We start from the raw sequence: 115,343 nt of genomic DNA on the forward strand, positions 1-115,343 counted from the left end.
GGCGAGTAGAGGAAGAGGCATGGTAGGGCGTGCTGAATGATGATAGGCATAGTCAATTTAAGTATGCGGGTGTAGTTTAGTGGTAAAACCTCAGCCACGAGCGGTGCATCGTCGAATAAGCGGCGAGTTGCCTCGACGCATCGATCATCATTGAATAGGCGAGTAGAGGAAGAGGCATGGTAGGGCGTGCTGAATGATGATAGGCATAGTCAATTTAAGTATGCGGGTGTAGTTTAGTGGTAAAACCTCAGCCTTCCAAGCTGATGTCGTGGGTTCGATTCCCATCACCCGCTCCATACATACGGGGACAACGCAGTGTTTCGTTTCTTAGATGAACGGGGCATTGCGTTTTTTATTTTACTTGCCCCGTATTTTCGTATATGTTATATGATAAGTTTTGTATGTGCTGTACCACCGTGAATTTGGATAAACATCTCTTTCATCGCTTGCAACATTTGTTCACATTGTGTTTCTGTAAACGAAGGTAAGAAGTATACGATTTGAACGGCGTGAGTTGTTTGCTCTGTGACCATTGTTCGCTTCGAATCAACGATTGGGCTGCCGAACGGACCTTGAGCGTCTTTTGTGACGAGTTTTCGTTCAAAGTTTGTTATCCGATCATTGATGCCTATATATTCATCTGCTTGCGTACCGATCGTGACAACGATATCTCCCGTTAGATGATCCCGATCATAAATGCCGATCGGTAGTTTATAATATAAGGAAAAAAAGTTATTCACATCAGCAGCTGAGTGAATGGATGGAATAAAGCTTTGCTTGTGCACACGACGAAGCAAACTTTCGGACGAAGGGCGATAACGGCTCGGATCGGTGCCAATTTGTTTAAAGACAGATCGCCATTCTTTCACTTCTGGCCATTCACCTAGCGGAGTTTGTTCCATATCGAAATATAGCAACTCTTGAAATTGGCGAAGCTTTCCTTTCAACATGTTAGGGGACGGACCGACAACGATTTGATCGTATGTAAGGACGCCGATTTTAAAATGAGATACGCACTGTTTTACCGTGTCACAAATGGTTAACATATCGTTCACTCCTTTTTCTTTACATTGTAACATAAACAACGAGGAAAGGAGGGATGAGGGATGGACGTTGTTGCATTGAAAGAAGAAATCATTCAGTATAGTAGAACAATTGGAATTGATAAAATTGGTTTTGCAAGCGCAGATCCATTTTTTGAGTTAAAAGAACGACTGCGTCAGCAGCAACACCTTGGATATCAATCAGGATTTGAAGAACCTGATATTGACAAGCGAACGACCCCGTCTTTATTGTTGTCAGAAGCACGTTCCATTATTGCGATTGCCCTCGCATATCCGTCGAAGCTAAAAAATGCACCACGGAGCACGAAAACAGAACGACGGGGCGTTTTTTGTCGAGCATCTTGGGGACAAGATTATCACGTGATTTTACGCGATCGTTTGCAAAAATTAGAACAATTTATTTTAGCTCGCATACCGAATGCGCGTGTGAAGTCGATGGTCGACACGGGGGAATTAGCTGATCGGGCAGTAGCCGAACGAGCAGGGATCGGATGGAGCGGAAAAAACTGTTCCATTATTACACCGGAATTTGGCTCATATGTATATTTAGGCGAAATGATTACGAATATCCCATTTCCTCCTGATACGCCAATCGAAGACCAATGTGGGACATGCACTCGCTGTATTGATGCTTGTCCGACAGGAGCACTTGTGCAAGGGGGACAGTTGAATGCGAAGCGATGCATTGCTTTTTTAACGCAAACGAAAACGTTCATTCCTGATGAGTTTCGCGATAAAATAGGAAACCGATTGTATGGATGCGATACGTGTCAACTTGTTTGTCCAAAAAATAAAGGGAAAGATTTTCATTTCCATCCAGAGATGGAGCCGGATCCAGAAGTAGTGAAACCTTTATTAAAACCGCTTCTTCATATGACGAATCGTCAATTTAAAGAAATGTTCGGGCATTTATCGGGAGCATGGCGCGGGAAAAAACCGATTCAACGAAATGCAATTATTGCATTAGCCCATTATAAAGATGAAAGTGCCATCGATGATTTATTAATGTTACTTCGGGAAGATTCACGTCCAGTCATTCGCGGAACGGCAGCGTGGGCGCTTGGTAAAATTGGAAATCGTAAAGTGATGCCGATGTTACAACAAGCAAAAGAGAATGAACAAGATGAAGATGTCATTCGGGAAATTGACAAAGCGTTAGTGATGCTTGAGAACGTGTAGTTGTTTTTCTACTGTTTGTGACATAACGTAGTAAAAAACGAAAAAAGTGGTGAGCGGGATGAGAAAACGACTACACGATCTTCTCGATGAACGTATCCGGCGTTTTTTTATAAGCGATGTGACGGATGAAGAAGTTGAACGAAAAAAGCAGTTGTTAGTTAAGCGAAATGCCCAACTTGTGAAATGTGAAGGAAAGGGAACAATCATTGAACGAAAACATATCGTTTCAAAAACGTTCGTGCGCTATATCGTTCATTTTCGTTTTTTTATTTGGCAACATGGCTGGATGTATGTTGAAGAGAAACAAGAGATGCGTGAAGCAATATTTGAGCAACGCGAACTTGTTAGCGATCGCTTGCTTTTGCCTACCATCGAAACGGAACAAGTTGAAAAAAAGCAAGAGCGAGATGATGATGAACGTGTTCGTTATACGTATGATCGATTAGCCGCGGTACGATATGCTGAAATATGGTGGAACGATTATAATCCAGCGTTTCACAAATTCCCTGTCGATTGTACAAATTTCATTTCACAATGTTTACATGCAGGCGGAATCCCCATGATGGGTTATCCGAACAAAACAAAAGGATGGTGGATGAGAAAGAACGACTGGAGCTATACGTGGACGGTCGCAAATGCATTACGTTGGTATTTAAGTGGGTCAAAAACAGGCATTCAAGCCATCGAAAAAAAATCACCGGAACAGTTGTCTCTTGGTGATGTCATTTGTTATGATTTTCAAGGAGACGGACGATTCGATCATACAACGATCGTCGTGGCGAAAGATAAACAAGGGATGCCGCTTGTCAATGCTCATACGTCCAATAGCCGTATGCGTTATTGGTCATATGAAGATTCAACGGCATATACATCAAATATCCAATATAAATTTTTCCATATTATTGATCGTGTATAGGAGTGAAGATTGTGGCTTTACATGTCGTTTTATATCAACCAGAAATTCCAGCGAATACAGGAAATATTGCGCGCACATGCGCAGCAACAGGAACATCGTTACATTTAATTCGACCGCTCGGATTTTCAACCGATGATAAAATGTTAAAGCGTGCTGGATTAGATTATTGGGAATATGTCGATGTGCACTATTACGACTCATTACAAGAGCTTTTTGACAAATATAAAGAAGGTGAATTTTTCTTTATTACGAAGTTTGGGCAAACATACTACACATCGTTTGACTATAGCGATTCAACGAAAGATTACTTTTTCGTTTTCGGCCGTGAAACGAGCGGATTGCCAAAAGATTTAATCGAAAACAATATGGAACGTTGTTTGCGTATTCCGATGAACGAATACGTTCGTTCGCTCAATTTATCGAATACAGCCGCCATTCTCGTATATGAGGCGTTAAGGCAACAAAACTTTCCAAACGTATTTTAAGCGACTTTCGAATGAAAGTCGCTTAATTTTTTACTTCTGGCTTATCGTTATATCCCGCTGTAAAAATGGCAGCTAAAAAGGCGAAAATAACACCAAGTACGAGAAGCGTTTTCATATAAAATCTCCTCCTTTATGAAGTGACAAGAAAATGACCACGTTTTCATTATAGCCTAATTGTATAGCGATATGAAAGTCATACTTTTACGAATGATTACGGACATCCTTGCATACATATGGTATTAATCATGACGCTAGACATCAAAGGTGGAGGAGGTCCGTGTATGGACATTTTGAAAAAAATACAAAAATATAGAGAAGAAGAGCAAAAATTAAAGTGGGAAGGAACATTTGCCGAGTACTTAGAAATCGTAAAAGAAAAGCCATGGGTGGCTCAGTCCGCTCATTCTCGCGTTTACAATATGATTAAAGATGCGGGCGTAGAAGAAGTGGATGGAAAGAAAAAATACAACTTTTTTAGCGGTCAGTTATTTGGGCTTGAAGAAGCGCTAGAGCGGCTTGTAGAAGAATATTTTCACCCAGCCGCCAAACGACTAGATGTTCGAAAGCGTATTTTGTTGTTAATGGGACCGGTAAGCGGGGGAAAATCAACGCTTGTGACAATGTTAAAACGAGGACTTGAAGCGTACTCGTATACCGATCGTGGTGCGGTATATGCGATTAAAGGATGTCCCATGCATGAAGATCCGCTTCATTTAATTCCACACCATTTGCGCGATGAGTTTTATAAAGAGTATGGCATTCGTATTGAAGGGAACTTATCCCCATTAAACATGATGCGACTTGAAAAAGAATACGGCGGGCGCATTGAAGATGTGATGGTCGAACGCATCTTTTTCTCCGAAGATAAGCGTGTCGGAATCGGAACGTTCAGCCCATCCGATCCGAAGTCGCAAGATATTGCTGATTTAACAGGCAGCATTGATTTTTCTACGATTGCTCAATATGGGTCCGAATCGGATCCGCGCGCATATCGTTTTGATGGAGAGCTAAACAAAGCGAATCGCGGTATTATGGAATTTCAAGAAATGTTAAAATGCGATGAAAAGTTTTTATGGCATTTGCTTTCTTTGACGCAAGAAGGAAACTTTAAGGCAGGACGTTTTGCGCTTATTAGCGCTGATGAATTGATTGTTGCCCATACGAATGAAACAGAGTATCGTTCATTTATTGCTAATAAAAAGAATGAGGCACTTCATTCGCGAATTATCGTCATGCCGATACCGTATAACTTAAAAGTGTCAGAAGAAGAACGAATTTATGAAAAAATGATTCGCGAAAGCGACGTAGCAGATGTGCATATTGCACCACATACGCTACGGGTAGCAGCGATGTTTACAATTTTGACGCGATTAAAAGAACCGAAGCGTGGCGATATTGACCTTGTGAAAAAAATGCGTCTGTATGACGGTGAGCTTGTTGAAGGGTTTAATGAAGTGGATGTCGAGGAGTTGAAAAAAGAATATCCAGACGAAGGAATGAGCGGCATTGATCCACGCTATGTTATTAACCGAATTTCGTCTTGTATTATTCGAAAGGAAGTGCCGTCTATTAATGCGTTAGATGTATTGAGAGCATTGAAAGAAGGCTTAGAGCATCATCCGTCTATTTCAAAAGAAGATCGGGAACGTTATTTAAATTTCATCTCAGTTGCACGAAAAGAATACGATGAAATTGCAAAGCGCGAAGTACAAAAAGCGTTCGTTTACTCGTATGAAGAGTCAGCGAAAACGTTAATGGACAATTATTTAGATAACGTAGAGGCATATTGTAACAAAGCGAAAATTCGCGATCCACTAACAGGAGAAGAAATGAATCCAGATGAAAAACTCATGCGGTCGATTGAAGAACAAATTGGCATTTCCGAGAATGCGAAAAAAGCATTTCGTGAAGAAATTTTAATTCGTATTTCAGCATATGCCCGTAAAGGTCAACGTTTTGATTATAATTCGCACGAACGGTTGCGTGAAGCGATTCAGAAAAAATTGTTTGCAGACTTAAAAGATATTGTCAAAATTACGACGTCCACAAAAACCCCTGATGAACAACAACTGAAGAAAATTAATGAAGTGGTTGCTCGATTAATTGATGAATATGGTTATAACTCTACCTCAGCAAATGAATTGCTTCGTTATGTCGGAAGTTTGTTAAACCGATAAAGCATGCCGCACTTGGCATGCTTTGTTTTATCATCGTAGAAAACAGGCTTGTCCAGCAAAAAAGGTCAGAACAATTTTCGAAATCATTTGTCAATTTTTTTCGGACGTTGCATAGGATAAAGTAACCAACCATTCATTCATTATTGTTGCAAGCCAACATAGTGTATGCGAGGAAAAAGGAAAATGTGCAGCATTATTTTACATTGTAGGAGGGGAAAAAATGAGTAGAAACTTCATTGTGTCAAAGGAAGATTGGTCCCTCCATCGAAAAGGCCAAGATGATCAAAAACGGCACGAGGAAAAGGTAAAAGAAGCAATTAAAAATAACCTCGGTGATTTAATTACAGAAGAAAGCATCATTATGTCCAACGGTCGCGACGTCATTAAAATACCGATTCGTTCGTTAGATGAATATAAAATTCGTTATAATTACGACAAAAATAAACATGTCGGCCAAGGCGATGGGGACAGTCAAGTTGGTGATGTCATTGCGCGCGACGGTTCTGGTGACGGTCAAAAAGGACCGGGAAAAGGGCAAGGAGCAGGTGACCTGGCGGGGCAAGATTATTATGAAGCAGAAGTATCCTTAATGGAGCTTGAAGAAGCTTTGTTTAGTCAATTAGAACTTCCTGATTTAAAGAAAAAGCAACATGCTGACCATGTTGTTCAGCATATTGAGTTTAACGATATTCGCCGAACGGGATTAATGGGGAACATCGATAAGAAAAAAACAATGATGGCTGCCTTTAAACGAAACGCATTAAGTGGCAATCCGAGTTTTTATCCAATTTATCCGGAAGATTTGAAATTTAAAACGTGGAATGAAGTGATTAAGCCCGATTCGAAAGCGGTTGTTATCGCAATGATGGACACGAGCGGATCAATGGGTGTATGGGAAAAATATATGGCTAGAAGCTTCTTCTTTTGGATGACCCGATTTTTACGGACGAAATACGAAACGGTCGATATTGTTTTTATTGCGCATCATACCGAAGCGAAAATTGTAACAGAAGAAGAGTTTTTTACAAAAGGGGAAAGCGGTGGAACGATATGTTCGTCAGCATATCGAAAGGCGCTTGAAGTGATCGAAACAAAATACTCACCGACAAAATATAATATTTATCCGTTCCATTTTTCCGATGGCGATAATTTAACGTCCGATAACGCTCGTTGTGTTAAGCTAGTGCAAGAATTAATGAAGGTATCGAATATGTTTGGATACGGAGAAGTGAATCAGTACAATCGTCACTCGACTCTCATGTCGGCATACAAACATATTAAGGATGAAAAATTTCGCTATTACATTTTGAAGCAAAAGTCAGATGTGTTACAGGCGATGAGAAACTTTTTCCGAAAAGAAGAACATAAAACATTTGTTTAATCCCTTGTGACATACAAGGTTTTTTTTTGCGAAAAAAAGGTTGACAAACGGGTGGGGGTTTTGTAATATACTCATAGAGGTAATGGTAATAAATTATTTTTTTGCAGTCTAATATACCCTTATGAGTATAGAGAGGTGAGAAAGATGAAACATATGCTACCACAAGAAGTGGAGCAACAATTAAAAGAGGGTCGTGCACTAAGCATTATCGATGTGCGCGAATATGAGGAAGTAGCCCAAGGTAAAATTCCCGGTGCTCGTCACATCCCGCTTGGCCAACTGCTTGAGCGGATGAATGAAATTGATAAAAACGAAGAACATATTCTTGTTTGCCGTTCAGGAAATCGAAGCGGTATGGCTTGTCAGTTGTTAGAAAGTTACGGATACCGCGTTGTAAATATGACAGGCGGTATGCTTGAATGGACAGGCGAAATTGAACGATAGGGGGGAATGGAATGACGATTCACGTCGATCTGGTTGTTGATGCAAAGGGGCTCACGTGCCCGATGCCGATTGTTCGCACGAAAAAGGCGATGGAACAGCTACAGCCTGGCCAAGTGCTTGAAGTGCAAGCGACGGATAAAGGTTCACTTGCTGATATTCAAGGGTGGGCAAAGAATACAGGGCATCAATATATCGGCACGATTGAAGAAGGTGATGTACTCAAGCATTATCTTCGTAAAGCAAATCCTACAGAAGTAAAGGAAGAAGCAAAATATCCTCACGTTGTTTCTTTAGAGGAGCTGCAAAAGAAAGTAGAAAACAATGAACAAGTATTTATTTTAGATGTGCGTGAGGAAGCCGAGTATGTATTTGGTCATATTCCGGGAGCATATCATATCCCGCTCGGACAATTAGAAGAGCGATTAAATGAATTAAATAAAGATGAAACAATTTATGTCATTTGCCGAACAGGTAATCGCAGCGATTTAGCTGCGCAACAACTTACTGAAAAAGGATTTACAAGTGTATTTAACGTCATTCCAGGTATGACACAATGGAAAGGAACAATGACTAAAGGAGGAAATGAACAATGAAAAAACGTGTAGCGATTATTGCAGCAAATGGTGGTTTATTTGACGCATATAAGGTGTTTAACATTGCAACAGCAGCAGCAGCAACAGAAGCAGAGGTAGCTATTTTCTTTACATTCGAAGGATTAAATTTAATTCATAAAGAAGCATATCAACAATTGCCACTTCCAGAAGGAAAAGAGCAAATTCAACAAGGATTTGCCCAAGCAAACGTTCCATCTATTCCAGAGCTTGTAGGCATGGCGCAAGAAATGGGTGTGAAGTTTATTGCTTGCCAAATGACGATGGATGTGATGGGATTAACAAAAGAACATTTTGTCGATGGTATTGATGTTGGTGGAGCAGTGACATTCCTTGATTTTGCGAAAGATGCTGACATCACGTTAACATTCTAAGGAGGAAGAACATGAAAGCCGATCTTCTCGTTGATGCAAAGGGACTTGCGTGTCCACTGCCGATCGTTCGTACGAAAAAAGGAATGGACACATTACAATCTGGTCAAGTGTTGGAAATTCATGTTACAGATAAAGGAGCTAAAAACGACTTATCTGCATGGGCAAAATCAGCTGGTCATGAAATGATCGATATGGTCGAAGAAGGAGACGTACTAAAATTTTGGATTCGTAAAGCGTAACAAGCATCGGGCATATGTCCCGATGCTTCATATAAGGAGTGAATGAGCATGGCCATCGGTTTTATTATTACAATTTTTTTAATTGGATTTATCGGTTCGTTTATTTCAGGAATGGTTGGAATTGGCGGATCGATTATTAAATATCCGATGTTGCTTTACATCCCACCATTGCTTGGTTACGCTGCATTTAGCGCCCATGAAGTATCAGGAATTAGCGCCATTCAAGTATTGTTTGCGACGATTGGAGGCGTTTGGGCGTACCGTAAAGGTGGGTATTTAAATAAAACGTTAATTATTTATATGGGTACCAGTATTTTAATTGGTAGTTTCATTGGTGGTTATGGTTCGAAATTAATGAGCGAAGGCGGCATTAATATCGTTTATGCGGTGTTAGCGACGATTGCTGCGATGATGATGTTCGTTCCGAAAAAAGGAATTGATAATATTCCACTTGATCAAGTCACATTCAATAAATGGCTTGCAGCAGCGTTAGCATTCATTGTCGGAGTGAGCGCTGGCATTGTTGGTGCCGCAGGGGCGTTTATCCTTGTACCAATTATGCTTGTTGTATTAAAAATCCCAACACGTATGACGATCGCTACATCATTAGCGATTACATTTATTTCATCCATTGGGGCAACTGTTGGAAAAATTACAACAGGTCAATTTGATTTTTGGACCGCATTTATTATGGTTGTTGCAAGCTTAATTGCTTCTCCTATTGGGGCGAATGTTGGTAAAAAGGTAAATACAAAAGTATTACAGTTTATATTAGCTGCACTGATTGTCGCAACAGCGATAAAAATTTGGTTGGATATTTTGTAAAAACTGTTGAAAAGTTCATCCTTTATGTTATAATACTTATAGGGGTATATAAAATACCGAAACATAAAGGAGGAATGACCCAATGAAACAAGTAACTGTATATACGACAACAACATGTCCGTATTGTACGTTATTGAAAAACTTTTTAGATGAGCGTGGCATCCCATTTAAAGAAGTAAATTTACATCAACATCCTGAGGCTGTTGATTATGTTATTCGCTCAACAGGACAAATGGGCGTGCCGCAAACAGAAATTAATGGGCGTTGGGTTATTGGATTTGATCCACAACGAATTATGCAATTGTTACAACAATAATTTTTTTATCTATAAAAATACCCTATAAGGTATAAGGAGAGGTGGATAATAAATGGCAGTATATGCATTAACAGCACAACAAATTAATGAGATGATTGTAAATAAAGAGCCGTTTTTCTTATTTGATGTTCGCAATGAATCAGACTTTGCAGATTGGAAAATTGAAGGAGAACACATTGAGTATTTAAACATTCCTTACTTTGAATTAATTGATGGCGTTGAATCCGTGTTAGAGCGTTTGCCAAAAGACAAAAAAATTGTTGTCGTTTGTGCTAAAGAAGGTTCTTCTATGATGGTTGCTGACATGCTTGCTGAAAAAGGATTAGAAGTGTTTTATTTAAAAGGCGGCATGAAAGCGTGGAGCGAGTATTTATACCCTGTTGTTGTATATCAAGATAACGATATAAAAGTGTATCAATTTATTCGCGTCGGTAAAGGTTGTCTTTCTTACATGGTCGTATCAGGAAAAGAAGCGTTAATCGTCGATCCATCTCGATTTATTGATGTGTATAAAGAAGTTGCTCAAAAAGAAAACGTAGCGATTACACATATCGTTGATTCACATTTACATGCTGACCATATTTCTGGCGGATATGAATTAGCAAAACAAACAGGTGCGACATATTACTTAATGAAGAGTGAAGGTGCCGTATTTGAGTTTGAACCGCTAGAAAACCATGATCGCATCGAATTTGAAAAAGTAAGTTTAGAAGTATTAGCCATTAAAACACCAGGTCATACACCGGGTAGTGTGTCATTCTTCGTAAACAACAAATTGTTGTTCTCTGGCGATACGATTTTCGTCAGCGGTCTTGGCCGACCAGACTTAGGCGGAAAAGCGCGTGAATGGGCAAAAGATTTATACGACACAGTATACAACAAAGTCGCACAAATTGCTGATGATGTCATTGTTCTTCCTGCACACTATGCAAACTTCGATCAAGAAGTTAATGAACAAGGATATATTGGAAATATATTAGGAAACATTCGTCAAATGAATGAAATTATGCAGGGGAAAACAGAAGAAGAGTTTGTTGAACATGTGGCGCAATCTGCATCTTCTGAAACACCGCCAAACTTTGAAGACATTATCGCCATTAACCGCGGTGTAAAAGATGCTACACCAGAACAACAACAAGAACTTGAAATCGGTCCAAACCGTTGTGCGGTTCACCATACACACTAAAAAAGGAATTTTATTCAACCTCGCAAATCGCGAGGTTTTTTCGATTTTGTGAAACTTTTTGGACACAATATTCGTATATAATGTATGTGAACGTGTTCTCTTTTATTTTCAGTCATTTTCCATTAAAATATAAAGTAACGGAGGGATGGTTTCATGTTTTTTCATCCAATGGATTTTCTTATTTTGATCGCCTTCGGAGTATCGATTTGGGCGCAATTTAAAGTGAAAGGAAATTTTAGTAAATGGTCAGATGTTCCCGCTTCATCTGGTTTGACGGGCGCAGAAGTGGCGCGGCTCATTTTAGATCGCAACGGGCTATACGATGTGCCAGTTGAGCTTGTTCCGGGTACATTGACAGATCATTACGATCCAATTGCACGTGCGGTTCGTTTATCGGAGCCTGTGTACTACGGTCGTTCCATTGCTGCGGTATCGGTGGCGGCTCATGAAGTTGGTCACGCGGTGCAACATCAACAAGCATATGGTGCGCTCGTTTTACGACATCGTATGTTTCCGCTTGTGAATTTTACATCTGGTATTGCACCGTTCCTTCTTCTTGGCGGATTTTTGATGCAACAATTTTCGTTAATTGGTTTAGGGATTATTTTATTCTCGTTTGCCGTTGCATTCCAAGTCATTACATTGCCAGTTGAGTTTAATGCTAGTTCGCGCGCCAAAGATTTTATGATCACAGAAGGCATCATTCGCAATGAGGAAGAACGTGGGGTAAATAAAGTGTTAAATGCCGCGGCATTAACATATGTTGCTGCAGCGCTTATTTCGGTGTTAGAATTAATCAAGTATGTGCTTATTTTCGTACAAGGAAACAATGAAGATTAATAAATAGGAGGTGGCATCCGCACGCATTCATGCGTGCGGACGTTCGTTGGACATATTTAGTTTATGGATGATCGTTTTTCTTATTGCGTTAACTGGTTTTTTTGTCGCTTCAGAGTTTGCAATTGTAAAAGTGCGTCCATCGCGCATTGATCAATTAATTGAGGAAGGGAACAAAAAAGCAGTAGCAGCAAAACATGTCATCACTCATTTAGATGAGTATTTATCTGCAAATCAGCTTGGTATTACAATGACATCACTCGGGCTTGGTTGGCTCGGGGAACCGACAGTGGAACGAGCGCTTCGTCCGCTTTTTGAGCAGTTTCATGTATCTCCATCATTTTCTCATGGGGCTTCATTTATTGTGGCATTTGCAACAATTACGTTTGTTCATGTTGTTATTGGTGAATTGGCGCCGAAGACGATTGCGATTCAAAAAGCGGAAGCGATTACGCTATGGACAGCGCGTCCGCTCATGTTATTTTATCGAGTCATGTATCCATTTATTTGGTTATTAAACGGATCTGCCCGCTTAGTTGTTCGTTTATTTGGGTTCCAGTTATCTAGTGAGCAAGAATTGGCTCATTCTGAAGAAGAATTGCGCCTTCTTTTATCAGCGAGTTATAAAAATGGAGAAATTAATCATACAGAATATAAATACGTGAATAACATTTTTCGTTTTGACGATCGTGTGGCAAAAGAAATTATGGTTCCGCGCAAAGAAATTATTGCGTTAGATGTCAACGATTCCATGGACCACGTGTTACAAACCATTCGCGAAGAAAAGTATACACGTTATCCTGTCATTGATGGTGATAAAGACCATATTCTCGGATTAGTAAATGTAAAAGAGTTATTTACTGATCTTGTTGTGAACTGCCAAGAGCGAAAACAGTTGCGTGACTATATTCGTCCAATTATTCAAGTGATTGAAACGATCCCTATTCAAGATTTGCTTGTAAAAATGCAAAAAGAACGCATTCATATGGCCATTTTAGTTGATGAATATGGCGGAACCTCTGGTTTAGTGACAGTCGAAGACATTTTAGAAGAAATTGTTGGAGAAATTCGAGATGAATTTGACATAGATGAAGCTCCGCTCATCCAAATGATCGATGACAACCGTGCAATCGTTGATGGAAAAGTACTCATTAGTGAAATTAACGATTTATTCGGTTTAGAAATTGACGATACAGACGTTGATACGATTGGTGGATGGATGTTAACGGAGCGTTATAACATTCGTCCAGGAGAGCAAATTGAGTTTGGTGATTACGTCTTTACAGTCGTGCAATTGGACGGTCACCATGTCAAAAAAATTGAAGTGACACGTCGTCCATCGCCAGTAGATGTAGTCGCGGATATGAATGAAGAGGCTGCGTTATAATAACGCGCCTCTTTTTATATGACTAAAAATTGTTTCATCAGGTAATGCCGAGCATGTGATGAACTCTTTTGTAAATGGATGAGGAAAAGATAAGGAGATCGCATGTAACGCTTGCCGATTCATCCACGGTTTTCCTCCATATAATGTATCGCCAACTAACGGATGGCCGATATAGCTCATATGAACACGAATTTGATGCGTTCGTCCTGTATCGAGGGTGAGGCGAACAAGCGACACATGTTTTTGTTTGTCATATTCGAGCCGTTCATAGTGCGTGATAGCTGTATCTCCTGTTTTCGATACACGTCGTTTTGTTGGATGGTGTCGATCGCGCCCGATTGGTGCTTTGACCGTTCCTTTTTTCTGTTTTACATATCCATGAACAAGTGCAATATACGTGCGACGAATGGTTCGTTCGGCTAAATATTTATCAAGAATAGCCCCAGCAAGTGCGTGTTTAGCGAATAAAATGACACCGCTTGTATCGCGATCGAGCCGATGCACATGACGAACTTTACTGTGTATTCCTTCACATTGAAAATGGAATGCGACGGCGTTTGCTAATGTATTCGTCTGATTTGGTTGTGTTGGATGAACATCCATATGTGCAGGCTTGTTAATGACAAGTACATGATCATCTTCAAATACAACATGAAGCGGTATGTATGTCGGAACCGGTTCGATTTGTTCTTCTTTTATACGAACACGAATGCGATCGTTCGGTGAAATGATCGTATGGAAAGGAACGATGTCGTCATTGATTGATACACCTTTTGTCATTCGCCATTCATGTAACATTTTTTTAGGAACGAACCATTTCGTTTGAAATGCTTGTTCTAGTGACAAGCCTTCCCATGATGATGGCGCTTCAAATACGAGCCAACTTCCTTTTTTTTGTACATTCATCCGTCTCACTCTTTCTATACAATAAATTACCAACACTAAAACAGGAGTTGGTGTGTTACAATTTCGTTATAGATTAGGAAAAGAAATGGAAAAAGGTGAGGCAATTGAAGACCGTCTATGTTGCTACAGAAGAGCAAAAGCAATATATTCATTCGCTTATTGAACAGTTTTATACATGTATTTTTCCAAAATATTTTACGGATAATGAAATTGAAACATTTCAATCGCTCGGCATATTACAGTTTGAATCTTCCACATATGATGGAACGTTAAAGGAGGCATTTACGATTATTTCTGCATTACAATCGTTACAAGCCATCATTGAGTTTACTTCGTTTCATCGTCATTCAGCTGATTATGAACAGCTGTTTCAGCGCAATATTGAACAGCTAGAACAGCATGGGATTAGTTTTCCACTCACTCTTGAACATTTTTTGCATCAAAAAGATGGATATATAAGCATGTATATAAAGCCTGTTCACGCTTGGGTGATGTGAAAAAGCCTTCAAAACGAAGGCTTTTTTATTTGATCTGTTCAAACCACTTCCGGAACACGTCTTCTTCATAATATCCTTCAATGCGTGCGACTTCTTTGCCATCTTTAAAGTGAACAATTGTCGGTGTTGCCTCGATGTGATACTCGTCCCAGCCTTCTTCAAATTCCAAAAGGTTAAATTGCTTTAGATCAATTCCCATCTCTTTTGATAACGGAGCGACAATTGGTGTTGTCTTTTTACAAAATTCGCATGTTGAACTGTAAAAGTAAACAGTGATCGTCTCCTTATTGTTTAATGCTTCTTTTAATTCATTTGGTAAAATAACGTTTTGATAGTTCGGATCATCAAGGAGATCGATCGTAGCTGGGTGCAATTCTTCCTTTCCAAATGGATTGCCTTCAGCTTTTTGTTTTTGTGTATATGACGTAATCCAAGCGAGTGCACTGAATAAAGCGATAATAATACCTCCGAAAATAAGCAACTTTTTCATATGTATTTCCCTTCTTTCTCCATTCGAATGACTTGATAACTAATAATGCCGATGGAAACAAAGGCAATGAGTGCTAAAAGGGGAATGGTAATAAACCCGAGCCAGTTAAGATAGTCCCCTGTACATGGCACAATGCTACATGATGGAGCCGTATCGCGAAAAAACGTTACTTTTTGAATTAAATAATGATATGAAGAAATGGTGCCGCCAATGATCGATAACATAAGCGTATAACGTGCGATCATAAACTCTTTTCGTACAAAAGCCATGGCAAGCAAAAACACTTGTGGGTACATAAAAATGCGTTGGTACCAACAAAGTTCACATGGGATAAATTTCATTACCTCAGAAAAATACAGGCTGCCAAGTGTAGCAATTAACGCAACAATCCAAGCGGCCAATAAATGATTTTCCTTTCGAGCCATGATTCCACCTTCTTATTTTTTACTCTTTGTTCATTATAGTACATAGAAAGAAATGATGTAAATTGCGACTACATTTTACTTACATAATGAACAGTTGAACGTACACAATAAGAAGCGAAAGGAGAGGATCATATTGAATCATACAGTTGAATCAATTATGACGCGCCAAGTGGCGACAGTCAAACCAGATCAATCTGTTCAAGAGGCAGCACAGCTGATGAACGAACATAACGTCGGTGCGATTCCTGTTGTTGAAAACGGAAAAGTCAAAGGGATGATCACTGACCGTGACATTGCTCTTCGTACGACTGCGCAAGGGTTAGCCCCTTCAACGCCTGTTTCACAAGTCATGACAAGCGATGTAGTGATAGGTACACCAAACATGAGCGTTAATGAAGCAGCGAAAGTGATGGCGAAAAACCAAATTCGTCGCTTGCCGATCGTACAAAATAATGCCCTTTGTGGCATTGTTGCACTTGGGGATATTGCTACAAACCAAGCGTACGATGAAGCGGCAGAACAAGCGTTATCCGAGATTTCCGAACCTTCATATCATTAAACAAAAAAGGGGCTTCTTTTAAAGGAGCTCCTTTTTAACTACGAAAAAGGAATTTGCATGAAAAGACGAGAATAAGTTACAATGAGCAACGGATATGGAGGGATAAATATGACTTGGAAAATGGTGTACGAACGCTGGAAACAGGCACAGTTAGATGAAGAATTGCGTTCAAACTTACAACAACTAGAGAAAGATGAAAAATTGTTAGAAGATTGTTTTTATAAAACGTTAGAGTTCGGTACAGGAGGTATGCGTGGGGAAATCGGACCGGGAACGAACCGTATGAACATATATACGGTGCGAAAAGCATCGGCAGGGTTAGCACGATACATTGAATCGTTTGGAGAGGAAGCAAAAAGACGCGGGGTTGTGATCGCCTACGATTCGCGCCATAAATCACAGCAGTTTGCGATGGAAGCTGCAAAAACGCTTGCGACACACGGCATTCAGACGTACGTATTTGATGAGCTTCGTCCGACGCCAGAGCTTTCGTTTGCTGTTCGTCATTTATGCGCTTTTTCGGGTATTGTCATTACAGCTAGTCATAACCCACCAGAGTATAACGGCTATAAAGTGTATGGAGAAGATGGGGCACAGTTGCCACCACATATTGCTGATGTTGTTATCGAACATGTCAATGCGATTGAAAATGAATGGGAACTTGCAATTGAACAAGAAGACGTATTAAAAGAAAAAGGGTTGATTCAAATCATCGGTGCAGAAATTGACGAAGCATACATACAAAAATTAAAAACGATTTCGCTTCGCCCAGAACTTGTCTATGAAGTGGATGTGAAAGTCGTATTTACTCCGCTTCATGGAACAGCAAATAAGCTCGTGCAACGCGGATTAAAAGAATTTGGCTATGAAAACGTGTTCGTCGTCAAAGAACAAGAACAACCGGATCCGAATTTTTCAACCGTACAATCACCAAATCCAGAAGAGCACGCAGCGTTTGAGTTAGCAATTCAACTTGGGAAACAAGTCGACGCTGACGTATTAATTGCAACAGACCCTGACGCGGATCGTTTAGGTATTGCGGTGAAAAACGAACAAGGGGAATACGTCGTTTTAACAGGTAATCAAACAGGTGGCTTGTTGCTTCATTACATTCTTTCACAAAAGAAAGAAAAAGGGATATTGCCATCAAATGGGATTGTGTTTAAAACGATCGTTACATCTGAATTTGGGCGTGCGATTGCTGAATCATTTGGGATTGAGACGATGGATACATTGACAGGGTTTAAATTTATCGGTGAAAAAATTAAACAATACGAGCAAACAGGAGAGTATGTATTTCAGTTTGGTTACGAAGAAAGTTACGGGTATTTAATTGGTGACTTTGCTCGCGATAAAGATGCGATTCAAGCAGCTTTGCTCGCTGTGGAAGTGTGCGCGTTTTATAAAAAGCAAGGTTTATCTTTATACGAGGCACTTATGCAATTGTTTGAACAATACGGATATTATCAAGAAGGATTGCGTTCACTCACGTTAAAAGGAAAAGAAGGAACCGAGCGAATCAACGCACTACTGGCGACATTTCGTAATGAACCGCCAACTGTTGTCGCTAATCAGCGCGTTGTGATTCGTGAAGACTATAAGGTAAGCGAGCGCGTATATATGAATACAGGTAAAAAAGAAACGATCCATTTGCCGAAGTCGAACGTATTAAAATATGTACTAGAAGACGGATCATGGTTTTGTGCGCGTCCATCTGGCACAGAGCCAAAAATGAAATTTTATTTTGGTGTCAAAGGGCGAACGCTCGCCGAAGCGAAGAAACAATTAGAGCAATTAGAAACAGCGGTCATGGAGCGAGTATATACGTTAACAGCTGATAAGGTGTAATGCCTTATCAGTTGTTTTTTGAATGGGGAACGAGTAACATAGAAGCGAAAACGTAGAAAGGGTGATGTTAATTTGTTACAAGGACAAGTGGCTATTGTGACAGGTGCATCTCGTGGAATCGGGTTAGCAATTGCACATAAGTTGGCAGAGCAAGGAATGAAGCTCGTATTAATTGGCAGTTCCTCGGATATTCACAGAGTTGGCGAGCAATTAAAAGATGTAAAAACGTTTCAAGCGGACGTATCAAATGAGCAACAAATGAATGAAGTGGTCGAAGCGACCATCGCTACATTTGGTCGCATTGATTTACTTGTGAATAATGCGGGTATCGGTGTATTTAAGCCTGTAGAGGAAACGACAGTCGAAGAGTGGAAGCGACTATTCGAAGTAAATGTACAAGGGGTATTTATCGGGACAAAAGCAGTGCTTCCACACATGAAAAAGCAACGTTCGGGAACAATTATTACGATTTCATCTGACGTCGGTCGGTATACGATTGTAAACGGTTCCGCATATACAGCAACGAAATATGCCGTTCAAGGATTTTCGGGAAGTGTAGCGCAAGAAGTGCGTTCATACGGCATTCGCGTCGGTACTATTAATCCGGGAATGGTCGATACATACTTTGCCAATTCTACGCAAGGATTGCCTGAAAAAGCGGAATGGCTGAAGGCAGAAGACGTCGCTGAAGCGGTTGTCTATATGGCGAGTGCGCCGAAACATATGTTAGTGGATGAAATTGTATTACATCCGCTCATTCAAACGTATCCCGTCATATAGAAAGCGAAAGGAGATGATTCCTTTCGCTCTAATTATATTCCATCGTAAGCGTCGGTTCTTGTTCATATACGTCTAACGCGTGATCGATGTAACGTAACAATGCGTTCAATCGCTTTTGGACGACAGTATAATCTTTTTCGAAGTTGTATGCATGAAGAAACTGCTCAATTTTTTTTGAAAGTAAATCGTCTTTTGTGCGTACCATAAGAATGAGTAAATGATCCCATTCCGAACGGTACGTATAGTAAAGCGCCTTGTCGTAGTCGACTGTATGCAATACAAACCCTCCTTATCGTGAGGAGCTATATGTAGTGTATGAAAAAACGGTCGTTTTTTTTCGCTGTAAATGTTGTGCGATTTGGCAGAGGAGAGTTGGCTATGGAGAAACATATCGCGTATTATGGATCGCCAATCGGTTGGTTACAAATCATTGGAACGAATGACGGAATTGAACGAATCAATATCGTTGAACAAGGTGAGGAAAATAACGAAAATGTCCCCACCCACTTCAGTCAATGTATAGAACAATTAGAACAATATTTCCAAAAGAAGCGAACGTCGTTTTCGATTCCGTTACGGGTGAGTGGCACACCGTTTCAAATGCGTGTATGGGAAGCGCTACAAACGATTCCTTATGGACAAACGGTTTCATATGCTCATATTGCCAAACAAATTGGTCAACCGAAAGCGGTGCGAGCCGTTGGCAATGCTGTCGGTAACAATCCGATCACGATCGTCATTCCTTGTCACCGTGTCATTCGCACGGGTGGAGAATTTGGTGGATACGCGTGGGGAATAGAGCGAAAAAAATGGTTACTTGAGCACGAAACGCGCTGAAAGCTCAGCGCGTTTGTCCCAATAGCCATTTTGCGTAAGGTGAATTGGCTGGTAAAATGACGACTGTATCTTCGCCGATCGTTGTTTTATACGATTCGAGCGTACGGTAAAATGAATAAAATTCAGCATCCTTGGCAAATGTTTCGTTATAAATGCGTGCTGCTTCTTGTTCACCTGCTGCGCGGATACGTTCAGCATCCGCTTGCGCTTTGGCGAGCATTTCTTTTACTTCACGGTCTGTTTGAGCAATAATACGCTGTTTTTGAGCATCTCCCATTGATAAATATTCTTGCGCTTTTGATTCGCGTTCAGAAATCATACGTTTATAAACAGAATGTTCATTCTCCTCTGGCAAGTCAATGCGTTTCATGCGTACATCGACAACGCGAATACCGTAACGGTCTTGTTGTAACAGTTCGTTTACTTTTGCGGTTACTTCATCGTTTAAGCTGCCACGTGATGACTTTTCATCATTAATAATTTCATCGTAATTTAACCGTCCAAGCTCGGTGCGAACAATCGAGAAAATAAATTCATCCATTTTTGATTCTGCGTTTTCTAACGTACGGGCATTTTGAATCATTTCTTTCGGATTTGTAATTTCCCAAATGGCGTAATGGTTGACAAGAATACGCTTTTTATCTTTTGTATTAATTTCCGCTTCAGCGACGTCATAAAAGATTTGTGCTTTCGGCAATGATGTGACGCTTTGAATAAAAGGAATTTTCAAACGTAATCCTGGCGTTTGATCGATGCGGACAATTTCTCCAAATTGACGTACGACCTTATATTCATTTTCATGAACGATGTATATATTTGTTAAAATAACGATAAGTAAAATAAGTCCGATGCCGCCACTAACTATAAACCGAAACCATTTCATCGGAAGTTTATCTTTCAAGTTGATGACGTTTTGATCGTCTTGGAAGTTTGTCATTCATTACCACTCCCTTGTTCCTTCTTTTTCTCCGTCGTTTGTTTTTCGATCGGTTGAATTGGTAAGTATTTTAGTGTATTACCGTCGTCGTTCATAATGTAAATGCGCGTGTATGGAAGCACTTGTTCAAGTGTTTCAATCATTAACCGTTGTTTTGTAATGTCTTTCGCGTTTTTATATTCTTCGTATAAGGCGTTAAATTTGGCGACATCCCCCCGTGCTTTTTCAATCCGCGCTACTTTATCAGCTTCTGCTTGGGAGATGAGGGCATCTTTTTCCCCTTCGGCTTCTTTCGTCCGTTTGTTACGGTATTTATTCGCTTCGTTAATTTTTGTATTCATCGTTTCGCGCGCATCGGTAACGTTCGTAAATGCTTTGCGCACTTCGTCGTTCGGCAAGTCAACATCTTGTAACTTTACAGCTAAAATCGAAATGCCAATATCATACTTTTTCATTAATGCGGTTAGTGACTCGCGCACATCTGCTTCAATTTTTGCTTTCCCCGACGTTAAGGCATCATCAATTTTTGAGCTACCGATGACGCTGCGTAAAGAAGCAGATGTCGCATTATATAAAATTTGTTCCGGTTCGTATGAGCGGTAAAGATATTTGGCAGGATCAGTAATTTTCCATTGTACGACCATATCAGCGAGGACAATATTTTCATCGCCGGTAATCATTTTCGTATCTCCTTTGTTTGATGCAACGACTTTTCCATTTTCTTCTTTGTAGCCGAATTGTAAACTAAACGTTTCGCGCGATAACGTTTCTACTGTTTGAATTGGCCAAGGAAGTTTGAAATGTAGTCCGGGTGTCGTTACTTCCTCATCAATTTTACCAAATGTTAAAATAATCGCTTGTTCCGACTCATCAACGGTGTACCATGATGTTAATGCAGCGATAAGAAGAAGAAGACCTGCCACTGTGCCGATGATGATTCCTGTAACTGAACGTTTCCCCATATAAACCCACCTTTCTTGTTATTTATATGTATGTACGGAAAAAAAAGAAAAAAGTTTCAATAAAAAAGCTACTGATGCACTCAGTAGCTCATATATATTTTCGTTGTACGTTTCGTCCGTCGTATGTGAACAGCGTTTGCTTGTTTTCGATGATTGTTTCCATATGAACGGCGCGCCCCCAAAGTTGATAAATGTAAGGAAGCACTTTTTCTAAATATTTGACGTCTAGTTCAATGCCTTCATACGAATGTTTTAAATATAGTTCTCCGTTCCGCATATAGTCCCCATCGTTGACCGTAATGTATGGAAAGCCACCGTTGACGCGCATGTTTACGAGCTGATCGCGCACGTGTTCCCAATGTTTATCAACAATTTTATAGTCTTTTCCTTGTTTTTGGAACAAATACATATCTTCTCGCATGACGAGTTCTTTTGTTAAATAGTTACGCAAAAAGGAGATGTCAGATTCTAGCTCGCGTACTTCAAATATTTTTGCACGTCCTGAACCTGGTTTGACGCCAAGTTTTTTCATTTCTTCTGTCGGATTGTCCCAACGCTTTTCAATATCTTCAAAAATTTTCAATCCTAAGTAATACGGATTAATACCCGTTCGGGAAGGTTGAACAACGCCAGCATTTAATTTAGCAAATTCAATCGCTTCATCGCTCGTTAAATCCATTTCACGTAAAATACGTTGATGCCAGTACGTTGCCCAGCCTTCGTTCATAATTTTCGTTTCGAGCTGCGGCCAAAAATAAAGCATTTCTTCACGCATCATTGTTAAAATGTCGCGCTGCCATTCTTCAAGCTCACGGCTATATTCTTCAATAAACAATAGTAAATCTTTTTCTGGTTGCGGAGGAAATTTTCTTCGTTTTTTTCGCGTTTGTGGTGCTTTTTTCTTTTCATCAAGCGACCATAAATCGTCATATGGCGACGGTTTTGGTGTTTCATCATCTTCCTCGTATATTTCCGTATCAGCAATCGTCCATGAAAGCTTTGGTCGAAGAAGCGAAGGGTCAATATGCTCTTGAATGGCTAATACAGCGTCTAAAAACTTTTCGACTTCTTGTTTCCCGTATTCGTGCTCATAATGCTTAATTCGTTCCGCTGTTGCCGCCATGCTTTCGACCATGTCTCGTTTTGTGTTGCTGAAGCGAACGTTATTTTTAAAAAAGTCGCTATGAGCAAGGACGTGTGCGACAATTAATTTATTTTGAATAAGCGTATTTGTATTTAATAAAAAGGCGTAGCACGGATCGGAGTTAATGACAAGCTCGTAAATTTTACTTAATCCAAGATCATAGTGAAGTTTCATTTTATGAAATTGTTTCCCAAAACTCCAATGTGAAAAACGTGTCGGCATGCCGTATGCTCCAAATGTGTAAATAATATCAGCTGGGCAAATTTCATAGCGCATTTCATAAAAGTCAAGCCCAAACCCTTCGGCAATTTCCGTAATTTCCGCGATGGCTTTTTCTAATGCTTTTTGTTCATCTCGTTTCATCGCACTCCCTCCTTATGACAATGTATGAGCGAGCACATCATTTGATACGTCAAGAATGATTCATTGACTTTATATTTTCTTTCATGTATATTTAACTATGTTAAATATTTATATTGTTAAAAAAGGTGGGATGTGTATGGAGCAAACGCCGTTCACCGCACTTGTTGAACGATTAGAGCATGCGTTTTCGTTAGCCCTTCGCAAATTGGCAGCTGACTTAGCTAAGGAGGAAATTGGCTTAACGAAACCGCAGTTTTTTATTTTAAACTTGTTGTCGAAGCGTGGGAAATGTACAGTGAGCGAATTGGCGGACGAAATGTTTGTCAAACCGAGCGCCATTACGACAATGATTGATCGCTTATATAAAAGCGGATTTGTATTACGCGAACGAGATGACGAAGATCGTCGCGTCGTGTATGTACAATTGTCTGAAAAGGGGAAAGAAATGCTTCAACATGCACGGGCGGAGCGAAGAAAAATTATTGAGCGTTATTTAAGCCAATTACAATTCGATGAACTTGAACAGTTTGTCTATATTATCGAAAAAATTGCTGCGATAAATGAGAAAGAGGAGAAGTGAGATATATGAAAGAACAAGCAGCGATACAAACAAGTATTGCAAATATACAACAAAAACGAGGTATTTTAATTACCGGATTACTTGTGGCGATGTTGTTTGGGGCACTCGATGGCACGATCGTTGGCACAGCGTTGCCTCGCATTGTTGGCGAGCTTGGTGGATTAAGTATGATGGCATGGCTAACAACCGCATACATGCTCACATCAACAACGATTGTCCCGATTGCAGGGAAACTTGCTGACTTATTTGGGCGAAAGTCGATCTATGTTTCAGGATTAGCGATTTTTATTATTGGTTCAGCGTTATGTGGCATGGCGGATACGATGACTCAGCTCATTATTTTCCGCGCCATTCAAGGCATTGGGGGAGGCATTATGATGCCGATGGCGATGATTGTCATCGGTGATTTGTTTACAGGAGCAGAGCGCGCAAAATGGCAAGGTGTGTTCGGTGGCGTATTTGGCTTGGCATCTATTCTCGGTCCGCAAGTCGGTGGATGGATTGTTGATTCGTTAAATTGGCGCTGGGTGTTTTATATTAACCTTCCTGTTGGTGTGTTGGCGATTGTGCTCATTTCAATCGGTTTGCATAATCATCGTATAGTTGAGCGAGTAAAGCTTGATTTAGCCGGCATGTTTACGATGGTTGTCGCCGTTGTTTCGTTATTGCTTGCTTTAACGTTTGGTGGCGATAAATACGATTGGCTATCATGGCAAATCATTTCTTTATTAGCTAGCTCTGTTGTTTTCTTTAGCTTATTTGTATTTGTTGAGCGAAAAGCAGAAGAGCCGATTATGCCGATGCATTTATTAAAGAATAAAACATTTGTTGTACTTAATAGTGTCGGATTTTTTATGTCTGTCGGTATGTTTGGAGCAATTATGTTCGTACCGCTCTTTATGCAAGGTATTATCGGCATGAGCCCATCCGAATCAGGAACGATGATGTTTCCGATGATGTTCGCGCTCATTATTGCAAGCATGATCGGTGGGCGACTTGTCCAAAAAATTGGCGTTCGCACCCAAGTTATTGTTGGAATGGTGCTTGTGGCGCTCGGCTTCTTCTTATTGTCGACGATGAACGTCGATACGAATAAATGGACCGCGATGTTATTTATGGCGACGCTCGGCTTTGGACTAGGATTTGTCAACCCGGTCATTACATTAGCGTTACAAGAAGTATTTCCGAAATCGCAGCTCGGTATTGTGACATCATCAAGTCAATTTTTCCGTCAAATTGGTGGAACGTTTGGGGCAACGTTGTTAGGAGCGATTATGAACCATCGTTCGAAAGATTTATTAGAAGCGAAGTTTCTTCCGCTGTTAGACAAATTACCAGCACAAGCGCATGCGATGACGGATTCATTTAAACAACTCGTTGAATCGAATCCACAAAGTGTATATTCAGTCATTTTAAATCCGGATACGTTAAAAAACATTCCACAACAAATGCAACAAATGTTTGTACCTGTATTAAAACAAACGCTCGTTGATGCGTTAAGCGATGTGTTTTTATATGGGTTAATTTTTGTTGGCATCGGTTTTGTTTTTGCAATGTTCATCGGCCGCATTACAATTTCTCGTACGCACAATAAAACGGCTCCAATGGAATAAATATAAAAGCAAACGATCGCCAAAGCGGTCGTTTGCTTTTATAATAAAAAGTGAAACGTTTGCACATATAAAACGAAATTTTTTATGAAAAAGTGCAACTTCCTCTTTAAACAAAGTCGTTTGTATATTAACATGAAAGAGTAGTAATCATTGAAAGCGATTTATTTTGAGTGAATTGAGGAGGATTTTACGTGAGAAGAGCTTGGTGGAAAGAAGCGATTGCATATCAAATATATCCAAGAAGTTTCATGGATTCAAACGGAGACGGCATCGGTGATTTGCAAGGGATCATTCAAAAGCTTGACTATTTAAAAGACCTTGGAATCGATGTCATATGGATTTGTCCCATTTATAAATCGCCAAATGCAGATAATGGCTACGACATTAGCGATTATCAAGACATTATGGGGCAGTTTGGCACGATGGAAGATTTCGATCAGTTGCTTGAAGAAATTCATAAGCGCGACATGAAAGTCATTTTAGATCTTGTTATTAACCATACGAGCGATGAGCATCCATGGTTTATTGAATCGCGCTCATCACGCGACAATCCAAAGCGCGATTGGTACATTTGGCGCGATGGGAAAAACGGCAAAGAGCCAAACAACTGGGAAAGCATTTTTGGCGGTTCAGCGTGGGAGTATGATGAACAAACCGATCAATATTATTTGCACGTGTTTGCGACGAAGCAACCGGATTTAAATTGGGAAAATGAAGATGTTCGTCGCGCGTTATATGATATGATTAACTGGTGGCTTGATAAAGGCATTGATGGGTTCCGTGTTGATGCAATTTCACATATTAAGAAAAAAGAAGGACTCCCTGATCTACCAAATCCAAAAGGACTTGACTATGTCCCTTCGTTTGATGGACATATGAATCAAGAAGGGATCATGGACTATCTTCGTGAACTCAAAGCGCAAACGTTTGCGCGTTATGACATTATGACAGTCGGCGAAGCGAACGGAGTAACGGTCGAGGAAGCAGAAGATTGGGTCTGTGAAGAAAACGGTATTTTTAATATGATTTTTCAGTTTGAACATCTTGGACTTTGGCAAAAAGGAACAGATGGCGGTGTTGATGTTCGTAAATTAAAGCGGGTATTAACAAAATGGCAGAAGGGATTAGAAGGTGTTGGGTGGAATGCGCTATTTCTTGAAAATCATGACCAACCGCGCTCAGTGTCGACATGGGGAAATGATGAACAATATCTTGCTGAAAGTGCCAAAGCGTTAGGAGCATTATATTTCCTTATGCAAGGGACGCCGTTTATTTATCAAGGACAAGAAATCGGCATGACGAATGTGCGGTTTGAAACGATTGATGAATATGACGATGTCGCTATTAAAAATTATTATCGCATTGAGCGAGCTAAAGGTCGTTCACACGAAGAAGTGATGCAATGGATTTGGAAAAACGGCCGCGATAATTCACGCACACCGATGCAATGGTCGGATGAAGAAAATGCTGGATTTACGGTCGGAACACCTTGGATTGGGGTGAATGAAAATTATAAACAAATTAACGTCAAAAAGCAGTTAAACGAACCGAACTCTGTACTAAACTTTTACAAGCGCATGATCCAACTAAGAAAACAACATGAAGTATTTGTTTACGGAACATATGATTTAATATTAGAAAATCATAAAGCGATTTATGCATATACGCGTACACTCGGCGAAGAAAAAGCGATCGTCATCGTGAACTTAACAGACCGTAAAACGATGTATCGCTATGATTCGTTGAAATTAAATAGCGAGCAATTGGTGCTAGCAAACTACGATGTGAAGCCGCATAAACATGCAACACGCTTTACATTGCGTCCGTATGAAGCGCGCGTATATTTGATGAAATAACGAAATCCCCTTTTCCGATATGGAAAAGGGGATTTCACATTTCTTTCACTTACTTTTCAAACTTCTCCCATTTTCATATTTTACATTTACATTTGTAAAACATGAATGAAGTTGGAGGAATACAAATGAAAAAAACGCGCAATTTGCACTTATGGATTGGACTCATTTGTTCTGTATTTTTACTTTTGGAAGCGGTGACAGGATTGTTGTTAACAGAGCGTTGGTTAATGGGAATGGGTGGTCATTCTCACGGCAGTCATGAACATGCGCACGGTGATGGACATGGACATGCACAGTTACATATGATTGATGCGGTAAAAAAAGCGAGTGAATCCGGTGCGTTTTCAATGGATGAAGTTGGTGTCGTGATGAATCATGGGATGTATATGGTACGGTTAAACGATAAAGATGGGACGTTAGTGACGATTGCGCCAGACGGTACAGTTGTGAAAAAAGAAGTGAACAAATTCGCCTCGTTTGTCCGTGCGATTCATGTTGGGAAACTTGGGATTTGGAATCGTCTCATCATCGATGCAGCTGCCATTTCCATTATCATTTTAACAGGGACAGGTATTTATTTATCTGTGAAAATTTTACGTGCACAAGCGAAAGCGAAACAACGAAAATCGGTGGCATAAACAAAAAGCACTTCGCATCAATGGTTGGTGCGAAGTGCTTTTTAACTAATTCGTTTTGTTGGCGATTGTTGAATTTTTCCTGTTCCGTTGCAAATCGAACATGTTTTATAAAGCGACAAACAAACTTTTATTTTCTTTTTCCCAAAACATTTTGGGCAAATCGTTTTCAATGCCATCGTAATCACCTCACAAAAAGAAAGCGTTTTCAATTATAGTATATCTCACTTTTACGAGATGTGTGCATCGAGATTTTGTCCATTTTAAAACAGGTTGGCGTGCACCAACCTGTTACTTACGAGAATGTACTTCATAAATGGCAAACTTCAAATAATCTCCTTCATCAGCCGCAAGCAGTTTCGGATGGTCATACCCTGCACCGCTCCAATGAATTTGACGCAAAATTTTCTTCGCATCAAATGCTGCTTCCGCAACCATTGCTTGAAACATATCAGGATGCACATGGTACGAGCAGCTTGCGGTCACGAAAAAACCGCCGTCTTTCACTAGCTTTAAGCCGTTTAAATTAATATCTTTATAGCCAGCGAGCGCTTTTGGCACCGCATGAGCGGATTTTGCAAACGCTGGTGGATCAATAATGACAACATCCCATTTTTTCTCCTTTTGCACGCATTCGCGTAAATAGTCAAACGCGTTCGCAACGACGAAATCCACATTTGTAAATCCGTTTAACTCGGCGTTTCGCTTTGCGGTTTCAATGGCGTGTTCGGAAATATCGACAGCGGTCACACGTTTTGCCCCGTATAAGCAGGCGTTTAACATAAATGAGCCTGTATGTGTAAAGCAATCGAGCACGGTAGATTCGCTTGTGATAAGCGGCTTGATGGCAGCACGATTTTGACGTTGGTCGAAGAAAAATCCTGTTTTTTGTCCGTTTTCAATATCGACCACGTATTTCACGCCATTTTCTTCAATTTGTACGTTCGTATCGCACGTACCGTACCAAAATCCTTTTTCTTGTTTTAGTCCTTCTAATTCGCGCACATGGACGTCGTTGCGTAAATAAATCGCTTTCGGTTGAAAAACAGCAAGAAGAGCTTGTAAAATCCATTCTTTTCTTTTTTCCATGCCGAGTGATAAAATTTGGACGACGAGCACATCTTCATACTTATCGACGATTAGCCCAGGTAAAAAATCCGCTTCACCATAAATGGCGCGGCATGAACGAACGCCCGGAATCATGCGCTCGCGATACGCCCACGCTTGACGAATGCGGTTCATAAAAAACTGCGCATTTAATTCGTCGTTTGGATTTTGCGTCAACACGCGCACGATCATTTGTGATTTTGGGTTAATATATCCTTTGGCTAAAAAGTGACGTTGATGGTTATATACGTTGACGAAATCACCCGGTTCAAAATCTCCTTCAATATAATCGACTTCGCTTTGAAACACCCACGGATGTCCAAGCTCGAGCCGCTTTTTTCTTTTTCGCTTTAAAAATACATTTGCCATACATCCCACTCCTGACTATATATTCGCTACTTTAGCATACAGGAAGAAAATGATGTGCGCAAATATGGATAAAAATATTTGACAATTCAATGAAATATGCTAATATTAGTGACAAAGTGAATGATACAAATGTATTCCACTAGGGGGGCCTTTAGATAGGCTGAGATCAAAGTGTGCCTTTGAGACCCTTAGAACCTGATCTGGATCATACCAGCGTAGGGAAGTGGAGACGGTGCGAAGTGTGTCTATATGTCAATTTCCATCGTTTATAACCACTTTCTTTGCGCAAAGAAAGTGGTTTTTTATTTTTCTTAAGGGGGAGAGGTTATGTTGTTTTCAGAGCAGTTGCGCAAAGCTGTCGATCCGATTTGGGAAGCGAGCTTTCATCATCCGTTTGTGAAAGAGCTCGGGGAAGGAACGCTCGATTTACGTTGTTTTCGTTATTACGTATTACAAGATTCATATTATTTGACACACTTTGCGAAAGTGCAAGCGCTCGGTGGGGCGATGGCGGATGATTTACAAACGACCGCAAGCATGGCGCATCATGCACAAAATACGTATGAAGCTGAACTTCGTCTACATGAAACATTTATGAAAGAGCTCGGTATTACAGAAGAAGAAAAGGCGTCGTTTGTTCCTGCCCCAACCGCGTATGCGTACACATCGCACATGTATCGAGCAGCGTTTGCGGGACACTTTGGCGATGTATTAGCTGCTATTTTACCGTGCTATTGGTTGTATTATGAAATTGGTGAGAGGCTAAAACATTGCAAGCCGAATCATCCGATCTATGCGAAATGGATTGAAGCGTACGGCTCCGATTGGTTTAAACAGCTTGTCGAACAACAAATTGCGCGCTTAAACGACATTGCGGAAACGGTAAGTGCAAAAGATTTAGAGCGAATGAAGCAACACTTTTGGATAAGCAGTCAATATGAATACTTATTTTGGGACATGGCGTACAAATTAGAACATTGGCCAATTGAAGAGGAGGATGTTTATGCAAAAGAAAGGGCTTAAATTAACAGACGTCTTAACGACTGTTGTTATCGCGATTGTGTTTGGGATTGTGTATAAAGTGTGGGGACCACTTTACTATGCGGTGAAACCGCTTGGGCTTCATCTCGATCAACTCATTTATGGCATGTGGTTTATTGCGGCAACTGTCGCATATTTATTGATTCGTAAGCCGGGAGTGGCGTTGCTTGCCGAAGTCGCCGCTGCCTCAGGGGAGTTTTTAGCTGGTTCGGAATGGGGACTAGAAGTGCTATTTTACGGTTTTGTGCAAGGATTGTTTGCTGAACTTGTATTTGCTGCTTTCCGTTATAAACGTTTTGATGTGGCGGTTGTGTCGCTTGCAGCGGTTGGTTCGACGATCGCTTCACTCGTTCTCGATTTTTATAAAGGGTATATTGACCAATTAGCATGGTGGAATTTAACGTTATTTATCGGTGCGCGTTTCGTTGGAGCGATCATCATTGCCGGCGTATTTGCTTATTCGCTTGTGAAAGCACTTGAAGCGACAGGTGTGACGCAATTGTTGCGCCCGACGACAAAAGAAGATTACGACTCACTTGATAAATAGAAGGTGACATCATTGATTCATATTGAACAGTTGCGATTAAAGTTTCCGGGTGCGGAAAAACGGTTATTTACCGATGTATCGCTTTCCATTCAAAAAGGAGAGAAAGTGTTGCTTTTAGGCCCATCGGGGTGTGGCAAATCGACATTATTGCAAGTGATGGCTGGTATTATTCCGCGCTCGCTCGATGTGCCGATGAAAGCGAAAAAGCTGCATATTCCTAAGCGTGTAGGTTATGTGTTTCAAGATCCTGATGCGCAGTTTTGTATGCCGTATGTAGATGAAGAGATGGCGTTTGTGCTCGAAAATCTCGGTGTGCCGCGCGAGGAGATGAATGAAAAAATAGCGCACATGCTTCAACGTGTGCGCCTTCGCCTTCCACATGTTCATGTGCCAATTCAAACGTTATCAGGTGGAATGAAACAGCGGTTGGCGATCGCATCGGTTTTAGCGCTCGAACCAGATGTGCTATGTTTAGACGAACCGACAGCACTTCTTGATGAAGAAGGCACAAAAACGGTATGGGAAACGTTAAAAGAAGTGGCGGAGGACCGAACGGTTGTGATCGTCGAACATAAAATTGATCACGTTCTTGATTTTGTTGAACGCATCATTTTATTTAATGAACATGGTGACATCATTGCTGACGGTCCAACGCATGTTGTTTTTTCGACGTATCGATCATTTATTGCCGAGCAAGGCATTTGGTATCCGAACGTGTGGGAAACGTACGAAAAGCCAAAAACAGCGCAACAACCGTATGCGCAAGCAGATGTTCTTTTACATGTGCAATCGCTCCGCGGCTTTCGGCAAAAAGAAGAAAAAATAGCCATCGATCAGTTAACGATTTATGCGGGGGAATGGATTGCAGTTACAGGTGAAAACGGCGCAGGCAAAAGTACGTTGTTGCAAAGCTTGATGAAATTAATTCGAACAGAAGGCGACATGTATTGGCAACAACAGCCGTTAGCAAATGACGAGTTGCTGTACGATCACATTGCCTTTGTTTTTCAAAATCCAGAATTTCAATTTGTCACAAATCGTGTTGATGATGAGCTAGCGTATGCTTCCCGTCTTGAAAAACGTCCGGAACATGAAGTAGATGACGAAGTCGAGCGATTGCTTGAACGCTTTCATTTGAACGAGCAGCGGTATTTACATCCGTATCAATTGTCGGTCGGACAAAAACGAAGATTAAGTGTTGCTGCATCGGTAACGGATAGCCATCGCTTATTGTTGCTTGATGAACCGACGTTTGGGCAAGATGCGAAAAATACGTTTGCATTGCTCGAATGGCTTGAAGCGTATCGGCAACAAGGAAAGGCAATTGTGATGGTGACGCACGATGAGCGCATCGTGTCGGAATTTGCGACGAGAAGATGGATCATTGAAAACGGAAAGCTTGTCGCTGACGAACCGGTCGCTCCTCGTATGTTCGTGCGAGGTGGAATTGGATGAGATGGAACATCGAATATAAAGAAACGTGGTTGCATCAGGCGAATCCGACAGCGAAATTATTGTTATTTTTGCCGATGTTCGTTGTGATTGTTTTTGTCCACAATCCAAACGTGCTCATCAATTGGACAATTGGGTTTACCGTGTTATTTATGCTGTTTAGCGGTTATCGGATGAAGCATGTGCTTTTATTGTTCATGCCGTTTTTGTTTATTTTCATTTCTACGTCGTCGTCAATGATTTTGTTTGGAAAAGGAGAAACGACGTGGTTTCGTTGGGGGCTCGTTCACATTACAGAGGAAAGTTTTTATCGCGGTGTTCATCTCGGCTTTCGGACGCTTTTGTTTGCGATTTTTGGGTTAATGTTTGCACTTACGACAAAGCCTGTCCTTTTATTTTATTCACTCATGCAACAAGCGAAATTGAAGCCAAAATATGCGTATAGTTTTTTAGCAGCTGTTCGTTTATTACCGATCATGTTAGAAGAATTTCAAACGGTACATCAAGCGTTAAAAGTGCGGAGAGCTGCAAAAGCGAAAGGATTTCGAGGCAAACTTGAACTCGTAAAACGGTATGCGATTCCGCTTTTATCGCAAAGCATTCGTCGCGCTCAACGCATTGCGGTGTCGATGGAAGCAAAAGGGTTTACGAATGAGCGGACACGGACGTTTTATTATGAAGTGACGTTCGGAAAATATGATGTGTATTTATTTGTTGTCATGTTTGTCATTGTCGTTGTTGGCTATTACATGGCAGATGCGTTTCCATACGTTGCGATCAAGGATGTGCGGTAAGATGAAAGAGCTTCATCTCATCTCAACAGGCAGTCAGCCGATAGAAACATTTGTTCACATTTCGTCTCTCGTTCATTCATATGTGGATTACATTCATGTTCGCGAAAAACACCGTGCGGCAAAAGAGATTGGCATGATCGTCGAAAAATTGCTTGAAGCAAGTGTGCCAGCGCAAAAAATTGTCATCAATGATCGGGTGGACGTCGCCGTCGTTTATGGCGTTGGTGGCGTTCAACTCGCCTATCATAGTTTGTCGGCAAAACAAATTAAAGAACGTTTTCCTTTTTTGCGCGTCGGTCAATCTGTTCATACGTTTGCAGAAGCGAAACAAGCGGAAAACGAAGGAGCCGATTACGTCATTTTCGGTCATATATACGAAACGAACTGTAAAGAAGGAATAAAGCCGCGCGGGCTTACCTCTTTGCAGGAGTTAGCATGTAGTGTGCACATTCCTGTTGTTGCAATTGGGGGCATTACGCCTATGCACGTTCGCGATGTGTTAACGGCTGGGGCAACGGGGATTGCGGTTATGTCGACAGTATATTATGCCGATCATCCGTTATCGACCGTTCAGTTATATCGACAACAAATGGGGGAAGATACATGGACGTTTTAATTGTTGGCGGAGGCATTATTGGCAGTAGCATCGCTTTTGAACTAGCAAAAAGAGGGGCACACGTTGTCGTTATTGAACGAGGAGAATTGGCACAAGAAGCATCGTCGGCGGCAGCCGGCATGCTCGGTGCGCACTCTGAGTTTTCGACAGATCATCCGCTCATTCCGCTTGCTTTAGCAAGTCAAGCGGCATTTCCAAGCGTTATCGCTGAGCTACAACAGTTAACAAACATCGCTGTCGGATGGAATGAAGCAGGCATGTTAAAAATGGCGACGACAGCGGAAGAGCACCGACAATTGACGGAACATTATGAATTTTGGGGGCGTATTCAACCGCAACACGTTCGTTGGCTAACGTCCGATGACGTGACCCAACTCGAACCGCACGTACGAAGTGAATACGGAGCGATGTATACGATCGATCAACAAGTCGATGCCAAACAGCTTTCCGTTGCTTTCGCGCGTGCAGCGATGGCAAAAGGCGCAACCTTTTTACCGTATACGGAAGCGTATGACGTTGTTTTCGACGGTGAGCGTGTAACGGGAGTGAAAACAACGAGCGGCACGCTACATGTGGAACATATTGTCATCGCTTGCGGAGCATGGACGTCCGCTTTCGCAGAAAAATTACAATTATCGCTACATATGTATCCTGTAAAAGGAGAGTGTATCGCCGTCACGACGGAAACACCGCTTTTGCGGACGACTGTATTTGCAAAAAACGGCTGTTATATCGTTCCGAAAGCAAACAACCGCCTTGTCATCGGGGCTAGCGCGATCGCCGATTCGTTTACGAAAACGGTGCAAGCAAGTAGCGTGCATCATTTACTAGCGCGTGCGATGCAAATCGTTCCAGACATCGCTCATTCCACATTTGAGAAGGTGTGGGCAGGCATTCGCCCACAAACAAAAGATGGCATGCCTTATATCGGGGAGCATCCACAATATGAAAACGTATTCGTTGTGACAGGACATTATCGAAACGGCATTTTATTAAGCGCCATCACAGGCCGATGCGTGAGCGATATGCTAGAAGGAAAAGAAGTTCCATTTGATATGACACCGTTTTCGCTCATAAGAAAGGGGGAGGATCATGTATTGCATCATTAATGGTGAGACAATCCATTTGCCAGCTCATGTGCGTACAGTCGCTCAATTGTTGCACCATTTTCACATTCATAAAAAGATTGCGATTGTGGAAATCAATATGCATATCGTTCCGAAAGAAGATTATGAACATACAGCCATTGCAGATGGTGATCGCATTGAAATCGTTCATTTTGTAGGGGGAGGATAATATGTTACAAATCGGACCGTATACATTTCACTCTCGTTTACTGCTTGGGACAGGGAAATTTCCGAACATCGATATTCAAAAAGAAGCGGTTGAAGCGTCAGGAGCACAAATTTTAACGTTTGCCGTTCGGCGAATGAACATTTTTGCGCCCGATCAACCGAATTTTTTAGAAAAAATCGATGTAACGAAATATAAGTTGCTTCCGAATACCGCTGGGGCAAAAACAGCAGAGGAAGCGGTGCGCATCGCTCGTTTAGCGAAAGCATCTGGACTTTGTGACATGGTGAAAGTGGAAGTGATCGGGTGCGATCAAACGTTGTTGCCTGATCCCGTCGAGACGTTAAAAGCGACAGAGATGTTGTTAGAAGAAGGATTTATCGTTTTACCGTACACATCGGATGATGTCGTGTTAGCGAAACGGTTGCAACAGCTCGGTTGTCATGCGATTATGCCTGGTGCTTCACCGATCGGATCTGGGCAAGGAATTATTAATCCGTTAAACATTCAATTCATTATTGAACAAGCAACCGTCCCTGTCATTATTGATGCAGGCATCGGTGGACCGGCGGATGCCGCGTTGGCGATGGAGTTAGGGGCTGATGGGGTATTGTTAAATACAGCGGTTGCTTCTGCGAAAGATCCGGTAAAAATGGCGAAAGCGATGAAACTGGCGATTGAAGCGGGGCGGCTAGGATATGAAGCAGGACGAATTCCGAAAAAGCGGTATGCCATAGCGAGCAGTCCAATTGAAGGGATGAGCGTCGTTTCATGAATCGCTACTCACGCCAACAATTGTTTGCGCCAATCGGAGAAAAAGGACAACAATGCATTCGGAAAAAACACGTGCTCATTATCGGTGCTGGAGCGCTTGGGGCAGCAAATGCGGAGACGCTTGTACGTGCAGGGGTTGGAAAAGTAACGATTGTCGATCGCGACTATGTGGAATGGAGCAATTTACAGCGCCAACAGCTATATACGGAAGATGATGCAGCGAAGCAATTGCCGAAAGCAATCGCCGCTTTTGCTCATTTGCAAGCGATTAATCACGATGTAGTCGTTGAACCGATTGTTGCGGATGCAGATGCACGTGTACTTGACCGTCTTGTTGCGCGCGGGCGACCCGATGTGATTATTGATAGTACCGACAATTTCGATGTGCGTATGATCATTAACGATGTTTCACAAAAGTATGATGTGCCGTGGATTTATGGGGCATGTGTCGGAAGTTACGGATTAAGCTACGTCATTATCCCGAATGAAACACCATGTTTACGCTGTTTGCTTGAAGAAGTGCCGCTCGGTATTGCGACGTGCGATATCGCAGGGATCATTAGTCCTGCCGTTCATATGGTTGTTGCACACCAAACGGCGGAAGCGTTAAAAATATGTATACATGCCCCTGTGAATCGCAAGCTCGTTTCGTTTGATATATGGCACGGACAATATCGGATGATCGATGTGCAAAAGTTAAAAAAAGACGATTGTCCATCGTGTGGTAAAACGAGAACTTATCCAGCTCTCCAATACGAAAATGAAACGAAATTTGCGGTATTATGTGGGCGAGAAACAGTACAAATCCGTCCTGCCCAGCGCAGAGAGCGAGAGTGGACAGCGCTTATTTCCTTTTTACAACAAAAAGGAATTCAAGTGGTGCAAAACGACTACTTATGTTCGTTTACAGTGGACGGGCGTCGTTTTGTCGTCTTTTCGGATGGGCGCGTATTTATTCATGGCACAAATGACATTCAAGAAGCAAAGAAGCTATATTATCAATATTTGGGGTGAGGGATATGGTATATAAAGCGTTGACGATCGCTGGTTCGGATAGCGGTGGGGGGGCTGGCATTCAAGCGGACTTAAAAACGTTCCATCAACTTCGTGTGTTTGGCATGTCAGCCATTACTGCGGTAACTGCACAAAATACGCTCGGTGTACAAGGAGTATACCCGCTTTCTGTTGAGGCGGTTGAACGACAAATCGATTCCGTTGCGGTCGATTTATCGCCGCATGCAGTAAAAACAGGCATGTTATTTAGCCATGAGATGATCGAATTAGTTGCCCACAAAATAAAGCAATACAAATGGACGCGCATTGTCGTCGACCCCGTTATGATCGCAAAAGGCGGGGCACCGCTGTTGAAACAAGAGGCGGTAGAAGCATTGCAACGTCATTTGTTGCCGCTTGCTTACGTATTAACGCCGAACATGCCAGAAGCGGAAGTATTGACAAATATGCAGATGGAAACGATTGAACAACGAAAAGAAGCAGCGAAAAAGCTTCATGACATGGGCGTTCGGTACGTTGTTATGAAGGGGGGACACGGGGAAGGCAACGAACTGATCGACATCTTATACGACGGTGAGCAATTTTATGAATGGAAAAGTAAGCGCATCGATACGAAACATACGCACGGCACAGGGTGTACGTTTGCAGCGGCGATTACAGCACAGCTTGCGAAAGGAAAAACGATATATGAAGCGGTAGATGTGGCGAAACGTTTCATTCAAGCTGCTGTGGAACAGACGTTGCAAATTGGCAGCGGGCATGGTCCGACGAATCATTGGGCGTTTCATGAGTAAAAAATGTTCACATCATTGACAAACAAAATCGTTCCTACCATTGTTAAAATAAAAATGGGGAATATATTGATGGAGGGGACGAATAAGTGGAAGAACTTTCAATTACGTTAAATATTACGTACGTATTGCTTTTAACTTTTTTTATCGGTACAACGTTGATCGAGTCATAAGAGCGACTGTGCAGATTGCGCGGTCGTTTTCTTTTTCAGTTAAATTTGGTATGATTAACGTATATATTAATCATGACCACTAATTTGATTAGGAGTGTGAATGTTCATTGGGAGATTTGCCTCTGAGTTTAGTTTTTTTACTCATTGTTTTAATTTTATTATCCGCTTTTTTTTCAGCTTCAGAAACAGCATTTTCGAGCGTGAATAAAATTCGTTTGAAAAATTATGTGGATGAAAAACGGCACGGAAGTAAAAAAGCATTATATATTGCAGAAAACTTCGACCAAGCCCTCTCTACTATTTTAGTCGGAAATAATATCGTGAACATTGCTGCGGCTTCTATTTCAGCAAAAGTGGCAACAGATTTGTTTGGTGGCAGCACAGGTCTTGTTGTTAGTACGGTTGGCATGACGATTTTAATTTTAATTTTTGGCGAAGTGTTACCTAAGTCGTTGGCGAAAGAACATGCGGAGTCATTTTCGCTCCTTATTTCCGATGTGCTGTATATGTTAATTCAACTATTTACTCCCGTTACAGCGTTGCTTGTCATGTTAAAAAAACTTGTCTCGAAACTCGTTGGTCATCAATCCGATGTTCCTTCTGTCACAGAAGAAGAAATTAAAGTGATGGTGAACTTAAGTGAAGAAGAAGGGGTAATAGATAATAAAGAGAAAGAACTTGTTCATCGTTCGCTCGATTTTAACGATATTTTAGTTGGTGAAATTTTCACACCGCGCATTGATATGGTTGCAGTAGAAGTGAATCAACCCATCGAAGAAATTCGGGACATTTTTTTACGTGAACGATATTCGCGCGTTCCGGTATACGAAGGGGACATTGATAACGTCATCGGTATTTTATCGGAAAGCGACTTTTTCAGTCAACTTGTGCAAGGAAAAGAAGTAAACGTCCGCCAATTGTTGCGTACGCCGCTATTTGTCGTTGAGTCGATGCGTATATCCACGTTATTGCCTGAATTACAAAAAAGCAAAGTGCATATGGCAATTGTTATCGATGAGTTTGGCGGTACATCTGGGTTAATTACGTTAGAAGATATTTTAGAACAGATTGTTGGAGAAATATGGGATGAACATGATGAAGCGGTAAAAACATTCCAAAAAATTAATGATTACGAATATGAATTTAATGCAGAATTACCGCTTGATGAGTTTTGCGACATTTTAGGCATTGATGAGTTAGAAAGTTCTTCCCATACGCTCGGCGGCTGGGTGTTTGAAATGTTTGAACGCATCCCTACCGTTGGTGAGTCGTTTGAATATGAGTCATTAACAGTCACCGTTCGTCAAGTTGAAAATCGGCGCATTCGAAAAGTGCTCGTTCGCATTCGAGAGCCAATTATGGAAAATGTATAAAAAAGGAGCGATTGCTCCTTTTTTTATTGACATCTGATCAAACTTCTATTACGCTTAATAGGCGTAAAAACCGATAAGAATAATGGGGGTTAGTGTGATGCAAAAGTGGTTTTTGTTGATCGCATTGCTAGTGATCGGGGGATTGCTTGCAGGGTGCGGTCAAAACGAAAAAGAAAATGACTTATTTGCTCAAATCAAAGAAAAAGGGGAATTGAAAATCGGCACGGAAGGAACGTATCCGCCATTTACATTTCATGATGAAACAGGCGAGTTAACAGGATTTGATGTGGAAATTGCCAAAGAAGTAGCGAAACGTCTCGGTGTAAAACCGGTGTTTGTAGAAACGCAATGGGATGCGATGTTTGCTGGTTTAGATGCGAAACGTTTTGATATGGTTGCAAACCAAGTGGGCATTCGTCCAGATCGTCAAGAAAAATACGATTTTTCCGATCCATATATTACGTCAGCAGCTGTTCTTGTCGTCCATAAAGAAAATCAACAATTGAAGTCGTTTGATGATCTGAAAGGAAAAAAAGCAGCGCAATCGATGACGAGTAACTATGCCGATTTAGCTCGCTCATATGGAGCAGAAGTTGTAGGAGTAGAAGGATTTAACCAAGCGATTGAATTGTTAAGTTCCAAACGAGTAGATGCAACGATTAACGATAAATTATCTGTACTTGATTTTCTCAAACAAAAACCGAATGCACCGATTCAAATTGTCGCCACACACGACGATGCTTCTCAAAGCGGTTTGATGTTTCGCAAGGGAAGCGACACGCTTGTTGAAGCTGTAAATAAAGCGTTAAAAGACATGATGGAAGATGGCACGTACGCAAAAATTTCAGAAAAGTGGTTTGGTGAAGATGTATCTAAATAATATGTTAATCGATCCAGAACGGTTAGAAAGATTGACGAATATTGCTGAAAGTTCCCTTCTCCCATTGGTGAAGGGTGCTTTACTATATACGATTCCGTTGTCAGTAGTTACATTTGTCATTGGATTAGCGATTGCGTTGTTAACGGCTTTAGCTCGGCTATCGAGCATGAAATTGTTGCAGTGGGCGGCGCGTGCGTATGTGTCTGCTATTCGCGGTACGCCACTTCTTGTGCAATTGTTCATTATTTTTTACGGCTTGCCGACGATCGGAATAACAATTGATCCGTTGCCAGCTGCCATCATTGGCTTTTCATTAAATGTCGGTGCATATGCATCGGAGATTATTCGAGCTGCCATTTTATCGATTCCAAAAGGTCAATGGGAAGCTGCGTATTCACTTGGAATGGACGATGTCCAGACTTTACGTCGCATTATTTTGCCGCAAGCTGCGCGCGTATCTGTTCCACCGTTATCAAATACATTTATTAGCTTAGTCAAGGATACGTCTCTTGCTTCGCTCATTCTTGTGGCGGAAATGTTTCGCAAGGCGCAAGAAATTGCAGCAACAAATTACGAGTTTTTATTACTTTATACAGAAGCTGCGCTCATTTATTGGGTCATTTGTTTTTTCCTTTCCATCGTTCAAGGGAGCATGGAAAAACGCTTAAGCCGCTATGTTGTTCGATAAATGGATAAGGAGAGCTGTGATGTTAGTTGTTGAAGGATTGCGCAAAACGTTTGAAAATCATGAAGTGTTAAAAGGTGTTCATTTAACGGTAAGAAAGGGAGAAGTCGTTGTCATTATCGGTCCATCGGGATCAGGAAAAACGACGTTGTTACGTTGTTTAAACGTATTAGAAATACCTGATGAAGGGACGTTGACGATTGATGACGAGCAACTTCAATTTACAACGAAGCCCTCGAAAAAAGAAATGATTCGCTTTCGCCGATTGACAGGAATGGTGTTTCAAGCGTATAACTTATTTCCGCATATGACTGCGCTTGAAAATGTGATGGAAGGGCCTATTACGGTAAAACGGCTAAAAAAACATGAAGCGAAAGAAAAAGCTGAACAATTGCTTATGAAAGTCGGATTAAAAGATCAAATGCATATGTATCCGTTTCAACTATCAGGTGGGCAACAACAACGCGTCGGTATTGCGCGAGCGCTTGCGATGGAACCGAAAGTATTATTATTTGATGAACCGACTTCAGCATTAGATCCAGAACTTGTTGGTGAAGTGTTAAAAGTGATGAAAGATTTAGCGAACGAAGGAATGACGATGGTCGTTGTGACGCATGAAATGCGCTTTGCGCGCGAAGTGGCTGATGAAGTCATCTTTTTTGATGAAGGGATGATGATTGAGCGCGGTCATCCGGAGCAACTATTTACGAATCCAACACACGAACGGACACGACAGTTTTTGCAACGAATTCAGTAAAACCCCCAAGCGATTCGCTTGGGGGTTTTTTAGCCATGTTATTTAGTTGTGTAAGATCCACCTAATTGTTGTTGCGCCATTGCAACAAGACGTTTTGTAATTTCGCCACCAACTGAACCGTTTGCGCGTGATGTTGCGTCTGGTCCGAGGTTTACACCAAATTCTTGAGCGATTTCGTATTTCATTTGATCAATTGCTTGTTGCGCACCGTATACTAATAATTGATTTGTGTTTGCCATATTCAATCATCTCCTCGTTACATTTTTTTATGGTTGGGTTAGCTGGATTTGCACCAGCAACGCGTGATGTTTTCACGCTGCCAAGCTTGGCTTAACCCATCGACTGATGTTTGCTTGCTTGTACTACTATTTTGGGGAAAAAACATGTTATTATTCTTTTTTTTATGTGGTAATTTCTTGTGAAGTGGGAAAGATAATGGAAAATAACAAGGCGAGGGATGAATATGTATATTTGTCCGTTATGTAACGGTTTACGGACAATCGTTTTTTATTGTGATCAATGTGGGGGAAAATTAAAAGACGAAGGAAAATTAACGGATTATTTCGATGATTACAGTCCGTATATGGATGCAGATATGATGAAAATGGTTGATGGATACGCTGATACGAGCAAACAGCACGTCTGTGTTCATTTATTTCATTGCGCACATTGTGATGACGATATCGTTCGTTTCATTCAAGAATAAAAGCCCGCTCAAACGAACGGGCTTTCCATTTATTTTTCACTATTTGAACGAATGCGCAATTCTGTATTGACATCGAAGAAATGGGCTTTATTCATATCTAACGCAAGATCGATTGTTTGACCTGCTTTTACGTCTGTGCGGGCGTCAACTCGTGCTACAAACTCTTGGCCGCTAATTTGCGAATATACCATAATTTCTGCACCGAGCAATTCTGCGACTTCGACATGAGCACTCACTTTTGTGTTTTGTGACGCTTCAAGAAATACAGGCTCATCATGGAAGTCTTCTGGACGAATACCTAAAATGACTTCTTTGCCTACGTAACCTTGGTCGCGCAGCACTTTCATTTTTCCTTCTGGCACGGCAATTTTCACATCACCGATAACGAATACGCCGTCTTGTAGGACGCCGCGCAAGAAGTTCATCGCTGGCGAACCGATAAATCCACCGACGAAAATATTTTCCGGTTTTTCATACACTTCTTTTGGTGTACCGACTTGTTGGATCACGCCATCTTTCATAACGACAAGGCGCGTTGCCATCGTCATTGCTTCTGTTTGGTCGTGTGTAACATAAATGGTTGTTGTGCCTAAACGTTGATGAAGTTTTGCGATTTCAGCGCGCATTTGGACACGCAATTTTGCATCTAAGTTAGAAAGAGGTTCGTCCATTAAAAACACTTTCGCATCGCGCACAATCGCACGTCCTAATGCAACACGTTGACGTTGACCGCCAGATAATGCTTTCGGTTTGCGATCTAAATATTGCTCAAGCCCGAGAATACGCGCAGCTTCGCGGACACGACGATCGATTTCATCTTTTGGGAACTTACGTAATTTTAATCCAAACGCCATGTTATCATATACGCTCATATGTGGATAAAGCGCGTAGTTTTGGAATACCATCGCGATGTCGCGATCTTTTGGCGCAACGTCATTCATTCGTTTCCCGTCAATATAAAAATCGCCTTTTGAAATTTCTTCAAGTCCTGCGATCATTCGGAGCGTTGTTGATTTTCCACAACCTGATGGACCGACGAATACGATAAATTCTTTATCTTTAATGTGTAAGTTGAAGTCTTTTACAGCTGTTACGTTGTTGTCATAAATTTTATACACATGTTCTAAACGAAGCTCAGCCATATATATGCCTCCTCATGTAATCGATTTCATTTGATTCAAGCATATATAAAAAAGAACGAAACGTAAATGGACAACGTGCACAAAAAAAGAAAACGTTTTCGGGCAATGTGCCTAATGGCGTTCGTAAAGTAAAATAGCTAAATAAACAGTCAACGCCCCTTTAAACTGTTTCATATCAATGCCTGTTTTTTCAATAAACTTATCGATGCGATATTGCAAACTGTTGCGGTGCATATGAAGCTTTTTTGCGGCAAGAGAAACGTTTAAATTGCATTCAAAAAACGTTTTCATCGTTCTTAACATGTCGTGCTCTTGGTTGAACGCCTGTAAAAACATCGTTGCATATGTCATCTCCTCACCGCTAATGAACAAAAGAGGAAAGACGTCTTCAATGCAGTAGACGCGTTGAGCTGGGGTATGTTTCAGCCCGATGTGAAAATATCGCTTTTCTGCCGCAAATATACGGGCCAGTTCAACGGAGTGTGAACATTTTTGTCCAATATATGCTCGTAACTGAATGTAAAAATCGCTACATAACGTATCAATCCATTCGTGAAGGGTAGAGGCAACGCTCTCTTCTTGTTGTTCAATCACTATCCATTGTTGTTCTGTTTCTGAAATGATCGTCACATCATAAGGGAAAAGCGATTGAATGGCTTCCATAAAATCACGCGTGTCGACTGTTCCTTTTTGTATGTAAAAGTAAATAAATCGTGTATATGTCGAAGTAGGTAATTGGTCAAAAACACGTTCATCACCATGGATTAAAAAACGATACCATGTTTGCTGTTGTTTATTCATCCAAGTAGTAAACGCTTCATGCGGTGTAAATAATGTTGCTAATAGCGCATGTTCTTTTGGTGTAAGCACTTCTTTTTTGATACCAAAAAGCTCACCATGTTCTGTAGAAAACCACTCGTACTCATCTCGTTCGTTCACTTGTTCATATTCAACAAGTGCATTTCGATAATATGTTCGTAATTTTTCTAACATGCATGCCCATTCCTTTCGTCTCCCACCACATTCATTTTCATTATACAAAAAGCGACGAGAAAATGCTCGCCGCTTCATTTTACTTCATGTGGTGGTTGTTCCGTTTGCAAATCGCGTGCTTCTTCAATATTTATTGTGTGATAGCACGAATATACATAACCTCCAGCCATGCCTTCGTTAATCATTCGATCAATATCCCACTCATAATTATCGCGTTCCTTCATTATGCATGCCCCCTTATTCGTTATTTTGTATGAACGACAAAAAAGTATACATCATTCACTTCGTATTCACATATATTCATGACGAGGGGTGAGAGTGATGATCGCTTATGTTTTACACACATTAACGAATTACTATTTAGATGAAGAGGAAGAAGCGCTTATTCGTTACTTATACGTATTGCACACAGGAAAGGAATGGGAGGCAACAGAGAAAGAGCAAAAAGATAGTTGGCGACAACAATTTGAGAAAATGAATATATATAAAGAAGCATGGTTTGCATCTGAACATGCGACGGAGCGAGAAGTGTTTCGGTTATTGTTATGCAAATGTTTGAAACAGTTGCATAAACAGTTATCACACATTTGCGCTCACAACGGACAAGCCCTATAATGAATGGTTAGAATAGCTTATTGGCAGAAGGGAGATCGTTATGGGGCTTTTTCTTTATTTATTATTTATGATCGTGGTCGGAGCATTTATTGGAGGGATGACCAATTCTCTTGCGATCAAAATGCTTTTTCGACCGTATCGTCCAATTTATATCGCAGGAAAAAGGCTACCGTTTACACCTGGGCTTATTCCAAAGCGACGAGAGGAACTAGCGGAGCAACTTGGGCGCATGGTTGTGGAACATTTATTAACAGCCGACGGATTGCGTCGAAAAATAAACGATCAATCGTTCGTTCAAGATATGACGAACTATGTACAAGAAGAAGTAGAAAAATGGCTACAATCAGATCGGACTGTTAAACAATGGCTTGAGCAGTTTGGCGTATGCCATCCTGAACAAATTGCGGAAACATGGATAGAAGCAAAATATAAAACGTTGATGTCGCAATATGAGCGACGTTCGCTTGATGAAATCATTCCAAGTGAGCTATTGCAAAAAGTAGATCGTGCTATTCCTTCTATCGTCGATCGTTTATTGCTCCGTTTGCGCACGTATGTAGAGAGCGAGCAAGGAGAGCGTCAAATTGAACATATGATCAATGAATTTTTACAAAGTCGCGGCATGCTTGGTAATATGCTTCAAATGTTTCTTGGTAACGTTAGTTTGGTGGAAAAAATTCGCCCAGAAATTATGAAATTTTTACAAAGCGATGGGGCGAAACAACTGCTTGTACAGCTATTTAACAACGAATGGGAAAAAGTGAAGGGGATGCGCATACATGAAGTGGAGCAAATCATCGATCAAGAAAAAGTTGTTGCATGGGTAAAACGGATCACAGCATCAATTGTACAAGAGCCACTTCAAAAACCGCTTGGTGCACTTGTTGCCCCTTATGTACGTGATTCATTGCCGACGTTCGTTCGTTTTCTTTTGCAATTTGCTTCCGAACGCATCGAGCAATGGATGAAGCGCCTTCATTTGCAAGATATCGTTCGTGAAGAAGTCGCATCGTTTTCAGTTGAACGGCTAGAAGAAATGATTTTAACCATTTCGCGTCGTGAATTTAAAATGATTACGTATTTGGGTGCTTTGTTAGGTGGGATCATCGGGCTCGTTCAAGGTTGTATCACGTTTTTCATTCAACTGTAGACATATAGTGGCCGCTTCGCTCATAGTGTAAAAAGAAAGGGAAAATGAGAGGAGCGTGTCGCATGGACGTCCTTCAAGCCATTCACAAGCTTTCGGAAGCGATTCGTACAAGTGAACCATTTGCAGAGCTTCGTCGCGCGTATGAACAAGTGCAGCGCGACCCGACTGCGCACCAATTATTTGCTAGATTTCGCACGTTGCAAAAACAACTGCAACAAAAGCAAATGAACGGATTGCCAGTAAGCGATGCAGATATGGAGTTGCTTCAACAACATTTGCACGTCATTGAGATGAATGAAAACATAGCGCGACTCATTCATGCCGAAGAACGTTTAAATGAGTTGCTTGCTCAAGCGATGACTGCGATGATTCAGCCAATTGAACAGCTATATGACGGACACTCATAAAAATGGGTGTTCTTTTTTTTATACCCTTGTCATACGTATGAATGAAGCCACGACATCGAGGGGGGACGTTCATGTATAAATTACTTGCACTAAATATTGATGGGACATTATTAAAACCAAATGGGAAATTAGAGAAAAAAACGAAAGAAGCAATCGACTTTGTGAAGAAAAAGGATGTATATATTACGTTGCTCACGTCAAGAAATTTTTTATCAGCGAAAAAAGTAGCGAAAGCGCTGAAGTTAGATTCATATTTAGTGACGTTTCAAGGGGCGCTCGTTGCAAAATCATTAGAAGAAAAGTTACAGGAGTCTGTCATTCCAGCACAAAAAACGTTCGATATTGTACACGTGCTTGAGCATTTCAATTGTAACGTTCGTTTGCTTCACGAACGGTATTCGATCGGAAATCGTAAAAAAATAAAAAACAACATGATTGCGAAAACGATTTTAGGCGATCCGTTTTTTTATCCAGCACAATTTGTTGACTCGTTAAGTGATGTGTTGCGCGATGATCCAATTGATGTCATGAAAATCGATGTGTTTTACTCAAATGAAGACGAATGTGATGAAATTGTTGAAACGATCGAGCGTGCGTTTCCGGACGTTTCCCTCACCGTTAGTGATGGAAAAATCGAATTACTACCAAAAAACGTTTCAAAACTAAACGGATTAATTCGTCTCGGAAACGAACTTGGCATTTCATTAAAAGAAATGGTCGTTATCGGAGATCATTTGGATGATATGCCAGCTATTGAAGCAGCGGGGCTTGGTGTTGCGATGGGCAATGCTCCAAAAGAAGTCAAAGCTGTTGCTGATTGGGTGACGCGTTCAAACGAACAACTGGGTGTTGCATATATGATTAAAGAACATTTCCGCAAACAACATCGTCCCCAGTTTTTACGGCAAATTCGCACAATAGAGAAAAAATAATTTCCGTTTCTTGACGAGCTTTTCGCTTCTTCTGTACACTTAAGTGAGTTTAATATTTTGAGGCGAAAGGTGATTTCATTGCGTATTGACATTTGCGGACTTGATCGAGTTGAACGTTTTCAACGCTCACTTGAAGTCATTACCGGTTTATTTTTTGAAGAGCAAACGCTCTCTTTCGTACCGACAGAAGAAGCAAACGTGCGTGTGACGATTGCTGTGCATGAGAACAAGCAGCTCGTCGTTGTTGGTACGTTGCAAGATGAACACGGTGGCACGTATGAAGCTCGTTACGAACGATTGTGGAAAACAGAAGAAAAACAAGGGCGCATGAAGCAAGTGAAACATGCGGTTTCATATATATATTTATCACTTATGCAGCAATATACAAATTCCATTCAAAAATGGGGTATTTTGACAGGTGTTCGTCCGGTGAAGTTACTTCATCAAAAACTGCGTTCCGGCTTAACGAGAGAAGAAGCACATCGCCAGTTGCGTGAAGATTATTTAGTGACGGATGAAAAAATTCAGCTCATGCAACAAATTGTTGATCGTCAGTTGGCGGTCGTACCAGATCTTTACGATTTATCGAACGAAGTAAGCATTTATATCGGCATTCCGTTTTGTCCGACGAAATGCGCATATTGCACATTCCCAGCCTATGCGATTCAAGGAAAACAAGGATCCGTTGATGCATTTTTATTTGGATTACATTATGAAATGGAGCAAATTGGCCGATTTTTGAAAGAGCGCAACATTTCGATTACGACAATTTATTACGGTGGCGGCACACCAACAAGCATTACGTCGGAAGAAATGGATGCATTATATGCGCACATGTATCGCGTGTTCCCGAACGTTGAGCATGTACGTGAAATTACAGTTGAAGCAGGAAGACCAGATACAATTACACGAGAGAAGCTTGCGGTGTTGAAAAAATGGAAAATTGACCGTATTAGCATTAACCCACAGTCATATATTCAAGAAACGTTGCGAGCGATTGGTCGCCATCATACGGTTGAAGAGACGATTGAAAAATTTCATCTCGCTCGCGAGGCTGGGATGAACAATATTAATATGGACTTAATTATCGGCTTGCCAGGAGAAGGCATCGAGCAGTTTGATTATACGCTCGCACAAACAGAAAAGCTGATGCCGGAGTCGTTAACGGTGCATACGTTGTCGTTTAAGCGTGCGTCTGAGATGACGAAAAATAAAGAAAAGTATAAAGTGGCGGATCATGATGAAATTAATGAAATGATGAAGCGGGCGGAACGATGGACGAGAGAAAAAGGTTATGTGCCGTATTATTTATATCGCCAAAAAAATATTCTCGGCAATTTAGAAAACGTCGGTTATGCTTTGCCGGGGCAAGAAAGCATTTATAACATTATGATTATGGAGGAGCAACAGTCAATTATCGGGTTAGGATGTGGTGCCTCAAGCAAATTCGTGCATCCAGAAACAAAAGCCATTACCCATTTTGCCAACCCGAAAGAACCGAAAGCGTATAATGAAAATTACGAACATTACACAAACGAAAAATTAAAAATGATGGAACAATTATTTTAGCCCCGAGATGATCGGGGCTTTATCGATGGAATAAAATGAGTTTGCCGCTCGATGTTGTACAGCGATGCGTTTTATGTTCAAACTGTTTTTCTTTTAACTTTTGTTCGCCGATTCGTTTTGCTTCTTCATCGCTTGCGGCAGTAAATGTTTCATCGAGCAGTTTTTCACCCGTCTTTTCAAAAACAGTAAGCGTATATGTTTTCATCTTCCCAACCCCTTTCTTTCGCATATATTCGCTCCTTCATAAGCATTTCCTTCTTTTATACGTCTATTTTTTCGCTTGTCTGCATATGTGTAAAGTAAGACAAGCTTAAAGGAGGATGCACATGCTTATCACATTGCTTCTTGCAGGTATTATGATTAGCGGATATATGGCCATTCGCACAGCAAGAGAAGAAAAGAAAATAGATGAAAAGTTGTTAGAAAAAGAAGGGGAAGTGTATATGGAACGTATTCGGCAAGCGCGTGAGCAACGACAAAAGGCCTTGGAATAAACAAGGTCTTTTCTTTTTTTAAAAATTCACAAAAAATTTTCTTCATTTTTTTGTGTTTCATGTTAGGATATATATTATTACATGACATGAGGGGGAAAAAAGTGTGAAACGAGCCTACAATTTTAATGCAGGACCTTCTGCTTTGCCGCTTGCTGTGTTAGAGCGGGCACAAAAACAATTGCTCAACTTTCAACAAACAGGTATGTCTGTCATGGAGTTAAGCCATCGAAGCAAAGAATATGATGCGGTGCATGAGCGTGCCGAGATGTTGTTGCGCAAGCTCATGAATATTCCAGACACGCATGATGTGCTCTTTTTACAAGGGGGAGCGAGTTTGCAGTTTTCGATGGTGCCGATGAACTTGTTGAAGGAAGGAGAAGTCGGCAATTACGTGTTAACAGACTCATGGTCGGATAAAGCGATGAAAGAGGCGAAAAAAGTAGGGGCAACGCACGTCGCAGCTTCGTCGAAAGAAGAAAAGTATACATACATTCCGACGAATATCGAATTGTCCGAACGTCCTGCGTATTTGCATATTACATCAAACAACACAATTGCCGGAACACAATGGCGTGAATTTCCAAACGTGTCTGTCGACTTAATTGCGGATATGTCGAGTGATATTTTAAGTCGCCACATTGATGTGAGTCGTTTTGCGCTGATTTATGCGGGGGCGCAGAAAAATTTAGGTCCTTCAGGCGTGACGGTTGTTATCATTCGTAAAGATTTGCTAGCGAAAGGGGACGATCGTTTGCCGACGATGTTAAACTATCGCACATATAGCGAAAGCCGTTCGTTATACAACACCCCGCCAACATTTGCGATTTATATGTTATCGCTCGTGCTCGAATGGGTAGAAGAACAAGGCGGCGTTCAAATGATTGAAAAGAAAAATGCGGAAAAAGCTGCGCTATTGTACCGTTGTATTGATGAAAGTGAAGGTTTTTACAAAGGGCATGCAAAAAAAGAAAGCCGTTCGCATATGAATGTCACATTTACGTTGCCGAACGAAGAGCTCACCAAGAAGTTTTTAGCAGAAGCAAAAGAAAAGGGATTGATCGGGCTAGCTGGTCATCGTTCTGTCGGTGGTTGTCGGGCATCCATTTACAATGCAGTTGATATGGAAGCATGTGAAGCGCTTGTACAGTTTATGGAAACGTTCCGAAAAAATATTTTTTGAAAATTTTTATTTTACCTCGGCACTTTAAAGTGCTATAATATTGTTAAACTTGTTTACAAGCTGAGAAGAGAAAAGAATGAGATGAGGAGAGATGAGAAATGAATACGAGAACGTTAGTATTGTTGTCGCTTTTTGTAGGTATTGGTGCGGTGTTGCACGCGGTCATTCCGGGGTTTTTCTTCGGAATGAAGCCAGATATGATGTTAACGATGATGTTTTTAGGCATTATGCTCTTTCCGAACAAAACGGCGGTTAGTTTGTTAGCTATTGCTACAGGTATCATTTCTGGCGTGACGACGAGTTTCCCAGGAGGATTTGTTCCGAACGTCGTTGATAAAGTCGTGACAGCTACACTCTTTTTCGGATTGTTTACGTTACTAAAGGCGAAAGCGACGCCATTAAAAGCGGCATTGCTTACTGCTGTAGGTACGTTCATTTCAGGTGCGACGTTTTTAGCTGTTGCGCTGGCCGTTGTTGGTTTGCCAGGGGGAGCAACGTTTGGTGGACTGTTCGTCGCTGTTGTCATTCCGACAGCGTTGGTCAATACGGTTGCGATGATCGCCATCTATCCGATCGTACAGTCGCTCATGAGACGAACATATACCGTTCCACAACAATAATAAAAAACCCGATCGTTTATGGTCGGGTTTTCCTTATATCGCTCTCACTGCATACGCATAAGCAAAAGGGTAACAGCGATAAAAAAAATAGCAAGGCTTCCAAACACGCTTATGCGCTGCTTTAACACTTTTTTCGGTGGATACATGCGCGCTTTATTCAACATAGAAAACGTGGCAATCGTCAAATATAAAAAAATTAACCCAATCGTCGCCGTTGCGATGACCATGTTTGTTCCTCCTAATTCGAAAAGTATATATTTAAATTTATTAAAAAATTCTAATATTTAATACTTTATTATTTATTGTTTTACTGGCATAATAAAAGATAAAAAGAAGGAAATATGAAAAAGTGGGTGGAGAGATGAAAAGCACGGAACGACATTATTCTGTTAAAGAGGCGATGTTATTTAGTCAAAGAGTTGCCCAATTAAGCAAAGCATTATGGAAATCAATCGAAAAAGATTGGCAACAATGGATTAAACCGTTTGACTTAAACATTAACGAGCATCATATTTTATGGATCGCATACCATTTAAAAGGGGCTTCCATTTCTGAAATCGCAAAGTTTGGTGTCATGCACGTATCGACAGCATTTAATTTTTCAAAAAAATTAGAGGAACGGGGATTGTTGTCGTTTTCGAAAAAAGAAGATGATAAGCGAAATACTTACATTGAACTGACAGAAAAAGGAGAAGAAATTTTATTAAAATTAATGGAGTCGTATGATCCAAAACGGACATCTGTTCTTCAAGGAATTCAACCGTTATATGAATTGTATGGTAAATTTCCAGAAATGTTAGAAATCATGTGTATGATCCGAAATGTGTACGGAGACGATTTTATGGAAATTTTTGAGCGTTCTTTTCAAAACATTGAACAAGAGTTTGTTGAAGAAAATGGGAAGTTAAAAAAGAAAGATGAGCAAAAAGAAGAAGTAGCTTCATTCGTTGAGCGTATGTAATAAACGTTGAAACTCTGTCATAAGCGGAACGAATAGCTGTTGTTGTTTTAACGCGTCAATCGTCTCGGCAAGTGGAAGGTTCGGATGAAGCGCACTCGCAAACTGTGTAAAAAGCGAGGTGAAGATGACGAAACCTTCCTCTTTTTGTTGTTTATATTGCTCACTTAATTGTTCACAAAGGTGTAATATACTTTCCACTTCCTCTTTTGTTAAGCCGTAACGAATGACAAGCGCGTAAAATGGCTTTTTTTCTGGTGTAATCATGTTCAACATGAGTGAACAATAATATTCGAGTTTTTCAATGCGTTGTTCAATGCTCATCTTTCGAAACTCCTTTAATGTACTTATGTGTATTATTTTACAGGAATAGTTGTACAAATGAAATGTCCATTATTGATTTATCGAAAAAATCGTTGTAAAGTAGGGGAGTAAATACATAAAAACAGGAGGGGACCGGTTTGGCGCTTTATTTTATACCCCTTGCGACAGTTGTACTTTTCATTATTAATCAGCTAACAAATGCTCTTTGTATTCAAAAAGAAATTCCTGAAGAGAAACAGCCGAAAGTATTTCGTACAATTAATGTCCTTATTACCATTTTACTTATTTCTTCCTACATCGAAGTGTTGTTTGCGTAAAAAAGCTGACAGTGTCCCTGTCAGCTTTCTTTCGTTTAGTATAACCAAGCGGCACCAACAATAATTAATAAAATAAACAACACAACGATTAACGCAAATCCGTTTGCATATCCTACTCCTGCACCCATAGACGACACCTCCTTTCGTATATGAAGGCGTTGCGACGCTTTGACAATGTATTGTATGTCACTAGAGGTTAAATGGTATGGGCGCATACGTGCTTTATTTTAGCTTTCGGAAAAAATATGGTATAGTATGTTTTGTGTACATTTATAGATAGGAGTTGTGGGAGAATGAAAAAATGGACAGTTGCCATGTCGGCAGCAGCGATGCTTGCGCTTTCGGCTTGTAATAACGGATCGGACGTTGTCGTCGAAACGAAGGAAGGCAACATTACAAAGGAAGAATTGTATAACGAAATGAAAGAACGTTACGGCAAAGACGTCTTACGCGATCTCGTACATGAGAAAGTGTTAAGTAAAAAATTTAAAGTAACGGATGAAGAGCTAAATAAGGAAATTGAGAATTTAAAAGAGATGTATGGTGTTCAATATGATTTAGCGGTGCAACAAAATGGAGAAGAAGCCATTCGAGATATGGTCAAACTTGATTTGTTGCGCCAAAAAGCAGCAATGGAAGATATTAAAGTGTCGGATGAAGAGTTGAAAAAATATTACAATGAGTATAAGCCGAAAGTGAAAGCAAGCCATATTTTAGTCGAAGATGAAAAGACAGCAAAAGAAATTAAAGCGAAGCTAGAAAAAGGAGAAGATTTCGCGAAATTAGCCAAAGAATATTCGAAAGATACAGGTTCGGCACAAGAAGGTGGCGATTTAGGCTGGTTCGGACCTGGAAAAATGGTCGAAGAGTTTGAAAAGGCAGCGTATGCGCTAAATGTTGGTGAAATTAGTGATCCAGTGAAAACGCAATTTGGTTACCATATTATTAAAGTAACAGATAAAGAAAAGAAAAAGTCATTTGACGAAATGAAAGAAGAAATTGAATATGAAGTAAAGAAAAGCAAGCTCGATACATCGAAAGTACAATCGAAGCTTGACAAACTGATGAAAGAAGCAAATGTAGACATTAAAGACAAATCGTTAAAAGATGCGTTAAAGAGCGAGTAATGATGAAAGAAGGTGCCCCATGCGGACACCTTCTTTTTACAGGGCTTGTTTAATTTGTGTGGCAATATGTTGCAACTCATCAAACGTATAGTCGCTTTGATGTGATTTCCATACGGCTCCAAATCCATCTCCTTTACCATATCGTGGAATAATGTGCATGTGATAATGGAACACCGTTTGGCCTGCGATTTCTCCGTTATTGCTTAAAATATTGACGCCTTCTGGTGAAAACTGTTCGCGAATCGCCTGAGCGATTGTAGGAACAACTTCAAATACACGTTGAGCTATTTCCGGTGTTAACCCGTAAATGTTTTCTTTATGTACTTTTGGTACGACAAGCGTATGTCCTTTCGTCACTTGACTAATGTCTAAAAAGGCGATGACATGGTCATTTTCAAATACTTTTGCACAAGGAATGTCCCCGTTTATAATTTTACAAAAAATACAGTCGCTCATGATGACGCCACCTTTCTTTCCATTTTGTCTTTATTTTACCACACGATTGTCGTTTCGGAAAACGGAAAGAGCAGGATGCGCATCGCATCCTGCCCATTGAAGAGGGAGCTTCATGATTACGTGTCTTTTGGGAACACCTCATTTACGAGTAGAGTCAGTTACGCGTTTGTGAGTATGACGTTGTTCAAGATGACCATCCCCTTTTCAGGGAGTGTTTTCGTTGTTACAGGCTAGCTAATGTGCGGCCCGTAGACACCTCATTTCATCGTGTTCTTGAACTTGCTTTGTTGCTCACTGCGACTTACTACTTGTTTGTCCCTCTTCGCTACTTATCATAACCCGTTTTTCTTTTCGTTATTCATTTGTTAAAATAAAAAATAATCATATACGAAAGGGAAGCGATGATGGCACTATTACAAGTCCAACACATATTTGGAGGTTATACGAAACAAAACATTTTAGATGACGTATCGTTTACCGTACATGAAGGGGAGGTTGTTGCATTAATCGGGTTAAATGGAGCAGGAAAAAGCACGACGATTAAACATATTATCGGATTGATGCAACCGCGCAAAGGGACAATTACGATGAACGGAATGACGTTTCGAGACGATCCAACACAATATCGTGCACAATTTACATACATTCCAGAAATGCCTGCTTTGTACGAAGAATTAACGCTAGAAGAACATTTGCGCCTGACCGCCATGGCGTACGGTGTACGTGATGAGGAATACGAACAACGTGTACCTAAACTGCTAAAGGCGTTTCGACTTGAGAACAAATTAGGTGCGTTCCCTGCTTTTTTTTCGAAAGGAATGAAACAAAAAGTGATGATTATGTGCGCTTTTTTAGTGGACGTTCCGCTTTACATGATTGATGAACCGTTTGTTGGATTAGATCCGCTCGCCATTCAAGCATTGCTGCAACTTATTGATGAACGAAAAAAGCAAGGAGCGGGCATTTTGATGTCGACGCACATTTTAGCGACAGCAGAGCGATATTGCGATTCGTTTGTCATTTTGCATAACGGGCAAGTGAAAGCGGCGGGATCATTACCGATGCTTCAAGAACAGCTACATATGCCTCATGCAACGCTCGATGATATATATATCGAATTAACGAAGGAAGAGACGAACGATGATTGATGGAAAACAGTTATGGAAAAAGCGGTTTATTGCTTATGTAGCAGAAGTGAGACGATATGGTCGATATATGTTTAATGACCATTTATTGCTTGTCTTGTTTATTGGGATAGGAGTAGGGGCTGTTGTTTATAAGCGGGCGGTCGATGAACTCATATCGTTCCCTTATACTGTAATCGCTTCGTTTATATTTGCTTTATTTAGCACACAAAGCGGGGTGCGTACGTTATTAAAGGAAGCGGATGCGGTGTTTCTTCTTCCATTAGAGCAACAGCTTCGTCCGTATTTTTGGCGCGCAAGCATATATAGCTTTTTCGTTCATTTGTATGTTTCCTTCATTGTATTTGTTATGTTTCTTCCACTCCATTTAAAGTTTTCGGAGCAGTCACCTTTGTTCGTCATCATTGCGGCGATGGCGTTAAAAGGGTGGAATATGTTCATTCAATGGAATGAAGATGCTCGAATAGGGCGCCATCTCTTTCCATTGTTCGTTCGTTTTTTCATGAACGTGTTGTTTTTTTATTTCTTACTTGTGAAGCAATACGGATTTATGGCCGTCATTATTTTACTTATGATTGTTATTGCGTTACATGTAGAGCGTAGAGGAAAAAAAGTTGGACTTCAATGGGAACAGTTGTTTGCCGACGAACGGCGACGAATGCAAACATTTTATCGGCTCGTTCACGCGTTTGTTGATGTGCCTCACATGAAACATACGGTAAAAAAACGGACGTTGCTTCGTTTCGTTTTCCATTTGCTCGATCGTTGGCATATGCGACCGTATACGTATTTGTATGTGCGCACATTTTTTCGTGCGGGCGACTATTTTGGTTTGTTCGTTCGCTTGACAACAATCGGCAGTGTCTTCATTTTCATGTTGCCTCGCGGTGTGGAGTGGTTTGCCCTTTTATGTTCGTATGCGACAGCCGTTCAATTACTTTCGCTTCGTTCATACCACCGAGGGCATCCACTGCTCTTTCTTTATCCGTTGTCATCCGTTGAGGCGCATCGGTCATTTATGCGTGTGTTATTTACTATTGGAATGAACCAGGCGCTTATTTTTGCTATCGTTGCATATATAGCTCATGGTGTTTTCCCTATGCTACTGACGCTTTCTATTGTTTTAGCATGTTACATAGCGATGATGTTTTATGTAGGAAAAATGAGAGAAGCGGCTTGAACCACTTCTCTCATTTTTCCATATATTGAATGGCTGTAAGACCGAGGATTTTCGCCGCGATAAGCATTGCGCGTTCATCAAAATCAAATTTCGGATGATGATGCGGAAAGGCAACGGCTGTCGTTTTTGCTTTTGCTCCTGTAAAGAAAAACGTTCCTTTTACATGTTGCAAATAATAGGCGAAATCTTCCCCACCCATATGCGGATGGATTTCGACTACATCGGTTACTTCTTCGATTTCATGGGCGATCGAGACGAGAAATTTCGTTTCGTCTTCATGATTCACAACAGGTGGATAGCCGCGCATATATGTGTATTCGTATGTACAACCGTTGGCGATACATGTACCTTTAACAATTTGTTCAATTTCTCGTTCAATGTCGTTTCTTACTTGCTCGGAAAATGTGCGCACTGTCCCAACTAATGTGGCGCGATCAGCGATAACGTTAAACGCATTGTCGGAAACGAATGAACCAATAGAAACAACAGCAGGTTCAAGCGGATTGACGCGACGGCTGACGATTTGTTGTAAATGTAATACTAGCTGTGATGCCGTAACGATCGCATCTTTTGTTTTGTGTGGCTCTGCTCCGTGGCCACCGGAACCTTGAATGATGATTTGAAAGCGGTCTGCCGCTGCCATGATCGGTCCCGTACGATATTGAATGACGCCTGTCGGCTCTGTTGCCCATAAATGTGTGCCGAAAATTGCCTCCACTCCTTCTAAACAACCGTCTTCAATCATCGCTTTTGCCCCACCCGGCGCATATTCTTCTGCATGTTGATGAATGCAAACGATCGTGCCGTACCAATGTTCGCGTAATTCATAAAGTGCTTTGGCAAGAACAAGTAGTGTGGCAGTATGACCATCGTGTCCACATGCGTGCATGACACCCGGAATTGTTGATTTATATGGCACATCTTTTTCATCTTGGATCGGAAGAGCATCAAAATCCGCTCGAAGCGCAACCGTTTTTCCGCCTGGTTGACCTTGAATCGTTGCAACTACCCCGTTTCCTCCTACATTTGTTCGCACAGGAATGCCAAGCTGCTCGTAGTAATTTGCAATATACATTGCTGTTTTATACTCTTGAAACGACAGTTCAGGATATTGATGCAAATGGCGACGAATCGTAACCATTTCGTTGTAATATTCGTCAAGCTTTGCAAATAGTAATGTTTTCACACGCACCGCTCCTTCTGTTTTTTACCATTATACCATCGTTGACAAATCGTCGAAAACGGGTTAATATACCCATATACGTATTTAGGAGGAGAATATATGGGCACATGGATCAATGTTGTTCTAATTATTTTGCTTATTTATTTTGTTGCAACAAAAATGTTACCAACAAAAGGTGTGGAACATATTACACCAGATGAGTTAAAAGAAAAATTAAAACAAACGAAAGACCGTCAATTTATTGATGTACGCACACCAGCGGAATATCGTGCGCGCAACATTCGCCAATTTAAAAACATTCCGCTTCATCAATTGGCTGATAAACTACATGAGCTCGATCGTGAAAAAGAGACGATCGTTATTTGTCAAAGTGGTATGCGCAGCAATCAAGCGACCAAAATATTAGCAAAAAACGGATTTAAACGTGTCGTGAATGTACGTGGCGGCATGAATGCTTGGAACGGGTAAAAGGCTGACAAAACGTCAGCCTTCTTTTATGACGGTGTATGTTGTCACATATGACGGGCGTGGAAAAATGGATTGTTGTTGATCGATTCCTTTTTCTGTGCCACGTTTTTCATGCGCTTTTTCGTAAGCTTTTGACTGTTGCCAACGACGAAAGGCGCTTTCATTTTCCCACGTCGTCATAATGACATATGTATCGCTTTTTAACGGACGTAACACGCGAATGGCGACAAATCCAGGTTCTTTTTCGATTAAGCGCGCCCGTTGTTGAAAACGATGTTCAAATAACGGTCTTCCTTCATCAGTAACAGGAATATTATTGCAAACAACGAATGATCCACCTAATGAACCAACCGCATCAAGTACTTCGTATGAACGCGGCTCGTGAAAAACGCTTTTTCCTTCTGTTTCATGCACGAGCAATCCGTTCTCCCCATCATGTACTAGCAACATATGTTCGTTCGGATATTGATTGCGCAATCGTTGCAAATAGTCGACTGTGCCATTTGTCATAAATACGTACATCCATATCATCTCCTTCCATTCACTATTCATATTTTACCACTTTCCTTTCTTCTTGGCGATTTCATGAACGTTGCGCATTATTACTACCCAGACGATGAAAAAATCGGTATAGTTGTGTTAGTGGAAACAAATGAGCAATTTCGCTACACTTGTAATAGAAGCGATTACATAACGAGAAAGGATGGACATGATGATTAAAAACGATACATTTTTACGTGCTTGTCGCGGAGAAGCAACGGAATACGTCCCGGTTTGGTATATGAGACAAGCAGGACGTTCGCAGCCAGAATATCGTGCGTTAAAAGAAAAATATTCGCTTTTTGAAATTACGCATCAACCGGAGTTATGCGCATATGTAACACGTTTGCCTGTCGAACAATATAACGTCGATGCGGCCATTCTTTATAAAGATATTATGTCACCGCTTCCAGCGATCGGTGTCGATGTCGATATTAAAGCGGGAATTGGACCAGTAATTGACAATCCGATTCGTTCGCTTGCGGATGTCGAGCGTCTTGGGGAGATTGATCCAGAAAACGATGTGCCGTATGTGCTTGAAACGATTCGTCTATTGACGAAAGAGCAACTGACTGTTCCACTTATTGGTTTTGCTGGTGCGCCGTTTACTTTAGCAAGCTATATGATTGAAGGTGGACCGTCGAAAAACTATAATAAAACGAAAGCGTTCATGTATGCCGAGCCAAAAGCATGGTTTGCCCTGATGGATAAGCTAGCAGACATGACGATTCGCTACGTGAAAGCGCAAATTCGCGCTGGCGCAAGCGCCATTCAAATTTTCGATTCATGGGTTGGGGCGGTGAACGTCGCAGATTATCGTTATTTCATTAAACCGACGATGGAGCGTATTTTTACAGCGCTTCGCGACGAAAACGTTCCGCTTATTATGTTCGGCGTTGGAGCAAGTCATTTAGCGAAAGAATGGCATGACTTACCGCTTGACGTTGTCGGCTTAGATTGGCGCTTATCGATTCGTGAAGCGCGCGAGATGGGGCTTACAAAAGCGTTACAAGGCAATTTAGATCCAGCTGTATTGCTCGCCCCATGGGAAGTCATTGAAGAGCGCGTTAAACAAATTTTAGATGAAGGCATGGCGCATGAAGGTGGATACGTATTTAACTTAGGGCACGGCATTTTCCCACAAATCAAGCCGGAGACGTTAAAACGACTTACAGCATTTATTCACGATTATTCAGCAAAAAGAAAAGGATGAATAAACGATGTCAAAAAAAGTAATGGGATTGCTTGTTATGGCATATGGCACGCCATATAAAGAAGAAGATTTGGAGAGATATTACACACATATTCGACATGGTCGCAAACCGTCGGAAGAGATGCTAGCAGATCTTCGCGAACGGTATGAAGCAATTGGAGGTATTTCCCCGCTTGCAGCCATTACAAAGCAACAAGCGGAAAAACTTGCTGAGCGACTGAATGAATTGCAAGATGATATTGAATTTCGCATGTATTTAGGATTGAAGCATATTGAACCGTTCGTTGAAGATGCCGTTCGACAAATGTATGAAGACGGAATAGAGGAAGCGGTTTCGATCGTATTAGCCCCGCATTTTTCGACATTTAGTGTGAAATCATACAACGGACGGGCGAAAGAAGAAGCAGCTCGCTTAGGCGGACCGAAATTGACATGTGTGGAAAGCTGGTATACTGAACCGAAATTTATTCAATATTGGGCCGAGCGAGTAAAAGAAACGTACGCTTCGATGACTGAACGAGAGCGGGACAAAGCGGTGTTGATCGTTTCAGCCCACAGCTTGCCTGAAAAAATTATTGCGATGGGAGATCCGTACCCAAAACAACTACAAGAAACAGCCGATTTCATTGCAAAAGAAGCAGGTGTTTCGGAATACGTCACTGGTTGGCAAAGCGCAGGAAATACGCCAGAACCGTGGCTAGGTCCTGATGTGCAAGATTTAACGCGACAACTATACGAAGAAAAGGGCTACGAGGCTTTTGTATATGTTCCAGCTGGTTTTGTCGCTGACCATTTAGAAGTGTTGTACGATAACGACATTGAATGTAAGCAAGTAACGGACGAACTTGGTGTGAGTTACTATCGTCCGCCGATGCCAAATGCGCATCCGCAGTTTATTGACGCCCTTGCAACCGTTGTGTTAAACCATTTACGTAAAGAAGGCGGATCATTATGAAAAAGAAAGTCATCATTATTGGCGGTGGTATGACAGGATTAACGGCAGCGTATTATTTGCAAAAAGAGGCACATGAAAAGCAGCTGCCAATTTCCTGTGAATTAATTGAAGCGAGCCATCGACTGGGGGGGAAAGTACAAACCGTTTATCGCGACGGATTTATCATTGAACGAGGGCCAGATTCTTTTTTGGCACGAAAAATGAGCGCCTCACGCCTCATTCACGAAGTCGGACTTGAAAAAGAGCTCGTGCATAATACGGCCGGTCAATCGTACATTCTCGTCAATCGAACGCTTCATCCAATTCCAGGTGGTGCGGTGATGGGCATTCCGACAAAAATCGCACCGTTTGCCATGACGCGTCTCTTTTCTCCGTTTGGTAAACTGCGCGCAGCAGCTGACTTTGTTTTGCCACCGTTAAAAGCGGAAGGAGACGTATCGCTCGGACAATTTTTCCGTCGTCGCCTCGGCAATGAAGTTGTTGATCGTCTCATTGAACCTTTACTATCGGGTATTTATGCAGGAGATATTGACCAGCTTAGCTTAATGGCGACGTTCCCTCAATATTTCCATTTAGAGCAAAAACACGGAAGTCTTGTGTTAGGAATGAAGCGGTCGATGCCGAAACAAAAAACGAAGCAAAAAAGCGACAAAGGCATTTTTCAAACGTTAAAAACAGGGTTGTCGTCTCTCGTTGATGCGATAGAGCAAAAGCTAGAAAAAGGAACGGTGCATAAAGGGGTACGTGTTGAGCGTATTGAAAAAGTCGGTGAGCGCTACGTTTTAACGTTAAGCAACGGGGCGAAAAAAGAGGCGGATAGCGTCATTATTGCTGTTCCGCATCAATCATTGACATCGCTTTTTCCAAATGAAACGATGTTTTCTTCTTTTGAAACGATGCCATCTACGTCTGTTGCAACGGTCGCATTAGCGTTTCCGAAAGAAGCGGTAGCGAAAGATATGAACGGGACAGGGTTTGTCGTCTCACGCGATAGCGACTATACGATTACCGCATGTACGTGGACGCATAAAAAATGGCCACATACGACACCAGAAGGGTACGTTTTGTTGCGTTGTTACGTCGGTCGACCTGGTGATGAAGCGATTGTTGATCAAACAGACGACGATATCGTCCAAGTCGTGATGGACGATTTGAATAAAGTGATGAATATGACGATGAATCCGATGTTTTCGATTGTGACGCGCTGGAAACAATCGATGCCGCAATACACGGTCGGTCATCGTGAACGAATTGAGCGCGTGAAACAAGATATGCAACAACATCTTCCAGGCGTCTTTTTAGCAGGAAGTTCGTATGAAGGTCTTGGGCTTCCAGATTGTATCGATCAAGGAGAAGAAGCGGTAAAAAAAGTGTTACATTATTTAGCTTATACGAAAGAAAAGGTGTCATTATAATATTAGGCACCTTTTTTTCTTGAAAACATATGTCCATTATGATAAGATGTAAAACGAAATGACCAAAATGTTCATTTAGTCATAAAAAAGGATGAACGCCTATGTCAGAAAAAAGAAAACAAATTATTGAAGCGGCAACGAAGTCGTTTTCGCTTTTTGGTTATAAAGCAACGACGATGGATCAAGTGGCGAAAATGGCGAATGTCGGAAAAGGAACGATTTATACGTTTTTCAAAAGCAAAGAAGAGCTGCTAGAAGACATCGTTTCTTCTATCATTTCTGAAATTAAGCGTGAGGCAGATGCCGCGATTGATCACCGCTTATCGTTTAATGAAAATGTGCAACGTGCTTTGCAACGCATTTTTACGTTTCGCAAAGAACATGAATTGACGATTAAGCTGTTACAAGAAGTGCGCGATATCGGCACGCCAGCTGTACGTGATGTGATGAAGCGGCTTGATCGTGAAATGATTGCTTACGTTCGTGAAAAAATAGAAGAGGCGATGGCAAAAGGGGAAATCCGTTCGTGTGATCCCGAATTAACAGCATTTTTAATGTTTAAAATGTATATTGCTTTAAACGTTGATTGGGAAAAAGAACATGAACCATTACCGCAACAAAAAATAGCTGAACTGTTTGATTTGTATTTATTAAAAGGATTATCTCGACGATGATCCTTCTCTTTTTTGCAAGAAATGACTAAATGAACAAATTGGTCAATATTTTTTAAAAGGGGGTTGAGCATATGCATACATTCCGATTATTGATGCAAGAAATTAAAGCGGTCACGTCCAATCGGAAAGTGCTTATTCCGGTTATCGCTGTCTTATTTATCCCGCTTTTATATAGTGGTATGTTTTTATGGGCGTTTTGGGATCCGTACGATCATTTAGACGATTTACCTGTCGCTATTGTCAATCATGACAAAGGCGCGACATTTGAAGGGGAAGAACTTCATATTGGTGACGATCTCGTTGACAAGTTAAAAGAAAAAAAACAGTTTGATTGGCATTTTGTAAGCCAACGTGAAGGGGAAAAAGGATTAAAAGAACAACGGTATTATATGCTTATTGAAATTCCAGAAGATTTTTCAAAAAACGCAACGACGTTACAAGATAATCATCCGAAAAAGCTTCAACTTATTTACAAGCCAAATGAAGGATTTAACTTTTTATCTGCCCAAATCGGTGGAACAGCGGTTGAAAGAATTAAAACAGAAGTAGCAAAAACATTAACGGAAACGTACGCAGAAAACATGTTTGAGAGCGTAAAAACGTTGGCAGATGGATTAACGAAGGCGAGCGACGGAGCAAAACAATTGCATGACGGACTGATGGATGCAAAAGAAGGAACGAATAAGCTATATGATGGAATGAAAAAAGCACAAGATGGCTCCGATGAATTGTATCGCCATTTAGAAACGCTTGCAGAAAAATCCATTACATTTACGAACGGCTTGCATAAAGTAGCTGACGGTTCAATGCAAGTTCAAACTGGTGTTCAAACGCTTCATGACGGGATGAAGCGCATGGTAGATGGGCAAGGACAATTGCTTGCGGGAGCACAGCAAACAAAAGAAGGGACAACGAAACTGGCTTCAGGTGCAAATCGTGTGCTTGAAGGAATGAAAGCACTCGATGCTCGTATGCCACAGCTTTTACAAGGTTCAGAACAATTAAGTGGCGGAGCGGAAAAATTAGCTACGTCGCTTGCCAAGTGGCGACAAGGAGCGTCACAAGTTCAAACAGGTGCAACACAAGTGACAGGTGGGTTAGAGCAGTTAGCTGCACAACTTGATGAGCTTATTGCGCAAACGTCAGACCCGATGCAAAAAGCCGTATATGAGCAGTTCAAACAAAATGTTGAGCGATTATCACTAGGAAGCAAACAAGTAGAAACAGGTGTTGCACAGTTAAATGATGGTGCTCAAGCGTTACAAGCAGGGGCGACGTCTTTAAGCGAAGGGGCAAAGAAGCTACATGAAGGGCATACGGCTCTTGATAGCGGCGTAAACCAACTGCTTGCTGGGCAACAACAACTCACTGATGGGGCAAATGCGTTAGTGAACGGGCAAGAACAGCTTGTTTCGGGCATGAATACGTTACATGAAAAAATGAAAGAAGCGGAGCAAGGAACAGCGAAACTAGCAAATGGTAGTCAAACACTTACTTCTGGTTTGCAAGCTCTTGCGAATGGAGGCGACCAACTGCAAGACGGTGCGCATCGGTTAGCGGATGGTGCACAACAATTAGCGAACGGAATGAATGAACTAACGAATGGTACAGAAAAATTACAAGATGGAATGAATCAGCTTTCGGATGGTTCAGGAGAACTAGCAGATAAATTAAATGAAGGTGCCAAAAAAGCAAGCGACGTCAAAGCAAACGAAGACGTATATAACATGTTTGCTGAACCGGTGAAAGTAAAAAATGAAAGAATCAATGAAGTGCCAAACTACGGAACAGGATTTACACCATATTTCTTGTCATTAGGATTGTTTGTTGGGGCGCTTTTACTTTCGATCGTCTTTCCGCTCCGTGAACCAGCTGGGGTGCCACGCTCACCGTTTCAATGGTTTTTTGCGAAATTTGGTGTACTCATTGGTGTAGGTGTGTTACAAGCACTCCTTGCCGATAGCGTATTGCTTTTTGGGCTCGATTTACAAGTGAAAAGCGTTCCGTTATTCATTTTATTTAGCGTGGTGACAAGCATTGCCTTTTTATCAGTCATTCAATTTCTCGTGACTGTTTTTGGTGACCCAGGGCGATTTATCGGGATTGTCGTCTTAATTTTACAATTGACAACAAGTGCCGGAACGTTCCCGCTTGAATTAATTCCACGTGCGTTGCAACATTTTAACGCATGGCTTCCAATGACATATTCTGTTTTCGGATTAAAAGCGGTCATTTCAAGCGGCGACTTCTCGTTTATGTGGGAAAACGTCGGAAAGTTGCTCATGTTTATTGTTGTGATGATGGCGGGAACGCTAACGTATTTTACAATCCAACATCGTCGCCAATTTACAACAATTGTAGAACAAGCTTCTGAAGCGTAATATGCTTCGGGAGCTTTTTGTTTATAAAAAATTTTTTAAAAAATTAACTTGCATATACAAGGTAATGTAAGTATAATATGAATATGAAAACGATTTCATTCGTTTCTTTTCAATTGAAATAAGGGGGATGGAAGGATGGCGACGATTGAAGATGTCGCCAAGCTAACAGGGCTTTCACGGACGACGATTTCGCGCGTCATAAACAATCACCCGTACGTGTCAGAAGAGAAACGAAAGCTCGTGCTTGAAGCGATGGAGAAGTTAGGATATGTACCTAATTCATCGGCGAGAAGTTTGCGAAATCAAAAAACAAGTATTTTAGCGCTATTTATTCCGCGAATTACAAATCCGTTTTTTAGTGAGCTTGTAGAAGCGACGGAAATCGCAGCAGCGGAACATGGCTACCAGCTTATTATTTGCCAGACTCGCTATTCGCCGGAAAAAGAATTAAACTATATGAATTTATTGAAAACGAAACAAGTTGACGGGGTTATTTTGGCTTCCATTCAAAATGAATGGAAAAAGTTAAAACCTTTTTTACAATATGGGCCGATTGTTCTTTGTAATGAGTTTGATGACTGTGCAAACGTTCCAACCGTTCGGCTCGACCAAGTGTATGGGGGATACATAGCAACGAAACATTTACTTGAACGCGGGCATACGAAAATTGCTTATTGTTCTGGTGGCTATCGGAGCAATGTCGCACAATCGCGAGAAATCGGTTTTAAAAAAGCGCTAGCAGAATATAAACTGACATTCGATGAACGGTACGCGTTTCGTGATGTGTTTCACATCGCGGATGGAAAGCGCGTATTTCATCAAATGATGGCGCTTTCGGAGAGACCGACTGCTGTATTTACCGGAAGCGATGAAGTGGCGGCTGGCATTATATCTGAAGCGTTAAGATGTGGCTATCGCATCCCTGAAGATTTAGCTGTTGTTGGCTTTGACAATCAAGCGATTACCGAGCTAACGAATCCGACAATTACAACTGTACATCAACCAGTCAAACAAATGGCACAAAAAGCAGTGGATATTATTGTGGAGAAAATTCAGACAAAAAAATATGAAGTGAAAGAAATTTACGAATTTCCACTTCAGCTTATTGTGCGCGCATCGACAGTGGGTAGCGAGCTTCATGAAAGTGAAGCTTGACATACATTTCAAGTTATTAAATAAAGGGGGATTTTTTCATGAAGAAGGCAACAAAATTTTCTTCTGCGTTGTTAGCGCTTACACTTGGCTTAACAGCTTGTTCTGGCGGTCAAGACACGGACAAAAAAGAAACGACGGACAAAAAAGACGATGCAAAAAAATCGGAAGAAGTTGTAAAAATCGTTTATGCTCGTGGTAAAGATGCAACAAAAGCGACAGACGAAATCGTGAAAGCGTTTGAAGCAAAATATCCAAACATTGATGTCGAATTTCGTGAAATGCCTTCAGACACAGGGGCGCAGCATGATGCATACGTGACAATGTTAAACGCAAAATCATCTGAAATTGACGTTATGGATTTAGACGTGATTTGGCCAGCAGAATTTGCGCAAGCCGGATATGTTCTCCCGCTTGATCGTTTCATTGAAAAAGACGGCATTGATTTAAGCGCATATAACCAAGGTGCGCTTGCAGCTGGAAACTTCGACGGAAAACAATGGGCGATGCCAAAATTTATTGACACAGGACTATTATTCTATCGTAAAGATATCGTGCCAGAAGATCAAGTGCCGAAAACATGGGATGAATTGTTAGCGGCTGCACGTGAGTTTAAAGGAAAAGGCGGTACACAATTCGGATACTTAATGCAAGCAAAACAATATGAAGGATTAGTATGTAACGCAATTGAATTTATTGCGGCATACGGTGGAAAAATCGTTGATGAAAACAACAACGTTGTCGTCAACAGCCCTGAAACAATTAAAGGATTAAAGAAAATGGTTGAAATTGCAACATCTGACGTTGTACCAAGCAACATTACAACATTTACAGAGCCAGAGTCTCATACAGCGTTTATTGAAGGGCAATCACCGTTTATTCGCAACTGGCCATATCAATACGCGTTAGCAAACGATCCAGAGCAATCAAAAATTGTTGATAAAGTAGGCGTTGCGCCACTACCTGCTGGTGATAAAGGTTCAGCAGCTGCATTAGGTGGATGGATGACAGCAATTAACGCATATTCGAAAAATAAAGAAGCGGCTTGGGAATTTGTGAAGTTTATGACCGGTCCAGAAGGTCAAAAAATTTCTGCGATCTATGGTGGTTTAGCACCAACGCTTCCAGCGTTATTTAAAGATGAAGAAGTATTGAAGGCGAATCCATTCTTTGCAGAACAAGGTTTCGTTGATGGATTAAATGCAGCGGTACCACGTCCAGTTGTGCCAAACTATCCGGAAGTATCTGAAATTATTCAAATTAACGTATCAAAAGCCATTGCTGGACAAATTACAGTTGAAGAAGCAGTTGCGAACATGGAAAAAGAAATTAAAGCAGTTATGCAGTAGTTGCACGTTAGCCTTCAGCCTCATGTGAGAGCTGAAGGCTAAATCCTTTGCATAAAGGGGGAACAACGAGTGAAAAACGAAAAAAAATCGGAGCGCCGTTTAGCCTATATTCTTGTTGCTCCATCGCTCTTGCTCATTTTGGCGGTTGCGATTTGGCCGGTTATTCAGTCGTTTTATTTCAGTTTATTTGACTATCGTCTCAACAACCCAGCAAAATCTTCTCTCCATCTCGATTACAGCTTAAACTTAGAACGATATTTAGAAAGTTATCCGTTTTTAATGAGCACATTAAAACAAGAAATGACACAGGCGACAGGCGAGGAAAAAGAGCAACTGACATCGTTACAAGAACAGTTGCAGCAAGTGGATGAAGAAATTCGCGCCGATAAAGAAGTAGCGAAACGATATGAGCAAGTAGACGAAATTTTAAACAATTTCGAAGTGCCAAGTGAAGAAATAAAAATTGTTCCAATCGATGAACAGGCGGCAGAAGATTTAATAAAAACGATCAATGACACGAAACAAACGTTAAAATCGTTAAACGAAAACGGTCAATTAAAGCAAGGAGATAAATTAACAGGACTTGCAAACGGATTAAGCGGAGCAGTCATTGAACCGAACTTTGTCGGTCTTGCACATTATAAAAACTACTTTACTGATGCTCGTTTATGGAAAGCACTTTGGAATACGACGGTGTTTACAGTCATTTCGGTATCGATTGAATTAGTGCTTGGCTTGGCGATTGCCTTATTAATTAATAAAGCATTTTTTGGCCGAGGACTTGTACGGGCAACCATTTTAATTCCATGGGCAATTCCAACAGCAGTATCGGCATTAATGTGGAAGTTTTTGTATGACGGACAAAACGGCATTGTCGCAAAATATTTTGCGGATATTGGTATTATCAATAATATGAGTGAGCTATTAACAACGGGTACAGGAGCAATGTTTGCTGTTATTTTCTCTGACGTATGGAAAACAACTCCATACATGGCGCTATTGTTGCTTGCAGGATTGCAAACGATCCCAAGCTCACTATACGAAGCGGCATCAATTGACGGTGCGACAAAGTGGCAACAGTTCGTCAAAATTACGTTACCACTTTTAAAATCAAGCATTCTCGTTGCGCTCTTGTTCCGTACGCTTGATGCGTTCCGGGTATTTGACTTAATTTTCGTTTTAACAGGCGGCGGACCAGCGAACTCGACAGAAACGATCTCGATTTTAGCGTATAAAGTCATGTTCTCGCAAACAAACTTCGGTGGCGGTTCAGCGTTAGCGGTGATCGTCTTTATTTGCGTAGCGATCATCTCAACGATTTACATTAAGTTTTTAGGTGCTGACCTCATTTCTGACCGAAAATAGGAGGTGCAACGATGCAAAAGAAAGCCGGTCCATTGTTTTATGTGTTTTTATTTGTTTTCGTTTTTTTAGTCATGTTTCCGTTTTTATGGATTTTATTAAGCTCGATTAAACCATTGAGCGAGCTGTTTGGTGAAGAAGCGTTTAATTGGTTTACGAGCCATCCGACGTTAAAAAGTTACGTTTCCGTTTTTGTCAATTATCCATTTTTAAAATATTTATGGAACAGTACAGTCATCGCGACAATTACAACCGTATATACCGTATTTGTGGCAGCGTTTGCGGCATATGCGATTGCCCGTTTAGATTTTAAAGGAAAGTCAGTTATTCTCGGTATTGTGTTATCGGTATCCATGTTTCCGCAAATCGCAACAATTTCACCAATTTATATGTTTGTGAAAAAGTTTGGGTTAACAAATAGTTATTTAGGATTAATTATTCCGTATACAACGTTTGCATTGCCACTATCGATTTGGTTATTAGTGACGTTTTTCCGTAAAATTCCGTTTGATTTAGAAGAAGCGGCAAAAATGGACGGAGCAACACCGCTTCAAACGTATTTTAAAGTCATTTTGCCATTAGCCGTACCGGGTATTTTTACGACATCTATTCTTGTTTTTATCGCGGCTTGGAACGAATTTTTATTCGCTTTAACCATTAACACCGCAGAAAATTATAAAACGGTGCCAGTCGGTATTGCGATGTTCCAAGGACAATATACGATTCCGTGGGGTGAGATTTCAGCTGCGACCGTTATCGTCACCATTCCGCTCGTCATTATGGTATTATTATTCCAACGTCGCATTGTGTCTGGTTTAACGTCTGGTTCAGTGAAAGAATAATGGAGAGGGGAAAAGAGAATGGAATCGATTCCAAAAACGAAACAATGGTGGAAAGAAGCGGTTGTATATCAAATTTATCCGCGCAGTTTTAAAGATTCGAACGGGGATGGGATTGGCGATTTAAGAGGTATTATCGAAAAATTAGATTATTTACAAGAACTTGGCGTTGATGTCATTTGGTTATCGCCTGTATATAAGTCACCAAACGATGATAACGGTTATGACATTAGTGACTATCAAGACATTATGGACGAGTTCGGCACGCTCGCTGATTGGGATGAGCTTCTTTCCCAAATGCATGCACGCGGCATGAAATTAGTGATGGATTTAGTCGTCAACCATACGTCTGATGAGCATCATTGGTTTATCGAATCGCGCAAGTCAAAAGATAACCCGTATCGCGACTATTACATTTGGCGTGCAGGAAAAGACGGAAAAGAGCCAAACAATTGGCAATCGTTTTTCAGCGGTTCAGCATGGCAGTACGACGAAGCGACTGGAGAATATTATTTACATTTATTTTCGAAAAAACAACCAGATTTAAACTGGGAAAATGAAAAGGTACGCGAACAAATTTTCAACATGATGACATGGTGGTTAGACCGTGGCATTGATGGATTCCGCATGGACGTGATTAATTTATTGTCGAAAGTGGAAGGATTGCCAGATGCTCCGGTGACGAATCCGAATGACCGTTATCAATGGGGTGGGCAATATTTTGTCAACGGTCCAAAATTAATGGACTATTTGCGTGAAATGAAAGAAAAAGTGTTAAGCAAATACGACATTATGACGGTCGGTGAAACACCGATGGTCACGACAGACGATGCGATTCGATTTACGAACGAGCAAGACGGCGTCATGAACATGTTATTTCAATTTGAGCATATGGACGTTGACTCAAAACCGGGAAGTCATCTTGGAAAATGGGACATTCAGCCGTGGAAGTTGACTGATTTGAAAAAAATTATGAGCAAATGGCAAGTTGAATTGCATGGAAAAGGGTGGAACTCACTTTATTTAGAAAATCACGATCAACCACGGTCTGTTTCTCGTTTTGGTGACGACAAAACGTATCGTGTGGAAAGCGCAAAAATGTTAGCCACATGGCTACATATGATGCAAGGAACGCCATACATTTATCAAGGTCAAGAAATCGGCATGACGAATGTTGCCTTTCCATCGATCGAATATTATCGCGATGTGGAAACGATTAACTTATGGAACGATGTTGTCGTCAATAAAGGGGAAGACCCAGACAAAATTTTAAAAGCGATTCATTATCGTGGTCGCGACAATGCGCGCACACCGATGCAATGGGATGCGACACAACATGCAGGATTTACAACAGGCACCCCATGGATTAACGTGAATCCGAATTACCGAGACATTAACGTCGAACAAGCGTTACAAGATGAAAACTCGGTATTTCATTATTATAAAAAGCTCATTCGTCTTCGAAAGGAGCATCCAATTATCGTGTACGGTTCATACGAGCTATTGCTTGAAGATGATGAACAAATTTATGCATACGTGCGCAAGTTCAACGATGAACAGTTGCTTGTCATCACAAACTTTAGTAGCGAGCAACCGACATTTATATTGCCAGCACACATCACGTTTACGGAAAAACAATTGCTCATTAGCAACTATGCGGTCGATGAAAATGAATCCATTGACACGATCGTGCTAAAACCGTATGAAGCACGTGTATATAAGTTAAAGTAAAAAGCAGCCACGCAGGCTGCTTTTTTAAAGAATTGATGTCTAGCTCCAAGCGCCATCGGCTCGAGTCGCTTCGCCCCACACTGTGGCGGCAACAGCCTCCTCGGTGGGGCTTGTGCGCTCTTCACCGATAGGCGGGCGCTTTGCGCTTTTCTTAGCAAGAGACGTTTAAACATTGAACACAAATGTTTCCATAGCATTCATGTTGCTCTTCCATTTCTTTACCACATTCACAACATGTTTTTGGTGGTAACTTTTTATAAAATTCAGACATTTTTTCTAGCATACTCCCCAACCCCTTCGTTTTTGTTGATTTTATTGTATTATAACAGATTGCCTTTTGTCAATAGTTGTTTTATAACATTTATATGTGTGAAATTCGTTCGGAAATTTGGTATTGTGTAGTTGTACACATTTTTGTCAGGAAGGTGAATACATATGAAGGTGACAGTCATCGGTTATTGGGGTGCATTTCCGAAAAAAAATGAAGCAACGTCATGTTATTTATTTGAACACGATGGGTTTCGCTTGTTAGTCGATTGCGGAAGCGGAGCGTTAGCCCAACTGCAAAACGTCATTGATATTGAACAAATTGATGCGGTGATCGTATCGCATTATCATCACGATCACGTGGCAGACATTGGTCCGCTTCAATACGCGCGGCTTATTAAGAAAAATTTAGGTATAGATTTGACGGAACTTTCCATTTACGGCCATTCGCTCGATCGTGATGGATTTGCGCGTCTTGGGCATAAAGGAGTGACAAAAGCGGTGGCATATGATCCGAATAAGAAGATTCACATCGGTCCATTTACGATTTCGTTTATGCAAACTGAACATCCGGCGATTTGTTATGCGATGCGCATAGAAGCAGGAGGAAAAACGGTTGTGTATACAGCGGATTCGAGCTATTTACCGCAGTTTGTTCCTTTTGCGAAACATGCACATTTGCTCATTTGTGAATGCAACTTTTACGCAGGACAAAACGCCAAACAGGCAGGACATATGACGAGCGAGGAAGCGGCAACGATCGCGCGCGACGCTCACGTTGAAACATTGTTGCTGACGCACTTGCCTCATTTCGGAAACATCGAACAGCTTGTCAGCGAAGCAAAAACGATTTTCCACGGCGATGTGCAATTAGCAAAAACAAGATGGACATGGGAAGGATAAGTGATTGGCTATCTCTCTTTTTAGGTGATTCAAATGACGTGGTGGCAATACGGAATAGTTAGCTATATAGTTATTTTTTGTTGGTTTTTGTTTTCTTCCTATGTTACTCATCGCTGGACATCAAAACAAGAGTGTAAACCTTCGCATCGCGTTTTACTTAAACGTGACAGCATTCAAACGCTTGTTTTGACCACTATACTTGTTATTTTATACTTTTTTGATATTAAATTTCCTTTTATAGAGTAAATGGAGATGATGGGGCTAATCTCAAAACATGTTTACAGTTTGGGATTAGCCTTTTTCAGTTAGATTCTTTGTTGTATTTGTTATAATACAGAATAAAAATTTTGAAAATTTTTTGAACAGGTGCTTGACGATAGATTGAAAAGTAGAGATAATATGGGTGTGTTAGAATTTTCTTAAAATTTAGTAACACGTGTTAGGAGGTGGGTGTTAAAATAAAATGATAACGCTTACAAATTAAAGGGGGTATTTGTTTGATTGTGTTTTACCTCATCTTAGGGATTACGATCGTGAGCTTGTATGTTGCTTTTCGCAAGCAAAAACCTTTCTTTTTACTCATTCCATTCTTGTCAGTCTTCGCTTACTTTTTATTTGAAGTCATAACGTTCCCAGCTCCATTTTTTGAAACGGTCAAATTTATTTTTAACTTGGGGGTGTGTTTGTTTGAAACAAATTGATAAAAAAGTAGCTGATTCGTACTTTCGTGAACGTGTGCGATTAATTGTTATTTTCTTGATTATTTGGTTTATTGTTTCATTCGGTGTTGTCATGTTTGCAGAGTCGTTTAAAGCCATGACATTCAACGGTTTTCCGTTCCATTATTTTATGGGGGCACAAGGTGCAGTAGTCACGTTCATTATTTTGTTGTTTATTAACGCAAAAGTAAGCGACAGCATCGATAAAAAATACGGCATTAGCGAAGAGAAAAATGAACAATTAAGCGCTGGAAAAGCGCTCGATCATTAAGAGAACAAAGGGGAAGGGGGAGCATCATGGATACACAATTTCTCGTGTCTTTATCCATTATTATTGCGTCATTTGCATTATATATTGGGATTGCCATTTATAACAAAGCGAAAGAAACTTCTGATTTCTATGTCGCAGGTCGCGGTATTTCGCCGTTTTCAAACGGAATGGCGATCGCAGCAGATTGGATGAGCGCAGCGTCATTTATCGGTATGGCCGGTACGATTATGTTGTTAGGGTATGACGGTCTTGCATATATTATGGGGTGGACGGGCGGTTATTTGTTGCTGACATTTTTACTTGCTCCACAACTTCGGAAATACGGTCGTTATACAGTACCAGAGTTTATTGGCGACCGTTTTGAAAGTCATACGGCTCGTGTAATTGCAGCTCTCTGTACGATCATCATCTCATTCGTTTACTCGATCGGTCAGCTTTCTGGTTCAGGAGTTGTTATTGGACGTTTGCTTGAAGTAGACGCAAAAGTCGGTACGATGATTGGTGTTGTGTTAATTGCGTTTTATGCAGCGTTTGGTGGTATGAAAGGAATCACATGGACGCAAGTTGCGCAATACGTTATTTTAATCATCGCATACTTAATTCCGGTCGTTTTCATGTCGCTCCAGTTGACAGGAAACCCGATTCCGTGGCTTTCTTACGGAAAAATTGTTGGTCAGTTTCAAGAGTTAGATCAGCAATTAGGTATTTCACAGTATGCAGAACCATTTTTGAAAGGTAGTAAGTGGCAGTTCCTTGCACTTATGTTTACATTAATGGCTGGCACAGCTGGTCTTCCGCACGTCATCGTTCGCTTTTATACGGTATCAACGATGAAAGCGGCACGTTGGTCAGGTGCATGGGCACTTTTATTTATCGGTTTACTTTATTTATCAGCACCTGCGTATGCAGCGTTTTCACGTTTCATTTTAATTAAAAATGTTGTCGGTCAAAAAATTAGCGAATTGCCAGCTTGGACAGAGAAATGGATTAACACAGGAAAATTGCAAATTGCTGATGCGAATGGCGACGGTATTTTACAATGGCAAGAGATGGTCATTAGCAACGACATTGTCGTTATGGCAACACCAGAAATTGCAAACCTTGGCATGTTCGTTATCGGCTTAGTAGCAGCAGGAGCGATGGCAGCAGCGTTATCGACAGCAGGTGGCTTAATGATTGCTATTTCGTCATCGTTTGCTCATGACATTTACTATCGCATTTTACGTCCAAATGCATCAGAGCAAAATCGTTTGCTCGTTGCGCGCATTTCAATCGTTGCTGCTACGGTATTAGCTGGTTTAGTCGCTTTAAACCCACCGGGCGTAATTACGCAAATTGTTGCATGGGCGTTTGCTATTGCAGCAAGCACATTCTTCCCAGCACTTGTACTTGGTGTGTGGTGGAAACGTTCGAACGCTGCAGGGGCCATTGCAGGTATGATTGTCGGTTTAGCCGTTTCGTTGGGCTACATTTTAGCAGCGAAGTATGGTGGTTTTTCCATTGCGGGTATTGTTGATACAGGTGCAGGGGTATTTGGTGCGGTTGCAGCCATGTTAGCAAATATCGTCGTTTCGTTAATGACAAAAGAGCCTTCGCAATCTGTACAAGAAGAAGTATATGACCTTCGTTATCCAGAGCAAATGACATATAAAGACGGTCAAGTGTGGATGAGATAATACGTTCGGCATCTGTGTACACAGATGCCGTTTTTATAAGGGAGGGGATAGAGATGCATCCACTATTTAGCAGTTTATCACATGAAGAAATTGATCGACTCGTTGCTCAATGTGAACAAAAAACGTTTGAAAAAGACGATACGATTTTAGGGAAAAATGAGCAACGTAAAGGACTCGTCTTGTTGTTAAATGGGGTGGCGGAAGTATATGTCGAGCATGAAGGATATGATGAAGTGCTCGAAGTTGTGCAAAAAGGGGGACTAATCGGTTTTTCAAGCTTAGCCGATTTTTTAGGTGCATCCAAAGGAGGCAAAGAAGAGCTTGTCGCGGTCAGGGCAGCGGAACGATGCGAAGTGTTAATTATTCCGTTTTCTGTTTTATCGCGGTTGTGGGATGATCCGAACGTGCATGATTATTTGCTTACACAGGCATGTGTCCGTTTAAAAGATGTGTATGTGTCGCTTGCAGAACAAATTAAGCAGGCGCGGAAATTTGGTGATTCTACATCGTTTGTTGTTCCTGTCCAGGATGTAATGATTCGCGATGTTGTGACCCTTCCGCCGAGCGCAACTGTGCAAGAAGCGGCGAAAAAAATGGCGGCCACTCATATTAGTTCGATCGTCGTGACAGATGAACAAAAGTTATGTGGGATTTTAACAGAAACGGATCTTGTCGAGCGTGTGCTAGGACAATCGCTTCCGTATGATACAGTCGTTGAACGCGTGATGACGAAGGACGTCGCAACGATTTCACGATTTGCGTATTATTATGATGCACTTGCGATGATGATTGAACGCGGGGTAAAACATTTGCCTGTTGTAGATGATGGAAAAGTACAAGGAATTGTCACGTTTTCCGACTTAATGAGGAAGAAAAACGAAAGCATCATGCGAATGATTCAACAAATTGATCATGCCGATGAACAGACGTTGCCAAAAGTAAAAACGGCGATTTATGAGTTGTTAGCGACAATGTTGCGCGATCAAGTGCCGATTTCCCAATGTTTAAATATGATTACGAAACTATACGATCGGCTCGTCTTACGTTGTATGGCATTAGCTCTAAACGAAGTAGGCGAACCTCCGTGTCGCTTCGCCTTTTACCAAATGGGATCAAGTGGACGGAGAGAGCAGTTTTTACTTACCGATCAAGATCATTTTCTCGTGTATGAAAGTGACGAACATGCATCGTATTTTGCGAAGCTTGGCGAGGCGATTGTACGTGTAATGGAGAGAGCGGGATATGAGCGATGCAAAGGGAAAATGATGGCGAGTGAAGAAGCGTGGCGCGGTTCGCTAGAGACGTGGAGAGACCGATTGCGTGAATGGATGATTCACGCGACAAATGACAATTTGTTGTTAGCGCAAAACTTTTTTTCGTATCGATTTATATATGGAGACATCGATTTGCACCGTACGTTTGAACAACAAATTCGCGGGCAGTTAAACCGGGCAAAAATTTTCTTTTTTCGGCTTGTTGAGATGGAAAGGCAAAATGAAATTCCAACGCTCGATCGCCCGATTCGTTCGATTTTTGGACTTGAACGGAAAACGATTGATATGAAAAAAGAAGTACTATTTCCTTACCACCATAGCGTGCAAATTTTAGGGTTAATTCATGGGATTGTATGCGGTACGCCGTTTGAGCGAATCGAGAAACTAAAAGAAAAACAAGTGTTGTCTCCATCGTTTGCGAAAGATGTACAGAAAGCGGCGGAAAACGTGTTATCCATTTACATTCGCCATAAATGGAATCACTATAAAGCAAATAAACAATCATCGTCTGTCTTGTCGTTTACAACGATGACAACGCGTGAAAAAGATGAACTGATTTTAAGTTTAAAAACGTTAAAGCAACTACAGGCACAATTATTTTCTCATTTTTGAGGGGGATGATGATGTTTTTTTTACGAAAGGCGATGGACTATAAGCTAAATGATAACATCCCATTATCGACACCGATCGATGACGTTGTTTTTACGGTTTTTGATACAGAAACGACGGGATTTAATGTGGCAACAGTAGATCGATTAATTGAAATTGGTGCGGTGCAAGTAAAAGGGACGAACGTGCTTGAAGACGAAACGTTTCATACGTACGTCAACCCAAATCGCGATATTCCACCAGTTATTGTTGAACTAACGAATATTACCGAGGAAAAAGTGCAGCATGCGCCGATGGCAATTGAAGCATTGCAACAATTTTTTCAGTTTGTTGAACAAAAACAAAGTGTATGTTTTGTTGGTCACTACATTTCGTTTGATTTGTTTGTGATGAAGCACGAATTGCGCCGTGAAAAAATAAAATTTCGCAAGCCGACGTTTATTGATACGCTCGATTTAATTGGCTTTATTGCACCGTCATATGATATGCGTGATTTAGAGCGCTATGCCCAAGCGTTCGGCACGCGCATGTACGACCGACATTCCGCCATCGGCGATGCGCTCACGACCGCGTATTTATTCGTTGAGCTATTAGAACAATTCCGCATGCGCGGTTATCGAACATGGGGAGAACTGTTGCGAGCAACAGATAGTCAAATGCGCTCATTGTCGTTTTAACAAGGGGGAACAAAGCCCCTTTTTTTATTTTATGGTAAAATATAAATGATAAGGAGGGACATGTTTATGACGAATCAAACGTCGTTTTTGTATTTTCTATGTCTTGGAGTACCATTTTTTATATATGGTTTTATTGTGATAATAAAATCTTTTTTTTACTATGATACCTTGGAAATGATTAGAGGATGGTTGTTTCTTTTGATCGGTTTGATGGCGCTATTTTTCGCGAAACAACAACGATAAAGGGAGAGATGGAAATGTTTCATCATTTTTTTAATGCAAAACGTAAAATCGTTATTGAATTAAATGAAAGATATTTTGATAAAAACAGCCTCATGCGTGCAGTTGTACAACATTTAGAAAGCGAAGGAAAGCAATGTGAGATGATCGATGTGAACACATTAATATTGGACGGAAAAAAATATTATGTACATGAAACAAATGTTGCGGCAACATACTGCCCACCTGTACAACGAGCGGTTTTAACGGAGATAAATTAAGCAAGATGGCAAGCGGGTGCTTTTGTCATAGTGATTTTTGAAAATTCAATCGGTATTCCTGCTTGCCTGTTTTTTTATTTTAAAATATAATACATTTAGAATTTTTTTAATTTTAAAATGAATGATCATTCATTCACTAAGGGGTGGGGAAGATGAATTTAGTTTCACGGTTACAACAAATTGCATCGCAAAAGCCGAAAAAGGAGGCGTATGTGTTTGAGCAGACGTCTGCAACGTACGGTGAGTTGAACGGTGCGATCATGAAGTTTGCGAGCGGGCTAGCAAAGCTCGGAGTAAACAAAGGGGATCATGTGGCGCTATTGTTAGGTAATTCACCGTATTTTATCGTCAGTTTGTACGGTGCGATGCGCACAGGGGCGACAGTGATTCCAATTAACCCAATCTACACACCTGATGAAATTCATTACATTTTAACGAACGGCGACGTAAAAGTTGTCATTGCGCTTGATCTAGTCATCCCGACGCTGATGAAGCTTGATGGGCGCCTGCCAAATGTCGAGCACATCATCATTTGCGAAACACCACAAGGAAAAGAACAAGGCGTTGTTGTGCCGGAAAAAATGAAATCGTTTACAAATGTGCTTGCGATAGGTGATGTTCCGTTCGATGGTCCAGTACTCGACGATGATGATGTGGCAGTTATTTTATATACATCAGGGACGACTGGAAAACCGAAAGGAGCGATGTTGACACATAAAAATTTATACAGCAACGCCCAAGATGTCGCGGATTATTTAAAAATTAATGAAGATGACCGAGTGATTGCGACGTTGCCGATGTTTCATGTGTTTTGTTTAACGGTTGCGCTCAATGCGCCACTCATGAACGGTGGAACGGTGCTTATTCTTCCTAAATTTAGTCCGGCAGAAGTGTTTAAAGTAGCACGTGAACAAAAAGCGACAGTGTTTGCGGGTGTGCCGACGATGTATAACTTTTTATATCAATATCCAGACGGCAAGGCAGAAGATTTCGCACACATTCGTCTATGCATTTCAGGCGGTGCATCAATGCCGGTTGCGTTATTGAAAAACTTTGAGAAAAAATTTCAAGTGATCGTTTCCGAAGGGTACGGTTTATCGGAAGCCTCACCGGTGACATGCTTTAATCCGCTCGATCGTCCACGCAAGCCGGGATCCATTGGGACGAGCATTATACATGTCGAAAATAAAATTGTCAATGAATTAGGAGAAGAAATGCCTGTTGGGGAAGTAGGGGAACTTATCGTGCGCGGTCCGAACGTAATGAAAGGATATTATAAAATGCCAGAAGAAACAGCGCATACGATTCGGGACGGATGGCTATATACAGGCGATTTAGCGAAGATGGACGAAGAAGGGTATTTTTATATTGTTGATCGGAAAAAAGATATGATTATTGTCGGAGGATATAACGTATATCCTCGCGAAGTGGAAGAAGTGCTTTACAGCCACCCAGATGTCGTTGAGGCCGCAGTGATTGGTGTACCGGATCCGAATTTTGGCGAAGCGGTCAAATGTTTTGTCGTAAGCAAAAATAAACAGCTAACTGAACAACAGCTTATCGCTTATTGTAGCGAGCATTTAGCGAAATATAAAGTACCAAGTTCGATTGAATTTTTGGAAGAGTTGCCAAAAAATACAACTGGGAAAATTTTAAGACGCGCGTTAAAAGAACAAGTCATCTCTCAAAGCGGTGCGATGTAAGCACCGTTTTTTATTTATTTTTTAGAATTTGCTTGATATTTAGAAAATATATTTGTATAATTTAACGCATAAAAGCGAAACAGCAAAAAAGTAAGGGGGATAAGGATGAAGTGGTTAAAAACGTGTGGGGCGTTGTTGCTTGCAGGTAGTGTGCTTGCTGGATGTTCCGAAGAGAAAACAACGAAAGAAGCGAGTGGGGAAAAAGAAAAAGCGTATAAAGTCGGCGTGACGCAAATTGTTGAACATCCATCGCTTGATGCGGCGTTTAACGGATTTAAAAAGGCGCTTGAAGATAAAGGATTAAAAGTGGAATACGATGTGCAAATTGCGCAAGGAGATATGAACAATAACCAAACAATTGCCAACAACTTTGTTGCAGATGGTGTTGATTTAATCTTCGCCAATTCGACACCGAGCGCGCTTGGCGCATTAAATGCAACGAAAGACATTCCAATCGTCTTTACGTCTGTGACGGATCCGGTTGGAGCGAAACTTGTGCAGTCGATGGAACAGCCGGGGGGGAATGTGACAGGGACGACAGATACACATCCAGATGCGATCCCGAAAACGGTGCAATTTATTGATCAATATGTTGATGGCAATCGCGTCGGTATGATTTACAATGCGGGAGAGCAAAACTCAGTTGCTCAAATTGATGCGGTGAAAAAAGCGATGGAAGGAACCGACTTAACGATCGTACCTGTGTCGGTGTCGACATCGGCGGAAGTGAAACAAGCAGCTGAATCGTTAGTTGGCAAAGTCGATTGTTTTTACGTCATTACAGACAACACCGTCGTGTCTGCGCTTGAGTCGGTCATTCAAGTGGCAAACGACCAAGATTTACCGCTTTTTGTTGGGGAGTTAGATTCCGTGAAGCGCGGTGGCTTTGCGGCATACGGTTTTGACTACTATGATATCGGCTATGAAGCAGGTGTGATGGCGGCGGACATTTTAGAAGGAAAGAAAAAGCCGGCTGAACTTCCGGTACAATATCCGCAAAAGTTGAAGCTTGTCATCAACAAAAAAGCAGCGGAAGAGATGGATGTTACATGGCGTAGCGAATGGGATAGCATGGCGGAATTTATCGAATAACGCAAAGGATGGATCGTATGATTACAGCATTGTTTAGTTCCGTAGAAGCAGGACTGTTATACGCGCTCATGGCGCTCGGTGTGTATATATCGTTTCGTATTTTAGACTTTCCGGATTTGACAGTGGACGGAAGTTTTGTGACGGGAGCGGCTGTCGCTTCCGTCCTCATTGTCGGTGGCGTCAATCCGTTTATCGCCTCGCTTGCGGCGCTTGGCGCTGGCTTTTTAGCAGGATGTGCGACAGGGCTTTTGCACACGAAGGGGAAAATTAATCCGTTATTGTCAGGTATTTTAATGATGATCGCTTTATATTCTATTAATTTGCGTATTATGGATAAACCGAACGTTCCACTTTTACAACAAGAAACAGTTATGACGATCATTACGACAGCATTTCAACGTTTCGATCAAGCTTTGGCAACGTTTATTCCTTTTATTCCGAAAACATGGGCGATTATCGTCTTCGGTGTGCTGTTAGTTACGATCGTGAAAGTAGTGATCGACTTATTTTTAAAAACAGAAGTCGGCTTGGCGCTTCGAGCAGTTGGTGACAATAAAAAAATGATTGCTAGTTTTTCAGGCAATACCGATCGTTTAACTATCATCGGGCTTGGCTTGTCAAACGCACTTGTCGCATTTTCAGGGGCGTTAATTGCACAATATAGCGGTTTTAGCGATATTGGCATGGGCATCGGAATGATCGTGATCGGTTTAGCGTCAGTCATTATCGGGGAAGCACTGTTTGGGGCAAAAACGATTGTGCGCGCGACGCTTGCGGTCATTTTAGGGGCGATCGTATATCGCATTGTCATTACACTTGCGTTGCGTGTCCAATTTTTAGAAACGGGTGATGTGAAGCTCATTACTGCTTTGATCGTCATTTTAGCGCTTGTCGTTCCGCAAATGGTCGCAACGCGTGCGGAAAAACAGCGGAAAGCGAGAAAGCGAGGTGCAGCCGTTGCTTCAACTCAAGCAGATTACGAAAGTGTTTAATGAAGGAACGCTCGATGAAAAAGTGGCGCTAAAACATATTGAGCTGTCGCTTCAGCCGGGTGATTTTGTTACAATTATTGGGAGTAATGGGGCAGGAAAATCAACGCTCATGAACATCATTTCGGGGCGACTTGCGCCAGATACAGGGGAAGTAGTCATTGACGGAAAAAATGTGACAACGATGAGTGAACATGACCGTGCGCGTTATATCGGGCGTGTTTTTCAAGATCCGATGGCGGGAACGGCACCAAATATGACGATTGAAGAAAATTTAGCGATCGCTTATAACCGAACGGTTAGACGGACGTTACAGTTCGGGGTAACGAAAAAACGGCGTGAATTTTTTAAAGAAACGCTTGCTACACTTCAACTTGGATTAGAAAATCGTCTGCATGCCAAAGTCGGCTTATTATCTGGTGGAGAACGACAAGCGTTGTCGCTGTTAATGGCAACGTTCACGAAACCGCATGTGTTACTTCTTGATGAACATACCGCAGCGTTAGACCCTGCGCGCGCCCAGCTCATTACAAATTTAACGAAACAAATTGTTGAACAATATCGCTTAACGACATTAATGGTGACGCACAATATGGAGCAAGCCGTTCAATTAGGCAATCGGCTTATTATGATGGACGGTGGGCAAATTATTTTTGAAGCGAGTGGAGAGGAAAAGAAAAAGCTCACTGTCGAAGCGTTACTTCAAGAGTTTCAGCGCATTCGCGGCAGCCAGTTTGCAAGCGATCGCGCGGTGCTCGTATAAAAAATCCCCGAGTTACATCGGGGATTTTATAATGTGTTAACCATTTGTTGTAATGATACGATCGTGTTTGGCAGTTGTTCGAGCGATACCGGGCGGCTAAAGTAAAAACCTTGCAGTTGCTCGCACTGTTTTTCAATTAAAAATTGTGCTTGTTGTTTTGTCTCGACTCCTTCAGCGGTAACAGTTAAATGTAAATTATGCGCTAGAGAGATAATGGCACTGACAATTTCTTTGCTTTTTTCATTGTTTATGATGTTTTGAATAAACGAGCGGTCAATTTTCACTTCGTCGATTGGGAAACGATTTAAATATTCAAGTGACGAGTAGCTGACGCCAAAGTCGTCTACCGCAATCGAAAAGCCAAGCTGTTTTAACTGTTCTAACGTTTTTACGACGTGCTCAGGATTTTTAATAATCGTTGTTTCAGTAATTTCGAAAATAAAGCATGAGGCGTCACAATGCTCTTCTTGTAAAATATGCTGAATATCTTCGACGAGATGTTCGTCTAAAAATTGTTTTGCGGATAAGTTGATAGCGATTTTCATACATCCAGCTACACTTTGACGTAAAAAGGTGAGATCGCGACATGCTTGGCGTAACACCCATTTTCCGATGTCGTAAATGGCATTCGTTTCTTCTGCCATGGGAATAAACTCTGCAGGGCTTACAAAACCAAACTGTGGATGTTTCCAACGAACGAGCGCCTCTACACTAAACGAGCGAGCATGGAAATTTACTTTCGGTTGATAAAGTAAGAAAAGCTCTTTGTTTTCTACAGCTGATGAAAGGGCGTTTTCAAGTTGAATTTTTCGCGTAAAAACGTTTGACATATGCGGCTCGTATGGCTTAATAATATTTGTTCCTTCCATTTTTGCGAAATATAATGCTTTTTCAGCATTGTTGATTAGTGTTTCTGCGCACAATTGAGCGTCGAATGCATAGCTAATGCCAATATGAACCCCGATTCGAATCGATTGATTACCGATGGTGTAAGGTTCTTGAAGCGTTTCTTTTATCGTATGCGCAAGCTGGTTCACTTCGTCTTGTTTTTCATACGAAAGGGCAATGATGAATTGATCCCCGTTTATTCTTGTCCACATCACTTTTGCATCAATCGTTTCATGAAGACGGGTACCGATTTGTTTTAATAGCTCGTTGCCGTTTTCATATCCGAGAAAGCTGTTAATAAATTTAAATTGGTATACGTCAATTAAAAGAATAGCGACTCCTTCATGTGCAAAAAGAAGATCGGTTAACTTTTCGATAAACTCGTTTCTTTCTATATATGTTTCATCTTTTTGACTTGCGGCAATCGGTTCGATTGGTTTCATGAGCATCAATTCAGTCCTTTTCGGTTCGTATGGAAATGGGAGTACGTCGATGTGTACGGGGATCATTTCGCCATTTATTGCTGTGATGGTCGGTTGTTGGACTGTATTGATCCATTGTTGGATCGGCTTGTTTTTTAAATCGTCAAGCGTTGATGTTTTAAACATATGAAGGGCAACAGAATTGGCGTATGTGATTTTATCGTCTGTACAAATGATAATTGCATCAGGAAATGCTTCAACAATGTGACGATGTAACTTTTCGCTTTGTTTTAATTGCTTTTGTGTTTGGATGAGATCTGTAATATTCAACAGACTAGCAAAACCTGCAATGATGTTTCCGTTTTTGTCTAACAGCGGAGAAGCATTGACGGAAACGTATATGTTGTCGTTGTTTTTCGTCTTCATTGTTAAACGAATGGCATGTAACGGTTTTCCTTCGCTTAGTCGTGCTAATGTTTGCTCGATATTTTCTTTATACGCTGGGATGACTTCGGAAAGTGTTTTTCCAACAAGTTCTTTTTTCTGCAATCCGAATAAATGTTCTACCTCTTCATTGATACGAATGATTCGTCCGAATAAATCAAATAAAATAAATGCTTCTTGTGAATGAGTAAATAAAGAATCAATTAATTGAAGCGCTTCTTCTAGCTGCTCTTCTTTTTGCAATATGTCGGTAATTTCGCGCGTACATGCGACAATATGTGTGACTTCGCCGTTTTCATTTAAAACAGGAATTAACGTAGATTCCGCAAAACGCATTCCTTCTACGTTCATACGATCGCGAAAGGTAACGAGCGATTTTGTTTTCCATGCTTTTGTATATTGTTCATTTAAATGACTTGCAACCTGATGATCATATATATCTTCGATGTATTTTCCGATATCTTTTTCTGTTAAACTCGCTAAATGGAGAGATGATGGACTGACACGTTCATACCGAAAGCGTGGCCCTTCTTCCACTTTCATTAAAAAGACGATATCAAACAATTGGTCCATGACGTTAAACAAAAGCTGTTCATTTGTAAACAGGGCATGTGGTATATGTATATGTTTTTCCACTCCAAGCCCCTCCTCAAAGAAAAATAGAATATATGTCTATTATTGTCGAAAGATGTTGATTTTTCAATGTAAAAGAGGCTATTTCGCCTCTTTTACAATTTCTTTATAAACTTTCTCTTTATCAAACCCTTTTTCGCCCATGCCGAATGTGTCGATGACGCGGTTGTTTTCGTCTAAAAAGTATGTGAGTGTTGTATGAATAAGCATGCCGTTTCCAGGATCGCGATATAGGAAGTTAAACGCGTCTGCTACTTTTTTTGTATCTTCTTCACTACCTCGTAAAAAAATCCATCCTTCGTTATCACTTTCTACTCCGAACATGTTCGCATACGTTTGCATCACTTGTTGTGTGTCGCGTTTCGGATCGATCGTAATTGTAATAAATTCCACTTTCGTTTTAAATAAACCGTCTTTTTCTAATCTCTCTTTTAACTGCTTCATTTGAAATGACGTACTTGGACAAATGTCCGGACAGTTTGTGTACACAAACTCTAATAGGCGCACTTTCGGTTCCATGTTGTTGAATGCGTACGGTTTTCCCCATGCAGTTTGCATTGTCACGTCTTTTGGAAACTCCATTTTTTCTTGCCGATAAAAAGAAAAATAAAATATACCAATGCCAATACAAATCGCAAGTAAACTAAAAAATCCGATATATAGTTTTTTCAACGTATATCCCTCCCACTTTCATCATACATAATCAACGTGTTAATGAGGAGAACGGGACGTGACAATTATTTGAATTTTTTCGTTGTTCTAAATGGTGAATGAAAAACTAAACTAATAGTAACGATGGACAAGGGGGAAAGGGCAATGAGAAAAATAGCTTTTTGGACGTTATTCCTTTATGCGATGTACGCGCTATTTTTTGCATTTTACTTATTTCAATGGACAGACTCATCTATTCCAGCACAATATAAAGGAACAAGCGCAGATCCTGCAACGTTTTTAACGAAAAAAGAACTGATGCTTGCTGAACAGTTTTCGGAAGTAAAAAACTTTTTATTTTTCTTATCTGTTCCATACGAGTGGGTCATTTATATTTTTATGTTGTTGTTTGGTTTGTCAGCGCGCTTTCAACAGTGGGCGGAGGCAACGACAAAACGTCGGTTTATGCAAACGGCGATTTACGTATTTTGGCTGTCGCTTCTCGTACAAGTTGTTACGTTTCCGCTTAGTTACACAAGTTATTACGTCACGAAAATGTATAACATTTCAACCCAAACGTTTTCGAGTTGGATGCGCGATGAGCTCATTGATTTTTGGGTAAATTATGTGATCATGGTTGTCATTGTGTATGTATTATATACGCTCATGAAAAAATTCGAAAAACGATGGTGGGTGTACGCGTGGCTTTGTTCGATTCCATTTACGCTTTTTTTAACGTTTATTCAACCTGTTTTCATCGATCCGCTTTATAACGATTTTTATCCGCTAAAAAATAAACAGCTAGAAGCAAAAATTTTAGCGCTAGCAGAAAAGGCGAACATTCCGGCTGAACACGTATTTGAAGTAAACATGTCGGAAAAGACAAATGCGTTAAATGCGTATGTCACGGGCATTGGCGGCAACTCGCGTATCGTATTATGGGATACGACGCTTGAGCGGTTAAGCGAAGATGAAATTTTATTTATTATGGCGCATGAAATGGCTCATTACGTCATGAAACATATTTATTGGGGAATTGGGTTATACATTGTTGTCACATTTATCGGATTGCTGTTAACGAATCGATGGATGAAACGAATGATGAAACGATTTGGGTCGTTTTGTCGCATTAAAAAATGGAATGACCTCGCATCTTTGCCGATGTTTTTACTGTTGATTTCGCTATTAAGTTTTGCGGCAAGTCCTGCGATGAATGCCATTTCTCGTTACGAAGAACATGCGGCGGACAAGTATGCGATTGAGCTAACGAAAAATAAAGAAGCGGCGATCTCAACATTTCAACAATTGACGCGTTCAAGTTTAAGTCAAGTACACCCACCATATATCGTCAAACTATTTCGTTACAGCCATCCAACGATTTTAGAACGAATAATCTTTTTAGAGAAACAATAGAAGCGGGATAATTTTTTTGAAAAAAATTCATAAAAATACTTTCTTTTCTGAAAATTGTGTTATATAATAAAAACGTCAAAAGAAAAACGTGTATTATAACAAGAAGGGTGGGAGATGTATTAAAGCTCGTACATAGAGAAAAGAGCGTCACAACTTTTTGGGGGTCATATGCACGAAAACAGAGGGGTTTACGATAAAAAACAAGGGGGAGAGAGCATGTTTGAAGAACGTGTGAAACAATTAGAAGAAAGTTGGCAGTTGGATGAACGGTGGAAAGGGATTACGCGCCCGTATAGCGCGGAAGATGTTATTAAGTTGCGCGGTTCGCTCGATATTGAATATACGCTAGCGCGTCGCGGAGCGGAAAAACTTTGGCATTTATTAAATACGGAAGATTACGTTCATGCGCTTGGAGCGTTAACAGGAAACCAAGCGGTACAACAAGCTAAAGCAGGTTTAAAAGCGATTTATTTAAGCGGTTGGCAAGTGGCAGCGGATGCGAACTTGGCGGGCCATATGTATCCAGACCAAAGTTTATATCCAGCAAACAGCGTTCCGCACGTTGTAAAGCGCATTAACCAAGCGCTACAACGCGCCGATCAAATTCAATACGTCGAAGGAAAAGAAGATATCGACTATTTCTTGCCAATCGTTGCCGATGCGGAAGCAGGATTTGGCGGTCAATTAAACGTATTTGAACTAATGAAAGCGATGATTGAAGCAGGAGCAGCAGGCGTCCACTTTGAAGATCAATTGTCTTCTGAGAAAAAGTGCGGCCATTTAGGTGGGAAAGTGCTGCTTCCAACGCAAACAGCGATTCGTAACTTAATTGCGGCGCGACTTGCGGCAGACGTTATGGGTGTGCCGACCGTATTAATTGCGCGCACAGATGCAAATGCAGCAGATTTAATTACAAGCGACATCGACCCGCGCGATCAAGAGTTTATTACAGGTGAGCGTACGCCAGAGGGCTTCTTCCGCACGCGTGCGGGCTTAGACCAAGCGATTGCGCGCGGATTAGCATATGCACCGTATGCAGATTTAATTTGGTGCGAAACGAGCGAGCCAAACTTAGAAGAAGCGCGTCGTTTTGCGGAAGCGATTCATGAAAAATTCCCGGGCAAATTGCTTGCGTACAACTGCTCGCCTTCATTTAACTGGAAGAAAAAATTGGATGACGAAACGATCGCAAACTTCCAAGTGGAGCTCGGAAAAATGGGTTACAAGTTCCAATTCGTTACATTGGCAGGATTCCATGCACTTAACTACAGTATGTTTATGTTAGCGCATGGCTATCGCGATCGCGGCATGGCGGCTTACTCTGAATTGCAACAAGCGGAGTTTGAGGCAGAAAAATATGGCTACACAGCTACACGCCATCAACGTGAAGTCGGAACAGGTTACTTTGACGAAGTATCGCTTGTCATCACAGGCGGTCAAGCCTCAACTGTGGCGTTAAAAGGTTCAACAGAAGAAGAACAATTTACGGGTGCATAAAAACGAATCCCCTCGTGACGGACGAGGGGATTTTTTGGTATAATATTCTCGAAATGTGTATATGAGGGAGGGAGCTGTATGCTCATTGTCGAGCATCTCCATTTGACACGCTATACGATGGGACTTTTTCCGCTTTCTCGTGATAAACAAATATGGACGAAAGCGTTGGAGGAAGATGGAGAAATCATCGTGAAAAAAAGTCCGATGGAAATTATTGAACAAAGTTGTTTGTATTATGGCGCAAGTTTAAGAGGAAGGAAAGATGGAGCGAGACATATTATTGGTACTTCCCATAAAGCACCGATTGCAGTCGAACCAACGAACGAAATTTTCTTTTTTCCAACAATCTCCCCAATGAATCCTCAATGTGTATGGCTATCTCATTTGCATATTCGTCATCATGAACATGTTCAAGGTGGGAAAACGCGCATTACGTTTTCAAATGGCGTGAGCGTAGAGCTATGTATTTCGCATCATTCATTCGTGAATCAGCTACATCGTACGGCTCAGTTGCGAACAAAAATGAACGAACGAATTGAAGCACGCGAAAGGAAAATGATGTATTTATTATACTTACGGGAAAAGGAATGGTCGTAGTAGTTTTCTCTTTTCCTCTAAACTTGTACAATATAAGCATGAGCACGTGGCAAAGGGGTTACAGTATGAGTTTAGAGGAATTAAAACAATGGTTTACGATAAAACATATGCTTGATATGTTAGCGGAATATCGTTCGTTTGGCGTTATTCCTGGCGTATTGCTGCCGATGGCGGAGGCGTTTTTACCATTTTTGCCGCTTTTCGTTTTTGTTATGGCAAATGCCGCGGCATTTGGTCTTTGGAAAGGATTTCTCATTTCATGGATTGGGACGAGTGTGGGTTCTCTTCTCGTCTTTTTCCTCGTTCGAAAAATCGGGAGGCAACGATTTTTCTCCTTTTTACATCGCCACCCGACGATTCGCCGCATGATGCATTGGGTGGAACGACGCGGATTCGGTCCGCTCTTTTTACTCCTTTGTTTTCCGTTTACACCATCAGCGGCGGTCAATGTGGTTGCAGGGCTATCGGGCATTGCGATGCAACAATATATGCTTGCTGTTTTGCTTGGAAAAATGGTGATGGTGTTTATGATTAGTTTTATTGGTTATGATGTGGTGGCGCTTATTCGCCAACCGATGCGTACGGTGTTTGTGGCAGTCGCCATTTTTCTCCTTTGGTATATTGGAAAAAAAGTCGAGCAACGTTTCGCATTGCATGACGGAAAATAAGAAAGGATGAACGAATATGTCTGTACGCTTCATCATCGGGCGCTCAGGAAGCGGAAAAACGACGATGTGTTTAAAAGAAATGATCGAACAACTTGCGCATGAACCCGATGGCGCTCCGATCATTTATCTTGTTCCTGAACAAATGACGTTTCAATCAGAATACGCCTTAATGAAAGAAAACATAAAAGGAATGATTCGCGCTCAAGTGTTTAGTTTCACACGTCTTGCTTGGCGCGTCTTGCAAGAGACAGGCGGCATGAGCCGCCATCATTTAACACAAACAGGCGTACATATGTTGCTAAGGAAAATTGTTGAACAGCAAAAAGAACAGTTAAAGCTCTTTCGGAAAGCGGCGGATAAACGCGGCTTTATTGAACAACTGGAACAAATGTTGACGGAATATAAACGATATTGTGTCACGCCAGCAACATTAAAACAAACGGAAGAAGAGCTGCGTCGTCATGCGACAGCAAACGAAATGGTGCTTGCCGATAAATTAAAAGATACAGCAATGATTTTTGAGCAATTTGAACAGCATATGGCGCATCATTATGTCGATTCAGAGGATTATTTGCGCTTGCTTGCTGAAAAAATTCGCCATTCTTCTTACATGAAGCGTGCCCGTATTTACATGGACGGCTTTTATGAATTTACGCCCCAAGAATATATGGTCATTGAACGACTATTTATTCATTGCCCGCATGTGACGATTGCGCTCACGTTAGACGCTCCGTATGAACAGCTGCCAAACGAGTTACACGTATTCCGCAACACGTGGCAGACGTATGCGCAACTGCGTGAAATTGCACTACAAAATGGGGTAGCGATTGAAAACGTCGTGCAACTTCATGACAACGTCCGTCACAAACATGAAGAACTTCGTCATCTTGAAGCCTATTACGATGCACGACCTGTTTGTAAGTTGGAAAAACAAACGGAAGCGATCGCTATCGGAGAAGCGACAACGCGACGAGCAGAAATGGAAGGGATTGCGCGCGAAATTGTTCAGCTTGTGCGCGATGAAGGATATCGCTATCGTGACATCGCTTTGCTCATTCGTAACGTTTCAGACTATCGCGACGTGTTAAAAACGGTATTTGCAGATTATCGTATTCCGTATTTTATTGATGAAAAAGAACCGATGCTTGATCATCCGTTTATTGAATTTTTGCGCGCAAGTATGGAAGCGGTGCGGACGAACTTTCGTTATGAAGCGGTGTTTCGTGCTGCAAAAACAGACTTGTTTTTCTCGCTTGATCAACCTGTTCATGAGATGCGCATGGCCATGGATCAGCTTGAAAACTATGTGCTTGCTTCCGGCATACAAGGGGATAAGTGGACGGAGCATTGGACGTATCGTAAATATAAAGGGCTAGAAGGCATACACGCCCCACAAACAGATGAAGAAAAGCGATATGAACAGCAATTAAACGAATGGCGCAAGCTTGTCATTTCGCCGTTATCGCTTTTACAAAAGCGGCTGAAGCAAGCAAAAACAGGACGTGAGCGATGCGAGGCGCTATATGCATATGCAGAACAGCTTCATATTCCGCAAAAATTAGAACGTTTGCGCGATGAAGCAGAAGAAAGAGGCGATTTGTCCGCTGCCCGCCATCATGAGCAAGTATGGCAAGCGTTTATTCATTTGCTTGATGAATATGTTGAAATATTAGGCGATGAATCACTTTCGCTTGAAACATTTTTTACGATTATTGAAACGGGACTTGAAAGTTTGCAGTTTTCTCTCGTCCCACCAGCGACGGACCAAGTGTTAATTGCGCATTTCGATCGTTCGCGTCTTTCGAATATTCGTTGTACATTTCTTGTAGGGGTAAACGAAGGCGTTATTCCGATGCGCAAAAATGATGATGGCATGTTGTCGGAAACAGATCGTGAATTGTTGCACCATTATTCTTTACATGTTGCTCCAGCTAGTCGCGAACGGTTACTTGACGAACCTTTTTTGCTTTATTTAGCGCTTGTTAGCCCGTCTGAACGTTTATATGTCACGTATGCGCTAGCTGATGAACAAGAAAAAACGTTATTGCCATCGATGTTTATTAAGCGGTTGATGGACATGTTCCCGTACGTGAAAAAGATGCAATGGGGAGCGGATCCGTTTGTACTTCCACTGCAACAACAGTTGTCGTATGTCACAAACGACGTTGCAACGCTCGGTCCGCTCGTGCAGCAGCTCGAAGCATGGAAGCGACAATATGCTATCGAACCGATATGGTGGGATGTATACAACGCATACGTGCAACATGAGCAATGGAAAGAACGAATCGCGGTCGTTGGGCGGGCGTTATTTTATGAAAATCGCGCAAAACGATTAAATAAGAAGTTGGCGAAAGAGTTATATGGAAAAAAAGTGAAGGCGAGCATTTCACGTATGGAGACGTTTAACCGTTGTCCGTTCGCTCATTTTGCCGCGCATGGATTAAAGTTAAAAGAACGAACCGTCTTTCAGTTAAAGGCGCCTGATATGGGTCAGTTGTTTCATCAGGCGTTAAAAGTGATCGCTGATCGTCTGCGTCAAGAGCAGCGTCCGTGGAGTCAACTATCTAAACAGCAATGCGAGCAACTGTCATATGAGGCGGTTGAACAAATTGCACCATATATTCAACAAGAAGTGCTATTAAGTACACACCGTTATCGATATATGAAGAAAAAACTGCAAACGATTATGACGAAAGCGACGACCGTATTAAGTGAACACGCAAAAAGAAGTGGATTTGTACCGATTGGCGTCGAATTAGGATTTGGTGAAGGCGAGCCGCTTCCACCGCTTTCGTTTACGTTATCCGACGGAACCGTGTTGCAGTTTGTCGGCCGTATTGACCGCGTTGACCAAGCAACGAGCGAACAAGGTGTACTTCTTCGCATCATCGACTATAAATCAAAGCAAAAGACGCTCGATTTAACGGAAGTATATTACGGCTTAGCGTTGCAAATGTTAGCGTATTTAGATATCGTGCTTGAATACGCGCATCGGCTCGTCGGTACATCAGCGTTCCCAGCGGGCGTGCTATATTTTCCGATTCATAACCCGATGATTAAAGTGAATGAATGGCTTGACGAACATGAGTTGGAGAAAAAGTTTTTAGAACAGTTTAAAATGGGTGGATATGTATTAGCAGACGAAAAAACCGTTCGCCTAATGGATGAAAACGTGGAGCCGGGGACAAGCTCTCTCGTGATTCCTGTCCGTTTAAATAAAAATGGGACGTTTGCTCAACATTCCAAAGTGCTAACAGAGCAACAATTTACGATGCTAAGGCAACATGTGCGACGCTTTATCGTCGATGTAGGCGAACAAATGATGGAAGGCGTTACGCATATTGCACCGTATAAACAAAAAGATAAAACAGCATGCCAATATTGCGAGTTTCGCGATGTGTGCCAATTTGATGAAGGGGTCGATGCGGAACAATATCGCATATTAACACCGAAACATATCGATGAATGGTTAAAGGGGTTTTAACTGTTCGTGATAAATCTATAAATATGTATAAAAATATGATGGTTATTTTATAACGAAAGCAAAGTGCAAAAGAGTTAAAAAGGGGCTGGGAGAAGATGGTTCGAACGTACAAAGTCATGCTTCTGCCCAACAATAAGCAAAAGACGAAACTTTTGCAATGTGCGGGTGTTGCCAGGTGGGCGTACAATTTTGCCTTAGCACAACAGCAAGAAAATCATAAGCAAGGCGGCAAATTTTTAAGTGATGGAGAAATGAGAAAAAGGCTCACAAAGCTGAAACAGACAAAAGAGTACAGTTGGCTCAATGGATATTCCAACAACATCACAAAACAAGCGATCAAAGATGCGTGTCAAGCATACAAAAACTTTTTTGAAGGAAGGGCGAAGCTTCCAAAGTTTAAAACGAAAAAACGAACGCGACCGAGCTTTTATCAAGATACATCGAAAATCAAAATCACCGACACGCATGTGAAACTAGAAAAACTCACCCCTTCCAAAAAGAAAAAGAAACAGACATTCAATTGGATACGCCTTGCGGAACGAGGTCGCATTCCGCATGGGACACATGTGAGGTATGTCAATCCACGAGTCGTGTTTGATGGACTTTATTGGTTTTTAACGGTCGGTGTAGAGGAAGCGGAAATCAAATACGAAACGTACAGCGAAGGCATCGGCATTGATTTAGGGGTAAAGTCGTTAGCTACCGTCAGCAATGGGATGACGTTTCCAAACATCAACAAAACACCGAAAGTGAAAAAACTTGAAAAGTCAATCAAGCGTATGCAAAGACGAATATCCCGAAAGTACGAAATGAATAAAACGAAAACAGAAGGAGGTGAATTCCGTTACAGAAAAACGGAAAACATCAAGAAACTTGAGTTCCTTGTTTTAAAAAAACGCCGAAGGCTAAAAAATATACAACTTAACTATACCCATCACATCACAACAACGTTGGTGAAAGCCAAACCAGCGTATGTCGTGATGGAAGACTTGAACACAAGTGGCATGTTAAAAAATCGCAAGCTATCAAAAGCAATCCAACAACAAACATTCCACGCGTTTAAGCGACAAATGACGTATAAATGTGCATGGCATGGGATCGAGTTGATCGTGGCAGATCGGTTTTATCCGTCAAGCAAAAAGTGTAGCCGTTGCGGTCATGTGAAAGACCACCTTTCTTTATCGGAACGGACGTACCGTTGCGAAGCGTGCGGGCTAGAAATCGACCGTGATCTCAACGCTAGTATCAACTTGAAACAATATGCCAAGTGAATCACCGCATGTACCCATACGTTAGTGGGGAAGTAAAGCCTTCGGAGCGCCAAGCAAACGAGAGTAGCTTTTCGCGAAATCGGGCGTGATGAACAAGGAAGGAAACAGTCTTGTAAGTTTTCTGTAACGGTGATGATGTGATTCCGCCAAAACCACTAGAAAGTCAATGGACAGATGAACAATGGCAAGCAATTTATGCGACTGGAAAGCATACGCTCGTTGCCGCAGCAGCGGGATCAGGGAAAACGGCGGTGCTTGTCGAGCGCATCATTCAAAAAATATTGCATAAAGAGCAGCCGATCGATGTCGATAGGTTGCTTGTCGTGACGTTTACAAATGCCGCAGCGGCCGAAATGCGCCAACGCATCGGAGAAGCGTTAGAAAAAGCGCTTGAAAAAGAGCCGCATTCGCTTCATTTACGAAGGCAGCTAGGTCTTTTACAAAAAGCATCGATTTCAACGATTCACTCATTTTGTTTAGATGTCATTCGCAAATATTATTACGTCATCGGCATCGATCCGGTGTTTCGCATTGCTGATGAAGGGGAAATGGCGCTGTTAAAAGAAGAAGTGTTAGAAACATTATTTGAGCAATATTACGCAGAAAACGATGAAGCGTTTTTAGCTGTTGTTGACAGATATACGAGCGATCGGACGGATGCGGATTTACAAACGCTCATTTTGCGTTTATATGAATTTTCACGTTCGCACCCAAATCCAGACGAATGGCTACAACAAATCGTGGATATGTACGATGTCGCAGAACATGCACGCATCGACGATTTGCCGTATGCTCACTACCTTTTTCAAGCGGTCGATTTGGCGTTTGAAGCAGCGGAACAACGATTGTTGCAAGCGCTGCAAAAAACGAAAGAGCCGGGCGGACCCGATTATTTGCATGATACGCTCGTGAGCGATCAACAAGTCATTGCAAAGCTAAAAGAAGCGCGCCATGAGTCGTGGCAAAAGTTGCATGAAGCAATGAAAAACGTATCGTTTGCGACTGCAAAAAGAAAGCCGAAAGACGGAGCGTATGATGAACAGCTTGTGGACGATGTAAAAAAATTGCGCGACCAAGTGAAAAAAGAAATAAGCAGTTTAACAGAAGAGTTGTTTTCGTTTCAACCGGCGACATACATTCGCCATTTGCGCGAAATGAAGCCGATTGCTGCAACGATCGTCCAAATCGTGCAACGGTTTGCTAATTTATTGCAAGCGAAAAAAGATGAAAAAGGCATCGTTGATTTTTCTGACTTAGAACATTACTGTTTACGCATTTTACGCGCCCATTCTCCCGAGCATGAGCTGAAGCCGTCAGAAGCCGCCCTTTATTATCGAGCACAATTTGCTGAAGTGCTCGTTGACGAATATCAAGATACGAATATGGTGCAAGAATCGATTTTACGGCTCGTATCGAACGACGATGAAGCAACGGGCAACATGTTTATGGTTGGCGATGTGAAACAATCGATTTACGGCTTTCGTCTAGCGGAACCGTCGCTTTTTTTACAAAAATATGGTCGCTTCACGAAAGAAGGAGATGGTGGACTTCGCATCGATTTAGCGAAAAACTTTCGCAGCCGAAAAGAAATATTAGACGGAACGAATTTTATTTTTCGACAACTCATGACAGAAACGATCGGCGACATGCGTTATGACGACGATGCTGCGCTTCGCTTTGGCGCACACGATTATCCTGAAAAACAAGTGCCTGTTGAATGCGTGTGGCTAAATGAAGCAAAAGAAGAGAGCGAAGAAGAACAACAAGAGGATGTGACGACTGCTCAACTTGAAGCGCGCTGGATCGCTAAAAAAATTAAACAACTACTTGCCGAGCCGTTTTTCGTTTATGACCGACGTTTAAAAGGAGAACGGCGCTTAATGTATCGCGACATCGTCATTTTATGCCGCTCGATGTCATCTGCTTCAGCGATGTTAGAAGAATTTCGTAAACAAAACGTTCCTGTGTATGCGGAGCTATCTAGCGGCTACTTTTCAGCGACAGAAGTGTCGATCATGTTGTCGCTTTTAAAAGTGATTGACAATCCGTATCAAGACATTCCGCTTGCGGCGGTGCTTCGTTCTCCGATTGTTGGGTTGAGTGAAAATGATTTGGCGCGCATTCGTTTGACGAAAAAAGACGGGGCTTTTTACGAGGCGTTGCTTGCTTTTGTCGAGCATCCTCAAGATGATGAAGCGCTCGGTGAAAAAATGAAACGGTGGCTGACAAAGTTATCCGAATGGCGTACATCAGCAAGACAAAAACCGCTTGCCGATTTGATTTGGCAATTGTATCGTGATACAAACTTTTACGACTACGTCGGTGGAATGCCTGGTGGAAAACAGCGGCAAGCGAATTTGCGTGCGTTATATGATCGGGCAAAACAATATGAACAAACGTCATTTCGTGGCATTTTCCGCTTCTTACGCTTTATTGAGCGATTAAAAGAGCGGGAAGACGATTTTGGAGCGGCACGTTCGCTTACAGAACAAGAAGATGTTGTGCGCATGATGACGATTCATAAAAGTAAAGGGCTTGAATTTCCTGTCGTCTTTTTAGCTGGTGCAGCGAAATCGTTTAATATGCAAGATTTACGTGGCGACTATATATTAGATAAAGATTTCGGACTAGGGATGCGTTTCGTTCATCCGACGTGGCGAGCAAGTTATCCGACGGTCGCGCAATTGGCGATAAAGAAAAAAATGAAACTTCAACTGCTTGCGGAAGAAATGCGTATTTTGTATGTTGCGCTTACGCGTGCAAAAGAAAAATTATATATCGTCTGTACGGCAAAAGATATCGAAACAAAAAAGAAAAAATGGCAAGAAGTCGCTTATACATCCACGTGGGAACTTCCTGCGTATGTGATTGAAAAGGCGAAAAGCTATGCGGATTGGATCGGTTATGCATTAGCCCGTCACCCACAAGGAATATGTTCGTCTTCAACGGTGCTTTATGATCCATCATTATGGGATATTTACATCGTGTCAGCGCATTCGCTTGAACAAGAAGATGAGCAAGTGAATGAACATCGAGACATTGTCGAAGCGATTCAACAACTGCAACCTGTGTTAATGAAAAGCGAATATGAACAAGAAATAAAGCGCCGTCTTTTTTGGACATACACGTATGCGGACGCCACGGTGTTACGAGCAAAACAAAGCGTATCGGAGTTAAAACGACAGCGTGACATATACGGAGGGCATGCGGAACAACCGTTTCGAAAAGAGCTTATTGAACGTCCACGCTTTTTACAAGCGAAAACGATGACGCCAGCTGAGCGAGGAACGATGATGCATCTGGTCATGCAACATATTGATGTTACAAAAGAAATCACCGTTGATGCGGTGCAGGAGCAAATCGCACGCATGGTCCACGGTGAATGGCTAACGGAAGAACAAGCAAAAGCTGTTGATGTAGAAGGCATTGTCGCCTTTTTTAACACGCCGCTTGGCAAACGAATGCAACGTGCGGCGCGGCTTGAACGTGAAGTGCCGTTTTATTTAGCGCACGAAATGGACGGTGAGACAGTTGTCGTTCAAGGGGTGATTGATTGCGTGTTTGAAGATGAGCACGGGCTCGTTTTAATTGACTATAAAACAGATCGTGTGTCGTGGATGAACGAGCCGAAAGAGGAATTAAGGCGACGATATAAAGGGCAATTGGCGCTATATCGGGAAGCGATTGAAGCCATTTGGAAAAAGGAAGTAACAGAAACGTACGTGTACGCTTTTGATGGTGCTCTACTTGTGCCGATGGGAGGGGATTAATTTGCGCATTTTACATACAGCGGATTGGCATTTAGGAAAAATGCTTGAAGGGCGAAGCCGCCTTCCAGAGCAAGAAGCGGTGATCGATGAAATTGTAGACATCGTACAAAAAGAAAACATTGATGTCGTATTGCTTGCAGGGGATGCGTTTGATACAGTCAATCCGCCTGCCGATGCGGAAAAGCTTTTTTACGAAGCGCTTTCGCGTTTAAGTGATTATGGCAAGCGTCACGTCGTCGTGATTGCGGGAAACCATGATCATCCGGGACGTTTGAGCGCTGCTGCTCCGATTGCCGAACAGCACGCCATTACGTTGCTAGGCTTTCCGACGGATCGTGTGCAACAAATTCATGTTCCATCGAGCGATGAAACATTAATGATCGGAGCGCTTCCATATCCGTCAGAGTCGCGACTGAACGAATTGTTGTCAGAGGAGTGCGACGAAGCATTGTTGCGCGCACGATATGATGAACGCATTCGCGCCATTTTTGCGAAAATGAACGAATCGTTTCGCGAGGATGCGGTGAACATTGCAATGAGCCATTTATATGTTGCAGGCGGAGCCACATGCGACTCCGAGCGTCCGATTGAGCTTGGGGGAGCGTATACTGTTTCGCCTGCGAGTTTCCCTACACGCGCGCAATATGTCGCGCTCGGTCATTTGCATCGTCCGCAAGATGTGAAACATGCCGCCATGCCTGCACGCTATGCGGGGTCGCCGCTTGCTTACAGTTTTTCCGAAGCGGGATATAGCAAGTCCGTTACGATTATTGACGTGAAGCCGCGCTGTGCGCCGATCATTTCTGAATATTTATTGTCAAAAGGGCGTCCACTCGTCAAATGGCGGGCAACCGAAGGGCTTACGCAAGTGTATCGTTGGATCGAAGAAGAGCGCGACCGCGGTGCATGGATTGATTTAGAAATTGATGTCGAGCAATCATTAACATTAGAAGAAACACACCGTTTGCGCAAAATGTATGACGGGTTTGTCCATATTCGCCCGAATTATATAAAAAAGGAAGAAATCGTTCATGAAGTGCATACCGATGTGCCAATTGAAACGTTGTTTACACGCTTTTATGAACGGCAAACAGGCGGAGGAAAGCCGTCCGAACAACTCGTTCAACTATTTTTACAGCTCGTTGCCGAGGAGGACGAATAATGAAGCCGATTCGTTTAACGATTGCAGGGTTGCATAGTTTTCGCCAAAAGGAAACGATTGATTTTGAGAAGCTATGTGAAGGGGGTCTATTTGGCATTTTCGGTCCGACCGGAAGCGGCAAGTCGTCAATTTTAGATGCGATGACGCTCGCGTTATACGGAAATGTCGAACGTGCCGCAAATCAAACAAACGGCATTATGAATCATGCAGAAAACGAGCTGTTCGTTTCGTTTACGTTTGAATTGCAAAATGCGAAAGGAGTAAAGCGATATACGGTTGAGCGCTCATTTAAGCGTGCGGATGCAGTGAGAATTCGTTCTGTTGTTAGCCGTTTCATTGAAGAAGGAGCGGAGCGCGTCGTTATCGCTGATAAAACACGGCTTGTTGATGAACAAGTGAAACAGCTGCTCGGTTTAGAAATGAAAGATTTTACAAGGGCAGTCGTTTTGCCACAAGGAAAATTTGCAGAATTTTTATCGTTAAAGGGAGCGGAACGCCGTCAAATGCTACAACGGTTGTTTCATCTCGAACGATATGGCGATGAATTAAATAAAAAGTTAAAAAATAAATTAGCAGAAGCGTCAGCGAAGCTAGAAGCCATTAAAGGGGAACAAGCCGGGCTTGGCGATGCGTCCAAAGAACAAGTCGAAAAGCAAAAACAGGCGCTAGCAGAAAAAAAAGAGGCACTCGAACAAGCGAAACGCGCATTGCGCGACGTTCATGAACGATACGAAAAAGAAAAGCAATTATGGCAATGGCAATGTGACAAAGAACAAGTGGAACAACAACTTGACAAGTGGCGCGAACAAGAAGAACACATAAAGCAGCTTGAACAAATGTATGAGCGAAGCAAAGAAGCGGAGCGGCTCATGCCATATATTGAACAAGTCGAACGAAGCATACGTGAGGTTGCACATTGGCGACAAAAAGCAAGCGAACTAGCCGATCAATTACAGCAAGCAAGCACGATGTATGAACAAGCAAGCAAGCAATACGAACAGTTGCGTGCGAAAAAAAACGAAGAAGAGCCAAAATGTCTCCAAAAACAAGAGCAGCTCAAACAAGCGCTACAAACATTGGCGTTTATGCGCGCGCTTGAACAGGAACAGGCGAAAACACGTGCGAGTTTGCTAGAAATGGAGCAAAAAGAGCAACAAGCGCGCCAAATGGTTGAAACGTGTTTGAAAGAATATACGACATGGAGCGCGAAACAAGCAGAGTTAAAAAAACAATGGGAAGGAAAAAAAGTAGACGTCCATATTAAAGAGCGATTGGAGCAAGCATACGAAAAAAAGAAGCATATTCAATTGCAACAACAAGCGCTTGAAGAAATAGAAAAGGAAAAAGAAGAAAAACAGAGAACGTACGAAATGATGAAGCGTACGTATGATGAAGAAATCAAAAAAATAGAACAATATGAAGCGCGTTTATTAGCAGAGTTTCATCATATCGAATCGTTATATCATCGCGTATGTGAACGAGAAAAACAAGCGATAGTGCTCGTCTACAAATGGAAGGAAGAAAAAAAGCAAATCGAAGCGGCACGACTGCACGATTTAGCTGCGACGTTAGCAGAACGTTTGCACGACGGTGATCCTTGTCCTGTGTGTGGTTCAACACATCATCCAAATCGGGCAAAAAGACAACAAGTTATACTTGATGAACAAGTAATCGAACAAATCGACCGCTCCATTCAAATGGGGGAACAACTCATTGCGGCTATGCAACAAGTAAAAATGCAAGTTGAGCAACTAGCTGAACTGATGGCGCGTCAGTCGCTGCCACAACGTGTCGATGTCGAAAAAGTGAAACGTGAAGTTGAAGACACGCCTCTTTCCACTTTCAAAGAGGCCGAAGTCGAATTAAAGGCGTTGCAACAAGATTATATCGCATGTCGCGATCGGATATATCGCCATATGGAGCGATGGAACGAACAAAAGCAAAAAAAACAGCAATATGCGTATCAAATCGAAACGTTGCGCCAACAAATCGCTCAATTGGAGGAAAAATGTACCGAGCGACATGCGCGCATCGAACAAGAAAAAAAAGTGTGGCATGAGACGTATCCAGATGTATCGTTTGAACAAGTCGATGCGCTAGTTAGCGATCTTCGTCAACGGGAAGGAGAAGCGCAACAGTTGCAACAGCGCATTGAAAAAAGCGTGCCGATACTAGATGATAAACGAGCTGAATTGGAGCGATGGAAAGAAACGTATCAAACAGTCATGAAACAAAAAGCAGAACGTATGACGGAATGGAATATGCAACAACAACAATACGAACAATATAAACGAACGCTACCTGAAGGAATGGATGAGGAGTCCGGAAAACAACAGCTCATTCACCTCGAACAAGCGCTTCAGCGTGTAAAACGAGAAGAAGAAGAGGCGTATGCACGATGGACATCATTGCAACAACAATTACAAATGTTGCAATCGGAAAAACAAGCCGCAGACGTCGCTTTACAAGAAGGAGAAAAACGAAAAAAAGAAGCAGAACAAGTTTTAGCTGAGCAGTTGCAAAAAAGTCCGTGGAAGACAGTCGATGACGTGCGGGCTTCTCGTTTAGAAGAACAAATCAAACAACAAATGGCTCACGACATACAGCAATATAAGCAAGTGTTGTTGAAGCTAGAAAACGAATGGCAGCGTTTAAACGAAGCGATGAACGGCATGACGATAACGAAACAGCAATGGGAAGAAACGATGCGTGAGTATGAAGAAGTGAAGCAACGAGTCGATGAGCATATGAGACAACTTGGCTCACTTGAAGCGATCGTCGCTGACTTGGAAGAGAAACATGTGCGCTTTGAACAATTGCAACGCGAACGAGTGCAATTAGAGAAAATGGTCAATCAATATGAAGAGCTACAAAAAGTATTACGCGGCAACAGTTTTGTTGAATTTATTGCCGAGGAACAGCTCGTTCACGTGACGCGCTACGCATCGGAACGGCTTGGAGAATTAACGAGACAACGATATGCAATTGAATTAGATTCGGAAGGCGGTTTTGTCATTCGTGATGATGCAAACGGTGGTGTGCGTCGTCCGGTAACGACGTTATCTGGTGGAGAAACGTTTTTAACGTCTTTGTCGTTAGCGTTGGCACTATCAGCGCAAATTCAGTTGCGCGGAGAATATCCGCTTCAATTTTTCTTTTTAGATGAAGGATTCGGCACGCTCGATCAAGAGTTGTTAGATGTCGTGATGACCGCATTAGAACGATTGCGTGCAGACAATATGGCGATTGGGGTCATTAGTCACGTGCAAGAATTGCATGCGCGCATGCCGAAACGGTTGATTGTCAAGCCAGCAGAACCGTCTGGAAAAGGAACAACGGTCCAACTTGAAGTGATGTAAAGGAGAATTACAATGAAAGGGATGTGTGAGCTTTGCGGAAGAGAAGATGTCGTATTAACTGATCATCATCTAACACCAAAAGAGTACGGTGGCACAGAAACAGCAAAGTTATGCATCCCGTGCCATAAACAAATTCACGCTATATATACGAATGAAGAGTTAGCCAGTCGGCTCTATACGATTGAACGGCTACAACATGATGAACAAATTGCATCATTTGTTCGCTGGATTCGCAAACAGCCAGCTGAACGCATACCAAAAATAAAAAAAGCGAAACGGCAAAAGCGTTAAGCATTGCCGACAACGTTTTGATCGAACGCATCAGAATCGAGTGTGTTCGTTAAGCTAATGCCGTTGTTAGCGATAATAAAATTTCCGGTATTAAACGCACCAGCACCAGCAAATGTTTTTGACGATATTTTCGGTGATACATATAACGTATCACCGACTTGCATAACGGCACCGCTAGTGACAAGGTTAATTTTAATCGGACCGACGAGAGCTGGCATGTTGTTCTCTCCTTTCTAGTTGCCGAATATGTTTCACGCGCGAATTCGCCTCCACGGTTTTTGTTGAACCGATATGCACGACGGATGTAGAAGAAATTCCGATTACGCGAACGGAATGAACGGCGATGAGCGGACAGTCGTGCAGCGTATAATGATAAACACTCTCATCGTCGGCAGGTGGAAGCGGAATCGGTTTTGTAAAGATCGGAAAGGTAAGCGGAAATTCCCGACTATCCACATATTCGAGTTGTCGCTGAACAGCTAGCGCTCGCGCAGAAAGACGAATTTCTTGGCTATCTCCAATTTGCACGACAGAACTAAAGACAACAGCGTTTGCCCGTAGAAAGTGGACGACGGAAAGGCGGCTCATCGCTTTTCCTCATTTTTTTTATTGTTTTGTTTTTCTGGAAACGGACCGATAATTAACGATTCGGGCGGCGTATCAAATGCGGAAGCTAGCTGAATCGTTTCGCTGTCACCAATTAATACGAGCGAGGCGCTTGCTACTCCTCCGATGGCGATATGACCGACAGATAGATGATGATTCACAATTGTCATATTCATTCGTTCGTCTCCTCTCGTGGTAAATGTTTTAAAAATGTGTCAATCGAATGTTCGATATCTCTTTTTAAATAAGAAATGATCGTTTGTTGTAATGCATCGTTTTCTTGTTCATGCTCTCCGTATTGGCGCAAATAAAAATGAATGCGATCATCAATTTGGCGTGCAATATCTTGTAATATAAATTGACGATATGCTGAATCGAGTGAACGTCCGTATATTTGTTCGGTGCGGGTGATGATGTTGTCTCCTTCTTGTTGTAAATATTCGTGAACAGCAGTTTGAATGTTACGAAAAAGTGGGATCGGTTGTGGAACGATCGTTTGACTTTGGGGGACAGCGAAATTTTCAATCGTGTCTTCTCCGAACGTTGCGGGATTTAAACCGATGTTTAACGTTCCTTCTAACGTTTCCACTTTTAATTGATCGAAATGATATTCAATTTTTTCAATTGTTGTGCGCGGCTTTTTTTTTAGCTGTTCATATTGTTGCTGTAAATCGTTTACTGCTTGTTCAAGCAGTTGCATTTTTTGTTGTTGCCATTTTAAATACGTTTCGAGTTGTTTAAAGTAATCGTGCCACATGTATGACGCCTCCTTCTTTGCCGACCCTTTTACTTTCTAATGTATGGCCGAGCAGGAAGAAGTAGCACAGTTTTATACAGGAGACTGAAGTGGAACGAACGGTCCTTCTTCTCCTTGAATATTAATTTTTGATTCCGGAGCAGGTTGTGTAAATTGACCGGTATTGCTTAATGTGGCGAGCGGTTGTACTTTTCCAGTTGTTCCGATTTGCAGTACAGATGAGTTAGTAAGCGAGCCGATTTTTAATTGGTGAATAGAAATCGTTTGTTGAATGTAAAAGTTCATGTTCCCACCTCACTAGGCGTTTCCAACGATATTGCTATCGGCAATATCGCGGTCGTTTGTATTTGTGTTGCTATATTGATTGTAAATACGCAGACCGTCTCCCGTATTAAACGAACCAGCGCCGGCAAACGTTTTGGCAACGCTATACGGAGAAATAGCAAATACATCGCCGATATGAAACACACCGCCACTTCCGATGCTGTTAATTTGTACCGCTCCAACAATGGCTGGCATCGGCTATCCCTTACTTTTTACGTTGCCATCGGCGATGTCTGGATCGATTGTATTTGTGAAGCTAATGAACGTATTCGTTTGTAAAAAGTCCCCTGTATTTCCTCCGCCAGCACCTGCAAGCGACTTCGATGAACTTTTTGGAGCGATTTGCAACGTATCACCGAAATTGACGGTCGCATCGCTACTGACGTTCGTAATTTTAATTGGACCTGCAATATAGGAAGGCATGGCCATCGTCCTTTCTCTCATTCTTTCCCTTACCCAATTATATGAAAACAATGAAAGAAATGTGCTCCGTAAAAAGAAAGATGTGTTATAATATTTCTGAAAAATGATAATTTTTAGACATAAAAATAAGGGGGATTGGGGATGAACGTTCCATTAGTATTAACTCATTTTTTAGATCGCGCCGTATCGCTTTATGGTGAGAAAGTTGGCGTCATTAGCGAAGGAAGATCGTTTACATATCGTGAGCTCAATGAGCGCGTCAATCAATTGTCTCACGGGTTAAGTGCTTTAGGGGTGAGAAAAGGGGATCGTGTCGCTTATTTAGCGCCAAATACGTTAGAAATGCTCGAAGGGTTTTACGGTGTATTTCAAACAGGAGCGATCATGGTGCCGCTCAATATTCGTCTAAAACCAGATGATTACGTATTTATTTTAAACCATAGCGAAAGTAAAGTGTTGTTCGTTGATTATGAGTTGTATCATTTGATTGCACCAATTAAAGATGAACTACAAACGATTGAGCATATTATTGTGCATGGGAAAACGGACGACATTCATGAAACCGCTTACGATACATGGCTTGCTCAATATACAAAAGAGCCGTTTGAGCGCCCGGATATCAATGAAAACGACGTATGTAGTTTGCTATATACGAGCGGAACGACGGGAAATCCAAAAGGGGTGATGCTCACACATCGCAACAACTATTTGCACGCATTAAGCACGATGCACCATTTGCGTGTTTCAGACCGCGATGTGTATTTGCACATTTTGCCGATGTTCCACGTAAACGGATGGGGGGCGCCGTTCTACTATACAGCAAACGGAGCGACGCACGTTTGCTTGCGTAAGGCCATTCCTGACGTCATTTTCGAATACGTCAATAAATATAAAGTGACCGTTATGCATATGGCGCCAACGGTATTAAATACGTTGCTGCAATATTATGAGCAACATGTGCCAACGATCGAGCATAATGTGCGTGTCGTCATTGCAGGTTCTGCTCCGCCGCCAGCGTTTGTGACGCGCGTGGAAAAAGAATTAGGTTGGGAGTTTATTCAAGTGTACGGGATGACGGAATCATCACCGTTAAGTACTGTATCAACAATTCGCTCGCATCTCAGTCATTTACCGTTAAGTGAACAATATCGAATGAAAGCGAAAGCAGGTTATGCGATGATTGGCTGTGAAGTGAAAGTCGTCAATGAACATGGCGAACAAGTACCGCGCGATGGAAAAACGATCGGAGAAGTCATTGTGCGCAGTAACGGTGTGATGGCAGGCTATTGGAAAAACCAAGAAGCAACGATGGAGACGATTCGCAACGGTTGGCTGCATACAGGAGATATGGCGACGATTGATGCATACGGAAACATCGACATCGTCGATCGGAAAAAAGATATTATTATTAGCGGTGGGGAAAACATTTCATCGATTGAAGTGGAAGGGGTGTTGTACGAGCATCCAGCTGTACTTGAAGCGGCCGTCATCGCTGTTCCGCATGAAAAATGGGGCGAAACGCCACATGCGTTCGTTGTCGTCCGTCCGGGAAAAGAAGTGACAGAACAAGAGCTCATTGCCTTTTCACGTGAAAAACTTGCCCATTTTAAAGCGATTACCGGTGTGACATTCGTTCAAGAATTACCAAAAACCGCATCAGGAAAAATTCAAAAAGTACATTTGCGCAACGAATATTGGCAATCACTTGGGAAGACGGGAAGGTATGTGAATTAACGGGGAAGAGCCGTTGTCGATTGACAGACGGCTCTTTTTTCTTTACGCTGAAATGGAAAAGGAGGGAAAAGATGCGTATTTCAATCATTGATGCGGTGCGTGGTTTAGCGTTATTTGGCATTTTGCTTGTGAACGTTCTTGATTTTTCGCTTCCTACGATGTATGTCGATGCTACGGTGTTTGCGAAAGATGGGATGGATCGTTTCCTGCTTGCATTTGTAGATATATTTGCGCAAGCGAGCTTTTATCCGCTTTTTTCGTTGTTGTTCGGTTGGGGAGCATGGATCATGCTTGATAAGGGGGGCGAGCGGTTTCGGGTGACTTTTTTGCGCCGATTGCTAGCGTTGTTGTTATTTGGTATGATTCATGCGTTTTTCATTTGGCATGGCGATATTTTAATCGGGTATGCGATCGTTGGTTTGCTTCTTTTTCCGTTTTTTCAAGCGAGCGCAAAAACGTTGCGCAACTGGGCGCTTTCGCTTTGGAGCGGTTGGGCTTTCGGTTCCACCGTACTCATGTGGCTCATGTGGAAAATAAGTGGTGATGTCGATTTTTCCCAACCGACGTTGGCGCAACAAGCGATAGCAAACTACCAACAAGGCACGTGGGAACAAATTTTTATGCAACGGCTGGATGACTGGTTGTACGTCAATTCATTGACACAAGCATTTATTTTTATATTAACGATTTTACCGTTTTTTTTATTTGGTGCATATATCGCAAAAGAAAAGTGGTTTCATGATGTCAATCGACATCGCGCCACGATACAAAAATGGTGTATCGGCTCACTCATTGTTGGCATGGTTTTCAAGTGGCTTCCGTATGTCGAAAAAAATATCGTAACCGAGTATGCCCAAGATATGATCGGAGGTCCTGCGCTCGCTTTGTTTTATTTGACCGCGTTTTCGTTTGTACCAGCGAACGTTATTCGTTTTTTTGCGTCCGTCGGCAAAATGGCGTTCACAAACTATTTGATGCAATCCGTCGTTTGCACGACCATTTTTTATTCATATGGCTTCGGATTGTATGGAAAAGTAACACCAAAACAAGCGCTCGCTGTCGCACTCGTTGTATATGTCATACAAATATGTTGGAGCCATTGGTGGCTCAAAAAACATGACATCGGACCGTTGGAACGTGTGTGGCGATGGATGACGTATGGAAAAAAGAAAACGACATGAGTCGATCATGTCGTACACGGCTTGTCTTCTTTTTCTTTATGAAAAAGCACGGCTTCTTTCAAATGCTTATTTAACAATTCGTCAAGCTCTTGGCTACATTGGATCGTTTCTTTTGCAGAAAAACCGTACATTTGCGCCAATTCAATTAATTGTCGTCTTTTCTTTTCGATGAGGGAAAGAGACATAACGTTCACCAACATTTTTCATTTTCGTCAACAGTCTGTAAACGACTGTATGTATAAACTATTATACATATTCTGAAGAAAAAGGAAATAGTATAATGTGCTGAAAAATAATTTTTTTACAAAGGAGTTTAGTTATAAAAAAGAGAAAATAATGATGTTCGATCATACGAAAAAGGGGTTGAGGAAATGAAATTTGTTACAGCGCACGCCGGATCGGATGTGTTTGTGGGGGTTGTTCATGGGAAGAAAGTCGTTCATTTATCGAAAGCAGATGAAACGATACCGCATACGATGATCGAATGCATAGAACTTGGTGAATCGTTTATTGAAAAAGTGCAACGTGTACTTGAACGTGTGCGGCCGGAGTGGATGTATGAACTTCATGATGTCCAATTGCTTGCGCCGATTCCGCGTCCGACAAAAAATATTTTTTGTATCGGAAAAAATTATGCCGACCATGCGCAAGAAATGGGAGGTGTAGCGGATCGCGAAAACATCATTGTATTTTCGAAAGCGCCAACGACAGTGATCGGGCATGAGGGAACGATTTTACGCCATGCGGATGTAACCGATCAATTAGACTATGAAGGGGAACTTGCGATTGTTATTGGGAAAAAGGGAAAAGCGATCCCGAAAGAACAGGCGCTCGATTACGTATTTGGTTATACGATTGTCAACGATGTGACGGCGCGCGATTTACAAGAAAGACATAAACAATATTTACTTGGCAAAAGTTTAGATACGTCATGTCCGATGGGACCGTGGATCGTTCATCGTTCGGCAATTATTGAGCCACATGCGTTACATATTGAAACGAAAGTAAATGGTGAAGTGAGACAATCGGCAACGACGGCGCAATGGATTTTCGATATACCAACGATGATCGCAACATTGTCGAAAGGGATGACGTTAGAGCCGGGGGATGTGATTGCGACAGGAACGCCAGCGGGAGTTGGGAAAGGGATGAACCCACCGTGCTTTTTACAGTCGGGAGATGTAATTGAAATTACGATTGAACAAATCGGGACGTTGCGTAATGTCGTGAAATAAAAAGCTGGGGAGTCCCAGCTTTTTACTGTTCAAATACTTTTTTCACTTTTTCAATTGCCCAATCGAGCTCTTCTTTTGTAATGACGAGCGGAGGGGCAAAGCGGATGACTGTATCATGCGTCTCTTTACATAATAGCCCTTCTTGTTGCAGTTTTTCGCAATACGGACGCGCAGGGACGTGTAATTCGACGCCGATAAACAATCCTCTGCCGCGCACTTCTTTAATGTCTGGATGATTGATTTCGCGCAATTTTTCTTGGAAATATTGTCCGAGCTCCAATGAGCGTTCTGGTAATTTTTCTTCGATAATGACATCAAGCGCAGCGATCGAAACGGCGCAAGCGAGCGGATTGCCACCGAATGTCGATCCGTGCGAGCCTGGATTGAATACGCCAAGGATGTCGCGATTTGCGGCTACGCATGAAATTGGGAATACGCCACCACCGAGCGCCTTACCGAGAATGTACATATCTGGTTCAATTTCTTCCCAATCGCACGCAAACATTTTGCCGGAGCGGCCAAGCCCTGATTGAATTTCGTCGGCAATGTATAACACGTTATGTTGTTTACATACGTCATATGCGGCTTTTAAAAATCCTTCTGGTGGAATGTTAATGCCTGCTTCCCCTTGAATTGGCTCAAAAATAAACGCGGCTGTATTTGGAGTGATCGCTTGTTTGAGCGCTTCGACATCACCGAACGGAATGACTTTAATGCCCGGAAGCATCGGACCGAATCCGCGTTTATATTCTGGGTTCGATGACATCGATACTGCTGTCATCGTCCGACCGTGGAAGTTATCTTCACAAACGATAATTTCCGCTTGATCAGCAGGAACGCCTTTGAAGTCATATGCCCAGCGCCGCGCTGCTTTCACAGCTGTTTCGACCGCTTCTGCCCCTGTGTTCATCGGTAAAACCATCTCTTTTTTTGTTAATTTTGCCACTTTTTCATACCATGGACCGAGCTGGTCGTTATGGAATGCGCGCGATGTTAATGTAATTTTATTAGCTTGTTCAATAAGCGCTTGTACGATGCGCGGATGGCGATGTCCTTGGTTGACCGCTGAGTAAGCGCTTAACATATCCATATAACGATTCCCTTCTGGGTCTTCTACCCATACACCTTCGCCTTTCGATAAGACAACTGGAAGTGGATGATAGTTATTTGCTCCGTATTTTTCTGTTAGTTCGATAATTTGTGCTGTTTTCACGTCAATCCCTCCTATTGCAATAGTCACATATATAACATACTTGAAGTGCATATAGAAAGTAAATAGAAAAGGAGAGCGTTTTCTTTTTCAATTCATATACAGACGTGCTATGATAAGCATATATGAATTGGAGAAAGAAAGGAGTTTAATTATGACACATGCACATATTACAACGTGGGTCGTTGCGCTTATTTTATTTGTCGTTGCGATCTTTTTTCAAGCGAAAGGACATGAAAAGACAAAGATGGTACACATGTTGTTGCGCTTATTTTACGTGTTAATCATTGCGACAGGCGCATGGATTTTACATAGCATGTCCTCATTTCCGTTTCTGTATATCGTCAAAGTGATTGTCGGCTTATGGGTCATCGGCACGATGGAAATGATTCTCGTTCGGACAGCAAAAGGGAAAAATACGAATGTTCTTTGGCTTCAGTTCATCGTAGCGTTCGTCGTTGTGCTATACCTTGGCTTTAAATTGCCGTTTGGTTTTTCATTCTTTTCGTAAAGTTGGCATATTCGCCAACTTTTATCTTTTTCTATCATATGGAAATGTGCTATAATACAAATTGATTAATAATTGAAAAAATATTATAAAGAGAAAGAAAGAGTGGGAAAAAGGGGATGAAATTATTTCAAACAGTTTGCAACACGTTTGCGGATTGGGAACGGTGGGTAAGCGACTATCGTTTATATGAGTATGACCAACTAACGATTTTCGTTTCTTCGCTCTCTCCTTTGTTTCGCATGCAAGTCGAACAGTACGTGCAACATCATTTACCTCAAGCAAAGCTGTTTCCGATGATTGGGGATGCATCGGAACATGCAGTCATCTGTGCCCTCGTTTTTGACGAATGTCGAGCGGATGTAGACGAAATGCGTCAAAAAATGAAAATATCTGAACAATATTACCGCTCCTTATTTGAACACAATCCAGACATTGTATATTCCACTGATTTAGAAGGTAATTTCACAAGTGTCAATCCTGCATTTGAACGAGTATTTGGGTATAAAGCAGACGAAATTTTGCATACAAACTCGCTCGATTACATTAAAAAAGAAGACATTCCACGTGTGCGTCGCTATTTTTATCGCGCGTTAAAAGGAAAAGTACAACAATACAATTTAGAAATTCCGACGAAATCAGGAGAGGTATATTTATTCCAAATTAAAAATGTCCCGATTATCGTTGACGGAAACAAGGTTGGTATTTACGGCATCGGGCGTGACATTACTGAGCAAAAGCGCGCGGAAGAACATATCAAATATATCGCATATCACGATATGGACACGGGGCTACCGAATAGGTTGAAATTTACAAACATGGTGAAAAGCGCAATTGACAAAGCGAAAGAAAAAGGGGATTCCCTTGCAGTATTGTTTATTGATATGGATCGATTCAAAATCGTGAACGATACGATCGGTCATTACGGAGGAGATGAAATATTAAAGCAAATGGCGGAGCGAATAAAAAACATATTGCCATCTGGCGCGCATTTCGGTCGTTTTGGGGGAGATAAGTTTAGCTTATTGTTGACAAAACAAACGGACGTGCAAACGGTCGTCGAATGGACGAAAACATTGCTCCAACATATTGCTTTACCGATTGTATACGAAGAAAAAGAGTTTTTTTTAACTGCAAGCGTCGGTGTCAGTTTTTATCCAACAGATGGTGTAGATGCGCAGTCGCTATTAAAAAATGCAGATACAGCGGTCAATCGAGCGAAACAAAACGGCGGCAACAATGTGAAATTGTACGCGACAAAAATGAATGAACAAGTCATGCATCGCGTCGAGTTGGAACGATATTTACGAAAAGCGCTCGACAAAAATGAATGTTTTCTCGTTTATCAACCGCTTCTCGATTTAATGTCTGGGAAAATTATTGGGAGCGAAGCGTTGTTACGTTGGAAACATCCGAAAATCGGTCTTGTTTCTCCACTTGAGTTTATTCCGATTGCGGAAGAAATTGGTTTCATCCATGACCTCGGGCGCTGGGTGTTAACAGAAGCGTGCATGCAAACGAAAAAATGGCACGATCTCGGCTTTGATTCGTTAATGATTTCTGTCAACGTCTCAGCAACGCAATTTCAGCATCCGACGTTTTTTGAAGACGTCCAACAAGCGCTCAAACAATCGCAACTGCCCGCGCATTGTTTGCATTTAGAATTAACCGAAAGTTCGATGTTGCGCAATATGTATTATAGCATCCACGTCATGAAAAAACTGCAACAGCTTGGCGTACACGTGTCGATTGATGATTTTGGCACAGGCTATTCATCGCTGAGTTACTTAAAAGATTTGCCGATTAACACGTTAAAAATTGACCGATCGTTCATTTACCAACTTCATAAAGACCGCTCGGATATTGCGATCGTCAAATCGATTATTACGATGGGGCACGGTTTGCGCTTAAAAGTTGTCGCAGAAGGTGTTGAAACGGCGGAACAAATGAAATTGTTGAAACGATTAAAATGTCATTATGCGCAAGGATACGCCATTTTTAAACCACTTCTGGCCGAACAGTTTGAACAACAAGTGTTGCAAGGAAGCGAATCCACCATTCAATGATCGAGTTGTACGCCAATCATTTTTTTTCCTGTTTGCAACGTTAGTTCGAAACGGTTTTGTTTCCCGTCAAAATAATGTTGGACGTTACACATGTCGAGTGAGTTGTCGAACATTAAAAAATTAACCCCTTTTTCAGCAAATAACATATAGTTATAACAATACAAACAGTCATATACGGAAAAATTCCATTCGTTAATTAAATGAATGAAATGGAAAAACGCGTGATCGGGTAGCTGAGCAAGCCATTGTTCGTATGCGTGCGACAACGGTTTCATGTAGCGAAGACGATCACCGTTTTTTAATGTATAACGTTCCGACATATATATGTCCCCATGTTCTCCGAGCCATCCTTTCACCCATTGACCGAAGCGAAACAATTCCACTTCTTCAGGCAAACTGATGAACTCATGCGCTTCATCATCTTCATCAAAAAACACCCATTCGCCATTTACTTGTTCAACAACACCATAGATGTAAGCACGTTTTTGTGTGCGCAATGTTGTAAGGCGATCCATTCGTTTCCCTCCTTTTATGTCAATTCCCTCCGTACGCCATTATAGACAACTCATCATTTATATAAACGATGCATAAAATAAAAGCATGCTTCATACTTGTTCACAACAGAAGGGAATGATTGACGTGTGCGGAATTACCGGATGGGTTCATTTTGGACGTCGTTTACATCAAGAGAAAGAAACGGTGCTCAAGATGGCCAATACGCTCTCTTTCCGAGGGCCGGATGATACGAACGTTTGGCTTGATGATCATGTTGCATTTGGACATAAGCGGCTTGTCGTTGTCGATCCAGCAGGCGGCGTTCAACCGATGACGCGAACGAAAAACGGCTATGATTATACGATTTGTTATAATGGCGAACTGTATAATACGGAAGATATTCGTAAGCAGTTATTGAAAAAAGGATATACGTTTCAAGGACATTCGGATACAGAGGTGTTGCTTACCGCATATATGGAATGGCGCGAACAATGCGTCGATCATTTCAATGGCATTTTTGCATTTGCGGTGTGGGATGGTGAACGAAAGCAGCTATTTTTAGCGCGCGATCGTCTAGGTGTCAAACCGCTCTTTTATCGCTATGAACAAGGAGAGTTTTTATTCGCTTCAGAAATTAAAGCGATTTTAGCGCATCCAAACGTTCGAGCAGAAATTGATCGCGAAAGTTTATGCGAAATTTTAGCGCTTGGCCCGT

122 protein-coding genes, 1 tRNA gene and 1 riboswitch (1 of these 124 running past the window's edge) are annotated in these 115,343 nt (G+C 41.5%); of the genes, 89 read left to right on the forward strand and 34 right to left on the reverse strand.

Annotation, left to right across the window (positions count from 1 at the left end):
• Positions 1–222: 222 nt before the first annotated feature.
• Positions 223–296 (forward strand) — tRNA-Gly (locus HNQ82_RS06740).
• 87 nt (positions 297–383) lie between these two features.
• Here HNQ82_RS06740 and HNQ82_RS06745 read toward each other — a convergent pair.
• On the reverse strand, positions 384–1,046 hold the full coding sequence (locus tag HNQ82_RS06745; protein WP_183248256.1) for a B3/B4 domain-containing protein: 663 nt from the start codon (positions 1,044–1,046) through the stop codon (positions 384–386).
• Between the two features lie 60 nt (positions 1,047–1,106).
• On the opposite strand from HNQ82_RS06745, the gene queG reads away from it, so the two are divergent.
• The 14 genes from queG to HNQ82_RS06815 all read left to right on the forward strand — a co-directional run bounded on the left by queG (position 1,107) and on the right by HNQ82_RS06815 (position 13,421).
• Positions 1,107–2,243: a tRNA epoxyqueuosine(34) reductase QueG gene (gene queG, locus HNQ82_RS06750; protein ID WP_183248258.1), complete on the forward strand. Its 1,137-nt coding sequence runs from the start codon at positions 1,107–1,109 to the stop codon at positions 2,241–2,243.
• Positions 2,244–2,301: 58 nt separating this feature from the next.
• Positions 2,302–3,159, forward strand: coding sequence for an amidase domain-containing protein (locus HNQ82_RS06755; RefSeq protein ID WP_183248260.1), 858 nt, complete (start codon positions 2,302–2,304; stop codon positions 3,157–3,159).
• A 2-nt stretch (positions 3,160–3,161) separates the two neighbouring features.
• Positions 3,162–3,644, forward strand: coding sequence for a tRNA (uridine(34)/cytosine(34)/5-carboxymethylaminomethyluridine(34)-2'-O)-methyltransferase TrmL (trmL, locus tag HNQ82_RS06760; RefSeq protein WP_183248262.1), 483 nt, complete (start codon positions 3,162–3,164; stop codon positions 3,642–3,644).
• Positions 3,645–3,925: 281 nt separating this feature from the next.
• Positions 3,926–5,821 (forward strand): PrkA family serine protein kinase, encoded by a 1,896-nt coding sequence (locus HNQ82_RS06765; RefSeq protein WP_055440401.1) that lies wholly within the window; start codon positions 3,926–3,928, stop codon positions 5,819–5,821.
• 220 nt (positions 5,822–6,041) lie between these two features.
• Complete coding sequence (gene yhbH, locus HNQ82_RS06770; RefSeq protein ID WP_032100929.1) at positions 6,042–7,202, forward strand: sporulation protein YhbH; 1,161 nt, start codon at positions 6,042–6,044, stop codon at positions 7,200–7,202.
• A 144-nt stretch (positions 7,203–7,346) separates the two neighbouring features.
• Positions 7,347–7,646, forward strand: coding sequence for a rhodanese-like domain-containing protein (locus HNQ82_RS06775; RefSeq protein WP_183248264.1), 300 nt, complete (start codon positions 7,347–7,349; stop codon positions 7,644–7,646).
• A gap of 11 nt (positions 7,647–7,657) precedes the next feature.
• Positions 7,658–8,239 carry a sulfurtransferase TusA family protein gene (locus tag HNQ82_RS06780; RefSeq protein ID WP_032100927.1) on the forward strand — a complete coding sequence of 194 codons (582 nt, stop codon included), beginning with the start codon at positions 7,658–7,660 and terminating at the stop codon, positions 8,237–8,239.
• On the forward strand, positions 8,236–8,631 hold the full coding sequence (locus HNQ82_RS06785; protein WP_032100926.1) for a DsrE/DsrF/DrsH-like family protein: 396 nt from the start codon (positions 8,236–8,238) through the stop codon (positions 8,629–8,631). Before HNQ82_RS06780 ends, HNQ82_RS06785 begins: the two co-directional genes overlap by 4 nt.
• A gap of 11 nt (positions 8,632–8,642) precedes the next feature.
• A complete protein-coding gene (locus tag HNQ82_RS06790) occupies positions 8,643–8,870 on the forward strand; it encodes a sulfurtransferase TusA family protein (RefSeq protein WP_055440405.1) in 228 nt (75 codons plus the stop codon).
• Positions 8,871–8,918: 48 nt separating this feature from the next.
• On the forward strand, positions 8,919–9,695 hold the full coding sequence (locus HNQ82_RS06795; protein WP_183248266.1) for a sulfite exporter TauE/SafE family protein: 777 nt from the start codon (positions 8,919–8,921) through the stop codon (positions 9,693–9,695).
• 82 nt (positions 9,696–9,777) lie between these two features.
• Entirely contained in the window at positions 9,778–10,011 is a 234-nt protein-coding gene (locus HNQ82_RS06800) for a glutaredoxin family protein (RefSeq protein WP_183248268.1), read from the forward strand.
• A 52-nt stretch (positions 10,012–10,063) separates the two neighbouring features.
• A complete protein-coding gene (locus HNQ82_RS06805) occupies positions 10,064–11,197 on the forward strand; it encodes an MBL fold metallo-hydrolase (RefSeq protein WP_183248270.1) in 1,134 nt (377 codons plus the stop codon).
• Between the two features lie 153 nt (positions 11,198–11,350).
• A complete protein-coding gene (locus tag HNQ82_RS06810) occupies positions 11,351–12,037 on the forward strand; it encodes a zinc metallopeptidase (protein WP_183248272.1) in 687 nt (228 codons plus the stop codon).
• A 46-nt stretch (positions 12,038–12,083) separates the two neighbouring features.
• The gene (locus HNQ82_RS06815; RefSeq protein WP_183248274.1) at positions 12,084–13,421 is read left to right on the forward strand and encodes a hemolysin family protein; all 1,338 of its coding nucleotides are present in this window, start codon (positions 12,084–12,086) and stop codon (positions 13,419–13,421) included.
• Here the strand turns inward: HNQ82_RS06815 and HNQ82_RS06820 are convergent.
• Positions 13,416–14,327, reverse strand: a complete 912-nt coding sequence (locus HNQ82_RS06820) for an RluA family pseudouridine synthase (RefSeq protein WP_183248276.1) — start codon at positions 14,325–14,327, stop codon at positions 13,416–13,418. The genes HNQ82_RS06815 and HNQ82_RS06820 overlap by 6 nt on opposite strands.
• A 95-nt stretch (positions 14,328–14,422) precedes the next feature.
• Between HNQ82_RS06820 and HNQ82_RS06825 the strand changes: the two genes are divergently transcribed.
• On the forward strand, positions 14,423–14,824 hold the full coding sequence (locus HNQ82_RS06825; RefSeq protein ID WP_425486246.1) for a DUF5365 family protein: 402 nt from the start codon (positions 14,423–14,425) through the stop codon (positions 14,822–14,824).
• Between the two features lie 25 nt (positions 14,825–14,849).
• Here HNQ82_RS06825 and HNQ82_RS06830 read toward each other — a convergent pair whose 3' ends face one another.
• Entirely contained in the window at positions 14,850–15,314 is a 465-nt protein-coding gene (locus HNQ82_RS06830; RefSeq protein WP_183248280.1) for a thioredoxin family protein, read from the reverse strand.
• Entirely contained in the window at positions 15,311–15,739 is a 429-nt protein-coding gene (locus HNQ82_RS06835) for a disulfide oxidoreductase (protein ID WP_183248282.1), read from the reverse strand. Before HNQ82_RS06835 ends, HNQ82_RS06830 begins: the two co-directional genes overlap by 4 nt.
• A 157-nt stretch (positions 15,740–15,896) precedes the next feature.
• Here HNQ82_RS06835 and HNQ82_RS06840 point away from each other — a divergent pair, with 157 nt between their 5' ends.
• From HNQ82_RS06840 to HNQ82_RS06850, 3 genes are all read left to right on the forward strand, one after another.
• Positions 15,897–16,298, forward strand: a complete 402-nt coding sequence (locus tag HNQ82_RS06840; protein WP_221261079.1) for a CBS domain-containing protein — start codon at positions 15,897–15,899, stop codon at positions 16,296–16,298.
• 108 nt (positions 16,299–16,406) lie between these two features.
• Positions 16,407–18,146 (forward strand): phospho-sugar mutase, encoded by a 1,740-nt coding sequence (locus HNQ82_RS06845; RefSeq protein WP_183248284.1) that lies wholly within the window; start codon positions 16,407–16,409, stop codon positions 18,144–18,146.
• Between the two features lie 72 nt (positions 18,147–18,218).
• Positions 18,219–18,926 (forward strand): SDR family oxidoreductase, encoded by a 708-nt coding sequence (locus HNQ82_RS06850; RefSeq protein WP_183248286.1) that lies wholly within the window; start codon positions 18,219–18,221, stop codon positions 18,924–18,926.
• A gap of 28 nt (positions 18,927–18,954) precedes the next feature.
• Here the strand turns inward: HNQ82_RS06850 and HNQ82_RS06855 are convergent, their stop codons facing one another.
• Positions 18,955–19,203 (reverse strand): YhdB family protein, encoded by a 249-nt coding sequence (locus HNQ82_RS06855; protein ID WP_183248288.1) that lies wholly within the window; start codon positions 19,201–19,203, stop codon positions 18,955–18,957.
• 101 nt (positions 19,204–19,304) lie between these two features.
• Here HNQ82_RS06855 and HNQ82_RS06860 point away from each other — a divergent pair, with 101 nt between their 5' ends.
• The gene (locus tag HNQ82_RS06860; protein ID WP_183248290.1) at positions 19,305–19,763 is read left to right on the forward strand and encodes a methylated-DNA--[protein]-cysteine S-methyltransferase; all 459 of its coding nucleotides are present in this window, start codon (positions 19,305–19,307) and stop codon (positions 19,761–19,763) included.
• A 4-nt stretch (positions 19,764–19,767) separates the two neighbouring features.
• Here the strand turns inward: HNQ82_RS06860 and hflC are convergent, their stop codons facing one another.
• The 3 genes from hflC to HNQ82_RS06875 form a co-directional block, all read right to left on the reverse strand.
• Entirely contained in the window at positions 19,768–20,700 is a 933-nt protein-coding gene (gene hflC / locus HNQ82_RS06865) for a protease modulator HflC (protein WP_183248292.1), read from the reverse strand.
• Positions 20,697–21,662, reverse strand: coding sequence for an FtsH protease activity modulator HflK (gene hflK / locus HNQ82_RS06870; RefSeq protein WP_183248294.1), 966 nt, complete (start codon positions 21,660–21,662; stop codon positions 20,697–20,699). The genes hflC and hflK overlap by 4 nt, the downstream gene beginning before the upstream one ends.
• A gap of 88 nt (positions 21,663–21,750) precedes the next feature.
• Positions 21,751–23,169 (reverse strand): SpoVR family protein, encoded by a 1,419-nt coding sequence (locus tag HNQ82_RS06875; RefSeq protein WP_183248296.1) that lies wholly within the window; start codon positions 23,167–23,169, stop codon positions 21,751–21,753.
• 136 nt (positions 23,170–23,305) lie between these two features.
• Between HNQ82_RS06875 and HNQ82_RS06880 the strand changes: the two genes are divergently transcribed.
• The 4 genes from HNQ82_RS06880 (at position 23,306) to HNQ82_RS06895 (ending at position 27,856) form a co-directional block, all read left to right on the forward strand.
• The gene (locus HNQ82_RS06880) at positions 23,306–23,749 is read left to right on the forward strand and encodes a MarR family winged helix-turn-helix transcriptional regulator (protein WP_183248299.1); all 444 of its coding nucleotides are present in this window, start codon (positions 23,306–23,308) and stop codon (positions 23,747–23,749) included.
• Positions 23,750–23,754: 5 nt separating this feature from the next.
• Entirely contained in the window at positions 23,755–25,362 is a 1,608-nt protein-coding gene (locus HNQ82_RS06885) for an MDR family MFS transporter (protein ID WP_183248301.1), read from the forward strand.
• A gap of 191 nt (positions 25,363–25,553) precedes the next feature.
• Complete coding sequence (locus HNQ82_RS06890; RefSeq protein WP_183248303.1) at positions 25,554–27,218, forward strand: alpha,alpha-phosphotrehalase; 1,665 nt, start codon at positions 25,554–25,556, stop codon at positions 27,216–27,218.
• 125 nt (positions 27,219–27,343) lie between these two features.
• On the forward strand, positions 27,344–27,856 hold the full coding sequence (locus HNQ82_RS06895) for a PepSY domain-containing protein (RefSeq protein ID WP_183248305.1): 513 nt from the start codon (positions 27,344–27,346) through the stop codon (positions 27,854–27,856).
• 41 nt (positions 27,857–27,897) lie between these two features.
• Here HNQ82_RS06895 and HNQ82_RS14680 read toward each other — a convergent pair whose 3' ends face one another.
• Both HNQ82_RS14680 and HNQ82_RS06900 read right to left on the reverse strand, forming a co-directional pair.
• Positions 27,898–28,032, reverse strand: a complete 135-nt coding sequence (locus HNQ82_RS14680) for a hypothetical protein (RefSeq protein WP_281380805.1) — start codon at positions 28,030–28,032, stop codon at positions 27,898–27,900.
• Between the two features lie 112 nt (positions 28,033–28,144).
• Positions 28,145–29,329, reverse strand: coding sequence for a class I SAM-dependent rRNA methyltransferase (locus HNQ82_RS06900; protein ID WP_183248306.1), 1,185 nt, complete (start codon positions 29,327–29,329; stop codon positions 28,145–28,147).
• Positions 29,330–29,460: 131 nt separating this feature from the next.
• A riboswitch (TPP riboswitch) is annotated at positions 29,461–29,568 on the forward strand.
• An 88-nt stretch (positions 29,569–29,656) separates the two neighbouring features.
• Between HNQ82_RS06900 and tenA the strand changes: the two genes are divergently transcribed.
• The 14 genes from tenA (at position 29,657) to HNQ82_RS06970 (ending at position 41,519) form a co-directional block, all read left to right on the forward strand.
• Entirely contained in the window at positions 29,657–30,352 is a 696-nt protein-coding gene (tenA, locus tag HNQ82_RS06905) for a thiaminase II (protein ID WP_183248308.1), read from the forward strand.
• On the forward strand, positions 30,327–30,917 hold the full coding sequence (locus HNQ82_RS06910) for an ECF transporter S component (RefSeq protein WP_183248310.1): 591 nt from the start codon (positions 30,327–30,329) through the stop codon (positions 30,915–30,917). The genes tenA and HNQ82_RS06910 overlap by 26 nt, the downstream gene beginning before the upstream one ends.
• A 3-nt stretch (positions 30,918–30,920) precedes the next feature.
• Positions 30,921–32,372 (forward strand): ATP-binding cassette domain-containing protein, encoded by a 1,452-nt coding sequence (locus HNQ82_RS06915; RefSeq protein WP_183248312.1) that lies wholly within the window; start codon positions 30,921–30,923, stop codon positions 32,370–32,372.
• Entirely contained in the window at positions 32,369–33,163 is a 795-nt protein-coding gene (locus tag HNQ82_RS06920; RefSeq protein ID WP_183248314.1) for an energy-coupling factor transporter transmembrane component T family protein, read from the forward strand. Before HNQ82_RS06915 ends, HNQ82_RS06920 begins: the two co-directional genes overlap by 4 nt.
• A gap of 1 nt (position 33,164) precedes the next feature.
• Positions 33,165–33,779, forward strand: coding sequence for a thiazole tautomerase TenI (tenI, locus tag HNQ82_RS06925; protein WP_183248317.1), 615 nt, complete (start codon positions 33,165–33,167; stop codon positions 33,777–33,779).
• Positions 33,767–34,888 carry a glycine oxidase ThiO gene (gene thiO, locus HNQ82_RS06930; protein ID WP_183248319.1) on the forward strand — a complete coding sequence of 374 codons (1,122 nt, stop codon included), beginning with the start codon at positions 33,767–33,769 and terminating at the stop codon, positions 34,886–34,888. The genes tenI and thiO overlap by 13 nt, the downstream gene beginning before the upstream one ends.
• Complete coding sequence (thiS, locus tag HNQ82_RS06935; protein ID WP_183248320.1) at positions 34,872–35,075, forward strand: sulfur carrier protein ThiS; 204 nt, start codon at positions 34,872–34,874, stop codon at positions 35,073–35,075. The genes thiO and thiS overlap by 17 nt, the downstream gene beginning before the upstream one ends.
• 1 nt (position 35,076) lies before the next feature.
• Positions 35,077–35,847 (forward strand): thiazole synthase, encoded by a 771-nt coding sequence (locus HNQ82_RS06940; RefSeq protein ID WP_183248322.1) that lies wholly within the window; start codon positions 35,077–35,079, stop codon positions 35,845–35,847.
• Entirely contained in the window at positions 35,844–36,860 is a 1,017-nt protein-coding gene (locus HNQ82_RS06945) for a MoeB/ThiF family adenylyltransferase (RefSeq protein WP_183248324.1), read from the forward strand. Before HNQ82_RS06940 ends, HNQ82_RS06945 begins: the two co-directional genes overlap by 4 nt.
• 5 nt (positions 36,861–36,865) lie before the next feature.
• Positions 36,866–37,654, forward strand: coding sequence for a bifunctional hydroxymethylpyrimidine kinase/phosphomethylpyrimidine kinase (thiD, locus tag HNQ82_RS06950; RefSeq protein WP_183248326.1), 789 nt, complete (start codon positions 36,866–36,868; stop codon positions 37,652–37,654).
• Positions 37,655–37,931: 277 nt separating this feature from the next.
• Entirely contained in the window at positions 37,932–39,197 is a 1,266-nt protein-coding gene (locus tag HNQ82_RS06955; protein WP_183248329.1) for a hemolysin family protein, read from the forward strand.
• Between the two features lie 97 nt (positions 39,198–39,294).
• Positions 39,295–40,077 (forward strand): amino acid ABC transporter substrate-binding protein, encoded by a 783-nt coding sequence (locus HNQ82_RS06960; protein WP_183248331.1) that lies wholly within the window; start codon positions 39,295–39,297, stop codon positions 40,075–40,077.
• Positions 40,064–40,765 (forward strand): amino acid ABC transporter permease, encoded by a 702-nt coding sequence (locus HNQ82_RS06965; protein WP_183248333.1) that lies wholly within the window; start codon positions 40,064–40,066, stop codon positions 40,763–40,765. The genes HNQ82_RS06960 and HNQ82_RS06965 overlap by 14 nt, the downstream gene beginning before the upstream one ends.
• 19 nt (positions 40,766–40,784) lie before the next feature.
• Positions 40,785–41,519, forward strand: a complete 735-nt coding sequence (locus HNQ82_RS06970) for an amino acid ABC transporter ATP-binding protein (protein WP_183248335.1) — start codon at positions 40,785–40,787, stop codon at positions 41,517–41,519.
• Between the two features lie 38 nt (positions 41,520–41,557).
• Here the strand turns inward: HNQ82_RS06970 and HNQ82_RS06975 are convergent, their stop codons facing one another.
• Entirely contained in the window at positions 41,558–41,758 is a 201-nt protein-coding gene (locus HNQ82_RS06975; protein ID WP_003395655.1) for an alpha/beta-type small acid-soluble spore protein, read from the reverse strand.
• Between the two features lie 224 nt (positions 41,759–41,982).
• Between HNQ82_RS06975 and HNQ82_RS06980 the strand changes: the two genes are divergently transcribed.
• On the forward strand, positions 41,983–42,225 hold the full coding sequence (locus tag HNQ82_RS06980) for a hypothetical protein (RefSeq protein WP_183248337.1): 243 nt from the start codon (positions 41,983–41,985) through the stop codon (positions 42,223–42,225).
• 29 nt (positions 42,226–42,254) lie between these two features.
• Here HNQ82_RS06980 and HNQ82_RS06985 read toward each other — a convergent pair whose 3' ends face one another.
• The 3 genes from HNQ82_RS06985 to HNQ82_RS06995 form a co-directional block, all read right to left on the reverse strand.
• A complete protein-coding gene (locus tag HNQ82_RS06985) occupies positions 42,255–43,367 on the reverse strand; it encodes an ABC transporter ATP-binding protein (RefSeq protein ID WP_183248339.1) in 1,113 nt (370 codons plus the stop codon).
• 111 nt (positions 43,368–43,478) lie between these two features.
• Positions 43,479–44,360 carry a PucR family transcriptional regulator gene (locus HNQ82_RS06990; RefSeq protein WP_183248341.1) on the reverse strand — a complete coding sequence of 294 codons (882 nt, stop codon included), beginning with the start codon at positions 44,358–44,360 and terminating at the stop codon, positions 43,479–43,481.
• 74 nt (positions 44,361–44,434) lie between these two features.
• Positions 44,435–44,584, reverse strand: a complete 150-nt coding sequence (locus HNQ82_RS06995; protein ID WP_183248343.1) for a hypothetical protein — start codon at positions 44,582–44,584, stop codon at positions 44,435–44,437.
• 97 nt (positions 44,585–44,681) lie between these two features.
• Between HNQ82_RS06995 and HNQ82_RS07000 the strand changes: the two genes are divergently transcribed.
• The 5 genes from HNQ82_RS07000 (at position 44,682) to HNQ82_RS07020 (ending at position 49,033) form a co-directional block, all read left to right on the forward strand.
• Positions 44,682–44,975, forward strand: coding sequence for a hypothetical protein (locus HNQ82_RS07000; RefSeq protein ID WP_221261073.1), 294 nt, complete (start codon positions 44,682–44,684; stop codon positions 44,973–44,975).
• A gap of 40 nt (positions 44,976–45,015) precedes the next feature.
• Complete coding sequence (locus HNQ82_RS07005) at positions 45,016–46,125, forward strand: DUF445 domain-containing protein (protein WP_183248347.1); 1,110 nt, start codon at positions 45,016–45,018, stop codon at positions 46,123–46,125.
• A 62-nt stretch (positions 46,126–46,187) separates the two neighbouring features.
• The gene (locus HNQ82_RS07010) at positions 46,188–46,532 is read left to right on the forward strand and encodes a YlbF/YmcA family competence regulator (RefSeq protein WP_183248349.1); all 345 of its coding nucleotides are present in this window, start codon (positions 46,188–46,190) and stop codon (positions 46,530–46,532) included.
• A gap of 71 nt (positions 46,533–46,603) precedes the next feature.
• Complete coding sequence (locus HNQ82_RS07015) at positions 46,604–47,464, forward strand: Cof-type HAD-IIB family hydrolase (protein WP_183248350.1); 861 nt, start codon at positions 46,604–46,606, stop codon at positions 47,462–47,464.
• A gap of 69 nt (positions 47,465–47,533) precedes the next feature.
• A complete protein-coding gene (locus HNQ82_RS07020; protein ID WP_183248352.1) occupies positions 47,534–49,033 on the forward strand; it encodes a coproporphyrinogen III oxidase in 1,500 nt (499 codons plus the stop codon).
• 19 nt (positions 49,034–49,052) lie between these two features.
• Here HNQ82_RS07020 and HNQ82_RS07025 read toward each other — a convergent pair whose 3' ends face one another.
• A complete protein-coding gene (locus tag HNQ82_RS07025) occupies positions 49,053–49,238 on the reverse strand; it encodes a YhzD family protein (RefSeq protein WP_183248355.1) in 186 nt (61 codons plus the stop codon).
• A gap of 121 nt (positions 49,239–49,359) precedes the next feature.
• Here HNQ82_RS07025 and HNQ82_RS07030 point away from each other — a divergent pair, with 121 nt between their 5' ends.
• From HNQ82_RS07030 to HNQ82_RS07040, 3 genes are all read left to right on the forward strand, one after another.
• Complete coding sequence (locus tag HNQ82_RS07030) at positions 49,360–49,527, forward strand: sporulation YhaL family protein (RefSeq protein WP_183248356.1); 168 nt, start codon at positions 49,360–49,362, stop codon at positions 49,525–49,527.
• 103 nt (positions 49,528–49,630) lie between these two features.
• Positions 49,631–50,707 carry a 3-phosphoserine/phosphohydroxythreonine transaminase gene (serC, locus tag HNQ82_RS07035; protein ID WP_183248358.1) on the forward strand — a complete coding sequence of 359 codons (1,077 nt, stop codon included), beginning with the start codon at positions 49,631–49,633 and terminating at the stop codon, positions 50,705–50,707.
• Positions 50,708–50,805: 98 nt separating this feature from the next.
• Positions 50,806–51,327, forward strand: coding sequence for a tryptophan transporter (locus HNQ82_RS07040; protein WP_183248363.1), 522 nt, complete (start codon positions 50,806–50,808; stop codon positions 51,325–51,327).
• A gap of 44 nt (positions 51,328–51,371) precedes the next feature.
• Here HNQ82_RS07040 and yhzF read toward each other — a convergent pair whose 3' ends face one another.
• Positions 51,372–51,554: a membrane protein YhzF gene (yhzF, locus tag HNQ82_RS07045; protein ID WP_183248365.1), complete on the reverse strand. Its 183-nt coding sequence runs from the start codon at positions 51,552–51,554 to the stop codon at positions 51,372–51,374.
• A 134-nt stretch (positions 51,555–51,688) separates the two neighbouring features.
• Between yhzF and HNQ82_RS07050 the strand changes: the two genes are divergently transcribed.
• Positions 51,689–52,288 (forward strand): HTH-type transcriptional regulator Hpr, encoded by a 600-nt coding sequence (locus tag HNQ82_RS07050; protein WP_180271060.1) that lies wholly within the window; start codon positions 51,689–51,691, stop codon positions 52,286–52,288.
• On the opposite strand, the gene HNQ82_RS07055 is transcribed toward HNQ82_RS07050, so the two are convergent.
• Entirely contained in the window at positions 52,268–52,609 is a 342-nt protein-coding gene (locus HNQ82_RS07055) for a YhaI family protein (RefSeq protein WP_183248367.1), read from the reverse strand. The two genes, HNQ82_RS07050 and HNQ82_RS07055, sit on opposite strands and share 21 nt — an antisense overlap.
• Before the next feature lie 137 nt (positions 52,610–52,746).
• On the opposite strand from HNQ82_RS07055, the gene HNQ82_RS07060 reads away from it, so the two are divergent.
• Entirely contained in the window at positions 52,747–52,926 is a 180-nt protein-coding gene (locus tag HNQ82_RS07060) for a hypothetical protein (protein WP_032100882.1), read from the forward strand.
• A 35-nt stretch (positions 52,927–52,961) separates the two neighbouring features.
• Here the strand turns inward: HNQ82_RS07060 and HNQ82_RS07065 are convergent, their stop codons facing one another.
• A complete protein-coding gene (locus HNQ82_RS07065; RefSeq protein WP_009362001.1) occupies positions 52,962–53,054 on the reverse strand; it encodes a YjcZ family sporulation protein in 93 nt (30 codons plus the stop codon).
• Positions 53,055–53,219: 165 nt separating this feature from the next.
• Here HNQ82_RS07065 and HNQ82_RS07070 point away from each other — a divergent pair, with 165 nt between their 5' ends.
• Positions 53,220–54,053 carry a peptidylprolyl isomerase gene (locus HNQ82_RS07070; protein ID WP_032100881.1) on the forward strand — a complete coding sequence of 278 codons (834 nt, stop codon included), beginning with the start codon at positions 53,220–53,222 and terminating at the stop codon, positions 54,051–54,053.
• 36 nt (positions 54,054–54,089) lie between these two features.
• Here HNQ82_RS07070 and HNQ82_RS07075 read toward each other — a convergent pair whose 3' ends face one another.
• Positions 54,090–54,509: an HIT family protein gene (locus HNQ82_RS07075; RefSeq protein ID WP_183248369.1), complete on the reverse strand. Its 420-nt coding sequence runs from the start codon at positions 54,507–54,509 to the stop codon at positions 54,090–54,092.
• 401 nt (positions 54,510–54,910) lie between these two features.
• On the opposite strand from HNQ82_RS07075, the gene HNQ82_RS07080 reads away from it, so the two are divergent.
• Positions 54,911–55,657, forward strand: a complete 747-nt coding sequence (locus HNQ82_RS07080) for an ABC transporter ATP-binding protein (protein ID WP_183248371.1) — start codon at positions 54,911–54,913, stop codon at positions 55,655–55,657.
• Positions 55,650–56,834, forward strand: a complete 1,185-nt coding sequence (locus HNQ82_RS07085; RefSeq protein ID WP_183248373.1) for an ABC transporter permease — start codon at positions 55,650–55,652, stop codon at positions 56,832–56,834. The genes HNQ82_RS07080 and HNQ82_RS07085 overlap by 8 nt, the downstream gene beginning before the upstream one ends.
• 10 nt (positions 56,835–56,844) lie before the next feature.
• Here the strand turns inward: HNQ82_RS07085 and HNQ82_RS07090 are convergent, their stop codons facing one another.
• Complete coding sequence (locus HNQ82_RS07090) at positions 56,845–58,020, reverse strand: M20 family metallopeptidase (protein WP_343053444.1); 1,176 nt, start codon at positions 58,018–58,020, stop codon at positions 56,845–56,847.
• 96 nt (positions 58,021–58,116) lie between these two features.
• On the opposite strand from HNQ82_RS07090, the gene HNQ82_RS07095 reads away from it, so the two are divergent.
• Positions 58,117–58,485, forward strand: coding sequence for a rhodanese-like domain-containing protein (locus HNQ82_RS07095; protein ID WP_183248375.1), 369 nt, complete (start codon positions 58,117–58,119; stop codon positions 58,483–58,485).
• A 15-nt stretch (positions 58,486–58,500) separates the two neighbouring features.
• Here the strand turns inward: HNQ82_RS07095 and HNQ82_RS07100 are convergent, their stop codons facing one another.
• Positions 58,501–59,007: an antibiotic biosynthesis monooxygenase family protein gene (locus HNQ82_RS07100; protein ID WP_183248377.1), complete on the reverse strand. Its 507-nt coding sequence runs from the start codon at positions 59,005–59,007 to the stop codon at positions 58,501–58,503.
• 181 nt (positions 59,008–59,188) lie between these two features.
• Here HNQ82_RS07100 and hemE point away from each other — a divergent pair, with 181 nt between their 5' ends.
• From hemE to HNQ82_RS07150, 10 genes are all read left to right on the forward strand, one after another.
• A complete protein-coding gene (gene hemE / locus HNQ82_RS07105; protein ID WP_183248379.1) occupies positions 59,189–60,238 on the forward strand; it encodes a uroporphyrinogen decarboxylase in 1,050 nt (349 codons plus the stop codon).
• A gap of 7 nt (positions 60,239–60,245) precedes the next feature.
• The gene (hemH, locus tag HNQ82_RS07110) at positions 60,246–61,193 is read left to right on the forward strand and encodes a ferrochelatase (RefSeq protein ID WP_183248381.1); all 948 of its coding nucleotides are present in this window, start codon (positions 60,246–60,248) and stop codon (positions 61,191–61,193) included.
• Positions 61,190–62,608, forward strand: a complete 1,419-nt coding sequence (gene hemY / locus HNQ82_RS07115; protein WP_183248383.1) for a protoporphyrinogen oxidase — start codon at positions 61,190–61,192, stop codon at positions 62,606–62,608. The genes hemH and hemY overlap by 4 nt, the downstream gene beginning before the upstream one ends.
• A gap of 101 nt (positions 62,609–62,709) precedes the next feature.
• The gene (locus tag HNQ82_RS07120; RefSeq protein WP_183248385.1) at positions 62,710–63,282 is read left to right on the forward strand and encodes a TetR/AcrR family transcriptional regulator; all 573 of its coding nucleotides are present in this window, start codon (positions 62,710–62,712) and stop codon (positions 63,280–63,282) included.
• Between the two features lie 71 nt (positions 63,283–63,353).
• Positions 63,354–65,663: a YhgE/Pip domain-containing protein gene (locus tag HNQ82_RS07125; RefSeq protein ID WP_183248388.1), complete on the forward strand. Its 2,310-nt coding sequence runs from the start codon at positions 63,354–63,356 to the stop codon at positions 65,661–65,663.
• 135 nt (positions 65,664–65,798) lie between these two features.
• Positions 65,799–66,818, forward strand: coding sequence for a LacI family DNA-binding transcriptional regulator (locus HNQ82_RS07130; protein WP_183248390.1), 1,020 nt, complete (start codon positions 65,799–65,801; stop codon positions 66,816–66,818).
• A gap of 38 nt (positions 66,819–66,856) precedes the next feature.
• Entirely contained in the window at positions 66,857–68,164 is a 1,308-nt protein-coding gene (locus HNQ82_RS07135; RefSeq protein WP_183248392.1) for an ABC transporter substrate-binding protein, read from the forward strand.
• 69 nt (positions 68,165–68,233) lie between these two features.
• Positions 68,234–69,529: an ABC transporter permease subunit gene (locus tag HNQ82_RS07140; RefSeq protein ID WP_055440456.1), complete on the forward strand. Its 1,296-nt coding sequence runs from the start codon at positions 68,234–68,236 to the stop codon at positions 69,527–69,529.
• An 11-nt stretch (positions 69,530–69,540) separates the two neighbouring features.
• Positions 69,541–70,368 (forward strand): carbohydrate ABC transporter permease, encoded by an 828-nt coding sequence (locus HNQ82_RS07145; protein ID WP_055440457.1) that lies wholly within the window; start codon positions 69,541–69,543, stop codon positions 70,366–70,368.
• An 18-nt stretch (positions 70,369–70,386) separates the two neighbouring features.
• A complete protein-coding gene (locus tag HNQ82_RS07150) occupies positions 70,387–72,096 on the forward strand; it encodes a glycoside hydrolase family 13 protein (RefSeq protein WP_183248393.1) in 1,710 nt (569 codons plus the stop codon).
• Positions 72,097–72,247: 151 nt separating this feature from the next.
• Here the strand turns inward: HNQ82_RS07150 and yhfH are convergent, their stop codons facing one another.
• Positions 72,248–72,379: a protein YhfH gene (gene yhfH, locus HNQ82_RS07155; protein WP_080730300.1), complete on the reverse strand. Its 132-nt coding sequence runs from the start codon at positions 72,377–72,379 to the stop codon at positions 72,248–72,250.
• Positions 72,380–72,531: 152 nt separating this feature from the next.
• Here yhfH and HNQ82_RS07160 point away from each other — a divergent pair, with 152 nt between their 5' ends.
• From HNQ82_RS07160 to HNQ82_RS07205, 10 genes are all read left to right on the forward strand, one after another.
• Complete coding sequence (locus HNQ82_RS07160) at positions 72,532–73,266, forward strand: MBL fold metallo-hydrolase (RefSeq protein ID WP_183248395.1); 735 nt, start codon at positions 72,532–72,534, stop codon at positions 73,264–73,266.
• 687 nt (positions 73,267–73,953) lie between these two features.
• On the forward strand, positions 73,954–74,256 hold the full coding sequence (locus tag HNQ82_RS07165) for a DUF4212 domain-containing protein (protein WP_032100864.1): 303 nt from the start codon (positions 73,954–73,956) through the stop codon (positions 74,254–74,256).
• Positions 74,257–74,282: 26 nt separating this feature from the next.
• Positions 74,283–75,932, forward strand: coding sequence for a sodium:solute symporter family protein (locus HNQ82_RS07170; RefSeq protein WP_183248397.1), 1,650 nt, complete (start codon positions 74,283–74,285; stop codon positions 75,930–75,932).
• A 53-nt stretch (positions 75,933–75,985) separates the two neighbouring features.
• The gene (locus HNQ82_RS07175) at positions 75,986–77,818 is read left to right on the forward strand and encodes a DUF294 nucleotidyltransferase-like domain-containing protein (RefSeq protein ID WP_183248399.1); all 1,833 of its coding nucleotides are present in this window, start codon (positions 75,986–75,988) and stop codon (positions 77,816–77,818) included.
• 11 nt (positions 77,819–77,829) lie between these two features.
• Complete coding sequence (locus HNQ82_RS07180) at positions 77,830–78,492, forward strand: 3'-5' exonuclease (protein ID WP_183248401.1); 663 nt, start codon at positions 77,830–77,832, stop codon at positions 78,490–78,492.
• A gap of 257 nt (positions 78,493–78,749) precedes the next feature.
• The gene (locus tag HNQ82_RS07185) at positions 78,750–78,992 is read left to right on the forward strand and encodes a hypothetical protein (protein WP_183248403.1); all 243 of its coding nucleotides are present in this window, start codon (positions 78,750–78,752) and stop codon (positions 78,990–78,992) included.
• Positions 78,993–79,144: 152 nt separating this feature from the next.
• A complete protein-coding gene (locus HNQ82_RS07190; protein ID WP_183248405.1) occupies positions 79,145–80,695 on the forward strand; it encodes a fatty acid--CoA ligase family protein in 1,551 nt (516 codons plus the stop codon).
• 105 nt (positions 80,696–80,800) lie between these two features.
• Positions 80,801–81,787 (forward strand): ABC transporter substrate-binding protein, encoded by a 987-nt coding sequence (locus HNQ82_RS07195; protein ID WP_183248408.1) that lies wholly within the window; start codon positions 80,801–80,803, stop codon positions 81,785–81,787.
• A gap of 17 nt (positions 81,788–81,804) precedes the next feature.
• The gene (locus HNQ82_RS07200) at positions 81,805–82,779 is read left to right on the forward strand and encodes an ABC transporter permease (protein WP_183248409.1); all 975 of its coding nucleotides are present in this window, start codon (positions 81,805–81,807) and stop codon (positions 82,777–82,779) included.
• Positions 82,745–83,539, forward strand: a complete 795-nt coding sequence (locus tag HNQ82_RS07205) for an ABC transporter ATP-binding protein (protein WP_183248592.1) — start codon at positions 82,745–82,747, stop codon at positions 83,537–83,539. The genes HNQ82_RS07200 and HNQ82_RS07205 overlap by 35 nt, the downstream gene beginning before the upstream one ends.
• Positions 83,540–83,565: 26 nt before the next feature.
• Here HNQ82_RS07205 and HNQ82_RS07210 read toward each other — a convergent pair whose 3' ends face one another.
• On the reverse strand, positions 83,566–85,929 hold the full coding sequence (locus HNQ82_RS07210; RefSeq protein WP_183248411.1) for an EAL domain-containing protein: 2,364 nt from the start codon (positions 85,927–85,929) through the stop codon (positions 83,566–83,568).
• Positions 85,930–86,007: 78 nt separating this feature from the next.
• Complete coding sequence (locus HNQ82_RS07215; RefSeq protein WP_183248413.1) at positions 86,008–86,598, reverse strand: SCO family protein; 591 nt, start codon at positions 86,596–86,598, stop codon at positions 86,008–86,010.
• A 144-nt stretch (positions 86,599–86,742) separates the two neighbouring features.
• Between HNQ82_RS07215 and HNQ82_RS07220 the strand changes: the two genes are divergently transcribed.
• The 10 genes from HNQ82_RS07220 (at position 86,743) to HNQ82_RS07265 (ending at position 104,089) form a co-directional block, all read left to right on the forward strand.
• Positions 86,743–87,990: a M48 family metallopeptidase gene (locus HNQ82_RS07220; protein ID WP_183248414.1), complete on the forward strand. Its 1,248-nt coding sequence runs from the start codon at positions 86,743–86,745 to the stop codon at positions 87,988–87,990.
• 216 nt (positions 87,991–88,206) lie between these two features.
• Positions 88,207–89,487, forward strand: coding sequence for an isocitrate lyase (gene aceA, locus HNQ82_RS07225; RefSeq protein ID WP_055440472.1), 1,281 nt, complete (start codon positions 88,207–88,209; stop codon positions 89,485–89,487).
• 78 nt (positions 89,488–89,565) lie between these two features.
• Entirely contained in the window at positions 89,566–90,084 is a 519-nt protein-coding gene (locus tag HNQ82_RS07230; protein ID WP_183240590.1) for a competence protein ComK, read from the forward strand.
• 65 nt (positions 90,085–90,149) lie between these two features.
• The gene (locus HNQ82_RS07235; protein WP_183248416.1) at positions 90,150–90,752 is read left to right on the forward strand and encodes a TVP38/TMEM64 family protein; all 603 of its coding nucleotides are present in this window, start codon (positions 90,150–90,152) and stop codon (positions 90,750–90,752) included.
• Between the two features lie 16 nt (positions 90,753–90,768).
• Positions 90,769–94,236 (forward strand): helicase-exonuclease AddAB subunit AddB, encoded by a 3,468-nt coding sequence (addB, locus tag HNQ82_RS07240; protein ID WP_183248418.1) that lies wholly within the window; start codon positions 90,769–90,771, stop codon positions 94,234–94,236.
• 95 nt (positions 94,237–94,331) lie between these two features.
• Complete coding sequence (locus HNQ82_RS07245; RefSeq protein WP_183248420.1) at positions 94,332–95,507, forward strand: RNA-guided endonuclease InsQ/TnpB family protein; 1,176 nt, start codon at positions 94,332–94,334, stop codon at positions 95,505–95,507.
• Positions 95,508–95,644: 137 nt separating this feature from the next.
• Positions 95,645–99,277, forward strand: a complete 3,633-nt coding sequence (addA, locus tag HNQ82_RS07250) for a helicase-exonuclease AddAB subunit AddA (RefSeq protein ID WP_183248422.1) — start codon at positions 95,645–95,647, stop codon at positions 99,275–99,277.
• A 1-nt stretch (position 99,278) separates the two neighbouring features.
• Positions 99,279–100,439 (forward strand): exonuclease SbcCD subunit D, encoded by a 1,161-nt coding sequence (locus tag HNQ82_RS07255; protein ID WP_183248424.1) that lies wholly within the window; start codon positions 99,279–99,281, stop codon positions 100,437–100,439.
• Complete coding sequence (locus HNQ82_RS07260) at positions 100,439–103,798, forward strand: AAA family ATPase (protein ID WP_183248427.1); 3,360 nt, start codon at positions 100,439–100,441, stop codon at positions 103,796–103,798. The genes HNQ82_RS07255 and HNQ82_RS07260 overlap by 1 nt, the downstream gene beginning before the upstream one ends.
• 12 nt (positions 103,799–103,810) lie before the next feature.
• Complete coding sequence (locus tag HNQ82_RS07265; protein ID WP_183240574.1) at positions 103,811–104,089, forward strand: HNH endonuclease; 279 nt, start codon at positions 103,811–103,813, stop codon at positions 104,087–104,089.
• Here HNQ82_RS07265 and HNQ82_RS07270 read toward each other — a convergent pair.
• The 7 genes from HNQ82_RS07270 to HNQ82_RS07300 all read right to left on the reverse strand — a co-directional run bounded on the left by HNQ82_RS07270 (position 104,086) and on the right by HNQ82_RS07300 (position 106,199).
• Positions 104,086–104,307 (reverse strand): spore germination protein, encoded by a 222-nt coding sequence (locus tag HNQ82_RS07270; protein WP_183248429.1) that lies wholly within the window; start codon positions 104,305–104,307, stop codon positions 104,086–104,088. The genes HNQ82_RS07265 and HNQ82_RS07270 overlap by 4 nt on opposite strands.
• Complete coding sequence (locus tag HNQ82_RS07275) at positions 104,282–104,677, reverse strand: spore germination protein GerPE (RefSeq protein ID WP_183248432.1); 396 nt, start codon at positions 104,675–104,677, stop codon at positions 104,282–104,284. The genes HNQ82_RS07270 and HNQ82_RS07275 overlap by 26 nt, the downstream gene beginning before the upstream one ends.
• Positions 104,674–104,871 (reverse strand): spore gernimation protein GerPD, encoded by a 198-nt coding sequence (locus HNQ82_RS07280; protein ID WP_183248434.1) that lies wholly within the window; start codon positions 104,869–104,871, stop codon positions 104,674–104,676. Before HNQ82_RS07280 ends, HNQ82_RS07275 begins: the two co-directional genes overlap by 4 nt.
• Positions 104,868–105,452, reverse strand: a complete 585-nt coding sequence (gene gerPC, locus HNQ82_RS07285; protein ID WP_183248436.1) for a spore germination protein GerPC — start codon at positions 105,450–105,452, stop codon at positions 104,868–104,870. The genes HNQ82_RS07280 and gerPC overlap by 4 nt, the downstream gene beginning before the upstream one ends.
• A gap of 72 nt (positions 105,453–105,524) precedes the next feature.
• The gene (locus HNQ82_RS07290) at positions 105,525–105,737 is read right to left on the reverse strand and encodes a spore germination protein GerPB (RefSeq protein ID WP_183248438.1); all 213 of its coding nucleotides are present in this window, start codon (positions 105,735–105,737) and stop codon (positions 105,525–105,527) included.
• A 12-nt stretch (positions 105,738–105,749) separates the two neighbouring features.
• Positions 105,750–105,971, reverse strand: coding sequence for a spore germination protein (locus HNQ82_RS07295; protein ID WP_055440484.1), 222 nt, complete (start codon positions 105,969–105,971; stop codon positions 105,750–105,752).
• Positions 105,972–105,974: 3 nt separating this feature from the next.
• Positions 105,975–106,199 (reverse strand): spore germination protein, encoded by a 225-nt coding sequence (locus tag HNQ82_RS07300; protein ID WP_009361956.1) that lies wholly within the window; start codon positions 106,197–106,199, stop codon positions 105,975–105,977.
• A 141-nt stretch (positions 106,200–106,340) separates the two neighbouring features.
• On the opposite strand from HNQ82_RS07300, the gene HNQ82_RS07305 reads away from it, so the two are divergent.
• On the forward strand, positions 106,341–107,933 hold the full coding sequence (locus tag HNQ82_RS07305; RefSeq protein WP_183248440.1) for a long-chain-fatty-acid--CoA ligase: 1,593 nt from the start codon (positions 106,341–106,343) through the stop codon (positions 107,931–107,933).
• A gap of 71 nt (positions 107,934–108,004) precedes the next feature.
• On the forward strand, positions 108,005–109,114 hold the full coding sequence (locus HNQ82_RS07310; RefSeq protein WP_183248442.1) for a DUF418 domain-containing protein: 1,110 nt from the start codon (positions 108,005–108,007) through the stop codon (positions 109,112–109,114).
• Positions 109,115–109,119: 5 nt separating this feature from the next.
• Here the strand turns inward: HNQ82_RS07310 and HNQ82_RS07315 are convergent, their stop codons facing one another.
• The gene (locus HNQ82_RS07315; RefSeq protein WP_035046237.1) at positions 109,120–109,299 is read right to left on the reverse strand and encodes an aspartyl-phosphate phosphatase Spo0E family protein; all 180 of its coding nucleotides are present in this window, start codon (positions 109,297–109,299) and stop codon (positions 109,120–109,122) included.
• Between the two features lie 186 nt (positions 109,300–109,485).
• Between HNQ82_RS07315 and HNQ82_RS07320 the strand changes: the two genes are divergently transcribed.
• Positions 109,486–110,349 (forward strand): fumarylacetoacetate hydrolase family protein, encoded by an 864-nt coding sequence (locus HNQ82_RS07320; RefSeq protein ID WP_183248444.1) that lies wholly within the window; start codon positions 109,486–109,488, stop codon positions 110,347–110,349.
• A 22-nt stretch (positions 110,350–110,371) separates the two neighbouring features.
• Here HNQ82_RS07320 and HNQ82_RS07325 read toward each other — a convergent pair whose 3' ends face one another.
• Positions 110,372–111,613, reverse strand: a complete 1,242-nt coding sequence (locus tag HNQ82_RS07325) for an ornithine--oxo-acid transaminase (protein ID WP_183248446.1) — start codon at positions 111,611–111,613, stop codon at positions 110,372–110,374.
• A gap of 100 nt (positions 111,614–111,713) precedes the next feature.
• On the opposite strand from HNQ82_RS07325, the gene HNQ82_RS07330 reads away from it, so the two are divergent.
• The gene (locus HNQ82_RS07330) at positions 111,714–112,070 is read left to right on the forward strand and encodes a YisL family protein (protein WP_183248448.1); all 357 of its coding nucleotides are present in this window, start codon (positions 111,714–111,716) and stop codon (positions 112,068–112,070) included.
• Positions 112,071–112,186: 116 nt separating this feature from the next.
• Positions 112,187–114,133, forward strand: a complete 1,947-nt coding sequence (locus HNQ82_RS07335; protein WP_183248450.1) for an EAL domain-containing protein — start codon at positions 112,187–112,189, stop codon at positions 114,131–114,133.
• Here the strand turns inward: HNQ82_RS07335 and HNQ82_RS07340 are convergent.
• Positions 114,127–114,648: a DUF2777 family protein gene (locus tag HNQ82_RS07340; protein WP_183248451.1), complete on the reverse strand. Its 522-nt coding sequence runs from the start codon at positions 114,646–114,648 to the stop codon at positions 114,127–114,129. The two genes, HNQ82_RS07335 and HNQ82_RS07340, sit on opposite strands and share 7 nt — an antisense overlap.
• Positions 114,649–114,772: 124 nt before the next feature.
• Here HNQ82_RS07340 and asnB point away from each other — a divergent pair, with 124 nt between their 5' ends.
• Positions 114,773–115,343 carry the beginning of an asparagine synthase (glutamine-hydrolyzing) gene (asnB, locus tag HNQ82_RS07345; protein WP_183248594.1) on the forward strand. 1,280 nt of this gene lie beyond the right edge of the window, so 571 of the gene's 1,851 nt are visible here — the first part of the coding sequence; the start codon lies at positions 114,773–114,775; its stop codon lies off the right edge, out of view.

The sequence above is a fragment of the Anoxybacillus tengchongensis genome (assembly GCF_014201585.1).
GTDB lineage: Bacteria > Bacillota > Bacilli > Bacillales > Anoxybacillaceae > Anoxybacillus > Anoxybacillus tengchongensis.

Bases quoted from the DNA above. Each gene is read 5' to 3' on its own strand.
- HNQ82_RS06995 (WP_183248343.1), bottom strand. From the start codon at position 44,584: ATGAAGGAACGCGATAATTATGAGTGGGATATTGATCGAATGATTAAC.
- HNQ82_RS06840 (WP_221261079.1), top strand. From the start codon at position 15,897: ATGACGCGCCAAGTGGCGACAGTCAAACCAGATCAATCTGTTCAAGAG.
- yhzF (WP_183248365.1), bottom strand. From the start codon at position 51,554: ATGGTCATCGCAACGGCGACGATTGGGTTAATTTTTTTATATTTGACG.
- thiD (WP_183248326.1), top strand. From the start codon at position 36,866: ATGGTATATAAAGCGTTGACGATCGCTGGTTCGGATAGCGGTGGGGGG.
- HNQ82_RS07190 (WP_183248405.1), top strand. From the start codon at position 79,145: ATGAATTTAGTTTCACGGTTACAACAAATTGCATCGCAAAAGCCGAAA.
- HNQ82_RS07010 (WP_183248349.1), top strand. From the start codon at position 46,188: ATGGACGTCCTTCAAGCCATTCACAAGCTTTCGGAAGCGATTCGTACA.
- HNQ82_RS07065 (WP_009362001.1), bottom strand. From the start codon at position 53,054: ATGGGTGCAGGAGTAGGATATGCAAACGGATTTGCGTTAATCGTTGTG.
- HNQ82_RS06910 (WP_183248310.1), top strand. From the start codon at position 30,327: ATGTTTATGCAAAAGAAAGGGCTTAAATTAACAGACGTCTTAACGACT.
- tenI (WP_183248317.1), top strand. From the start codon at position 33,165: ATGAAAGAGCTTCATCTCATCTCAACAGGCAGTCAGCCGATAGAAACA.
- hflK (WP_183248294.1), bottom strand. From the start codon at position 21,662: ATGGGGAAACGTTCAGTTACAGGAATCATCATCGGCACAGTGGCAGGT.
- HNQ82_RS07145 (WP_055440457.1), top strand. From the start codon at position 69,541: ATGCAAAAGAAAGCCGGTCCATTGTTTTATGTGTTTTTATTTGTTTTC.
- HNQ82_RS07275 (WP_183248432.1), bottom strand. From the start codon at position 104,677: ATGAGCCGCCTTTCCGTCGTCCACTTTCTACGGGCAAACGCTGTTGTC.
- HNQ82_RS06920 (WP_183248314.1), top strand. From the start codon at position 32,369: ATGAGATGGAACATCGAATATAAAGAAACGTGGTTGCATCAGGCGAAT.
- HNQ82_RS07315 (WP_035046237.1), bottom strand. From the start codon at position 109,299: ATGTCTCTTTCCCTCATCGAAAAGAAAAGACGACAATTAATTGAATTG.
- HNQ82_RS07080 (WP_183248371.1), top strand. From the start codon at position 54,911: ATGATGGCACTATTACAAGTCCAACACATATTTGGAGGTTATACGAAA.
- HNQ82_RS07070 (WP_032100881.1), top strand. From the start codon at position 53,220: ATGAAAAAATGGACAGTTGCCATGTCGGCAGCAGCGATGCTTGCGCTT.
- HNQ82_RS06810 (WP_183248272.1), top strand. From the start codon at position 11,351: ATGTTTTTTCATCCAATGGATTTTCTTATTTTGATCGCCTTCGGAGTA.
- HNQ82_RS07030 (WP_183248356.1), top strand. From the start codon at position 49,360: ATGCTTATCACATTGCTTCTTGCAGGTATTATGATTAGCGGATATATG.
- hflC (WP_183248292.1), bottom strand. From the start codon at position 20,700: ATGACAAACTTCCAAGACGATCAAAACGTCATCAACTTGAAAGATAAA.
- thiS (WP_183248320.1), top strand. From the start codon at position 34,872: ATGTATTGCATCATTAATGGTGAGACAATCCATTTGCCAGCTCATGTG.
- HNQ82_RS06970 (WP_183248335.1), top strand. From the start codon at position 40,785: ATGTTAGTTGTTGAAGGATTGCGCAAAACGTTTGAAAATCATGAAGTG.
- HNQ82_RS06835 (WP_183248282.1), bottom strand. From the start codon at position 15,739: ATGGCTCGAAAGGAAAATCATTTATTGGCCGCTTGGATTGTTGCGTTA.
- HNQ82_RS07025 (WP_183248355.1), bottom strand. From the start codon at position 49,238: ATGAAAACATATACGCTTACTGTTTTTGAAAAGACGGGTGAAAAACTG.
- HNQ82_RS07015 (WP_183248350.1), top strand. From the start codon at position 46,604: ATGTATAAATTACTTGCACTAAATATTGATGGGACATTATTAAAACCA.
- HNQ82_RS06765 (WP_055440401.1), top strand. From the start codon at position 3,926: ATGGACATTTTGAAAAAAATACAAAAATATAGAGAAGAAGAGCAAAAA.
- hemH (WP_183248381.1), top strand. From the start codon at position 60,246: ATGTCAAAAAAAGTAATGGGATTGCTTGTTATGGCATATGGCACGCCA.
- HNQ82_RS06780 (WP_032100927.1), top strand. From the start codon at position 7,658: ATGACGATTCACGTCGATCTGGTTGTTGATGCAAAGGGGCTCACGTGC.
- aceA (WP_055440472.1), top strand. From the start codon at position 88,207: ATGTTTGAAGAACGTGTGAAACAATTAGAAGAAAGTTGGCAGTTGGAT.
- HNQ82_RS07160 (WP_183248395.1), top strand. From the start codon at position 72,532: ATGAAGGTGACAGTCATCGGTTATTGGGGTGCATTTCCGAAAAAAAAT.
- HNQ82_RS07200 (WP_183248409.1), top strand. From the start codon at position 81,805: ATGATTACAGCATTGTTTAGTTCCGTAGAAGCAGGACTGTTATACGCG.
- HNQ82_RS06875 (WP_183248296.1), bottom strand. From the start codon at position 23,169: ATGAAACGAGATGAACAAAAAGCATTAGAAAAAGCCATCGCGGAAATT.
- HNQ82_RS07260 (WP_183248427.1), top strand. From the start codon at position 100,439: ATGAAGCCGATTCGTTTAACGATTGCAGGGTTGCATAGTTTTCGCCAA.
- HNQ82_RS06755 (WP_183248260.1), top strand. From the start codon at position 2,302: ATGAGAAAACGACTACACGATCTTCTCGATGAACGTATCCGGCGTTTT.
- HNQ82_RS06880 (WP_183248299.1), top strand. From the start codon at position 23,306: ATGGAGCAAACGCCGTTCACCGCACTTGTTGAACGATTAGAGCATGCG.
- HNQ82_RS06820 (WP_183248276.1), bottom strand. From the start codon at position 14,327: ATGAATGTACAAAAAAAAGGAAGTTGGCTCGTATTTGAAGCGCCATCA.
- HNQ82_RS06790 (WP_055440405.1), top strand. From the start codon at position 8,643: ATGAAAGCCGATCTTCTCGTTGATGCAAAGGGACTTGCGTGTCCACTG.
- HNQ82_RS06940 (WP_183248322.1), top strand. From the start codon at position 35,077: ATGTTACAAATCGGACCGTATACATTTCACTCTCGTTTACTGCTTGGG.
- yhbH (WP_032100929.1), top strand. From the start codon at position 6,042: ATGAGTAGAAACTTCATTGTGTCAAAGGAAGATTGGTCCCTCCATCGA.
- HNQ82_RS07335 (WP_183248450.1), top strand. From the start codon at position 112,187: ATGAAATTATTTCAAACAGTTTGCAACACGTTTGCGGATTGGGAACGG.
- HNQ82_RS07325 (WP_183248446.1), bottom strand. From the start codon at position 111,613: ATGCACTTCAAGTATGTTATATATGTGACTATTGCAATAGGAGGGATT.
- HNQ82_RS07135 (WP_183248392.1), top strand. From the start codon at position 66,857: ATGAAGAAGGCAACAAAATTTTCTTCTGCGTTGTTAGCGCTTACACTT.
- HNQ82_RS07290 (WP_183248438.1), bottom strand. From the start codon at position 105,737: ATGAACTTTTACATTCAACAAACGATTTCTATTCACCAATTAAAAATC.
- yhfH (WP_080730300.1), bottom strand. From the start codon at position 72,379: ATGCTAGAAAAAATGTCTGAATTTTATAAAAAGTTACCACCAAAAACA.
- HNQ82_RS07095 (WP_183248375.1), top strand. From the start codon at position 58,117: ATGGGCACATGGATCAATGTTGTTCTAATTATTTTGCTTATTTATTTT.
- HNQ82_RS06830 (WP_183248280.1), bottom strand. From the start codon at position 15,314: ATGAAAAAGTTGCTTATTTTCGGAGGTATTATTATCGCTTTATTCAGT.
- HNQ82_RS07100 (WP_183248377.1), bottom strand. From the start codon at position 59,007: ATGTACGTATTTATGACAAATGGCACAGTCGACTATTTGCAACGATTG.
- hemY (WP_183248383.1), top strand. From the start codon at position 61,190: ATGAAAAAGAAAGTCATCATTATTGGCGGTGGTATGACAGGATTAACG.
- HNQ82_RS07340 (WP_183248451.1), bottom strand. From the start codon at position 114,648: ATGGATCGCCTTACAACATTGCGCACACAAAAACGTGCTTACATCTAT.
- HNQ82_RS06785 (WP_032100926.1), top strand. From the start codon at position 8,236: ATGAAAAAACGTGTAGCGATTATTGCAGCAAATGGTGGTTTATTTGAC.
- HNQ82_RS06945 (WP_183248324.1), top strand. From the start codon at position 35,844: ATGAATCGCTACTCACGCCAACAATTGTTTGCGCCAATCGGAGAAAAA.
- HNQ82_RS06885 (WP_183248301.1), top strand. From the start codon at position 23,755: ATGAAAGAACAAGCAGCGATACAAACAAGTATTGCAAATATACAACAA.
- HNQ82_RS07320 (WP_183248444.1), top strand. From the start codon at position 109,486: ATGAAATTTGTTACAGCGCACGCCGGATCGGATGTGTTTGTGGGGGTT.
- HNQ82_RS07235 (WP_183248416.1), top strand. From the start codon at position 90,150: ATGAGTTTAGAGGAATTAAAACAATGGTTTACGATAAAACATATGCTT.
- HNQ82_RS06975 (WP_003395655.1), bottom strand. From the start codon at position 41,758: ATGGCAAACACAAATCAATTATTAGTATACGGTGCGCAACAAGCAATT.
- HNQ82_RS06900 (WP_183248306.1), bottom strand. From the start codon at position 29,329: ATGGCAAATGTATTTTTAAAGCGAAAAAGAAAAAAGCGGCTCGAGCTT.
- HNQ82_RS07245 (WP_183248420.1), top strand. From the start codon at position 94,332: ATGGTTCGAACGTACAAAGTCATGCTTCTGCCCAACAATAAGCAAAAG.
- HNQ82_RS07220 (WP_183248414.1), top strand. From the start codon at position 86,743: ATGAGAAAAATAGCTTTTTGGACGTTATTCCTTTATGCGATGTACGCG.
- HNQ82_RS06805 (WP_183248270.1), top strand. From the start codon at position 10,064: ATGGCAGTATATGCATTAACAGCACAACAAATTAATGAGATGATTGTA.
- HNQ82_RS07075 (WP_183248369.1), bottom strand. From the start codon at position 54,509: ATGAGCGACTGTATTTTTTGTAAAATTATAAACGGGGACATTCCTTGT.
- HNQ82_RS06775 (WP_183248264.1), top strand. From the start codon at position 7,347: ATGAAACATATGCTACCACAAGAAGTGGAGCAACAATTAAAAGAGGGT.
- HNQ82_RS06800 (WP_183248268.1), top strand. From the start codon at position 9,778: ATGAAACAAGTAACTGTATATACGACAACAACATGTCCGTATTGTACG.
- HNQ82_RS06980 (WP_183248337.1), top strand. From the start codon at position 41,983: ATGTATATTTGTCCGTTATGTAACGGTTTACGGACAATCGTTTTTTAT.
- HNQ82_RS06795 (WP_183248266.1), top strand. From the start codon at position 8,919: ATGGCCATCGGTTTTATTATTACAATTTTTTTAATTGGATTTATCGGT.
- HNQ82_RS07125 (WP_183248388.1), top strand. From the start codon at position 63,354: ATGCATACATTCCGATTATTGATGCAAGAAATTAAAGCGGTCACGTCC.
- HNQ82_RS06965 (WP_183248333.1), top strand. From the start codon at position 40,064: ATGTATCTAAATAATATGTTAATCGATCCAGAACGGTTAGAAAGATTG.
- HNQ82_RS07280 (WP_183248434.1), bottom strand. From the start codon at position 104,871: ATGAATATGACAATTGTGAATCATCATCTATCTGTCGGTCATATCGCC.
- HNQ82_RS07310 (WP_183248442.1), top strand. From the start codon at position 108,005: ATGCGTATTTCAATCATTGATGCGGTGCGTGGTTTAGCGTTATTTGGC.
- tenA (WP_183248308.1), top strand. From the start codon at position 29,657: ATGTTGTTTTCAGAGCAGTTGCGCAAAGCTGTCGATCCGATTTGGGAA.
- HNQ82_RS06990 (WP_183248341.1), bottom strand. From the start codon at position 44,360: ATGTTAGAAAAATTACGAACATATTATCGAAATGCACTTGTTGAATAT.
- HNQ82_RS06845 (WP_183248284.1), top strand. From the start codon at position 16,407: ATGACTTGGAAAATGGTGTACGAACGCTGGAAACAGGCACAGTTAGAT.
- HNQ82_RS06860 (WP_183248290.1), top strand. From the start codon at position 19,305: ATGGAGAAACATATCGCGTATTATGGATCGCCAATCGGTTGGTTACAA.
- HNQ82_RS07175 (WP_183248399.1), top strand. From the start codon at position 75,986: ATGCATCCACTATTTAGCAGTTTATCACATGAAGAAATTGATCGACTC.
- HNQ82_RS14680 (WP_281380805.1), bottom strand. From the start codon at position 28,032: ATGGCATTGAAAACGATTTGCCCAAAATGTTTTGGGAAAAAGAAAATA.
- addB (WP_183248418.1), top strand. From the start codon at position 90,769: ATGTCTGTACGCTTCATCATCGGGCGCTCAGGAAGCGGAAAAACGACG.
- HNQ82_RS06895 (WP_183248305.1), top strand. From the start codon at position 27,344: ATGAAAAAAACGCGCAATTTGCACTTATGGATTGGACTCATTTGTTCT.
- HNQ82_RS06745 (WP_183248256.1), bottom strand. From the start codon at position 1,046: ATGTTAACCATTTGTGACACGGTAAAACAGTGCGTATCTCATTTTAAA.
- HNQ82_RS07085 (WP_183248373.1), top strand. From the start codon at position 55,650: ATGATTGATGGAAAACAGTTATGGAAAAAGCGGTTTATTGCTTATGTA.
- HNQ82_RS07270 (WP_183248429.1), bottom strand. From the start codon at position 104,307: ATGCCAGCTCTCGTCGGTCCGATTAAAATTAACCTTGTCACTAGCGGT.
- queG (WP_183248258.1), top strand. From the start codon at position 1,107: ATGGACGTTGTTGCATTGAAAGAAGAAATCATTCAGTATAGTAGAACA.
- HNQ82_RS07130 (WP_183248390.1), top strand. From the start codon at position 65,799: ATGGCGACGATTGAAGATGTCGCCAAGCTAACAGGGCTTTCACGGACG.
- HNQ82_RS07185 (WP_183248403.1), top strand. From the start codon at position 78,750: ATGTTTCATCATTTTTTTAATGCAAAACGTAAAATCGTTATTGAATTA.
- hemE (WP_183248379.1), top strand. From the start codon at position 59,189: ATGGACATGATGATTAAAAACGATACATTTTTACGTGCTTGTCGCGGA.
- HNQ82_RS07330 (WP_183248448.1), top strand. From the start codon at position 111,714: ATGACACATGCACATATTACAACGTGGGTCGTTGCGCTTATTTTATTT.
- HNQ82_RS07055 (WP_183248367.1), bottom strand. From the start codon at position 52,609: ATGAGCATTGAACAACGCATTGAAAAACTCGAATATTATTGTTCACTC.
- HNQ82_RS07265 (WP_183240574.1), top strand. From the start codon at position 103,811: ATGAAAGGGATGTGTGAGCTTTGCGGAAGAGAAGATGTCGTATTAACT.
- HNQ82_RS07000 (WP_221261073.1), top strand. From the start codon at position 44,682: ATGATCGCTTATGTTTTACACACATTAACGAATTACTATTTAGATGAA.
- HNQ82_RS07040 (WP_183248363.1), top strand. From the start codon at position 50,806: ATGAATACGAGAACGTTAGTATTGTTGTCGCTTTTTGTAGGTATTGGT.
- HNQ82_RS07195 (WP_183248408.1), top strand. From the start codon at position 80,801: ATGAAGTGGTTAAAAACGTGTGGGGCGTTGTTGCTTGCAGGTAGTGTG.
- HNQ82_RS06985 (WP_183248339.1), bottom strand. From the start codon at position 43,367: ATGGCTGAGCTTCGTTTAGAACATGTGTATAAAATTTATGACAACAAC.
- gerPC (WP_183248436.1), bottom strand. From the start codon at position 105,452: ATGTGGCACGATTACTTTAAACAACTCGAAACGTATTTAAAATGGCAA.
- HNQ82_RS07150 (WP_183248393.1), top strand. From the start codon at position 70,387: ATGGAATCGATTCCAAAAACGAAACAATGGTGGAAAGAAGCGGTTGTA.
- HNQ82_RS07050 (WP_180271060.1), top strand. From the start codon at position 51,689: ATGAAAAGCACGGAACGACATTATTCTGTTAAAGAGGCGATGTTATTT.
- HNQ82_RS07170 (WP_183248397.1), top strand. From the start codon at position 74,283: ATGGATACACAATTTCTCGTGTCTTTATCCATTATTATTGCGTCATTT.
- thiO (WP_183248319.1), top strand. From the start codon at position 33,767: ATGGACGTTTTAATTGTTGGCGGAGGCATTATTGGCAGTAGCATCGCT.
- HNQ82_RS07305 (WP_183248440.1), top strand. From the start codon at position 106,341: ATGAACGTTCCATTAGTATTAACTCATTTTTTAGATCGCGCCGTATCG.
- HNQ82_RS07295 (WP_055440484.1), bottom strand. From the start codon at position 105,971: ATGCCAGCCATTGTTGGAGCGGTACAAATTAACAGCATCGGAAGTGGC.
- HNQ82_RS06960 (WP_183248331.1), top strand. From the start codon at position 39,295: ATGCAAAAGTGGTTTTTGTTGATCGCATTGCTAGTGATCGGGGGATTG.
- HNQ82_RS07180 (WP_183248401.1), top strand. From the start codon at position 77,830: ATGTTTTTTTTACGAAAGGCGATGGACTATAAGCTAAATGATAACATC.
- HNQ82_RS07120 (WP_183248385.1), top strand. From the start codon at position 62,710: ATGTCAGAAAAAAGAAAACAAATTATTGAAGCGGCAACGAAGTCGTTT.
- HNQ82_RS07300 (WP_009361956.1), bottom strand. From the start codon at position 106,199: ATGCCTTCCTATATTGCAGGTCCAATTAAAATTACGAACGTCAGTAGC.
- HNQ82_RS07230 (WP_183240590.1), top strand. From the start codon at position 89,566: ATGCTCATTGTCGAGCATCTCCATTTGACACGCTATACGATGGGACTT.
- HNQ82_RS07005 (WP_183248347.1), top strand. From the start codon at position 45,016: ATGGGGCTTTTTCTTTATTTATTATTTATGATCGTGGTCGGAGCATTT.